Raw genomic sequence first — 111,999 nt, 5'->3', positions numbered from 1 at the left:
GGTTCTGTTCGATGCGGTCGGCGATTTTCAGCAGCACCAGCGAACGGTCCTGGGCCGAGGTCTTGCCCCAGGCGTCAGCGGCAGCGTGGGCGGCGTCCAGGGCCTTGTCGATATCTTTGGCCGTGGAGCGCGGGAATTCGGCGATGGGCTTGCCGTTGACCGGCGAGGTATTGGTGAAATAGTTGCCATCGACCGGCGCGACAAATTCACCGCCGATGTAGTTGCCGTACTTGGCCTTGAACGAAACGATAGCGCCTTCAGTACCGGGGTGTGCGTAACGCATGGTGGGTATCTCCTGGCTTTTTTGTGTTTATTGGAGGACGCACGGTTGTGCTTGTTAAAGCGTAGAGCAAAGGTCGGGCCAGTGCCTCGTAGAGCCCGTAAATCAAGGGTTTAGAGGTTGTTGCAAACCGTTGCTGTGGCAGGGTTGGCACAGCCCGGGTGACAGTTTGTGCCATAAGCGGTACAGCCTGTGACCGGTGGGTCTGCCCGGGATTGCAATGGTCGGGAGGCTGGAGGATGCTGGGCACTCGCGCGCGGTAGTTCACGCAGGGAGAATAATAAGAACATGCAAAACGATCATTTCAGTCGCCATGCCCAGCAAGTCCTGACGGTCACCCGTGGGCAGGACCCGTTGCACGGGCCCGGCAGCGATCCGTCCATCGCCCGCTCCTGGCTGCGTTGCCTGGAGGACTATCACCTCGACCCCGCGCTGACCATCGCGCCCACCGTGCTCGAACATGATCGCCTGCTGGAAAGCCGCGAACGCCTGCAACAAGTGTTGAGCATCGCCGGCAGCGAAATGAACAGCCTGCACCAACAGCTCTCCGGCGCTGGTCACGCGGTACTGCTGACCGACTCCCGTGGGGTGATCCTCAACTGCGTCACCGCCCCCAGCGAGCGCAAGATTTTCGAACGTGCCGGCCTGTGGCTGGGCGCCGACTGGAGCGAGGCCTGCGAAGGCACCAACGGCATCGGCACCTGCCTGGTGGAGCGCCAGTCCCTGACGATTCATCGCGATGAACACTTCCGTGGCCGACATACCGGCCTGACCTGCTCGGCCAGCCCGGTGTTCGACCCCCATGGCGAGCTGCTGGCGGTGCTGGATGTGTCTTCGGCCCGGGAGGCGGTGTCGCGCCAGAGCCAGTTCCACACCATGGCGCTGGTCAATCTTTCGGCGAAGATGATCGAGAGCTGTTACTTCCTGCGGCATTTTGAACACCACTGGTTGCTGCGCTTTCATTTGCAGGCGGAGTCCGTGGGCCTGTTCAGTGAGGGGTTGCTGGCGTTCGATGGCGACGGGCGCATTTGTGCGGTGAACCAGAGTGCGTTGAACCTGCTCGGGCAAATCCGTGGCGGCCTGTTGGGGCAGCCGGTGGAGGCGTTTTTCGATTGCTCCCTGGACGAGTTGCTCGGGCGTGCCAGCGCGAATGCCAGCGCCAGTTGGCCCCTGCGTACCCGCGATGGCCGAGGGTTGTTCGCGGTGTTGCGCGGCCAGCCTCGCAGCGTGCCGGCGCCGATTCCCCAGGCTTTGCCCGAGCGGCCTCGGTTGCCGGGCATTTGCCTGGGAGATGCGGCGTTGCAAAACGATTTCCGTAAGGCGTTACGTGTGTTTGAGCGCGACGTGCCGTTGCTGATCAATGGCGAAACCGGCTCCGGTAAGGAGGCATTTGCCAAGGCAGTGCACCATGCCAGTCTTCGGGCCGACAAAGCCTTTATCGCCCTGAACTGCGCGGCCATCCCGGAAAGCCTGATCGAGAGCGAGCTGTTCGGCTATCGCGGCGGCAGTTTCACCGGCGCCCGTAAGGAAGGCATGCGCGGCAAGCTGCAACAAGCCGACGGCGGCACGTTGTTTCTGGATGAAATCGGTGACATGCCCCTGGCGTTGCAAACCCGGCTGTTGAGAGTGTTGGAAGACCGGCTTGTGGTGCCCATCGGCGGCGAGCCGCAGGCGGTGAACGTCAGAATCATCAGCGCCACCCACCGTAATTTGCTGGAGCGGGTAGAGGACGGCAGTTTTCGCGAAGACCTGTACTACCGGCTGAACGGTCTGGAAATCGCCCTGCCGCCGTTGCGTGAGCGCAGCGATAAGTCGCAACTGCTCGACTTTCTATTGGCTGAGGAGACGGGCGACCAGCCGGTGTTGCTCGACAGCCCTGCGCGTCAGGCACTGTTGGCATTTGCCTGGCCGGGCAATGTGCGGCAGTTGCGCACGGTGCTGCGCACGTTGGCGGCATTGTGTGACGACGGACGGATTGGGCTCGAGGACCTGCCGGCGGTCATTCGCCAGGCGCGCGCGCAGCCGGCAGTAGTGGAGGACCGTTCGGATTCGCCCTTGGACGACGCAGAGCGCCTGGCGCTGCTCAATGCCTTGGAGCAACAGCGCTGGCACATGAGCCACACGGCGGAGCAACTGGGGGTTAGCCGTAACACCTTGTATAGAAAACTGCGCAAACACGGGATCGCCCGTTAGCTAAAGGGTGCGATTTTTCCCACCCTACGCTAACCTGCCTCGATGTTTTACGAGGTCGACTATGCACATTCATATTCTCGGTATTTGCGGCACGTTCATGGGCTCGATGGCGGTTCTCGCCAAAGAACTGGGCCATCATGTTACTGGCTCCGATGCCAATGTTTATCCACCCATGAGCACGCAACTGCAGGCCCAGGGCATTGAGCTGACCCAAGGCTACGACCCGGCGCAGTTCGACCCGGTCCCGGATCTGGTGGTGATCGGCAATGCCATGAGCCGCGGCAACCCGGCGGTCGAGTATGTACTGAATAAAGGTTTGCCTTACGTGTCTGGCCCGCAATGGCTGGCAGACCACGTGTTGCAAGGCCGTTGGGTGCTGGCGGTTGCCGGAACCCACGGCAAGACCACCACCAGCAGCATGCTGGCCTGGGTGCTGGAGCATGCGGGCATGAGCCCGGGCTTCCTGATCGGCGGCGTACCGCAGAATTTCTCGGTGTCGGCGCGCCTCGGCGACACCCCGTTCTTTGTCATCGAAGCCGATGAATATGACAGCGCGTTCTTCGACAAGCGTTCCAAGTTCGTTCACTACCGCCCGCGCACGGCGATCCTGAACAACCTGGAGTTCGATCACGCGGATATCTTCCCCGATCTGGCGGCCATCGAGCGGCAGTTCCACCACTTGGTGCGCACAATCCCAAGCGAAGGCCTGGTGATTCACCCGACCACCGAGCCAGCCCTGCAGCGGGTCATCGAGATGGGCTGCTGGACCCCGGTACAAACCACCGGCGCGGGCGGCCAATGGCAGGTCAAGCTGCTGAGTGAAGACGGTTCAAAATTTGAAGTGCTGTTCGAAGGCGTCGCCCAGGGCATCGTCGATTGGGACATGACGGGCCAGCACAACGTCGCCAACGCCTTGGTCACCCTGGCGGCCGCGCGGCATGTCGGCGTGGTGCCATCCATGGGCATCGCCGCCTTGAGCGCATTCAAGAGCGTCAAGCGCCGTATGGAAAAGGTCGCCGAAGTGAATGGGATTACCATCTACGACGACTTTGCCCACCACCCGACGGCCATCGCCACCACCCTGGATGGCTTGCGCAAGCGCGTGGGTGACGCCCAGGTAATCGCGATTATCGAGCCACGCTCCAACTCCATGAAGCTGGGCGCCCACCGTGATGGTTTGCCGGAAAGCGTGAACGATGCAGACCAGGCTGTGTGGTATGCACCGGCCAACCTCGGCTGGGACTTGCCCGCCATCGCCGCGCTGTGCACGGTGCCGTCGATTTGCTGCGACTCACTGGAAGGCATCATCGAGCACGTGAAACACCAGGCCAAGCCCGGCGCTCACGTGGTGATCATGAGCAACGGCGGCTTCGGCGGCCTGCACGGCAAACTCGCCGAGGCCCTGAAGTGAGCGGCCCGGAACGCGTCACCCTGGCGATGACCGGCGCATCGGGCGCGCCCTATGGCTTGCGCCTGCTGGATTGCCTGGTGCGCGAAGACCGCGAGGTGCACTTCCTGATTTCCAAGGCGGCGCAATTGGTGCTGGCCACCGAGACCGATGTTGCGTTGCCGCCCAAGGTGCAGATGATGCAGGCCTTCCTCACCGAGTACACCGGTGCGGCGGCGGGGCAGATCAAGGTCTATGGCAAGGAAGACTGGATGTCGCCGGTGGCCTCGGGCTCCGGCGCGCCGGCCGCGATGGTGGTGGTGCCGTGCTCCACCGGGACCTTGTCGGCGATTGCCACCGGGGCCTGCAACAACCTGATCGAGCGCGCGGCGGACGTGACCTTGAAAGAGCGTCGCCAGCTGATTCTGGTGCCGCGCGAAGCGCCGTATTCGAGCATCCACCTGGAGCACATGCTCAAACTGTCGAACATGGGCGTGACCATCTTGCCGGCGTCGCCGGGTTTCTATCACCAGCCGCAGACCATCGATGACCTGGTGGACTTTGTGGTGGCGCGGATTCTCAACCTGCTGAACATTCCCCAGGACATGCTGCCGCGCTGGGGCGAGCACCATTTGAGCAGTGATGAATAAACTACTGATGACCTTGTTGGCGCTGCAACTGACGGGGTGCGCGACGGCGCGCACGCTGGATGCGGCGCAACCTGGTGCGCCGGTGGTGTATGCCGGGACGCGCCTGGATATGTATGCCATTCAGGGTGGGTGCTGCGCGATGGACCGCTTCGGAGCCGAGGCGCCGAGCTATCCCCATGTGGACCTGCCGGCCAGCGCGCTGCTCGACACGCTGCTGTTGCCGCTGTCGGTGCTGACGGTGTTGGGGGTTGGGTTTAACGCGACGGGCGGGCTCTAGTACTTAATCTCAGGATTAACAGAAATCCAATGTGGGAGCGGGCTTGCTCGCGAATGCGCAGTGTCAGTCAATACATCAGTGACTGATCCACCGCATTCGCGAGCAAGCCCGCTCCACATTTTGATTGTGTTCGGCCTGGATTACGGGTTACTTGCCGAGCTTACGCAACTCATCCGACTCCACAACCCGCACCCCATCCTGCTCTTCCAGCGCCAGCCGCCACATCGCGCGCGCCAGTTCACACACTTCAATGCCGTGGTATTTACCCGGAATCAGCCGCGACAATGGCCCGGCCAGTTGCTCGGCCAGGCGTGGCTCCAACCGCTCACCCAGCAACAGTGAAGGTCGGACGATGGTCAACTGCGGCCAATCCTGAGCCTTCAGCGCCTGTTCCATCTCGCCCTTGACCCGGTTGTAGAAGATCGAGGATTTCGGATCGGCACCAATCGCGCTGATCACGATCAGGTGCCGCGCACCCATTTCCCGGGCGCGCTTGGCAAAGGCCACGACCATGTCCAGGTCGACGGCGCGGAAGGCTGCTTCAGACCCGGCCTGTTTGATGGTGGTGCCCAGGCAGCAGAAGGCGATGTCCACTTGGCCGCTCAACTGCGGCAGGAACACCGCCGGGTCGCCCACCGGGTTTTCCAGGTGTGGATGCTCGGCCAGCGGCTTGCGGCTGGGCGCCAGCACCCGGGTCACGGTCGGCTCGTTGAGCAGGCGGTCCAGCAGGTGCTCCCCGGTCAGGCCGGTCGCTCCTGCGAGCAAAATATGCTGAGGCGTCAGGTACATGGTGTTTCCCCCTTTATACAGATTCAGCTTAGTTGCTCTTGGCTTCCTTGCTATTCATTGAGACGCTTTCGAGCGCCTTTCGTGCCTGCTGTTTGCGTAATAATTGCCAATGGGCGATCACGCCTTTGGGGGCCCAGATCTGCGGTTCGGAGGCTTCGAAGTTGTCGGCCTGTTCGCGTTCGGCCACGTGGGTCTGCGCCAGCTTGAAGGCTTGCTGCAAATCGTCGGTCTGGTTGAAGGCCTGGGCGAAGAGGGCGTCGCCGAAATAGGTGAAATCAGCCTCTTCAGAGCAGCCGAACGATACGCGGTCGGCCCGCGACGCGGTCATGATCAGGGTGTGTTCGTCTTTCAGGGCCGGGATGAACCCGCCGGAGTAGCAGGCCGAAATCACGATGATCTTGTCGCGATTTTTCAGCGGTGCCAGCACGGCGGCCAGTTCATCGGCCGGCAGGTCGGCCAGCTCCATGCGCGGCTGGTCGAGCACCAGTTCGTGTTCGTGGGTGCCGTGGCTGGTCAGGTAGATGAACACCAGGTCTTGCGGGCCACTGCGTTCGGCCAGGGTCTGCACCGCACGGCGCAGGCTTTCACGAGTGGCCATCGGGCGGTCGGCGATATGGTCGCGATGGTTCACCAGGCGGATCTGGCCATAGGCGCCGAAGCGGGTGGCGAGCATGTTGCTGACGTAGTCGGCTTCACGCAGGAATACGCTTTGTTTGCCGTCGCCGGCCACCACCAGGCTGTACAGCTCCACGCCCGATTTGGACGCGGGCACGGCGGCGAGGGCCTCATCCAGTAAGCGACCCTGGGCAAACAGGCCGATCTCCAATGGGTCAGGCAATAATTTGCCATCGGCGTCGCGCACGCGCATGCCGTTGACCCAAGTGCCGGCCTGTACGGTACCGTCGGTAAGCACCAGGGTGCCGCGGCCTTGATAGCTGTCGCTGTCGAAGCCGCCAATATAGAAGCTGCCGTCGGTGAGGTTCAGGCGGCCTGGGCCGGTGAAGCGCCAGTCGACGAATTGGCCGACGTAGTGGCTGCCGTCGACGCCGATCAGTTCACCCTTGCCGCTGAGGGCGCCTTCCTTGAATTCGCCGATCCACACGTCGCCGTCGGCGTTTTCATAACGGCCCTTGCCATTGAGCTGGTTCTGTTTGAAGTGGCCGATGTACATGTCGCCTTCGGCGCTGTTGAAGGTGCCGTTGCCCTCCAACTGGCCATCGACGAAGTGGCCGCTGAACTGGTTGCCGCTGTCGTCGTTGCGCTGGCCTTCGCCGTTGGGCTTGCCGTGGGCGAACTGGCCCTGGTACTGGCTGCCGTCGGCCAGTTCGAGACGGCCGAGACCGGAATACTGGTCGTCCTTGAATTCGCCGCGATAGGTCATCTGCCCTTCTTTGAGGGTGCCTTCGCCGTTGCGCTTGCCTTGCTTGAACCCGCCGACGTAGCTGTTGCCCGCGGTGGTCAGGCTGCCCTGGCCGTCAAACAGGCCTTGCTGGAACTGGCCTTTATAGACCTCGCCGTTGCTGCCATGCCATTCGCCCTGGCCGTGCCACTGGCCTTTATCGAACTGGCCGGCGTACCAACTGCCGTTGGGGTAGTCCACTCGGCCCTGGCCTTGCAGCAAGCCATTGACCACATCGCCACGGTAGCGACCGCCATCGGGCAGCCGCGCATCGGGCGGCAACAGCGATTCGCCGTCGCCGCACGCGGTGAGCAACAGGACAAGAGCAAGGGGAGCGAGTGGGCGCATAGCGGGATCCGGATAATTGAGCGCCGAGTATGCCGCAGCTGCGAGATCTATACATAAATTTACATGAATTGTGGTGAGCAGGCGGGCTCACCACAGCCAGGCTCAGACGAAGCAGAGTGACAACGACTCGGCTATATACGCCGGTTTCTCCTGGCCATCGATTTCCAGGGTGCAGGTGGCCTTAAGCAGCCACTGCCCCGGTTTTTTCTCGGTAGCGTCGGTGAGGGTCACGGCCAGGCGCACTTTGGAGTCGACCTTCACCGGCTGAATGAAGCGCACGCTGTCCAGGCCATAGTTGACGGCCATTTTCAGGCCTTCGGGCATGATCAGGATGTCTTCGATCAGCTTGGGTATCAGCGACAGCGACAGGAAACCGTGGGCGATGGTGCTGCCAAACGGCGTCTTGGCGGCTTTCACCGGGTCGACGTGGATGAACTGAAAATCGCCGGTGGCCTCCGCGAACAGGTTGATGCGCTCCTGGTCGATGGTGAGCCATGCGGAACGTCCCAGTTCCTTGCCGACATAATCCTTGAGTTGCTCTACGGGTACTGAGGGCATTGCGACTCTCCTTCTTTGTTCGATTGGCTTCATCGTTTTGTATTTTTGGACAGGTCCAGAGAACCAATGTAGATCATCACGGGGACTTGGCCCGGTCAACCCACCATGCTTTTGGCGAATGCCGTTCCATAGAGGCGGCGTGCTTATAATGCCGACACGCTTTTGGGGGGGAAGAACGGATGCTGTTACGCGGTCTGACATGGCTGGTGCTGTTTCAATTGCTCGGCACGGCGATCAATCATTTGTTTGTCCCGGTGCTGCCGGGGCCGATTATCGGGCTGCTGCTGATGCTGGCCTTCCTGGTGTGGCGCGGCGAAGTCGGTGAACCCCTGAGCCTGGCGGCCAGCAGTCTTCTGCGTTATTTACCGTTGCTGCTGGTGCCGCCTGCGGTCGGCGTGATGGTGTATGCCAAGGACATCGCCGCCGACTTCTGGGCCATCGTCGGCGCGTTGGTGTTGTCGCTGGTGATCGCCATGGGCTTTGTCGGCGTGCTGATGCAGCAGATGGTCAAGCGCAAGGAGAAGGATCAATGATCTTCGACTGGCACGGCGCGTGGACGGCGGTCATCCATCACCCGCTGTTCGGCATCGGCATCACCCTTGGCGCCTATCAACTGGTGCTGGCCGGCTTCGAGAAAACCCGCTGGATTTTCCTGCAGCCGGTGCTGGTGTCGATGCTGCTGGTGATCGGCGTGTTGCTCAGTTGCGGCCTGACCTACGTCGAGTACCGCAAGAGCACCGAGATCATGAGCATCCTGCTGGGCCCGGCGACGGTGGCCCTGGCGGTGCCGCTTTACCTGAATCTGCGACGGATTCGCCAATTGTTCTGGCCGATTTTTACTACGCTGGTGGTGGGAGGCGTATTGGCGACCGGCCTGTGCGTGCTGCTGGGCTGGTGGTTTGGCGCTGAACACATGATGCTGATGACCATGGCGCCCAAGTCCGTGACGTCACCGATTGCGATGCTGGTGGCCGAGCAGATCGGCGGCGTGGCGGCATTGGCGGCGGTGTTTGTGCTGATCACCGGCGTGATCGGCGCGATGATCGGCCCGGCGTATTTATCGCGCCTGGGCGTGCACAGCCCCGAGGCGCGCGGCATGGCGCTGGGCATGACCGCCCACGCCGTGGGTACCTCGGTGGCCTTGCAGGAAAGCGAAGAGACCGGCGCCTTTGCGGCGTTGGCCATGAGTTTGATGGGCGTGGCCACGGCGGTGTTCTTGCCGTTGGCCGTGTCGCTGGTTATTTAAGTCGGGTTTAAGGAAACCTTTATGAGTCTGGCGCTTTTCCCGCTCAATACCGTGCTGTTTCCCGGGTGCACCCTCGACCTGCAATTGTTCGAGGCCCGCTATCTGGACATGATCAGCCGCTGCATGAAAAAGGGCGAAAGCTTTGGCGTGGTGTGCATCCTCGACGGCAAGGAAGTCGGGCTTGCGCCGGATGGCTATGCGTTGATTGGCTGCGAAGCGCTGATCCGCGACTTCAAGCAGCAGGACAATGGCCTGCTGGGGATTCGGGTCGAGGGCGGTCGGCGCTTCCGTGTGCGCGATGCCGGTGTGCAGAAAGACCAACTGCTGGTGGCTGAGGTGCAATGGCTGGACGAACATCCCGAGCAGCCCCTGGAAGAGGAAGACGCCGACTTGTTGGCGTTGCTCCATGCCCTGGCCGAGCACCCGATGGTGGCGTCCCTGGACATGGGCACCCACGCAGATGGCCAGCAGGCCTTGGCCAATCAGTTGGCGTATCTGCTGCCCTTTACCGAGGCTGACAAGATCGACCTGCTGCAACTCGATGACCCGCAACTGCGTCTGGATGCGATCCAGCTGTTGTTGGATGAGTTGCAGGGTGAACTGTTTACTCAGTAGGCGTACCTGAGCAGCGCGTGGGAGGTGCCGGTAAACGCAATGAGCCCGAGCACCGCGCCACACACCGGCAAGATCAGCCACCAGACTTTCGGCGGCATCGGTGGCAGCGGGCTGCGGTGCTGGCTTAGCGTCAGGCTGAAGGCGCAGACCGTCATTGCCAGCAGAGTGCCGGCCAGAATGTCTGTCGGCCAATGCGCGCCCAGGTAGACCCGGGAGATGGCGATGGTGGCGGCGGGGATGCAGCCGAGCACCAGCCAGGTCAGCCGCAGGCGGGTCGGCTGACCACGGCCGGCCAGCACTGCCAATGCCAGGAAGAATGCGAACGAGCCGGACGCATGGCCGCTGGGCATGCTGAAGCTGGTGAGCGGGTCGGTCAGCACTTCAGGGCGCATCCGCGCAAAAAACAGCTTGGTGCCGGTATTGATCAGCGCAGCGCCCAGCAGGGTGGCGCCGACAAAGATTGCCTGGCGCCATTGCCGCGCCACTACCAGCAGGCCGGTCAACACGGCGCTGGCCACAAACATCTTCTTGAACTCGCCGAGCTGGGTCACCATCACCATCGCCCGATCAATCGCCGGGCCGCGGTGTTCCTGCACCAGCGCCATCAAGCCTTGGTCAAAGTCGTTCAGGTAGGGATAGCCGATAAACAGCGCGAGCAGCAATGTGCCGCCGATGCAGCCAATCCACAGGGTGGCGCGCCGGTGGCCGCGCAGGCTGCTGTTGAGGCTCACACCGATCAGCACCGCCAGGCACGCGGCGACAATCCCGGCCTCCGACCAGAAACCTTCGGGCAGTGGCAGGCGGAAGGCCGCGCCGGTGGCCCAGCCCGGCAGCAGATACGCCACCGACCATCCCGCGCCGGCCAGCAGGCTCACGGCAGCAAAGCGTGGGAAGGGCATGTCGCACATGCCCGCAACCATCGGTAACATCGGCCGCAGCGGGCCAATGAAGCGTCCTACCAGCAGGCTCGCAATGCCGTATTTGTGGAAGTAAGTCTCGGCGCCGCTCATCCATTCAGGGTGGTGCCGCAGGCCGGGCAGGCGCCGGATGTTCTGGTGGAAATGGCGACCGAGGAAGTAGGAAGCCACATCGCCCACCACACCACCGAGGAAGCCCAGCAACAGGGTTTCTCCCAGGGACAGTGCGCCGCTGCCGGCCAATGCGGCGATGGCAAACAGCAACACCGTGCCCGGTACGATCAGGCCGGCAATGGCCAGGCACTCCACGCACGCCACGATAAACACCGCTACGGCCAGCCATTGCGGGTTCAGGGTCAGCCAGCCGGTAATGCCATCGAGCCATGGGCCCATACAATCAAACTCCCTTTGTGAATATTGCCCCCTCTGTAGGAGCGAGCTTGCTCGCGAAGGTCGTTAACGCTAACGCGGGCTATCTGGTTTTGCGCGGCGCTCTCGGGTTCTTCGCGAGCAAGCTCGCTCCTACAGGAGGCTCGTGTGTTTCAAATCAAAAAATAGTCGCGGCCTTCGACCTGGCCCCGGCGCAGCGGGTTCCGTGTGCAATACGGTGCATAACCGGCATCCACGAAGCGGTACATCAGGTGTTCATCGCGCCCGCCGGGGATGCCCAGGCGGGTGGTCTGGATGATCTGCGCCGGCGCCAGCCCCACGTCTTCCACGTAGAGCCGCTCCTGGTCAAAGCGTTTGGCATCCCACATCGGCACCTTCAAACCCAGCGCCTTGCACAGCAAGGTCTGGCCGGCACACAGCTTTTGCGAGGGGCGCGGCTTGCCGCTGGCGTCCGGGTTGTTCAGCAGCATCTGCGCCAGGCTGGCCGGGCCCGACACTTCGTCGACCCACGGATAGGCCGATTTGATCAGCACCGCATTGCCCGGGCCATGGGCGCTGAAGTTCAGTGAGTCGCCGCCACGGGCGTAGTACATATAGATGTGGCCGCCATCCAGAAACAAAGCCTTACGCTTTTCTGTGTAGCCGAGGGACGCGTGGCTGCCTTTTTCGGCGAGGTAATAGGCTTCGGTTTCGATAATTCGCGCCGACAGCCACAAATCACCGACACGGTGGCGAATGACTTTTCCCAGCAATTCGCGCGCGAGCAGTTGCGCGTCACGGTCGAAAAAGCCGTCGGGCAGGGCACTGGCGGGGATCAATGGCGAAAAACTGGACATGGCGATCAAAGGTAATGCGGCTAAATGTGACAGGATGATAACAACTCCAGCCTTAATTCCCGCTGAACGTCGGGTTTTTACAGTTCATTTCGACCATCCGCCCCTCACCGCTGTCCGTAGGACGGCGTCACAGCTATAATCTGCCGCTTTCCTCTTTGCCAAGACCCCACCAGACCATGACTGAGTCCGTTCTTGACTACATGACCCGCCTGGGTCGCGCTGCCCGTCAGGCTTCGCGGTTGATCGCCCGTGCGAGCACGGCGCAGAAGAACCGCGCCTTGCTGGCGGCTGCCGACGCTCTGGATGCTTCGCGCTCCGAGCTGACCGCCGCCAACGAGCAAGACCTGGCCAACGGCCGGGCAAATGGTCTGGAGCCTTCCTTGCTGGATCGCCTGGCGCTGACGCCGGAACGCATCGACGACATGATCGAAGGTTTGCGCCAGGTGGCGAAGCTGCCTGACCCCATCGGTGAAATCCGCGACATGCGCTACCTGCCCTCGGGTATCCAGGTGGGCAAGATGCGCGTGCCCCTGGGCGTGATCGGCATCATCTATGAGTCGCGCCCGAACGTGACCATCGACGCCGCAAGCCTGTGCCTCAAGTCCGGCAATGCCACCATCCTGCGGGGCGGTTCCGAGGCCATCAATTCCAACCGTGCCATCGCCGCGTGCATTCAGCAGGGCCTGGCCGTGGCCGAGCTGCCGGCCGAAGTGGTGCAAGTGGTCGAGACCACCGACCGCGCCGCCGTTGGCGCGCTGATCACCATGCCTGAATTCGTTGACGTGATCGTTCCGCGGGGCGGCAAGAGCCTGATCGAGCGCGTGAGCCGTGATGCCAAGGTGCCGGTTATCAAGCACCTGGATGGCGTCTGCCACGTGTTCATCGACATCGCCGCCGACCTCGACAAGGCGATCCGCATTGCCGACAACGCCAAGACTCATCGCTACGCCCCGTGCAACACCATGGAAACCCTGCTGGTGCACGCCGGCATTGCCGATCGCGTGCTGCCGCCGCTGGCTGCCATCTACCGCGACAAGGGCGTTGAACTGCGCGGCTGCGAACGTACCCGGGCGATCCTCGGCAGCGACGTGATTGAAGCCACCGAGCAAGACTGGTACACCGAATACACGGCGCCGATCCTGTCGATCCGCATTGTCGACGACCTGGATCAGGCCATCGAACACATCAACCAATACGGCTCCAAGCACACCGACGCCATTGTCACCGAGCATTTCAGCGACGCTCGGCGTTTCCTCAACGAAGTGGATTCCGCTTCGGTGATGGTCAACGCTTCGACGCGCTTCGCCGACGGCTTCGAGTATGGCCTGGGGGCGGAGATCGGTATCTCCACCGACAAGCTCCACGCACGCGGCCCGGTTGGCCTGGAAGGGCTGACCAGCGAGAAGTACGTGGTGTTCGGTGACGGTCATGTGCGCACTTGATGGGTAAACGCATCGGGCTGCTCGGCGGCACCTTCGACCCCGTGCACATCGGCCATTTGCGCAGTGCACTGGAAGTCGCGGACGCCCTCGGGCTGGATGAGTTGCGCCTGGCACCGAATGCCCGGCCGCCCCATCGCGACACGCCGCAGGTGTCTGCGCAGCAGCGCCTGGAGATGGTCCGCCTGGCGGTGGCCGGCATCGCACCACTGGTGGTGGACGACCGCGAACTCAAACGCGACAAACCGTCCTACACTGTCGACACCCTGGAACTGATGCGGGCCGAGTTGGCCGCGGATGACCAGTTATTTCTACTTTTGGGCTGGGACGCGTTTTGCGGCCTGCCCACTTGGCACCGCTGGGAAGAGTTGCTCCAGCATTGCCACATCCTGGTGCTGCAACGCCCGGATGCCGACGCAGAATCGCCGGATGCCTTGCGCAACCTGCTGGCAGCGCGGTCGGTAAGTGACCCTTTGGCCCTGACCGGGCCGAGCGGGAATATTGCATTCGTCTGGCAAACCCCGCTTGCGGTGTCTGCCACCCAGATCCGTCAACTGCTGGCCAGCGGGAAGTCGGTACGTTTCCTGGTGCCTGACGCGGTCCTGGCCTACATCGATGCGCACGGGCTTTACCGTGCGTCGAACTGAAAAGGCGCGCTTGAACGCACGAACAGTCGTGCAGCGAGCGCCCGAACATACGAGCAAAACGAGTTTTATATGACGAACAAAGACGTAAGCAAAGTTAAGCGCAAAGGCACGTTCAAGAGCGCTCCTCTGCCAGTAGAAGCCCACACCGGCCCTGAGCTGGCCGGCGAAGAGCTGGTCAAGGTTGCCGTGGCTGCCCTGGAAGACGTGAAGGCCCAGGACATTCAAGTCCTGGACGTGCGCGACAAGCAGAGCATCACCGACTTCATGATCATCGCCACTGGTACCTCCAACCGCCAGATCGGCGCGATGCTGGACAAGGTTCGCGAAGCGGTCAAAGCCCAGGGCGTCAAGCCATTGGGTGAAGAAGGCAAGGGCGACAGCGACTGGGTACTGTTGGACATGGACGACGTGATCGTTCACATGATGACCAGCAACGCCCGTCAGTTCTACGACCTTGAGCGTCTGTGGAAAGGCGCCGAGCAGAGCCGTGCTGCGGATGGCAAGCACCACAGCCCTGAAGTCGGCCACGCGCACTTCGACAAGCTCAACAAAGACCAGGAATAAGGAACGGCTGTGCGCCTGCGTCTGATCGCTGTCGGTTCACGCATGCCCAAGTGGGTGGAAGAAGGCTGGCATGAATATGCCAAGCGCCTGCCATCCGAATTGGCGCTGGAACTGGTGGAAATACCGCTCAACACCCGGGGCAAGAATGCCGACGTGGCCCGCTTTATCCGTCAGGAAGGCGAAGCCATGCTGGCCAAGGTCGGGCCCAACGAGCGGATCGTGACCCTCGAAGTGCACGGCAAGCCCTGGAGCACCGAGCAGTTGGCGGTGGAACTGGATCGCTGGCGCCTGGATTCGCGCACGGTCAACTTCATGGTCGGCGGCCCCGAGGGGCTGGCGCCGGAAGTGTGCGCGCGGGCGGATCAGCGCTGGTCGCTGTCGCCCCTGACACTGCCGCACCCGCTGGTAAGAATTCTGATCGGTGAACAGCTGTATCGCGCCTGGACAGTTCTGTCCGGGCACCCTTACCACAAATAATCTGCGCCCTGCCTGATGACCCAGCCGATCCGCATCAAGGACCACGAGAAAGACGCACGTCTTGTACGCGCGCGGGTGGTGTTTGGCGCGATTTTGGTGGTGGCGTTGCTGGGGGTGCTGATTGCGCGCCTGTATTTCCTGCAGGTGATCCAGTACGACTATCACTCCACATTGTCGGAAAACAACCGGGTGCACGTGCAGCCGATTCCGCCGACCCGTGGGCTGATTTTCGACCGCAATGGCGTGGTGGTCGCGGATAACCGGCCCAGCTTCAGCCTGAGCATGACCCGCGAACGTTCCGGCGATTGGCAGCAGATCCTCGATGTGATCGTCGAGGTGCTGCAACTGACACCGGAAGACCGGGTGATTTTCGAGAAACGCATGAAGCAGGGGCGCCGGCCGTTTGAGCCAGTGCCGATCCTGTTCGAGCTGACCGAAGAGCAGATCGCCCGGATCGCGGTGAACCAGTTCCGACTGCCGGGTGTGGAAGTGGTGGCGCAGTTGGTGCGGCACTACCCGCAAGGGGCGCACTTCGCGCATTCGGTCGGCTACATGGGCCGGATCAACGAGAAAGAGCTGAAGACCCTCGATCCGGTCAACTACAGCGGCACCCACCATATCGGCAAGACCGGCATCGAGCGTTTTTACGAGCCGGAACTGCATGGCCAGGTGGGTTACGAGGAAGTCGAGACCAACGCCCGTGGACGCGTGCTGCGGGTGCTCAAGCGTACCGATCCGGTGCCCGGCAAGGACATCGTGCTGAGCCTGGACATCAAGTTGCAGGAAGCGGCGGAGATGGCCCTGGGCGGGCGTCGGGGTGCCGTGGTGGCGCTGGACCCGAGCACAGGCGAAGTGCTGGCGATGGTCAGTCAGCCGAGTTTTGACCCGAACCTGTTTGTCACCGGGATCAGCTTCAAGGCCTACGCCGAGCTGCGCGATTCCATTGATCGTCCGTTGTTCAACCGTGTGTTGCGCGGCCTGTATCCACCGGGTTCGACCATCAAGCCGGCGGTAGCCATTGCCGGCCTGGACTCGGGTGTGGTCACGGCGTCGAGCCGCGTGTTCGACCCCGGCTACTACATGCTGCCCAATTACGATCACAAATACCGTAACTGGAACCGTACCGGCGACGGCTATGTGGACCTGGACACGGCGATCATGCGGTCCAACGACACCTACTTCTATGACCTGGCCCACAAGCTGGGGATTGATCGGCTGTCGGAGTACATGGGCAAGTTCGGCCTCGGTCAGAAAGTCTCCCTGGACATGTTCGAAGAATCCCCAGGCCTGATGCCGTCCCGCGAGTGGAAGCGAGCAACCCGTCGACAGGCGTGGTTCCCAGGTGAAACGCTGATTCTGGGGATCGGCCAGGGCTATATGCAGGCCACGCCGCTGCAACTGGCCCAGGCCACCGCGCTGGTGGCCAACAAGGGTGTATGGAACCGTCCGCACCTGGCCAAGACCATCGAGGGCGAACGCCCGGTGGATGAAAACCCGATTCCCGACATTGTGCTGCGCGACCCGTCCGACTGGACCAAGGTCAACCACGGCATGCAGCAAGTGATGCACGGCGCCCGGGGTACCGCGCGTAAAGCGGCGGCCGGCGCGCAATACCGGATTGCCGGCAAGAGCGGTACGGCCCAGGTGGTCGCGATCAAGCAGGGTGAGAAGTACGACCGCTCCAAGGTTCAGGAGCGCCACCGTGACCACGCCTTGTTCGTCGGCTTTGCCCCGGCCGACAACCCGAAGATCGCCGTGGCGGTGATGGTCGAGAACGGTGAATCCGGTTCCGGCGTGGCAGCGCCCGTGGTGCGTCAAGTCATGGATGCCTGGCTGTTGACCGAAGACGGCAAGCTCAAGCCCGAATATGGCGGCACCCCATCCAGCGTGGAGGCTACGGCCCGTGAAGAGTAATTTTGACCGCATCCTCTCCAGCGAGGATGTGATGCGCCGTCGCGCCACCTTGCTGCAGCGCATGCACATTGATGGCCCGTTGCTGATCCTGCTGCTGACCCTCGCGGCCGGCAGCCTGTTTGTTTTGTATTCGGCCAGTGGCAAAAACTGGGACCTGCTGATCAAGCAGGCGTCTTCGTTTGGCCTGGGCCTGTTGTCGATGGTGGTGATCGCTCAGCTGGAGCCGCGCTTCATGGCGCGCTGGGTGCCGCTGGGGTACGTCGCAGGGGTGTTGCTGCTGGTGGTGGTGGATGTCATGGGGCATAACGCCATGGGTGCCACCCGCTGGATCAACATCCCGGGGGTGATTCGCTTCCAGCCGTCGGAATTCATGAAGATCCTGATGCCGGCGACCATCGCCTGGTACCTGTCAAAACGCACATTGCCGCCGCAGCTCAAGCACGTGGGCATCAGCCTGATATTGATCGGGGTGCCGTTTATCCTGATCGTGCGCCAGCCCGACCTCGGCACCTCGCTGCTGATCCTCGCGGGCGGCGCGTTCGTGCTGTTTATGGGTGGCCTGCGCTGGCGCTGGATCCTCAGCGTGCTGGCCGCCGCCGTGCCGGTGGCCGTGGCCATGTGGTTCTTTTTCATGCACGACTATCAGAAGCAGCGAATCCTCACGTTCCTCGATCCGGAGAGCGATCCGCTGGGCACCGGCTGGAACATCATCCAGTCCAAGGCCGCCATCGGTTCCGGCGGCGTATTCGGCAAGGGCTGGCTGCTGGGCACCCAGTCGCACCTGGACTTTTTGCCGGAAAGCCACACCGACTTTATTATCGCGGTGATGGGCGAGGAGTTCGGCCTGGTGGGCATCTGCGCACTGTTGCTGATTTACTTGCTGCTGATCGGTCGTGGCCTGGTGATTACTGCCCAGGCGCAAACGCTGTTCGGCAAATTGCTCGCCGGCAGCCTCACCATGACGTTTTTTGTTTACGTTTTCGTCAACATCGGTATGGTCAGTGGCCTGTTGCCGGTGGTTGGGGTGCCGTTGCCGTTCATTAGCTACGGCGGAACTTCGCTGGTGACATTGATGTCAGCGTTTGGGGTTTTGATGTCGATCCATACCCATCGTAAGTGGATCGCACAGGTTTGAATAAGGTGAAGATGTCAATGCAAGTAATGCGCGGCTGGGCTGCTCGGCACGTGTCCTGGATGGGCCTGTTGGGCCTGCTGGGGGCCGCTGTGCAGGAAGCGCAGGCCGGCGACTACGACGGCTCGCCCCAGGTCGCCGAATTTGTCGGTGAGATGACCCGTGACTATGGTTTCGCCGGTGAACAGCTGATGGGCGTGTTCCGCGAGGCCCAGCGCAAGCAGGCAATTCTCGACGCCATCTCCCGGCCCGCCGAACGCGTGAAGCAGTGGAAGGAATATCGCCCGATGTTCCTGACCGACGCCCGTGTGGCGCGTGGTGTGGACTTCTGGCGCCAGCACGAAGCCGTACTGGCCCGCGCCGAGCAGGAATACGGGGTTCCGGCCCAAGTGATCGTGGCCATTATCGGCATCGAAACCTTCTACGGCCGCAACACCGGCAGCTACCGGGTGATCGACGCCTTGTCGACCCTGGGCTTTGATTACCCGCCGCGCGCCGGAATTTTTCCGCAAAGAGCTGCGCGAGTTCCTGTTGTTGGCCCGTGAAGAGCAGGTCGACCCGTTGACCCTCAAGGGTTCCTACGCCGGGGCCATGGGCTTGCCGCAGTTCATGCCGAGCAGTTTTCGCGCCTACGCCGTGGATTTCGACGGTGACGGCCATATCAATATCTGGAGCAACCCCGATGACGCCATCGGCAGCGTCGCCAGCTACTTCAAGCGTCACGGTTGGGTAGCCGGCGAGCCGGTGGTGATTCGCGCCGATGTGACCGGTGACCGCGCCGACGAAGGCCTGACCCAGGGTATCGAGCCCGTCAAGACAGTGGGGGAGTTGCGGGCGCTGGGCTGGTCGAGTCAGAATGCGCCACGCGATGATATGCCGGTGACGGCGTTCCGCCTCGAAGGCGAAAATGGCCCGGAATATTGGATGGGCCTGAAGAATTTCTACGCAATCACGCGTTATAACCGCAGTGTGATGTACGCCATGGCCGTGCATCAGCTGTCAGACATGCTGGTCCAAGCACGGGGCGTCAAGTAATGCCGGTATCACCGATGTACAAACCCCTGAAGCTGGTGGCTTACGCCGCATTGTCGTTATTGGTGGTCAGTTGCTCCACCAGTCGTGCACCGGTGCAAAAGTCCGGTGGCACGGCCATCCGCTCTCAACCGGGGCTGGATATCAACCGCGCCCACAAAGACGGCGCGCCGTGGTGGGATGTGGATGTGTCGAAAATCCCGGATGCCACGCCGACCCTGCACACCGGTCCTTACAAGGCCAACCCTTATACCGTGCTGGGCAAAAACTACTTCCCGCTGCAAGACTCCAAGACCTACGTGCAATCGGGTACGGCGTCCTGGTACGGGACCAAGTTCCATGGCCAGAACACCGCCAACGGCGAAGTGTATGACCTGTACGGCATGAGCGCGGCGCACAAGACCCTGCCACTGCCCAGCTATGTACGCGTGACCAACCTGGACAACAACCGCTCGGTGATCCTGCGGGTCAATGACCGTGGGCCGTTCTATTCGGACCGGATCATCGACTTGTCCTACGCCGCCGCGAAGAAGCTTGGTTATGCCGAGATCGGCACGGCGCGGGTGAAGGTTGAAGGTATCGACCCTGCCCAGTATTGGGCCCAGCGTGGCAAGCCGGCGCCGTTGATGCTCAACGAACCGCAAACCCCGCAACCACAAGTTACCGCCTCGGCCGGCAAGATCGAGCAGTGGACACCGCCACCGGCGCAGCATGCCCCGGACACGGTCGTCATCCCCCATGCAGCGCCGGGAGCCTCTACCGTGGGCGGCCAGTACCTGCAAGTGGGCGCTTTCGCCAACCCTGACGCGGCAGAGCTGTTAAGGTCCAAGCTCAGCGGAATGGTCAGTGCGCCGGTGTTTATCAGCTCTATTGTGCGTAACCAGCAAACCTTGCACCGTGTGCGCATGGGGCCGATCGGCTCGCCGAGCGAAGTTGCACAAGTGCAGAACAGTGTGCGCATGGCCAACCTGGGGCAACCCAGCGTGGTCACCGCCGAATAAGCAGTACAAAGGATTGATGGCTCAGGCTCGCATGCGGGTTTGAGCCTTGGTTGTTGGCTCGTTGAACAATAAAAACCCAGGGGCAAGGGGTGGGCGTACAACCGAACACGCGACAGTCTGGCGACGGGCTGTCTGAATAGTTTTGCCCGCGAGGGCAAGTTTCCATAAGCAATTTCGAGAGACGGATGAACATCACCACCTTAGCCAAACGCACGTGCCTGCTTCTTTCGCTGATCATCACCCCGGCCGCCTGGGCGGTTGAAATGGTGCCAGCTTCCCCGCAACTGGCTGCCAAGGCCTGGGTCCTGATGGACGCCGCCAGCGGCAACGTGCTGGTGGAGAACAACGGTGACCAGCGCCTGCCCCCAGCCAGCCTGACCAAGCTGATGACTGCCTACATCGCGACCCTGGAAATCCGTCGCGGCCAGATCGGTGAAAACGATCCGGTGACCGTCAGCGAAAACGCCTGGCGCACCGGCGGTTCGCGGATGTTCATCAAGGTCGGTTCGCAGGTGACTGTCAGCGACCTGCTGCACGGCATCATCATCCAGTCCGGTAACGATGCCAGCGTGGCCTTGGCCGAGCACATCGCCGGCAGCGAAGACGCGTTCGCCGACATGATGAACAAAACCGTGGCCGACCTGGGCATGACCAACAGCCACTTCATGAACCCGACCGGCCTGCCGAATCCGGAGCACTACTCTTCGGCTCACGACATGGCCATCCTGGCCCGCGCGATCATTCGTGTCGACCCGGTGCACTACGCGATCTACTCCCAGAAAGAGTTCTTCTGGAACAACATCAAGCAACCTAACCGCAACCTGTTGCTGTGGCGTGACAAGACCGTCGATGGTCTGAAAACCGGTCACACCGACGAAGCCGGCTACTGCATGGTGTCGTCCGCTGTCCGTGACGGCCAGCGCCTGATTGCCGTGGTATTCGGTACCAACAGCGAGCAGGCCCGTGCGGCCGAGACGCAGAAGCTGCTGACCTATGGCTTCCGTTTCTTCGAAACCCAGACCTTCTACCAGAAAGGCACCGAGCTGGCTCAAGCCCCTGTGTGGAAAGGCGCGACCCATCAAGTCAAGGCCGGCCTGGCTGAAGACCTGACCTTGACCATGCCTAAAGGCCAGCTCAAGAAGCTGGTGGCCAGCATGACCATGAACCCGCAGCTGGTCGCACCGATCGCCAAGGGCGATGTCATCGGTAAGGTCGAAGTGAAGCTGGACGACAAGGTGGTGCACAGCGCCGACCTGATCGCTCTGGACGCCGTCGACGAAGGTGGTATCTTCCGACGCGTGTGGGATAGCATCCGTCTATTCTTCTACAGCTTGTTCAACTGATAGTGTGCACCTGCATGACCCCGCGCTGATCCGGCGCGGGGTTATGCCCGTCGCCACGGCTTACGCTTACGAGGCCGTTACGCCATGACCGATACCGAAGTAAAGGCGCCAAAGATCGAATTCCCAAACGTGGACTATCCCGTCAAGGTGATCAGCGATACGGGTGTGGGCAACAAAGACAAGATCATCGAGATCGTCAAGAAACACGCGACGATCAACCATGACCGTGTGGATGAGCGTCAAAGCACCAACGGCAAGTACACCACCATTCAGTTGCACATCGTTGCAACTGACCAGGACCAGCTCTACAACATCAACAGCGAACTGCGGGCCACCGGCTTCGTGCACATGGTGTTGTGATGTCACAGACCCTGGGCTTTCGCGAGCTCGGCCAAATGGCATATGAACCGGTGTGGCACGCCATGCAGCGGTTTACCAACGAGCGCGGCACCGAAGCCCCGGATGAAATCTGGCTGGTGGAACACCCGCCGGTTTTCACCCAGGGCCAGGCCGGCAAGGCCGAGCATTTGTTGCTGCCGGGAGAAATCCCGGTGGTGCAGGTCGACCGCGGCGGGCAGGTGACTTACCATGGCCCAGGCCAATTGGTGGCTTATCTGTTGCTGGACGTGCGCAGGCTGGGTTTTGGCGTACGTGAGCTGGTCAGTCGCATGGAGTCATGCCTGATCGAGTTGCTGGCCAGCTACGGTGTGACCGCAGCGGCCAAGCCGGATGCTCCGGGGGTTTACGTAGAGGGCGCGAAAATCGCCTCCCTGGGCCTGCGGATTCGCCACGGCTGTTCCTTTCACGGCCTGGCCTTGAACGTGGACATGGACCTGGCGCCGTTTCGACGGATCAATCCCTGCGGTTACGCCGGTTTGGCGATGACCCAGTTGAGCGATCACGCAACACCACTAGAATTTGCCGAGGTAAGTGCCCGGCTGCGCGCGCAGCTCGTCAAACACCTCGACTATGCTGAGCAGACGACCCTAACGGGCGGAATCGACTGATTATGACTACTGATGCAGTGCAAACCATGATCCCGACGCTGGATGTTACCGAGCGTCCGGCCCCGCGTGCCAAGGTAGAAGCCGGCGTCAAGCTGCGCGGCGCCGAGAAGGTTGCACGCATCCCGGTGAAGATCATTCCGACCACCGAACTGCCGAAAAAGCCTGACTGGATTCGCGTGCGTATCCCGGTTTCGCCGGAAGTCGACCGCATCAAGGCCCTGCTGCGCAAACACAAGCTGCACAGCGTCTGCGAAGAGGCGTCTTGCCCGAACCTGGGCGAGTGCTTCTCCGGTGGCACCGCGACCTTCATGATCATGGGTGACATCTGCACCCGTCGTTGCCCGTTCTGCGACGTTGGCCACGGCCGGCCGAAGCCGCTGGACGTCAACGAGCCGGAAAGCCTGGCCATCGCCATCGCCGACCTGAAACTCAAGTACGTCGTGATCACCTCGGTAGACCGTGACGACCTGCGCGACGGCGGTGCCCAGCACTTTGCCGACTGCATCCGCGAGATCCGCAAGCTGTCGCCGAACGTGATGCTCGAAACCCTGGTGCCGGACTACCGTGGCCGTATGGACGTGGCGCTGGAAATCACCGCCGCCGAGCCGCCGGATGTGTTCAACCACAACCTGGAAACCGTACCGCGTCTGTACAAGGCTGCGCGTCCGGGTTCGGACTACCAGTGGTCGCTGACCCTGCTGCAGAAATTCAAGCAGATGATGCCGCACATTCCGACCAAATCCGGCCTGATGCTGGGCTTGGGCGAAACCGACGAAGAAGTGATCGAAGTCATGAAGCGCATGCGCGAACACGACATCGACATGCTGACCCTCGGCCAGTACCTGCAGCCGTCCCGCAGCCACTTGCCAGTACAGCGCTTCGTGCACCCGGACGTGTTCGCCTGGTTTGCCGAAGAAGGCTACAAGATGGGCTTCAAGAACGTCGCTTCCGGCCCGCTGGTACGTTCCTCGTACCACGCCGACGAGCAGGCGAAACTGGTCAAGGCCAGCCTGGTGTCCTGATACGCGGAACGCCGGACACTGCAGGACCCTTGTGGGAGCAGCGGGCTTGGATGGGAGCGGGCTTGCTCGCGAATGCGTTGGATCAGTTGACCTATTCGGTGACTGACTGACCGCTTTCGCGAGCAAGCCCGCTCCCACCCAAGCCCGCTCCCACATTTGCTACTGACTCTTCCTCTTCTGTTTGCAACCATTGCTGTTTAGAGTGCCTTGGGCAATCCACACGAGGAGAACCATGGATGACGACTCAACTGACCACTTGTGCGGTGCCTGCGCTGCGCGCCGAAGGCGTGATCGGGCTGATTGCCCCTGCCGGGCCGGCCGAGCTGGATATCGACAAGGCCACGCAATGGATGCGCGCCCGGGGCTACACACTGCGGATCTTTCCGGGCGTGAGCCAGCGTGATGGCTATCTCGCCGGCAGTGATGACGTACGCCTTAATGACCTGCACGCGGCGTTTGCCGACTCGACCATCGACGCGATTTTCTGCCTGCGCGGCGGCTACGGCACCCCACGCCTGCTGGACCGCCTGGACTTTGACCTGCTGCGGGCCAACCCCAAGCCATTCGTAGGCTACAGCGACATCACCGCCTTACACCTGGCGATCAACCGCTACGCCGGTTTCGTCACCTTCCATGGGCCGATGTACAACGCTGACCTGTTAGGCGAAAAGCAACAACCTACCGAGTCGTCGCTGTTCAGTATGCTGCGGGGGCAAGTGAAAGCCGGTAGCCAGCTGACTCACCCGGTGGCCTACCCGCTGACCACCGTCGAGCCAGGCATCGCCTGTGGGCGTCTGCTGGGCGGCAATCTATCAATGATCGCAGCGGTGATGGGCACGGCGTATGAGATGGACGCCGAGGGCATCATTCTGTTTATCGAAGATGTTAACGAGCCGTTGTACCGCATTGATCGGTTGCTCACCCATTTGCGCCTGGCCGGCAAGCTGGCTCAGGTGGCGGGTGTGGTGGTGGGGGATGTGGCTGGGGTTGATAGCCTTGCGCTTGAGCGCTTGCTGAAGCAGACCTTCGAGCCGTTGTGCATTCCTGTGCTGTCCGGCTGGCGCAGTGGGCACTGCAATCCGAACCTGACCTTGCCGATAGGCGCGAGGGTGCGGTTGGATGCGGGGGAGAGGCGGTTGGTGTTGGAGCAGGATGTGGTGTTTAAGGTTTAAGATTTCTGTTGCTTCTTAAGGCCTCATCGCAGGCAAGCCAGCTCCCACATTGACCGCGTACATCATGAACGACGCGGTCAAAGGTGGGAGCTGGCTTGCCTGCGATGGCGGTAGTCGCCATACGCCGATCTATCGGCTTTGCAGTGACTCCAGCAACTTCACCGTCGGATACCCGTCCGCCGGCCAGCCCAGGGATTGCTGTGCCGCACGAATCGCCTTGCGGGTATTGGCGCCAATGATCCCGTCCGGGTTGCCCGCATCGTAACCATGGGCACTGAGCACCGTCTGCAAATCAATCCGCTGTGAGCGGGTCAACGGCAGCTCATCTTTCGGCCAGCTCCCACGAATCAAGCCACCCCCGCCGAACCGTTCCGACAGCAAACCGACCGCCAACGCATAGGACGACGAGTTGTTGTACTTGAGGATCGCGCGGAAGTTATCCAGCACCAGGAACGCCGGGCCACGATAGCCGGCGGGCAGCAGCAGGGCCGCGGAAAGCTGGTCCACGTTGGCCGGCACACTGGCGCCAGGCGGCACCTGGATTCCCAGTTTCAACCATTCGCCTACAGTTTTACGCACGCTGCCATCGGCCAGGGCGTAATCGAAGTTCAACGGCAGTTGCTGCACCTCAAAACCCCACGGCTGGCCTTTCTGCCAACCGGAGCTTTGCAGGTAGTGCGCGGTGGAGGCGAGGGCGTCGGCCGGGCTGTTCCAGATATCCCGGCGACCGTCACCGTCGAAGTCCACGGCGTGGGTGTTGTAGGTGGTCGGAATGAACTGGGTCTGGCCCATGGCCCCGGCCCAGGAGCCTTTCATCTGGTCAGCAGAGATATCGCCGTGCTGGATGATTTGCAGTGCTGCCAGCAATTGGGCCTGGGCGAATGCCGGGCGACGGCCTTCATATGCCAGGGTCGCCAAGGAGCGAATCACCGAGTTGTTGCCCTGGAACTGGCCGAAGTTACTTTCCATGCCCCACACCGAGACCAGTGCCTGGCGGTCGACGCCATAACGGTCCTCTATGCGTTGCAGAGTGTCAGCGTATTTCACCAGCAGCGACTGGCCATTGCGCACGCGCAGCGGCGACAGGGCGCCATCGAGGTATTCCCACACCGGGCGCGAGAACTCCGGCTGGCTGCGGTCGGCACGGATCACCGCCATATCGGGGACGACATTGGCAAAGGCTGTGTCGAAAACCTGGGGCGTGATACCGGCCTTCAGGGCTTCCACGCGAAAGCCGGCCTGCCATTCGGCAAACGTCTGGGTCGGCTGGATATCAAGGTTGTCCACCGCCAGTGGCGCAACGACGGCAGGCGCAGCTACCGGTGCAGTCTGGAGCGGGGGCAGGGGTTGAGCATCGGCGGCGGTGGGTTTTTCCGCGCAGGCGACTAACAGAATGAGGCTGGAGGCAGCGATCAGTTGGCGAAGGTGCCAACGACGGGAAAGACTAGAGGGCATGCACAGGTCCAGGGAGTACGAATCAGGTACAGACCTTATCATGCCAGAGGGGCGCTTGCCTTCAGGCAGCCAGAAAGTAAGAAGCCTCCCAGCTATTAGACTGGAAGGCTTCGCGGCGGTAGCTGCCTTTGCCTTTGCCGGCTCGTTCCTGGCGACTGCGGAACAACGGCTGGGCGATGATGGATTTGGCCTTGTTGGGGCCATGCTTGGATGGCTTTTTGCTCATGATAGGTACTCTTTGGCGGGTTGGTGATGCGGTGCGAATCATCGGCCGAAGTTTGGATTCTGTCCAGCCCGGCGAGACGTAGGACTATTCAGCAGGCAGCGCCAAGCGCTGTCCTGACATCAAAAGTGACAAACGACTCAAGCTCATCCAGGGCGATCCCGCCGCCTGGCCCTTGATCTGCGCGTCAATGCGCTGGGCTTCCAGCAGCAATTGCGCCCAGCGTTGCGCCGAGTGCCGTTGCAGGGCTTTGCTGATCAGCGGTTTGCGTTTGTCCCATACCGGTGGCCGTGCTTGGCTGAAGGCCTTGTCCAGCGGGATGCCTTGGCTGTATTGCAGGGCAATATTGGCCAGCAGGCGTAATTCCCGGGCCAGGGCCCAGAGAATCACCGGTGGCTCGACGCCTTCGCCGCGCAGCCCTTCGAGCATGCGCAGGGCGTGGGCGGGTTCGCCGTTGAGGATCGCATCCACCAGACCAAACACGTCAAAGCGCGCGCTGTCAGCCACGGCGCCTTGTACGGTTTCGACAGTGATCTGGCCGCCTTCTGCCATCAGCTTGAGCTTTTCGATTTCCTGGGCGGCGGCCAGCAGGTTGCCTTCCACTCGCGCCGCGATCAGCTCTACGGCGTCCTGGCTGGCACTCAGCCCGGATTGCGACAGGCGCTGACGGATCCACTGCGGCAGCTGAGTGCTGTCCACTGGCCAGATCTGTATGAATTGGGTCTGGCCGCCTTCCACCAGCGCCTTGCCCCACTTGGTTTTCTGCGCGCTGCCATCCAGCTTGGGCAGGCTGATCAGCAGCAACGTGTCTTCGGCAGGGCGTGCGCAGTATTCCATCAATGCCGCCGCGCCTTTGTCGCCGGGCTTGCCCGAAGGCAGGCGCAGTTCCAGCAGGCGTTTCTCGGCAAACAGCGACATGCTCGCCCCGGCTTGCAGCAGCGTCCCCCAGTCGAAACTGGCATCGGCGCTGAACACCTGGCGTTCATCGAAGCCCTGTTGACGGGCGGCCGTGCGGATCGCGTCCGCAGCTTCCTGGCAGAGCAAAGGGTCATCACCGCTGACGATGTAGACGGGCGCGAGGCTGCCTTGCAGGTGCTTGGCGAGTTGGGCGGGGGCAAGTTTCATAGGCAGGGCGAACGGGGCGCCAGGGGCGCCCCGTCTGGCTTACTCAGCTGGGACTTCGACAGGCGATTGTTTCGGCTGGCTGTTTTCATACTCTTGCGCCGCTTTCAGCGCATCGGCATCTGCCTTGGCCTTGTTATCTGCCGTTTGCTGCAGTTGATCCAGTTTTTCCGGGGTGATCAGCTGCAGGCGCAGAAGCATGCGCTGTACGAGCTCACGACGCATTTCCTTGCGCACCTGGATGGTTTCGGAGTCCGAGCCCACCAGGTTGTTGCCGTCGTGGCTCACGACTTTCTGTACCTGGATTTTGTCGCCCATCAACGGCAGGTGGTCGTGGCCCTGGATTTCGAAGAAGAGCGTGGTGCTCAGCTCGATGTCCGAAGCACGCCCGGCACTGGCATAGCTGAGGTTGCGCTGCTCTTCTTTCTCATCCAGCAGGTTCAGTTTGTAAGCCGCGCCTGAATAGACTTTGACACCACTGTTTTCCAGGACCTGGCGCAGCTGTTGAACGGTCTCGCCGTAGGAGTTACGGGCGGTGACGTCCAGTTCCTTGATCGCCAGTTCGGTGTGGCCGGTGCCGCGCAGCTGGAAGCCGCAAGCGCTCAGTAGCACGGCAAGGCCCATAACCAGCAGATTGCGTTTGATCATTTTGATGCTCCCCTTGAAACCATGTGGGCCTTATCGAGGCCCTGGAGGTTTTGTTCGGCGCCAAGGTAATGCCCTGGCGCCCGATCCGATTAGCTAGCGACGATATTGACCAGTTTGCCGGGCACCACGATCACTTTGCGGATCGTCAGGCCTTCGGTGAAGCGCAGCACGTTCTCATTGGCACGGGCGGCGGCTTCGACTTCTTCACGGCTGGCGCTGGCTGGCATGTCGATCTGGCCACGCAGCTTGCCGTTGACCTGAATCACCAGTTGCAGCGTGTCCTGTACCAGGGCGCTGTCATCCTGTACCGGCCAGCCGGCATCGATGACTGCGCCGCTGTGGCCCAAACGGCTCCACAGGTCGTGGCAGATGTGTGGCGTGATCGGTGCCAGCAGCAGGGTGACCGTTTCCAGGCCTTCCTGTACCAGCGCGCGGTCCTGTTCGGTGACCTGCGGTGCTTTTTCCAGCACGTTCATCAGCGTCATCACCTGGGCGATGGCGGTGTTGAATTTGTGGTGCTGGCCCACATCCTGGCTGGCGTGCTTGATAGCCAGGTGGGTGCTACGGCGAATGGCTTTTTGCTCATCGCTCAAGGCTGCAACGTCCAGTTTGCCCGGCAAGCCCTGGCTGACATGGGCGTGCGCCAGGCGCCAGACGCGCTTGAGGAAACGGTGCGAACCCTCTACGCCGGAGTCGGACCATTCCGCGCTCATGTCGGGCGGCGAGGCGAACATCATGAACAGGCGGCAGGTATCTGCGCCGAACTGGTCGATCATCGACTGTGGGTCGACGCCGTTGTTCTTCGACTTGGCCATCTTCTCGGTGCCGCCGATTTCCACCGGCAGGCCGTCGGAGATCAACTTGGCACTGATCACTTTGGCCTTGCTGTCACGCACCAACTCGACGTCCGCCGGGTTGAACCAGGTGTAGGCACCATTGGCTTCGCGACGGTAGTAAGTCTCGGCAATCACCATACCTTGGGTCAGCAGGTTCTTGAACGGCTCGTCGGAGCTCACCAGGCCTTCGTCACGCATCAGCTTGTGGAAGAAGCGCGCGTACAGCAGGTGAAGGATGGCGTGTTCGATGCCGCCGATGTACTGGTCTACCGGCAACCAATGGTCGGCCGCGGATTTTTCCACCAGGCCGCCTTCATAGTGCGGCGAGGCGTAGCGGGCGTAGTACCACGAGGACTCCACGAAGGTGTCCATGGTGTCGGTTTCACGCTTGGCCGGGGCGCCGCAGTTCGGGCAGGTGCACTCGTAGAATTCTGGCATGCGCGCCAAGGGCGAACCGGCGCCGTCCGGCACTACATCTTCCGGTAACACGACGGGCAGTTGGTCTTCCGGCACCGGCACGTCACCGCAGGTTTCGCAGTGGATGATCGGGATCGGGCAGCCCCAGTAGCGCTGGCGGCTGATGCCCCAGTCACGCAGGCGGAACTGGGTGCGCGAGGCACCGAGGTTTTTCTTGATCAGCGCGACTTCGATAGCGTCGAAGGCGCCTTCGAAATCCAGGCCGTCGAACTCGCCGGAGTTGATCAGGGTGCCATGCTCGCCGTAGGCGTCTTGCCACGGGGCCGGGTTGGTGTCACCGGAGCTGGTGCGCACCACGGACTTGATGGGCAGGCTGTACTTGGTGGCGAATTCGAAATCGCGTTCGTCGTGGGCTGGCACGGCCATTACCGCGCCATCGCCGTAGTGCATCAACACGTAGTTGGCGACCCACACCGGCAGCTTCTCGCCGGTCAACGGGTGCTCGACGAACAGCCCGGTCGGCAAGCCTTTTTTCTCTTGAGTGGCGACGTCGGCTTCGGCCACGCTGCCGCCTTTGCATTCGGCGATGAACGCCTGTAGCTCAGGGTTGTTCTGTGCGGCCTGGGTGGCCAGCGGGTGCTCAGCGGCCACGGCGACGTAGGTCGCGCCCATCAGGGTGTCCGGACGGGTGGTGAAGACTTTCAGTACGCCTTCGGCGCCGATGGAGTCGACGTTGTACGGGAACTGCACTTCCATGCCCTTGGACTTGCCGATCCAGTTGCGTTGCATGGTCTTGACCTGCTCGGGCCAGCCCGGCAAATCGTCGAGGCTCGACAAGAGTTCATCCGCATAGGCGGTGATCTTGAAGTAGTACATCGGGATTTCGCGTTTTTCGATCAGCGCGCCCGAACGCCAGCCGCGGCCGTCGATCACTTGTTCGTTGGCCAGCACGGTCTGGTCCACCGGGTCCCAGTTCACCGTGCCGCTCTTCTTGTAGATCACGCCTTTTTCGAACAGGCGAGTGAACAGCCATTGTTCCCAGCGGTAGTAGTCGGGCTTGCAGGTGGTCACCTCGCGGGACCAGTCCACCGCCAGGCCCAGGCTGCGCAGTTGGGTCTTCATGTAGGCGATGTTTTCGTAGGTCCACTTGGCGGGCGCTACGTTGTTCTTCATCGCGGCGTTTTCCGCCGGCATGCCGAAGGCGTCCCAACCCATGGGTTGCAGGACGTTCTTGCCCAGCATGCGCTGGTAGCGGGAAATGACGTCGCCGATGGTGTAGTTGCGCACATGCCCCATGTGTAGCTTGCCGCTGGGGTAAGGGAACATCGATAGGCAATAGAAAGTCTCCTTGCCTGGCTGTTCACTGACTTCAAAGGACTTTTGCTCATCCCAGAACGACTGGGCGGCATTTTCTATTTCACGGGGCTGATATTGTTCGTGCATGGCTACTTTTGAACTGAATAGGGGTGGCCTAATCCTCTTCGGTGCAACGTTCAGGTTGATCGACACCAAAAAGCGGCGCGTCCGTGCCCAAACCCTGCGGGAAGTGGAGTTACAGGAAGCGCCGTAGCATACATGACCCCACTCTATCGAGGGAAACCCTGATTGCGCGGCCGAGGCCGTTGGTCGCGGCGTCAGGCAGGCGGGGCCAGCAGGACTACGCTGTTTATTGGGGAGTGAGTCTTATCTTCAATGAGGTGAGGGATGGTTGATTTGCAGAGAACTTTAACGAAACCGCAGGTGTACGAAGGACTGATCGACCGTTTGGGTCGAGCACTGGATGCAGCAAAAACCGCAGGCCGATTGTGTGATGAGCGGCCTCTGGAGTTGGAACTGCGTGGCTTGAGCCAGGCAGAGCTGGACGTGATCAAGGTGTATCTGGAGTTAAATGAGCATCGCGCGCCCCATGGCATGGCCTCCCCGCCAGCCCAGGAGGTTTCGCGCTCGGCCAAGGTGGTATGGCTCAAGGATCTGTCGGCCGGTCGCGGCCCGGAAAAACTCCGGTCCGTGCGTTTCAAGTGAAGTACCGCGTTAGTGATCTGTAGCCTTCTCAACGTTTGTTCTTGTAAAGATTGTCGCTAAACCTCGTTACACCTTAGGCTTCGGGCATCTTTGGAGATGCCCGATGCCTATTCGTTATTTCATTAAACAATTGTTGTTGCCGCCCGGCATTCTGTTGCTGTTGCTGGCGCTTGCCTGGTGGTTTCGTCGCAGCCGGCCGCGACTGGCGGCGGTGGGCTTTGCCCTGGGGTTCGGCGGGATGTGGTTGATGAGCCTGCCGGTGGTGGTGCAGTGGGGGGCCAAGGCCCTGGAGACCGAGCCGCCTTTGGCGCGTGACGAATGGGCAACCCTGGCGCAGCGGGCTGATGCCATTGTGGTATTGGGGTCCGGGCGTGAACGCGGGGATCCGGCGTGGGGCTCCGATCAGCCGACGGGTATCGGTCTTGAGCGCCAGCGCTATGCGGCCCGCTTGGCCAAGGCTTCGGGTTTGCCGGTGCTGACCAGCGGTGGCTTGCACTACGGCACGCCACCAAGCGAGGCGGAGGTGATGGCGGTGTCGATGCAGGATGACTTTGGCGTGAGCGTACGCTGGAAGGAAGAACGCAGCCGTACCACTTGGGAAAACGCGCAAATGAGTGCAGAGATTCTGCTGCCCCAGGGGATCAAACGTGTGGTCGTCGTAACCCAGGCCTGGCACATGCCGCGTTCGCGCTGGAGCTTCGAAAAGGCCGGGTTTACGGTGGTTCCGGCGCCGGTGGGATTCCTGGGCCTGGACAACGCCCGGCCACTGGGTGGCTGGATGCCGGAATTCAAGTCAATCTGGCAGAGCGGGCAGTTGCTGAATGAAGCAGTGGGGCAGGTGGGCTACCGGATGTTTTACAGGTAATACCGCCGGTCAAATGTGGGAGCGGGCTTCTGTGGGAGCCGGGCTTGCCCGCGATGCAGGCACCTCGGTGTGTCAGTTACACCGAGGTGATGCTATCGCAGGCAAGCCAGCTCCCACATTTATTCGAGTATTTCTATTAAACCGTTTTCGACATCCGGCCCGCCAACAGCGCCCAGCCAAACAGGCCAAGGCACAGGATGATCAACGGCCACGAGCGCCATTCCAGATACGGCGTGAGGTTGTGCATCGGCACCACTTCACCGTAGAGAATCCCGCGTTCAAACTGCGGGATCTGCACGGTAATCTGCCCGTACGGGTTGATCAGGCCGGTCACGCCATTGTTGGTGGCGCGAATCATCCAGCGACCGGCTTCCAGGGCGCGCATCTGGGCCATCTGCAAATGCTGCAGCGGGCCGATGGAGCGGCCGAACCAGGTGTCGTTGCTGATGGTCAGCAACAAATCGCTACGGGCCGACAGGCCGGCGGCGAACTCCGGGTACACCACTTCATAGCAAATGAAAGGCGCAATCTGATAGCCCTTGGCTTGCAGCAAAGCCTGGTCGGACGGCCCGCGGGCGAAGTCCGACATCGGCAGGTCAAAGAATGCGATCAAGCCGCGCAACATGTCCTGCAGCGGCACGTACTCGCCAAACGGCACCAGCTTTTGCTTCAGGTAGGTGCCGTCGCCTTCGCCCACCACCGTGATGCCATTGAAGAAGCGCTTCTGGTGGTGCACTTCCTGGCGAATCGGCACGCCGGTGATCAGTGCGGTGTGCCGGTCGGCAGCGAACTTGCCCATCATGCCCAGGTAACCCTCGACGGATTCCTTGAGCACCGGCACAGCGGTTTCCGGCCATACCAGCAGGTCGACGGGCTTGGAGCTGAAGCTCATGTCGCGGTACAGCGCGAGCTGCGCATTCAACTGCTCGGGGTCCCACTTCATGCTTTGTTCGACGTTACCCTGGACGGCCGCCACGGTCAGCGGCGCGCCAGAGGGGCTGGTCCAGGCGTGATGCTTGAGTGCCAGGCCGATGACCCACGGCGCCACCAACAGCAGCAAGCCGGCACCGATGAACAGGTTGCGCTTACCCGCCAGCAGGCGCGGCAGGTTGCAGATCAGAGCGGCGGTCAGCGCCAGGGCAAAGGAAATCAGCCACATGCCACCCAGCGGCGCAAGGCCGGTGAGGGGGCCGTCGAGCTGGCTGTAACCGGAGTAGAGCCAAGGAAAACCGGTGAGGAACCAGCCGCGAAACGCTTCCTGGCCAACCCACAGCGCCGCGAAGGCCAGGGCGTCCGCCAGTGGTGCTTCGTTGCGACGCAGCCAGCGCGCCCACAGCCAGGCGGGCAGGGCAAAGAACCAGGCAATGGCCGCCGTAAACGCCAGCATCAGCATGCCAGCCAGCAGCACCGAAGCGCCGCCGAAGTGGTGAATGCTGTAGTAGATCCAGCTGGTACCGGCGCCAAACAGGCCGAAGCCGAAACACCAGCCACGCCACAAGGCCTGGCGCGGTGTCAGTTCACGCAATCCCGCATAAAAGAACCCGGCCGCCACCAGCGCAAACGGCCAGAGATCGAACGGCGCCAGCGCCAGGGTGGTGATGGCGCCGGCCACCACGGCCAGCAGGTTACCGGGCCAGCCGGGTGCAATCATACGGCGCATGTCAGTCCTTAGCGGGCAATAGGTGTCAGGCGAATCAGATGGATCCTGCGGCTATCAGCATTCAGGATGCGGAAGCGGTAAGCACCGATCTCGGTGGTCTCGTTACGTTTTGGCAGATGCCCGAACGCACTCATCACCAGGCCGCCAACGGTATCGAACTCATCGTCGGAGAATTCGCTGTCGAAGAACTCGTTGAAGTTCTCGATCGGCGTCAGGGCCTTGACCAGGAAATCACCGCTGGGCAGCGGCTTGATGTAGCTGTCTTCTTCCACATCGTGTTCGTCTTCGATGTCGCCGACGATCTGTTCCAGCACGTCTTCGATGGTCACGAGGCCGGCCACACCGCCGTATTCGTCGATCACGATGGCCATGTGATTGTGGTTCGCACGAAATTCGCGCAGCAGCACATTCAGGCGCTTGGATTCGGGGACGAAGGTGGCAGGACGCAGCAGGTCCTTGATGTTGAAGCTGTCGCCGTTCTCCTTGAGGATCAGCGGCAGCAGGTCCTTGGCCAACAGGACACCCATGACGTCGTCATGGCTTTCGCCGATCACCGGGTAGCGCGAGTGCGCCGAATCGATAACGGCCGGGAGGAATTCCCGTGGGGTCTGGGTCGCCTTGATGCTGACCATCTGCGAGCGCGGAACCATGATGTCCCGCACTTGCAAGTCAGCGACCTGGATGGCGCCTTCGACGATGGCCAGCGCTTCGCTGTCCAGCAACTTGTTCTGATGTGCCTCGCGCAGCAGCTCCAGCAGCTCCTGGCGGTTTTTCGGCTCGTGGGCAAAGGCCTGGGTGAGTTTCCCCAGCCATGACTTTTGCCCGTTGCTCGATCGGTCTTCGCTCATAGCGATTACTCTAAATCCTTTGTTGTGTCAGTTAGGTGTAGTTTCTATTTCGTCATCTGCATATGGGTCGCGATGACCCAGTTCTGCAAGCAACGTTCGTTCCAGCGCTTCCATTTCTTCGGCTTCGTCATCGTCTATATGGTCGTAACCCAAGAGATGCAAGCAGCCGTGGATGACTAGATGGGCCCAGTGGGCCTCAAGTTCCTTGCCCTGTTCCTTCGCTTCACGCTCGACCACTTCGACGCAGATCACCAGGTCGCCCAGCAATGGGATATCCAGCAACTCGTCGGGGACGTCAGCGGGAAAGGACAGCACGTTGGTCGCGTAGTCTTTTTGTCGCCAGGTGTGATTCAGTTCACGGCCTTCGGGCTCGTCCACCAGGCGAATGGTCAGTTCCGAGTCGGCGGTGCGCTGGCGCAGGGCCAGGGCGCACCATTGGCGGAACTGTTCTTCGCTGGGGGCGGGCGCTTCGGTGGCCAGCTGCAGGTCAAGCTCAAGCATCGTGGCGAGTGTCCTTGGCCGGTTGGTCATCGCGGTGTTCGAAGCGCTCGTAGGCTTCGACAATGCGCTGCACCAGCGGGTGACGGACCACGTCTTTGGGCATGAAGTGGGTGAAGCTGATCCCCGGCACGTCCTTGAGCACGTCGATCACCTGGGCCAGGCCCGACTTGGTGCCTTTGGGCAGGTCGACCTGGGTGACGTCGCCGGTGATCACGGCCGTTGAGCCGAAGCCGATCCGGGTCAGGAACATTTTCATCTGCTCGACGGTGGTGTTCTGGCTTTCGTCGAGGATGATGAAGCTGTTGTTCAGCGTCCGACCGCGCATGTAGGCCAGCGGGGCGATCTCGATCACCTGGCGCTCGATCAGCTTGGCCACGTATTCGAAGCCGAGCATCTCGTAGAGCGCGTCGTAGAGCGGGCGCAGGTACGGGTCGATCTTCTGGGCCAGGTCGCCGGGCAAAAAGCCCAGTTTCTCGCCGGCTTCCACCGCCGGGCGCACCAGCAGGATGCGTCGCACCTGCTCACGCTCGAGGGCGTCGACCGCACAGGCCACGGCCAGGTAGGTCTTGCCGGTACCGGCCGGGCCGATGCCGAAGTTGATGTCGTTACCCAGGATCTCTTTGACGTAGCGCTGCTGATTCAAGCCGCGAGGGCGAATCATGCCTTTCTTGGTGCGCAACGCGACGCTGGCTTCGGCTACCGGGTTATTCGCCAGGTCTTCCACGGCGGATTCCTGCAGGTACAGGTGCACCGTTTCCGGCGACAGCTCGCTACCTTTGGTTTCCCGGTAGAGGCGGCGCAGAAGGTTTTCTGCCGAGGTGGTGTGTTGGGGTTCACCAATAAGCTCGAATTGATTGCCGCGGTTGCGGATCTCGATGCTCAGGCGTTGTTCGATCAGGCGCAGGTGCTCGTCGAACTGTCCGCACAGATTGGCGAAACGGCGAGCCTCAAAGGGCTCGAGGAGGAAACGATGTGGTTCTATGGGTGCGTTCAAGGTCGTTTTTAGCCGCCCTGGGGCAATTAAGATGAAATCAAGGATAACGCCAGTGGCGCGGGTACGAAAGCACTTATATAGCCCGGGCCCGCTCTCAAGAACAACGGGGATCCACTGTGGGAGCTGGCTTGCCTGCGATGGGGCCGGCACGGCCGAAATATATGCTGCCTGTTATATCGCAATCGCAGGCAAGCCAGCTCCCACATTTGATCTTCATTTGGCTTGAGAACCGGGATCTTAGTTAATCAGCGAGCCGCGCAGCGAGTGCGGTTGTGCCGCGTCAATGTGCACGTCGGCGAACTGCCCGATCAGTGTCGGATTATCGCAGCGGAAGTTGACGATCCGGTTGTTCTCGGTCCGGCCCTGCAATTCGCCAGGGTCTTTTTTCGAGTAGTCGGTCACCAGGATGCGCTGGGTCGAGCCCACCATCTGTCGGCTGATCTCGAAGCCTTGTTGGTTGAGGCGATGTTGCAGGGCGTTCAAGCGCTCTTTCTTCAACGCTTCCGGGGTCTCGTCCGCCAGATCCGCCGCAGGGGTGCCCGGGCGCTGGCTGTAGACGAAGGAGTAGGAGAAGTCGAAACCAACGTCTTCGATCAGCTTCATGGTCTGCTGGAAATCTTTCTCGGTCTCGCCCGGGAAGCCGACGATAAAGTCCGAGCTGATGCAGATCCCCGGCACCGCCGCACGCAATTTGCGCAATTTGGATTTGTATTCCAGGGCGGTGTGGTTGCGCTTCATCGCCGAGAGGATGCGGTCCGAGCCCGATTGCACCGGCAAGTGCAGGTGTTTGACCAGTTCCGGCACTTCGGCGTGGGCCTGGATCAGGCTGTCGGAGAATTCCAGCGGGTGCGAGGTGGTGTAGCGAATCCGCTCGATCCCATCGACGGCGGCGACTACGCGGATCAACTCCGCGAGGTCCGCCAGGCGCCCGTCATGGGTCTGGCCGCGATAGCCGTTGACGTTCTGCCCCAGCAGGGTCACTTCACGCACGCCGTTCTCGGCCAGGTGAATGATCTCTGCCAGTACGTCGTCGAACGGGCGGCTGACTTCTTCACCGCGGGTGTAGGGCACCACGCAGAAGGTGCAGTACTTGCTGCAGCCTTCCATCACCGACACATAAGCGCTCGGGCCGTCGATACGCGGCTCGGGCAAATGGTCGAATTTTTCGATTTCCGGGAACGAGACGTCGACTTGCGGCAGCTTGGTGATGCGCGCGGCGTCGATCATTTCCGGCAGGCGGTGCAGGGTTTGCGGGCCGAACACCACGTCGACGTACGGTGCGCGGTCGCGAATGGCGGCGCCTTCCTGGCTGGCCACGCAACCGCCGACGGCGATCACCATGTCCGGGTTGGCCAGTTTCAGTTCGCGCCAGCGGCCCAACTGCGAGTAGACCCGGTCCTGGGCTCGCTCGCGGATCGAGCAGGTATTGAGCAGGATCACGTCGGCGTCTTCAGCGCGGGCGGTGACTTCCAGGGCCTGATGTTCACCCAGCAGATCGACCATGCGCGAGCTGTCGTACTCGTTCATCTGGCAACCGTGGGTTTCGATGTAAAGCTTCTTGGCCATGGGGATCGTCAACTGGTGGTAAAGAACCGCGCATTATAGGGGGCATGCCGATAGGTTCCTAGCACTGTGCATCGGACGCCATGCTATAGTTCGCGCCCTCTTTTATATCCCCCGATGTGTTACCCGCCCACCATGACCAAACGTGAAGCTCCAATCTACAAGGTGATTTTCCTTAACCAGGGCCAGGTGTTCGAAATGTACGCCAAGCAGATCTATCAAAGTGATCTGTGGGGCTTCCTGGAAGTGGAAGAGTTCGTCTTTGGCGAGCGCACACAGTTGGTCGTCGACCCGGGCGAGGAAAAACTCAAGGCTCAGTTCGAGGGCGTGGTGCGCAGTTTTGTGCCGATGCATTCGATCGTGCGTATCGATGAAGTCGAGCGCCTGGGCACGCCGAAAATCAGCGAAGCCCGTGGCATGAGCAATGTCATGCCGTTTCCGATGCCGATGCCTGAGAAGTAAGGCTTAAGACCGCGTCGACCCCTTCGCGAGCAAGCCCGCTCCCACATTCGACCGAGTTCCACCTTTGGAATACAGTCGAATGTGGGAGCGGGCTTGCTCGCGAAGGCGGCAGTAAAGGCGCTACAAAACTCAGGGCAGTGGCGAAAATGGCGAGCTGCCATCTGCGCTCTGCAGTTCCTGCAGGTAGTTGCGGAAAATCTGTCCCAGTACCTGGGTTGCCACTTCCAGTTCGTCCCGCTGCATGTGTTCGGCCACTTCATCGGCCGTGTCCAGCGCATCTTCGGCGCCGTTGACCGCCGCCATTTTCAGCACGATATACGCCTGAACGTTATTGGCCGGTACGCCTTCGCCGTGGAAAAACATGGTGCCCAGCTGGAATTGCGCCTGGGCGTGGCCCTGCAACGAGGCTTTCTCGAAGTAGCTCAAGGCCTTGTTGAGGTCGCGTGCGGGGTTTTTACTGTCGTAGAAGTACTCGCCCAACTCGTATTGTGCCTGCGCATCCCCACCGTCGGCCTGTTTCTGGCACGCGCTCAGGGCTTCGGCCTGGCTTTCTGGCTGGGTATTGAGGGTGCAACGACCCATCGCTGGGATTAACAACGAGTTGCCGCCTGCCTGGGCAAACGCCAGCAGCGGCTGAAGGAGCAACAGGCAGCCCAGAACCAGGGTGCGGCCGGTGCGTTTCATGGGAATCGACTTACCTCTGACGGGGCGCGGGACCCACGGGGGGATCCAATAAGCGCGCATTATGAAATAAGCAGGCACCTGCTTACAAAGTCTTTACTCGTTTTTCTGCTGCGTGGGCAAGTTATCTGCCGGATTGCAGGTGAATTCTCGAAAAAAGACGGAAATGCCTGTAAGCAAAGTAGCAAATCTGACGCCGCCAGGGGCGACGTCGGATTTTTGCGCCGCTTATTTCAAGGCGGCGAAGGCGCGCTCGGCGGCATCGAGGGTCAGTTTCAGCTCGGCATCACCGTGGGCGATCGAGGTGAAGCCGGCTTCAAAAGCGCTCGGGGCGAGGTACACGCCACCTTCCAGCATCAGATGGAAGAAGCGCTTGAACAGGTCGGCATCGCTGCCCATCACGTCATCGAAGGTGACGATGTCGTCAGCGCCGCTGAAGTACAGGCCGAACATGCCGCCCGCCTGGGTGGTCACGAACGGAATGCCGGCCGCATCGGCGCGCTGTTGCAGGCCGTCCAGCAGGCGAGTGGTGTAGTCGGTCAGCTCGGCGTGGAAGCCCGGGCGGCTGATCAGGCGCAGGGTGGTCAGGCCGGCGGCCATGGCCAGCGGGTTACCCGATAGGGTGCCTGCTTGGTACACCGGGCCCAGCGGCGCGATGTGCTGCATGATTTCGCGCTTGCCGCCGAAGCAGCCCACCGGCATGCCGCCACCGATGATCTTGCCGAAGGTGCTCAGGTCCGGCGTCACGCCGTAGTAAGCCTGGGCGCCGCCGAGGGCAACGCGGAAACCGGTCATCACTTCATCAAAAATCAGCACGACGCCATGCTTGTCGCACTGTTCCCGCAGGCCTTCCAGGAAACCCGGCGCCGGCGGCACGCAGTTCATGTTGCCGGCCACCGGCTCGACGATGATGCACGCCACTTCCTGGCCGACTTCGCTGAGCATCTGCTCGACGGCAGCGATGTCGTTGAACGGCAGGGTCAGGGTGTGTTTGGCAAACGCGGCCGGTACACCGGCGGAGCTCGGTACGCCTTGGGTCAGCGCGCCGGAGCCGGCCTTGACCAGCAGGCTGTCGGAGTGGCCGTGGTAGCAGCCTTCGAACTTGATGATGCTGTCGCGACCGGTAAACCCACGGGCCAGGCGAATCGCACTCATGGTGGCTTCGGTGCCGGAGCTGACCATCCGCACCATCTCCATGGACGGCACGATGGAACAGACCAGGTCGGCCATCTCGGTTTCCATGGCGGTCGGTGCGCCATAGGACAAGCCGTGTTGCAGCTGCTGGCGCACCGCGTCCAGCACGTCGGGATGGCTGTGGCCGAGGATCATCGGGCCCCACGAACCCACGTAGTCGACGTAGCGCTTGTCATCTTCGTCGGTGACGTAGGCGCCTTCGGCGTGTTTGAAGAACAGCGGGGTGCCGCCAACGCTCTTGAACGCTCGCACGGGGGAGTTCACACCGCCGGGGATGTGTTTCTGGGCATTGGCAAACAGGGTTTCGGAACGGGACATGATCGGGCTCTCTGAAATCGATTATTGAGGCTTGAGCAATTCGTTGAAGGCGCGGGCGCGGCGTGTGACTTCCTGGGTGCTGTCGGCACCAAACAGGCCGTGGACTACCGCCAGCAGGTCGGCACCGTGGGCTACCAATGGCTCGGCGTTTTCCAGGGTGATGCCGCCGATCACGCAGATCGGCAGGTGCAACCGCGCGCGGGCCTGGGCCAGCAGTTCAACGGTGGCCGCCGGGGCGCCGGGCTTGGTGTTGGAGTTGAAGAAGCGGCCGAAGGCGACGTAACTGGCGCCCTCCTTGGCAGCCTGCTCAGCCAGTTCGATCTGGCTGTGGCAGGTGGAGCCGATGATCGCCTTGGAGCCCAGCAGCGCACGGGCCGGGGTCAGCGGGCCGTCGGTCTGGCCCAGGTGCACGCCGACGCCGAGGCGCGCGGCCAGTTCGGCGTCATCGTTGATGATCAGTTGCGTCTTGTAGCGCGAGCACAGCTCCCGCAGTTTTTCGGCTTCCCGCAGGCGGCGCGCTTCGTCGCTGCTTTTATCGCGGTATTGCAGCAGGGTCACGCCACCGTCCAACGCCGCTTCGACGTAGGCCAGGAACTTGCCGGCCAACAGTTGGCTGTCGGTAATGGCATAAAGGCCACGTAGTTTCATCGGGCAGGCCTCTTGGTGTTACGAGCAGAAATCCAACGGCAGACGACGAGGCACGAATTGCCCCTGGCCGAGTTGTTCAGCGTCACGCAGGGTGCGCCAAGTGTAGTTGAGGGCCGATTGCACCGCGCTGACCAAACCTTCGCCTTGTGCCAAACGACCGGCCAGCGCGCTGGCCAGGGTGCAGCCGGAACCGTGATAGCTGCCGGGCAGGCGCTGGCAGGTAAAGGTCTGGTGCGTGCCGTCGCGGCTGTAGAGACGGTTGTGCACTTCGTGCTCGTCGCCATGGCCGCCGGTGATCAGCAGGTGCTTGATGAAAGGCAGCAGTTTCGCGGCGCACTCGTCCGCCGAGCCTTCGGGCAGTTCGGCGAGGATGCGGGCTTCGGGCAGGTTCGGCGTGGCAATCAGCGACAGCGGCAACAGCCGCTCGCGCATGGCGTAGCCAACCTCGTCCTTGCCCAGGCTGCCGCCGCCACCGGCGCGCAGCACCGGGTCGCAGACCACCGGCAGATGCGGGTGCGCCTTGAGCAGTTCGACCACAGTGTCGACCATTTCCAGGGAACCGAGCATGCCCAGTTTCACGGCCGCCACTTCGGAATCGCCGAGCACGGCGTTGGCCTGGGCCAGCACCCACTCGCGGTCCAGCACGCGGAAATCGCTGACGTTGACGGTGTTCTGCACGGTCAACGCGGTGACGGCCGGGGCCGCATGGCAACCCTGGGCGAGCAGGGCTTCGATATCTGCCTGCAAGCCGGCGCCACCACTGGGATCATGGCCGGAGAGACAGAGGACAACGGGGCGAGAGCTGTAGATATTCATGGTGCGCGAGCTTACCACCAAACGCTTTTTGGGTGGCTGTCGGGCGATGGTTGAATTTTTAACGGATGAACAGGCTTAAATGGCTGTTTGCTATCATCGTAGAAAGCAGGTCAAATGCTCTGTAATGCCCGCTCTAGAGCCTTTCAAAAAATTATTTCAATGGTGTCTTTTGGCCTGTAATGGCTATGCTAGAGTGGATTAAAACCAATAACTGTATCGCCGGTATACGTCTACTCAAAAGGAATGGAGGCTTTTGACATAACCGGACAGGTCACGCTGGGGCTCTATGCGCTATTTGCTGATGTTACTGTTGAGCGGGCTGCCGATGCTGGCCGGCGCAGTCGAGTTCAACGAGTCCACCTCCCGCCTGCCCCTGGGCCAAGTGATGCAAGTCCTTGAAGACCCAACGGGTGCCCTGACGATTGGCGATATCAGCTCCCCGATCCTGGCCAGCCGCTTCAAACCCCATGACAAAGCCACCCTGAATGCCGGCTATTCACGCTCGGTGTTCTGGCTCAAGATCGACCTTCATTACCGTCCCAAAAACCCGGATGCCTCGCGCAACTGGCTGCTGGAACTGGCCTATCCGCCGCTGAACCAACTGGAGCTGTACCAGCCCGACAGCGTCGGCAACTATCGACTGGTGTCGCGCACCGGCAGCATCCTGCCGTTTTCCAGCCGCGAAATTCGTCAGAGCAACTACCTGTTCAAGCTCGACTTTGCGCCGGACCAACGAGAAACCCTATACCTGCGCCTGCAAAGCCAGGGCTCGATCCAGGCGCCGCTGACCCTCTGGTCGACCACCGCGTACCTCGAAGAACAGCCATTGCGCCTCTATGTGCTGGGTGTGATCTACGGCGTGTTGCTTGGCATGCTGATCTACAACCTGTTCATCTACCTGAGCGTGCGCGACACCAGCTATCTCTATTACATCCTTTATATCGCCTCGTTCGGCCTGTATCAGCTGTCGGTCAACGGCGTGGCCGTGCAGTACTTCTGGCCCAACAACCCATGGTGGGCGAATGCGGCGGTGCCGTTCCTGATCGGTTCGGCGGCGCTGTTCGGCAGCCTGTTTGCCCGCAGCTTCCTGCACACCGCGCTTTACAGCCGCTGGATCAACCGGCTGCTGGTGGCGCTGGCCGTCTGCGGCGCGGGAGTGATGGTGCTGGCGCTGTTCACCAGCTATGCGCTGGCGTTGCGCCTGGCCACCGGGTTGGCGCTGGTGTTCACCGTGACCATCTTTGTGGCAGCCATCAAGGCCTGGTATTGCGGCCAGCGGATGGCGCGCTATTTCATCATCGCCTGGACCGCGTTCCTGTTGGGCGGTGTGGTCAATACCATGATGGTCCTGGGCTACCTGCCCAATGTGTTTCTCACGATGTACGCCAGCCAGATCGGCTCGGCACTCGAAGTGGCCTTGCTGTCCCTGGCCCTGGCCGACCGGATCAATTCGATGCGCGAGCAACAGGCGCAAATCCTGTTTGATGCCAGCCAGAAGCTCGAAGTGCTCAACACGCAACTGGCTCGCAGCAACCAGCTCAAGGACGAATTCCTCGCCACCTTGACCCACGAATTGCGCACTCCGATGAACGGCGTGATCGGCTCCCTGGAGTTGATGCAGACCGAGCCGCTGCCGGGTGACCTTGCGCAGTACCATCAAACCGCCGCTGGTGCGGCGCGCGAGATGATGCGCATGGTCAACGGCATCCTCACCCTCACCGAATTGCAGGCCGGGCGCCTTAGCCCGCAACCCCAGGTGTTCAGCCTGCGCGGGTTGCTCGACACCTTGCGTCAGCAGTTTGCCGCCAGCGCCCAGAGCAAGGGCCTGGAGTTCTCCATTGATCTGGCGGAGGACCTGCCGGACCGCATCAACGGTGACGCCGGCAAGTTGGCGCAATGCCTGGATTGCCTGTTGGACAATGCCTTCAAGTTCACCCACGAGGGTTCGGTACGTGTGCGGGTGGTTGGCGTGCCCCAGGCGGACGGAACCCTGCGCCTGACCTTTATTGTCACCGACACCGGCATCGGTTTCGCCTACCTCGATGAAGCGACCCTCTATCAGCGCTTCTTCCAGCTCGATGGCTCGACCACTCGCCGATACGGCGGCATGGGTATTGGCCTGGCGATCTGCCGGCAATTGATCGAGTTGCTCGGAGGTCGCCTTACGCATAATTCCGAGCCGCGACGCGGCAGTCGCTTCCAGCTGGAGCTGGCCGTCAGCCCGGTGCATCCTGAGCCCGTACGACGAGTGCCGCAGGCGCAACGTACGCCTCAGGAGTGCACGGTGTTGCTGGTGGACGACAACAGCGTGGCGCAATTGGTGGTGCGCGGCATGTTGCTCAAGCTCGGTTACCGCGTGAAAACCGTCGACAACGGACCGGCTGCCCTGGCGCTGTTGCAGAGTGAATCCTTCGATGCGGTGCTGCTGGATGTGCCGGAGGGCGGGTTCTCGCTGTGTTGCCAGATCCGTGCATTGCCTGGCTGTGGCGAGCTGCCGGTGATCGCCTTGAGCACTTCATTGCAAGCTCCGGAGCGTGAGGGCTGTCATGGTGTGGGTGTCACTGATCGAGTGGCCAAGCCAGTACGCTTCGAGGCCTTGCAGCTAGTATTGCAACTGCGGTTGTTGCATATGGTCGAGGGTGAAAGCGCCGCCACTTAGGCGCTTATGCCACTTTTTTAACCCGGTTGACGGTGCTTAACTGAAATTCAGGCCTCAATGAACGTGGCCTTTTTTCAGGAGGCCCGTCATGAACCTGCACCAGTTCGCCGAAACCCACGACGTCACCAACCAGCCACCGTCCCTGGACGGCACCAACCTGTACCGTATCGATCTCCCCCTGCAAGAATGGTCCCGGCGCTTTGGGGCCGGCTGGGCCGAGCAGCGTATCGATACCTACGGTGCCTTGGCAGGCGGGCCGCTGATGGAGGCCGGTTTCCTGGCCAACCAGAACAAGCCGGTGTTCAACAGCCATGACCGTTTTGGTCATCGTATCGACCTGGTGGAATTTCATCCGGCCTACCACGAGCTGATGCGCACCGCCGTCGAGCATGGCCTGCCGTCGTTGCCGTGGGCCCACCCACAATCCGGCGCCCATGTGGCCCGCGCGTCCATGACTTACCTGCACAGTCAGGCCGAAGCCGGCACCGGCTGCCCGCTGACCATGACCTTCGCCTGCGTGCCGGCCCTGCGTTTGCAGCCGGACCTGGCTGAAACCTGGCTGCCGAAAATCCTCGCCACCAAATACGACCCGCGGAACGTCGGCATCGCCCACAAGGCCGGCGCCACCATTGGCATGGCCATGACCGAGAAACAAGGCGGCACCGACGTGCGCGCCAACACCACCCGCGCTTACCCGGTGGGCGCCGGCGGCCCGGGCCAGGCGTATGAGTTGGTGGGACACAAGTGGTTCTGCTCGGCGCCGATGTGCGATGGCTTCCTGACCCTGGCCCAGACCGACAAGGGCCTGACCTGTTTCCTGTTGCCCCGGCACCGCCCGGATGACACCCGCAACGAGTTCTACATCCAGCGCCTGAAAAACAAGCTCGGCAACTGCTCCAACGCTTCCAGCGAAGTGGAGTTTCGCGGGGCGCTGGCCTGGATGATCGGCGAAGAAGGGCGCGGCGTACCGACCATTATCGAAATGGTGGCCATGACCCGTTTCGATTGCATGGTCGGCTCCAGCGCCTTGATGCGCCAGGCGCTGACCCAGGCCAGCCATCATTGTGCCCACCGTCTGGTGGGCGGCCGGGTGCTCAGCGAGCAACCACTGATGCAAAACGTACTGGCCGACCTGGCCCTGGAAAGCGAAGCGTCCCTGGCCTTGAGCATGCGCATGGGCCGCGCGCTGGACCATCTGGATAACGAACAGGAAGCCAAATTCGCTCGTCTGGTAACGGCGGTGGGCAAGTATTGGATCTGCAAACGCGCCCCGGCGATGATCAACGAAGCCGCCGAGTGCATGGGCGGGGCCGGGTATGTGGAGGACAGCATCCTGCCGCGTTTGTACCGTGAGGCGCCGGTCAATTCCACGTGGGAAGGTTCCGGCAATGTGCAGTGCCTGGATGTGCTGCGGGCCTTGTCGAAAGAACCCGGCGTGCTGGAAGCGTTGTTTGTCGAGCTGGGGGATGGTCGTGGTCACAAGCACCTGGCGCGGCACATCGAGCAGTTGAAGTCGGCCTTTATGGACACCCAGGACATCCAGTACCGTGCCCGACAACTGACCGAGGACATTGCCGTGGCGTTGCAGGCCAAGTTGTTGCTGGAGGCGGGTAATGCCAGTGTGAGTGATGGTTTTATCGCCAGCCGACTGGGTGAGTCGTCTGGCCGGGTCTATGGCACCTTGCCGCGCGGTGTGAATGTGGAAGCGATTGTCGCGCGCTCGACACCTCCTTTTTCCTGAGCAAGCCCGCTCCCACATTATTGATCGCATTCCAATTCCGGTGTTCCAGTGCGCCAGGGATACAGGCAAGATGAAGGCCTGCAAGTCAGAACACAGGATGCTTACCGTGACCGAAGCTTTTGTTGTCGTTCAAACCGCCGAAGAAGCCGTGGATCGGCTGGCGGCTCTCCATGAGCGTGCCACTGGCGCGCTCAATCAAGCCCTCAAGCGCTACCTCAAAGACCGCGTCGAACCCGACGCCGAACAACGTGCGATGTTTCGCTACCCGGAACTTCGCCTGACCTACCTGGTGCAGGGCGAAGTCCCACAGACCACCCGGGCGTATGCCAAGGTCCAGTTGCCGGGGACCTACAGCGTCACCGTCACCCATCCGTCAGCCTTCCGCAAATACCTGCTGGAGCAACTGGTGCCGTTGATGCATGACTTCACCGTGACGGTGGAAGTGGGCGTCAGCCAGCAGAACATTCCCTACCCGTACGTGGTGGAGCAGGGCGATGAACTTGCCGGCTCCGGCGTGACCGCCGCCACGCTGGCGCGGGTGTTCCCGAGTACCGACCTGTCCGCCGCCACCGATGGCATTGCCGACGGTCTCTACGATTGGGAAAACACCGATCCGCTGCCATTGGCGCTGTTCGATGCCGCCCGTGTCGATTTCTCCCTGCGCCGCCTGGTGCACTACACCGGCAGCGACTGGCGCCATGTGCAGCCGTGGATTTTGCTGACCAACTACCACCGCTACGTTGACCAGTTCATCGTGCATGGCCTGGAGCAGTTGCGCAGCGACCCACGCTTTATCCGCATGGTGCTGCCGGGCAACGTGATCATCGACAAGAGCATGGACCACGGCGAAGCGTCTGCCATCGCCGCGGGCGTGGTCTGGCACCGCTACCAGATGCCGGCCTACCATTTGCAGGCCAGCGATGGCCACGGTGTCACTCTGGTGAACATCGGCGTCGGCCCGTCCAACGCCAAGAACATCACTGACCACCTGGCCGTACTGCGCCCGCATTGCTGGCTGATGATTGGTCACTGCGGCGGCTTGCGCCAATCCCAGACCATCGGCGACTACGTGCTGGCTCACGCCTACATGCGTCGCGACGGGATTCTCGACCGGGTCGTGCCGCCGAATATCCCGATCCCGGCCCTGGCCGAAGTGCAGATGGCCTTGCAGCAAGCGGCAGCCAACGTCACCGGCGAGAAAGGCGAGGAGCTGAAAAAGCGCCTGCGCACCGGCACCGTGTTGACCTACGACGACCGCAACTGGGAGCTGCGTTGGGCCCAGGAGCGTCCGCTGATCAACCTGTCCCGCGCCGTGGCCGTGGACATGGAAAGCGGCACCATCGCTGCCCAGGGCTACCGCCTGCGGGTGCCGTACGGCACGTTGTTGTGTGTGTCGGACAAACCGCTGCACAGCGAGATCAAGCTGCCAGGTTCGGCCAACGCGTTCTATGAGCGTGCGGTCAGCCAGCACTTGAAGATCGGCATCGAGGCGGTGGATCTGTTGCGCACCGAACTCAACTCGCTGCACTCGCGCAAACTACGCAGCTTCGACGAGCCGCCGTTCCGCTAAACGGTTGGGATGGTTATTTAACGGTCAGGCCACTAGCATTGTCGGTCCTGACCGTTAGATGTTCCTTTGCCATGTCCCGTCCTGCCCGTCCCGTTTCCCGCCGCCTTGGTGTGAAAAGTCCGCAAACCTCGTCAGCCCCGCGTCGTGTCGCCAAGGCACCACCGGCCGAGCCCAAGTTGATCCTGTTCAATAAACCCTTCGATGTACTGACCCAGTTCAGCGACGAAGGCGGGCGCGCGACCCTCAAGGATTTCATCGACATCCCCGGTATTTACCCGGCCGGACGCCTGGACCGTGACAGTGAAGGCCTGTTGCTGCTGACCAATGACGGGCAGTTGCAGGCGCGCATCGCGGACCCCAAGCACAAGCTGGCGAAAACCTATTGGGTGCAGGTGGAAGGCGAGCCGACCGAGGAACAGCTGCAACGCCTGCGCGACGGCGTGGAACTCAACGACGGCATGACCCTGCCCGCCGGGGCCCGACAACTGGACGAGCCGCAACTGTGGCCGCGCAACCCGCCGGTGCGGTTTCGCAAGAGCGTGCCCACCTATTGGCTGGAGTTGGTGATTCGGGAAGGGCGTAACCGCCAGGTGCGGCGCATGACGGCCGCGGTTGGTTTGCCGACGTTGCGTCTGGTGCGGGTGCGCATTGGTGACTGGTCGATCGACGGCCTGGATCAAGGCCAATGGAAGGAAGTGCCGGCGCGCTTATAAGGCGCCGGACTCGATCAGGCCGATCACCACGCTCTTGATGATGAACGCGGCGACGCCCAGGCCCAGCACGAAGAACAGGATCATCGAGCCAAAGCGCCCGGCCTTGGATTTCTTCGCCAGGTCCCAGACGATAAAGCCCATGAAAATGATCAGGATGCTGACCAGGCCGGTCATCATCCATTCTTCAAACACGGCGGGATCAATCGAGTTCATTGGGTGGTTTCCGGCTGGGGCAGGCGCCGATTATACGCCAGGGCAATCGGCGCGACATTGACCTGCGTCGGTCTGTGGGAGCTGGCTTGCCTGCGATTGCATCACCTCGGTGTCTCGGAAAGACCGAGTCGTTTGCATCGCAGGCAAGCCAGCTCCCACATTTGTTCCGCGCTGGTCTTAAGTACGCAAGTGGGTCAGCGGCAACTCGGTGCTGTTGAGCACCTGGTTCAGCACAAAGCTTGAGCGCACGCTGGTGACGCCTTCGATGCGGGTCAGGTGCCCCAGCAGCAGTTTCTGGTAGTGATCCATGTCTGGCACCACCACCTTCAGTTGGTAATCGGCGTCCATCCCGGTCACGAGGCTGCACTCCAGCACTTGCGGCAAGGTGCGGATGGCGGCTTCGAAGTTCTCGAAACGCTCGGGTGTGTGTCGGTCCATGCCGATCAGTACGTAGGCCGTGAGACTCAGGCCAAGCATCTTGCGGTCGAGCAAGGCGACCTGACGGGCAATGTAGCCGTCGTCTTCCAATTGCTTGACCCGGCGTGAGCACGGCGAAGGCGACAGGCCGATCCGCTCGGCCAACTCCTGGTTGGAGATCCTCGCGTCGCGCTGCAATTCCGCCAAAATACTCAGGTCGTATCGGTCAAGTTTGCTCATGGGGCTGGCCTTTGTCGTAACTATTGCGGCGAATTATCTATCCAGGGTTAAAAATTGCGCAAGCACTGTTTATTGACGCAATCTTCGCAATCATCTGTCCGGGCCTGGGGCGTAAAGTTATCAACAGAATCACCGCCCGGACATACAGTCCACTGCAGCCCGCTCATACCGCCGGCTGCGGCCGCCAACCCCACAGGGTTGCCCCGGCCCCCGGGCTGCACACTGTCCACAAGACGGCGTGAGGTGAGCCAACGTCAAAAGCGTTGAGCCAGGACGAAGTTCTCAAGGGGCGACCGACGGGTCGCCCCTTTTTATTGCCTGCGAAAATAGTTCTCGTGACTGATAACCTGTCGCAGAACCGGGCCCCGGTTTTCCAGTCTTACGTGTAGGCCCTAATCCGCAGTGAGGAATAGCATGAAGCGCATCTGGCGTTTGGCAGGTGTTGGTTTGCTGATGGTCACCGTTGGTGCGCAAGTGATGGCCGACGAACAGCCACGCCCTGAAGGCGGTGGCCAGCATGAAAAAGGCCCGGAAGGGCATCCAGGCAATAATCAGCCTCGGCCGCAGAACAACCAGCCTCGACCGCAAAATAATCAACCGCGTCCCGAAGCCCCTCGTCCCGAGAACAATCAGCCGCGTCCGCAGAACCCGCATTTCGAAAATAATCAGCCACGGCCGCAGAATGAGCATTTTGAGCGGCCTAATGGGGGTGGCCAGTGGCAAGGTCGCCCGCAAGGCAACCAGCAGCAACCCCCGCACCCGGCACCTCAGCCGGCGAATAACCTGCCGATTCAGGGGCGCCCGGATACCGTGCGCCAGACCCAGGAACCACGTCCCGGCAACTATCAGGACATTCCGCGTCGCAACGATGGCAATCAGCATTGGCAGGCCGGCAATGGTGGCCAGGGTGGCCCCGGCCGGCCCGGCTTCAATGGCGGTGGCAATAACCATCCCAACGATCACCGCTGGCCAGGTCGCCCCGACGGGCACGGCAATGGCTGGGGGCCCGGCCCGCAATACCGTCCGGGTTATATCGTCGACCGCTTCCCCGACCGCAATTACCGCGTGCCGTACCGTGGCCAGGACTACTTCTTCTCGGGTGGCTACTGGTATCGCCCACAAGGCCCGCGTTATGTCGTAGTGGCGCCACCTTACGGGATCCGCGTGCAATACTTGCCGGACTACGCGCGGGAAGTATGGGTAGGCAGTGCGCTGTTTTTCCTCGCCGCCGGAGCCTATTACACCTACGAAGAAAGCACTCAGCAGTACGTGGTGGTCGAGCCTCCGCCTGCCGCGCCAGCGCCGCAGCCAGTGCCCCAGGGCAATGGGTATGACGTGGTGGCTTACCCGGCCAACGGCCAGTCACCGGCGCAAGTCCAGCAAGATGGTTACGACTGCTATCGCTGGGCCGTGCAACAAAGTGGTTTTGACCCGAGAACCGTCACCTACGCACCAGACCCGGCCGTGGTGCAAACCTACCGCCAGGCCCAGGGCAACTGCCTGAGCAGTCGCGGGTATCAGGTGCAGTACTAGGGCTTCTCGCCCTTGACCACTTCCTGCGGGTCGGCGTGCACCAGCACTTCGGCTCGCGGGTAGGCTTTGTGGATGGCATCGGCGGCCTGGTCGCTGATGCCGTGCGCCACGGACAGACTCAATTCCCCCGGTAATTCCAGGTGCAACTGCACAAACCAGTGGTTGCCGGAAATCCGCGTGCGCAAGTCATGGGCACCCAGTACGCCGGGCACGCTGCACGCCAGCTCCAGCATGTGCTGGCTGACATCCGGTGGCAGTTCCTCGTCCATCAACACCGAAAAACTTTCCCGGGCGATCTGGATGGCGCTCCACAAGATGTAGGCCGCGATGCCCAGGCCGAACCAGGCGTCCACCTGGTGAAAACCGAATGCCGCCATCACCAGCGCCACCAGGATACTGCCGTTGAGCATCATGTCTGAGCGGTAGTGCAGCGAGTCGGCGCGGATGGCGTTGGAGCCGGTTTCGCGGATCACCCGGTGTTGCAGGATCAGCAGCGCCGCGGTCAGCGCCAGGGACAGAATGATCACGCCGATGCTCAGCCACGGCGCGCCCACAGGTTCCGGATGCTGCAGGCGCTGGAACGCCTGGAACGCAATCAACACCGCACTGCCGGCGATAAACAGTGCCTGCGCCATACCCGCCAGGGACTCCGCTTTGCCGTGGCCATAACGGTGATCGTCATCGGCCGGGCGCAACGCGTAATGCACGGCCAGCAAGTTGAGCAGCGAGGTGATGCCGTCGAGCAGCGAGTCGGTCAGCCCGGCGAGCATGCTCACCGAGCCGCTGAGCCACCAGGCGATGGCCTTGGTCACAATCAGCACACAGGCCACGCCGACAGAAGCGCGGGTGGCCAGGCGCAACAGCCGGGCGTGTTCGGGACTGGTGGTCATGGGGTCAGTCAGTCCTTAAGCGGCAGGTTGCAGGCCCAGGGTGGCGAGCTGTTGCACGCTGCCCTTGAACTGGATCATGCGTGGGTCGTCCAGCGGCAGGTTATGGCCGGTTTCTTTCTGAATGATGGTTTGCAGCTTGGCGTTGTCGACCTTGCCGTCGGCGCCGATGGCTTGCTGGAGTTTTTCCGGGGCCACCTGGGCGGTTTTGCCTGGTTCGAAATAAATCGCGCCGGTGGCGAAGTCGACACCGAAGGCGATCAGGCCCGGGATCACGTAGAACAGCAGGCCGACCGCATCGAGCACGGCAATTGCCGGGTCGATCTTGCCGTCGATCTGGCCACGGCGGTCGGGGTAGAAAATCGAGCCGCACGCCGTCAACTGGCTCAGCAGGGTGACGGCCAGAACACCGCCGATGACACGGGAAGCAACACGCATGGGACTCTCCTTGAACATAATGAAAGTGACTATAAGCCAGTCTACAAGGCGACGATGATCAAATGTGGGAGCTGGCTTGCCTGCGATGGCGGTGGTTCAGTGTCAGGTGTGTTGGCTGACACACCGCTATCGCAGGCAAGCCAGCTCCCACCTTTGACCGCATTCCAGTCAGGACAGGGCCGTGTCGTTGAGACCACCACCGGCACCCGGCAGTTCGCCGTTATACTCGCCGCTCTGCTTTGGAGCCAGTATGAATTCGTTGCCAATCGATGACGTTTTACCCGCCCTGCGTGACGCCTTGGCGACGCGCCATGAAGCCGTGCTCGAAGCACCGCCCGGCGCCGGTAAAACCACACGGGTGCCGTTGGCGCTATTGAATGAACCCTGGCTGGCCGGGCAAACCATCTTGATGCTCGAACCCCGCCGCCTGGCCGCCCGCGCAGCGGCAGAAAGGCTCGCCAGCGAACTGGGGGAAAAGGTCGGCGAAACCGTCGGCTACCGCATTCGCCTGGACAGTAAAGTCGGCCCCAATACGCGGATCGAAGTGGTCACCGAAGGCATCCTCACTCGCCGCTTGCAGGATGATCCGGCACTGGACGGTGTTGGCTTGCTGATCTTTGACGAATTCCACGAGCGCAGCCTGGACGCCGACCTGGCGCTGGCCCTGAGCCTCAATGGCCGAGACCTGTTTCGCGACGAGCAGCCACTGAAGATCCTGCTGATGTCCGCCACCCTGGAAGGCGAGCGCCTGGCCGGGTTGCTGGACGACGCACCGATCCTGCGCAGCGAAGGGCGCATGTACCCGGTGCAAATGCGCTGGGGCCGGCCATTCCAGCCCGGCGAATTTATCGAGCCGCGGCTTGTGCAGACCATCCTTGAGGCCCTGCACGATGAGACCGGCAGCGTGCTGGTGTTCCTGCCGGGCCAGGCGGAGATTCGTCGGGTCAATCAGCAATTGGCTGATGCACTCGGCGATAACCCCGATGTGTTGCTGTGCCCGCTGCATGGCGAACTGGACCTGGCGGCCCAACGCGCCGCCATCGACCCGGCGCCCGCCGGCAAGCGCAAAGTGGTGCTGGCCACCAACATTGCCGAGACCAGCCTGACCATAAACGGAGTGCGGGTGGTGATCGATGCCGGGCTGGCGCGGGTCCCGCGTTTTGACCTGGGCAGCGGGATGACCCGCCTGGACACCCAGCGCATCTCCCGCGCCAGCGCCACTCAGCGTGCCGGCCGGGCAGGGCGACTGGAGCCGGGGGTGTGTTATCGGTTGTGGTCCGAGGATCAGCATGAAGGACTGGCGGCCTATTCCAGCGCGGAAATTCTCTCGGCGGATCTTTCCGGTCTGGCGCTGCAATTGGGCCGCTGGGGCGTGGCGCCGACTCAGTTGGTGTGGCTCGACGTGCCGCCCACCGCCGCTTATGCACAGGCTCAGGATTTGCTTGAGCGATTGGGCGCATTGAGCGATGCCAAGCTGACCCCCCACGGCCAGAAAATGGCCGGGTTACCCGCGCACCCGCGTATCGCTCATTTGCTGTTGCGAGGTCAGGATTTGGGCCTGGCTAACATGGCCTGTGACGTGGCGGCACTGTTGGGGGAGCGCGATATCTTGCGCGGCGCCGGTGCGGATTTGCACAGTCGCCTGGCGTTGTTATCCGGCGAGGAAAAAGCCCGTGGCACCCAGGGTGGCGTGCAGCGCGCCAAGCAACTGGCCCGGCAATACCGTAGTTATTTAAGAGGCAAGGCTGAGCAACCGGTCGCTGATCCCGACCACCCGCGCTGGCTCGGCGCGTTGCTGGCGCTGGCCTACCCGGACCGTGTGGCTCAGCAACGCCGTGCGGGCGGTGCTGAATACCGCCTGGCCAACGGCCGTGCCGCGCTGTTCGCCGAAGCCGACAGCCTGATGAAACAACCCTGGCTGGTGATCGCCGATCTGGGCAGCCGCCAGGGCCAGCGCGAAGAACGGATTTACCTCGCGGCGGATTTTGATCCGGCGCTGTTCGACTCGGTGTTGGCCGAGCAGGTGCGTAATGTCGACCAGCTTGACTGGGATGAGCGCGAAGGCGTGCTGCGGGCCGAACGCCAGCGCAAGGTCGGCGAACTGGTGATCAGCCGCGAGCCGCTGACTGGCCTCGACGAGGCTGCCCGCAGTCAGGCGCTGGTCAACCTGGTGCGGCGCAAAGGCCTGGAACTGCTGCCCTGGACCCCGGAACTGCGCCAATGGCAGGCGCGGGTGATGCTGCTGCGTGATCTGGATGCCGGCAAGGCCAGTGAATGGCCAGATGTCAGTGACAGCGCCCTGCTCGCCAGCCTGGAACACTGGTTGATGCCGTACCTGGGCAAAGTGTCGCGCCTGAGCCATTTTTCCAATCTGGATATTTCCAGCTTCCTGCATAACCTGCTGCCGTGGCCGTTGCCTGCGCGGTTGGACGAGTTGGCGCCGCATCATCTGAAGGTGCCGTCCGGCTCGTCGGTGCGGCTCGACTACAGCGAGCAGCCGCCGATTCTGGCGGTGCGTTTGCAGGAGTTGTTCGGCCTGGCGGACACCCCACGGATCGCCGGCGGGCGGCAGGTGGTCAAGCTGCACCTGTTGTCACCGGCAAGGCGCCCGGTGCAGGTAACCCAGGACCTGGCCAACTTCTGGCGCAGTACTTATGCCGAGGTGAAGAAGGACTTGAAAGGGCGGTATCCGAAGCATTACTGGCCGGATGATCCGTTGATCGCTGAACCGACTGCCCGGATCAAGCCGAGAAAGTAAGCGCGATGAAGATCAACTGTGGGAGCTGGCTTGCCTGCGATGCAGGCAACTTGGTTTTTCAGTAGCACCGCGGCGATGCTATCGCAGGCAAGCCAGCTCCCACACCATTTTGCAGTGTTAGTTACTGCGCGGCCGGCAACAGGAATCGCGCAATCACCGGCAAGTGATTGGAGATAAGCACCGTATCGCTCTGTCGCACCTTGCTCTCGACCTTTTTGATACGCGAACTGTAGAACAGGTAGTCCAGCGTACGATCCGGTCCGTCCACGGTCGGGTCATTCGGGAAATACGTCAGCCATTTATCCCGATCAATGCCGCTGGATTGGCTGTTGCTCGGGACCATCGGGTACTTTTCCCACAGCAGGTGCAGCTCACTGTCCGGTGAATATTGCCCGCGTTTGCCGGCGTCCAGGCGCAGGAATTGCCCCAGCGGCAACAGGTTGAAATCCCCACCCATCAGCCATGGCGTGCCACGGCTTTCGAATTTATCCACCAGCTTGACGGTCGCCTTCACTTGTTCCAGCACCGCGTTGTGCCCGGGGGCCGTGCCGTCCAGGCGGGTATTGAGCACGGCCAACTGGCCGCCGTCGCTCAACGGCAGGTAGGTCAGCAATAACGCGGGTTTAGCCTGAAATTGACGGCTGATCAGGCTGGCGCGGGCCACGGGCAATTGCAGGCGCTCGGCGTGTTCGATCTGATAGCGGCTCATGGTCACCAGCTTGCGACCGACGCTGCCGAAGATGTGCAGGTCGGGCACGAAGTCGGCTTTCCAGTCGAAGGCCTGGGCGCTGCACGGGTAGAGGTCGGCCAGGCGTTCCTGGAGCAAGGCCAGTTGGTCCTGGTAGCTGGACGGCTTGGCGCCTTCGTCGACTTCCTGCAACAGCAGGATGTCGGGCTGTTCGTCGCGGATCACCCTGGCCACTTCGTCCAGGCTTGAAGCCATGTCCTCAACGGTAGGGCGGTCGTCCGGGCCACTGCCGTCCGGAGTGTCGTACCAGAACACGTAGTTCTTGCCCGCCAGGTACTGCACGTTCCAGGTCATGACTTTGAGCGCCTGGCCCGGCAGCAGCGTCGGCGCTCGGGGCGCGACGCAGCGGATGGGCAGGGTTTCCTTGTCCGCAGGGCGCCAGGTCAGGCTGTAGATCAAGCCGGTCAGCAGGGCCGCGAGGATCAGCAGGCCCAGCAAGGTAATGCGCAGTAGTCGGGTCATCGGCTCGGCTTATGGCGTTGCAGGACAAGGCCCGGAGCATATCACCGCGCGTCGGCGTCGCCACCAATCAACATGAACAGGCGGAACAACACTACGCTGGTGAACAGCTGCAGGAAGCTTTGCGCGCTGTCCATCAGTAGGCCCAGCAGCGGGTTTGGGTCCGGATAGACTGCCACGCTGGCGCCCTTGAGCAACCACAGTGGGGTCATGACGCACAGCAGGCACACCAGGATGCGCCAGAAATGCCCACGGGTCAGACGCATGCTTTCCTTCATGGCCGACAGCGCCGACATGCCCCGCAGTACCAGCAAGTATTCGGCGAAGGCCAGCACCACCATCAGCCACAAGCCCGGCAGGAAATACAGAGACAGGCCCAGCAGGATCAGCAGCGTGCTGACTGCCGTCAGCAAGGCGAAGCGCGGCCACAGGGTCAGGGCCATCGCCAGCACATCCAGGGTGCGCGGTGATTCGCCCCGGGTGCGGGCGTCGAGGAACAGGATCAGTGCGCCGGTGTACAGCGGATACACCAGCAGCCCGACGATCACGCTGTAGCCGGGAAATGCATCAGGGCCGAGGGTGTGGTCGAGCACCTGTTGCAGCAGGGCCTCGAGGATCACCAATGGCAGGCACAACTGCACGATGGCGCCCAGGTTGCGCTTGAAAAAGAAGAAGGAGTCGCGCAGTACGTCTAACGGATTCATCAGGGTCTTCACAGGCCGAAAAGCAAGGGCGTTACTTTAACCGATCATGAGCAGATGCAAGCAAACGTAAACCTTGCGTAAAGACCATTGAAACAATCAGTAACAGCCCCATAACTAGGCTGTACCTTGCACATCGTGCGCAAGGCGAAGATTTCTACCGGCAATCTAACGAGGTCGCCATGAACAGCGAAGAGCAAACCCTGATCGATGGACTGTTTTCACGGTTGCAGCAAGCCGAAACGGACTCAGCCCCCCGCGACGCCCAGGCTGAAGCGCGGATCAAGGAGCACGTCACTCGCCAACCGGCCGCTGCGTACTACATGACCCAGTCGATTCTGGTGCAAGAGCATGCAATCAAGAGCCTTGATGCGCAGAACAAGCAGCAGGCCCAACAAATCCAGCAATTGCAGGACGAACTGCAACAGGCCAGGTCCCAGGCGGCGCAGCCTGCACCGAGCAGTGGCGGTTTCCTGTCGAGCATCTTTGGTGGTGGCTCCCGCGACCCGCAGCCTGCCCAGAGTGCGCCTGCATCTTCCGGGGGGGGCTGGCGTGAACCGGCGCGTCCGTCGTTTGGTGGCCAACCCGCGCCACAGCAGAACTACGGTGCCCCACAGCAGAATTACCAGCAGCCACAACAGGCCCCCGCAGCGCCAATCGGCAGCGGCTTCCTCGGCGGCGCACTGAAAACTGCAGCCGGCGTGGCCGGTGGTGTGATGCTGGCAGAGGGCATCAGCAGCCTGTTCAACCACAGCTCGCAGCAGCCGCAAGTGGTGGAAGAAATCATCCGCGAAGAACCGGTGCCGGCCAGCGACAACGGCAATTGGGGTAACGACGACCAGAAATTTGCCGGCAACGACAGCTGGGGCAGCGACAACGGCTCCGACAGCTTCGCCGACAACGACTATTCCGACGACTCCTCCTCCTTTGGCGACGACGATTCCTTCGTCTGACCCACACTCAACCGGGGCGCTTCGTCGCCCCGGGCTGATTTTTCTCGGAAACTGCCTTGTGGCTGGCATACTGGCAACCTTTCCGGGCCTTTGAGCCCGGGGTCCATGCGCGTGTCATGAGGATTTGCGGTGAAAAAGATAGCCGTGTTCGCCGATGTACAAAACCTCTACTACACCGTGCGCCAGGCGTACGGCTGTCACTTCAACTACGCCGCCCTGTGGGCTGACATCAGCCAGCGCGGGCAGATTGTCGAGGCGTATGCCTATGCCATCGACCGTGGCGACAGCAAGCAGCAGCAGTTCCAGCAAATACTGCGCAACCTCGGTTTTACCGTGAAGCTCAAGCCTTACATCCAGCGCAGCGACGGCTCGGCCAAGGGTGACTGGGACGTGGGCATCACCATCGACATCATGGACGCCGCCGCCCATGTCGATGAAGTGGTGCTGGCCTCCGGTGACGGTGATTTCGACATGCTGCTGGACCGCATCATCAACAAGCACGGCGTCGAGGCTGTGGCCTACGGCGTGCCGGGGCTGACGGCCAACTCACTGATACGCGCCGCCAGCCGCTACGTGCCGATCGAAGGCGCGTTGCTGCTTAAATAGATTTTCGACGGAGTTGGAACAGGTTTGGAACGTATAGCGGTCATCGACTTTGAAACCACCGGCATCCAGCCGAGCAGCAGCTGCCGGGCCACGGAAATTGCCGTGGTCATCCTGGAGCAGGGCCAGATCGTGGACCGCTACCAGAGCCTGATGAACGCCGGCGTACGCGTGCCGGGGTTTATCGAGCAACTGACCGGCATCAGCAACGCCATGCTGCGCACCGCGCCGTCGGCGGAGCGGGTGATGAACGAGGTGAACGAGTTTGTTGGCACCACGCCGTTGCTGGCCCACAACGCCGCGTTTGACCAGAAGTTCTGGGATTTCGAGTTGGGGTTGATCCGACGTACGCGTTTGCAGAAGTTTGCCTGTTCATTGTTGCTGGCGCGGCGCTTGATGCCGGCGGCACCGAACCACAAGCTGGGCACGCTGACCTCGTTTGCCCAACTGCCCCACACCGGCAAGGCTCACCGGGCGATGGCGGATGCGGAGATGGCGGCGAACCTTACCGCGCATTTAGCCCAGGAGCTGCGCCGCACCCACGGGTTGCGGGAGCTGTCACACGAATTGCTGTGCAGCTTGCAGAAGGTTCCGGCGGCGAAGATCAATGATCATTTGAAGAAGCATCGCGGGTTCTAAGGCGCTCAAGCCGAATGCCCTCTTCAACATGGCGAAGATCCAAATGTGGGAGCGGGCTTGCTCGCGAATGCGCCGTGTCAGTCAGCACATGTGTCTACTGACACACCGCTTTCGCGAGCAAGCCCGCTCCCACATTAGTTTTGCGGTGTTATCGAGGCTGTAAGCAGTCCAGCGACCGATCCACCACCACCTTCGCCATCTCCACCAAAGCATCACCGCCCGCTGCTGCCCGTGCCAGGCAGCTTCGAACAAAGGGAAGTGGTGAAGCTACTGACATCATCGCAGGCAAGCCAGCTCCCACAGTTGAGCGCGGGTGTTTCAGGCAACTCGGTCAACTGTGGGAGTCGGGCTTGCCCGCGATGGGGATAGATCAGCCACCATTCTTCCCATTCCCCTCCAACTGCCCCAACGGCACCCGGCGCTCTATCGCGCTCGACAAGATGATCGAGGTCTTGCTGAACCCGAACTTCGCCACCCGATTGATCAAGCTCTCCAGCTCCGGCATCGACCCCACCGCCGCCTGCATAATCACGCACGGATCCCCGGTCACCCGATGGCATTCAGTCAACTCGGGGATTTCCGCCAGGGCGTCGTACACCTTCTGACTCCCATGATTGGTCAACCGCAACTCAATCACGCACTGGATCGGCAGCCCCACCTTCGAAAGGTCGACTTTGGCCTGATACCCGGTAATCACACCACTGGCTTCCAGTTTCGCCACCCGCTCGGCCACGGCGGGCGCCGAGAGGTTCACGGTGCGCGCCAATTGCGCGTAGGACGCGCGGCCGTCTTCCAGCAGGGCGCTGAGAAGCATGCGGTCGTATTTGTCCATGATAAGGCTCCGGGAATCCATAGCTTTCGAAAGCACGGTTTATAGCCTTGATAACCGTGTTTTGAAAAGTGTACTGGCGCTTTAAACAGGTTTTGTAACTTATGTTTACGGCCGGGGATTTCTAAAATAACGCTCCCTTGTCCTGCCGCAGAGCTGCCCAATGCCTGGCCCACGTCGCTTTCCCTTACCGTTGATCGCCGCCTTTTTTGCGCTGTATGTGATCTGGGGGTCTACCTACCTGGTGATTCGCATTGGTGTGGAGTACTGGCCGCCGTTGTTGCTGGCGGGGATTCGCTTTATGACAGCGGGTGCGCTGATGTATGCCTTCCTGCGCTGGCGCGGGGCGCCGGCGCCGACTTGGGTGCAGTGGAAGGCTGCCGCGAAGATCGGCATTTTGCTGCTGACCTTCGGTAACGGTGCGGTCAGTGTGGCCGAACATACGGGCGTGGCGTCCGGGGTTGCCGCGTTGGCGGTGGCGACGGTGCCGTTGTTCACCTTGCTCTGTGGTTATTTCTGGGGCGCGCGTAATACCCGACTGGAATGGGCCGGGGTGGTGCTGGGGATTATCGGCATCGCCATGCTCAACATGGGCTCCAACCTGCAATCGAGCCCCACCGGTGCGGCCTTGCTGATTTTTGCCGCGGCGGCCTGGGCCTTCGGGTCGGTGTGGAGCAAGCATTTGCCGCTGCCGCAAGGCGCCATGGCCAGTGCGGCGGAGATGCTGATTGCCGGTGTAGTGCTGCTGGTGCTGAGTGCCGTCAGCGGTGAACACCTGCAAGCCATGCCGCCGCTGGAAGGCTGGCTGGCCCTGGCGTACTTGACCGTGTTTGGTTCGATCATCGCTTTCAATGCCTATATGTACCTGCTCAAGCACGTACGCCCGGCGGCGGCCACCAGCTATGCCTACGTCAACCCGGCGGTGGCGGTGTTGCTTGGGATTGTGTTTGTCGGCGAGACCATCGGCACGGAAGAAGCCCTGGCGATGTTGGTGATCATCAGCGCGGTGTTGCTGATCAGCCTGCCACAGTGGCGAAAGCCGAAACCGGAAATAAGGTAAACTGCCGCGCATTGCGACCTTGCGCTGACTTTTTCCTACGGTATTTCCATGACTTTCGCCACACTTGGCCTGATCGAACCCTTGCTGCGCGCCCTTGAGACGCTTGGCTACCAGACCCCGACGCCGGTGCAGGCGCAAGCCATTCCGGCGGTGCTGGCCGGTCGCGACCTGATGGCTGCGGCCCAGACCGGCACTGGCAAGACCGCCGGTTTCGCCGTGCCGCTGCTGCAGCTGCTGACCATGGAAGGGCCGAAAGTCAGCGCCAACTCGGTGCGCGCGCTGATCCTGTGCCCGACCCGCGAGCTGGCCGAGCAGGTTCACGCCAGCGTCGCCGAGTACGCCCAAAACTTGCCGCTGACCACGTACGCCGTATACGGCGGCGTGAGCATCAACCCGCAGATGATGAAGCTGCGCAAGGGTGTTGATGTGCTGGTCGCCACCCCTGGCCGCCTGATCGACCTGTTCCGCCAGAACGCGCTGAAACTCAACCAGCTGCAAACCTTGGTGCTGGACGAAGCCGACCGCATGCTCGACCTGGGCTTTTCCGAGGAACTGGCGAACATCTACCGCATGTTGCCGAAAAAGCGCCAAACGTTGCTGTTCTCCGCGACCTTCTCCGACGAGATCCGCCAGTTGGCCGGGCAGATGCTGATTGACCCGCTGACCGTCGAAGTCAGCCCGCGCAACGTTGCCGCCAATACTGTTAAGCAGTGGGTGGTGCCGGTGGACAAGAAGCGCAAGGCGGAACTGTTTGTGCACCTGATGCGCAAGGGCCGCTGGAAGCAGGTGCTGGTATTCGCCAAAACCCGTAATGGTGTGGATGCGCTGGTGGAAAAACTCCAGGGCCTGGGCATCAATGCCGACGGGATTCACGGCGACAAGCCACAAGCCACTCGCCAGCGCGCGCTGGATCGCTTCAAGAGCAGTGACGTGCAGATTCTGGTGGCTACTGACGTGGCGGCCCGTGGCCTGGACATCGAAGACTTGCCACTGGTGGTCAACTTTGACCTGCCGATCGTGGCCGAGGATTACATCCACCGCATCGGCCGTACTGGTCGTGCGGGCAACACCGGTGAGGCGATTTCCCTGGTGTGTGCGGATGAAGTAAACATGCTGTCGGCCATCGAGATGCTGACCCGTCAGACATTGACCCGGAAGATGGAGCAGGACTTCGAACCGGAGCATCGCGTGCCGGATACCGATGCCACTGGCCAGGTGGTGAAGAAGCCGAAAAAGCCGAAGAAACCCAAGGCGTCCGGTGGCGGCAAGCGCAACCTGGGCAAGTGGGTGGAGAGCGGTGAAGTGTCGGTGGCGGAGCCGTCGATCAAGCCGGTGCGCAAGGTTCCTGCGTTTAATACTGGGCCGCGTAAGAAGAAGTAAGCCTTAAGGATCGTTCCCACGCTCTGCGTGGGAATGCATCCTGTGACGCTCTGCGTCAGCTTCAGAAGCGGACGCGGAGCGTCCTGAGCGGCGTTCCCACGCGGAGCGTGGGAACGATCAGTTCTTCAGCCATTCCAGCATGCCGCGCCCAGCCACTCGCCCGCTGGCAAAACACCCCGTCAGTAAGTACCCGCCCGTCGGTGCTTCCCAATCCAGCATCTCGCCTGCGCAAAACACACCCGGCAATTGCTTGATCATCAAGCGTTCATCCAGCACCTCAAACGGCACACCGCCCGCAGTACTGATGGCTTCATCCATCGGCCGGGTTTTCACCAGTGTCAGCGGCAGCGCCTTGATATCCACGGCCAATTGCGCCGGATCGTTGAAATGCTCGGCCGGGGTCAATTCCCGCAGCAGCGCCGCCTTCACCCCGTCCACTCCCAACTGACTGTGCAAATGCTTGCTCATCGAGCGTGAGCCACGTGGCTTGCTCAACGCCGCAATCACCTTGTCCAGCGGCTTGCCCGGCAACAGGTCGATATGCACCGTGGCTGATCCATCCCGGTTGATCGCCTCACGAATCGGCGCCGACAACGCGTAGATCAGGCTGCCTTCGATGCCCGTGGCGGTGATCACGCATTCACCCAGCCGAGGTTTATCGTCCGCTAACCCGATGGCGACGTTTTTCAACGGTGCCCCGGCGAATTTGCTGACCATCAACTCGCTCCAGGCTGAGACCTCGAAGCCACAGTTACTCGGTTGCAATGCTGCGTAAGGCACGCCTTTGTCTTCCAGCAATTTCAACCATGCCCCGTCCGAGCCCAGCCGCGACCAGCTGCCGCCGCCCAACGCCAGCAGCACCGCATCACCGTGCACACTTTTGTCGCCCTCGGGGCTGTGGATAAGCAGGCTGCCGTCGGGATTCCAGCCCAGCCAGCGATGACGGGTGTGGATAACTACGTCCTGGTCTCGCAGACGCTTGAGCCAGGCGCGCAGCAGCGGGGCGGCTTTCATGTCGGTAGGAAACACCCGGCCGGAGCTGCCGACAAAGGTTTCAATCCCCAGCCCATGTATCCATTCGCACAACGCTTCGGCACCGAACTGACGCAGCAATGGCGCCATGAACGGCGCGCGCTCGGCGTAGCGCGACAAAAACGCCGGGTAGGCTTCGGAATGGGTGATGTTCATGCCGCCGACGCCCGCCAGCAGAAACTTGCGGCCCACCGACGGCATACCGTCGTACACGTCGACCCGGACCCCGGCCTGGCTCAACACTTCCGCGGCCATCAGCCCGGCGGGGCCGCCGCCGATGATGATGACGTGTTGAGGTAAGGTTTGAGTCTGGGGCATGGGGATAACTGCGGTTCGGCAAAGTAGGCCGAGCATTCTACCCGAGGACGGCGAACCTGCCTGATCAAAAAATGAACAGCCTTCTGCAGGCCATACAACTTATGGCTTGCAGCGGCTTTCACTCAGGTTATCCACAGGCAGTTCCACAGCGATTGTGGGTAAGGTGCATAACTCAATGACAACCTGATGACGTCCAGACCCGCTGCGCGCTGTGGTGCAGGATTCCGTGGCGACGGGCCAGGGCAGGGCGGTCTTTGCTGTAGCCGCCGCCGATCACGCCGACCACCGGAATATCGCGGCCCAGGCAGTGGCGCATCACGCTTTCATCGCGGGCGGCGACGCCTTGGTCTGTCAGCTTGAGGTAGCCGAGGGCGTCGTCCTTGTGCACATCTACGCCGGCGTCATACAGCACCAGGTCGGGCTGATACAGCGGCAGTAGGTAATTGAGGGCATCGTCGACCACCTTGAGGTAGTCCGCGTCGCCCATGCCCATCGGCAGTGGGATGTCCCAGTCGCTTTCGGCCTTGCGGGCGGGGAAGTTCTTTTCGCAGTGCAGGGACACGGTGATCGCGTCCGGGGTGTCGTGCAAGATGCGCGCGGTGCCGTCGCCCTGGTGCACGTCGCAATCGAAGATCAGCACCCGGTTGACCCGGCCGCTGGCCAGCAGGTAATGGCTGATCACCGCCAGGTCATTGAAGATGCAGAAACCCGCCGGGTAATCGTAGTGGGCGTGGTGGGTGCCGCCGGCCAGGTGGCAGGCCAGACCATGCTCAAGGGCCTGCTCGGCCGCCAGCAACGAGCCGCCCACCGCGCGCACGGTGCGCCGGGCCAGGGCTTCGCTCCAGGGCAGGCCGAGGCGCCGCTGGTCTTCGCGGGACAACTCGCCGCTCATGTAGCGTTCGATATACCGAGGTTCATGGGCCAGGGCCAGAATCTCGGCAGGGCAGAGTTCCGGTCGCAGCAGTTGGCTGTCCCGGGTCAGGCCGCTCTCCACCAGATGGTCACGCAACAGGCGGAATTTATCCATGGGGAAGCGGTGGTCCGCCGGGAACTCGGGGCTGTAGTCGTCGTGGTAGATCAGTGGCAAAGGCATGGCGATTTCTGACGGGAACCAGCGACGGATCTTAACAGCGCGTTACACTCACGCACATGGCAAGGGAGGGGGATCAATGGAGCCAATACTGCAATTGGAAAGCGCACGCTTGGTGCTGCGCCAATGGAGCGATGCCGACTTGCCGGAGTTTGCGCGCATGTGCGCCGACCCGCAGGTGATGCGTTATTTCCCGGCCACCTTGAGCCGCCTGGAAAGCGCTGCGCTGATCGGGCGTATTCGCGGCCATTTTGCCGAATACGGTTTTGGCCTGTGGGCGTTGCAGCGTAAAGATAGCGGCGAATTCATCGGCCTCACCGGCTTGCTGAATGTCAGCTTCGAGGCGCCGTTCACCCCGGCGGTGGAAATCGGCTGGCGCCTGGCCAAGGAACACTGGGGCCTGGGCTACGCCAGCGAAGCCGCCTGGACCGCCCTGCGCTGTGGTTTCGACCGGCTGAAGCTGGACGAGATCGTTTCGTTTACCACTGAAGCCAATCTGCCATCACAAAAAGTGATGCAGGCCATCGGTATGCATTACGATCCCCTGGCAGATTTTGAACACCCCAAGGTCGCAGCGGATGACCCGGTGCGGCATCATGTGTTGTATCGCATCACCCGCGCCCAATGGTTGGACACGCTGCACGGATAAGCAGCCCGGAATGCCCAATAGATTGTTGTAGGAGATGCTCTATGAGCCAAGTGTTGGAAGATCTGGTGGACCTGCTGACCCTGGAGCCGATCGAGGAAAACCTCTTTCGCGGCCGCAGCCAGGACCTGGGCTTTCGCCAGCTGTTCGGCGGCCAAGTGCTCGGCCAGTCGCTGTCGGCGGCCAGCCAGACCGTTGAAGAGGCGCGGCATGTGCATTCGTTGCACGGTTACTTCCTGCGCCCGGGCGATGCGGCGTTGCCGGTGGTGTATTCGGTTGACCGGGTACGCGATGGCGGCAGTTTCAGCACGCGCCGGGTGACGGCGATCCAGAAGGGCAACCCGATCTTCACCTGCAGCGCTTCGTTCCAGTACGACGAAGAAGGCTTCGAGCACCAGACCACCATGCCCGTGGTGGTCGGCCCGGAGAATCTGCCGTCGGAGCTGGAGCTGACCCAGCAGCGCGCGCACCTGATTCCTGAGCACATGCGCGAAAAGCTGCTGTGCCCCAAGCCGATCGAAGTGCGGCCGGTGACCGAGAAAGATCCGTACAACCCGCAGCCGTCCGACCCGGTGAAGTACGTGTGGTTTCGTGCGGATGGCGCCTTGGCCGACTCGCCGGCGTTGCACAAATACCTGCTGGCCTACGCCTCGGATTTCGGCCTGTTGACCACATCGCTGCTGCCCCATGGCAAGACGGTTTGGCAGAAAGACATGCAAGTCGCCAGTCTCGACCACGCGCTGTGGTTCCACGCCGACCTGCGTGCCGATGACTGGTTGCTCTACGCCATGGACAGCCCGTGGGCCGGCAATTCCCGTGGGTTCTCCCGGGGCAGCGTGTACAACCGCGCCGGGCAACTGGTGGCGTCGGTCACCCAGGAAGGCTTGATTCGTCATCGCAAGGATTGGGCATGAGCCTGAGTGATGTGAAGCATTGGGTGTTCGACATGGATGGCACCCTGACGGTGGCCGTGCATGACTTTGCGGCGATTCGCGTAGCGTTGGATATTCCGGCGACTGACGACATTCTTACGCACCTGGCGGCATTGCCCGCCGACGAAGCAGCAGCCAAGCATGCGTGGCTGCTGGAGCATGAGCGCGAGTTGGCGCTGGGCTCGGTGGCGGCGACCGGTGCGGTGGAGTTGGTGCGGGAATTGGCCGGGCGCGGTTATCGGCTGGGCATCCTGACGCGCAATGCGCGGGAGCTGGCCCATGTGACGTTGCAGGCGATCGGCCTGGCGGACTGCTTTGCGGTTGAGGATGTGTTGGGGCGCGATGATGCGCCGCCCAAGCCTGATCCGGGTGGTTTGTTGAAGCTGGCGCGAGCGTGGGAAGTGACGCCGCAAGAGATGGTGATGGTCGGTGATTACCGCTTTGATCTGGATTGTGGGCGGGCGGCGGGGACCAAGACGGTGTTGGTTAACTTGCCGGATAACCCGTGGCCGGAGCTCGCGGATTGGCATGCCGAAGATTGCGCGGTATTGCGCCGGATGCTCTAACCCCAGGCAATAAAGATCAAATGTGGGAGCTGGCTTGCCTGCGATGCAGACACCGCGGTGTATCAGTAACACCCAGGTGATGCCATCGCAGGCAAGCCCGCTCCCACATTTTTGATCCGGTTTCTTCAGTGGTTATGGAAACAACACCTTCTGCCCTTCAGGCGACGTAAACATCTTGTCCCCGTCATGCCCAACCCCCGGCACTTCAACCAGTTTGTGGCCCAGCTGCGGGTGCCGCTGCTTGAGGTAGTCAAAGTAGTTGTGCCCGCGAATCAAGCGATACGCGCCCTGGGTTTCAGCTCCGCAGCTCTTGTCCAGCGCCGGGTGATTCGGGTCGGTGTCCTGCTGGCCCAGCAAGTAAGTGACATTGCGCGAAACGTAAGCCTGCTCCAACTGCTCGGCACTCTGCCCCTTGGCGTAGGCCGGTAGATTTTGCATGCCGTATTTCCAGTCATTGAAACCCGGGCAACTGGCCACATCGAACTTCACTGGCCGCTGTGGGCTGAAGTACGCGTAGGACGACGGGTTGGCCACCACATAGCGCAGGCTGATGCCCTCGGTTTGCAGCAGCGGGTGATCATGCCCGGTCAGCGCAAAACGCTGCACCACTTGACCGCCGCCGGAATGGCCGGCCACTACGATTTCCTTCAGGTTCGGGAACAGCTTGCGGTTGCCCAGGTGCTTGATGATCTGGTCCAGCGCGCCGTAGGAGCTGATCTGGCCCGGGCCGGTGGACGGCTCGCCGGCCATCCAGTCGTTGCTGTTCCAGCGCAGGGTCTGGTTGTCGACCTGGTTGCGCTTGATGTCGGTCTGGTTGAGAAACTGCGGCGCAATCACCAGGGTGTTGGCGTTTTGTCCTGCGTCTTTGGCGGCCTTTTCGCCGCTGTCCAGGTAGGTCATGGCGTTGCGCAGGCGGCCATGCACGATGATCAGCGCGCGGGTGACTTGAGGCAGCGGCTGGCGCCAGTCCTGGCTCAAGCCGACGCTCAGGTCGCCGGCATCCAGGTGAAAACGATCGGGGCTGACCACCTTGACGCCATGCTCGGCGGCCCAGGTGGAGGAGGAACAGGTGATCAACAAACCTAACAGCAGACCCAGTCGTTTATTCATTTAAAGGCTCTTGGCGGTAAAGGTGTCGCATTGAGTGATCTGGCCCTGGGCGAAGCCGGTCTTGAACCAGCGAACCCGCTGTGCCGAGGTACCGTGGGTAAACGAGTCAGGTACCACGCGGCCCTGGCCCTGTTGCTGCAAGCGGTCATCGCCGATGGCGTTGGCCGCATTCAATGCTTCTTCAATGTCGCCAGGCTCCAGCCAGTTCAGGCGCTTTTGCGCCCGGTTGGCCCACACACCGGCGAAGCAGTCGGCTTGCAGTTCCTGGCGCACCAACAGGCCGCCGTCGCCTTGCATCTGCCGGCCTTGCTGGCGGGCTGCCTGAATCTTCGCCGAGATGCCCAGCAGCGTCTGAACGTGGTGTCCGACTTCATGGGCAATCACGTAGGCCTGGGCGAAATCCCCGGCGGCCTTGAAGCGTTGGGACATTTCCCGGAAGAAATCCAGGTCCAGGTATACCTGTTGGTCTGCCGGGCAATAGAACGGCCCGCTGGCGGAGGTGGCGCCACCGCAGGCGGAGTTCACCCGACCGCGGAACAGGATCAATTTGGGGTTCTTGTAGGTCAGGCCGTTTTCCTGGAACACCTGGGCCCAGGTGTCTTCGGTGTCGCCGAGGATGGCGCGCACGAAGTCGGCCTGTTCATCATTGGCCGGTGGCGCCTGGCGGGTTTGCGGGCTGACGGAGGGCGCTTGCTCGGTGAGCTGGCCGCTGAGTTGCCCGAGGATCTGCATCGGGTCCTGGCCGGTCAGCCAGCCGATGCCGACGATCAGCACGATGGCCGTCAGGCTCAGGCCCTTGCCGCCGCCAAAACGCATGCCACCGCCACCGCCGCCACTGTCATCGCGGGCGTCCACCACGTTGTCGCTGCGTCGGCCTTTTTTCCATAGCATGTGGCAATCCTCTTGATGGTTCTGCAGCTCAGTGTTGTTGGTGTGTGGGGTTGGCGCCAGTCCGGCTGTCTGACGATGCTAAACGCTGTGTCGGCCGGCCTGTATGAAGCTTGTGTCAGTCGCGGCAATAGCCTTCGCCGGTGTCGACGATCAGGCAGTCCTTCTTGTCGGCCAGCCATTTCAGGCCAGTGGCTTCGCCGTCGCCGGCGCTCAGGATCTGCGGGCCGTCCGGGCGCTCAAAGGTGATGCCGTCTTCGGATGCCTGGCCCTTGAAGGTGCCGGAATCATCGTCATCCAGGCCGTATTTCATGGTCAGTACATAGTGGCCACGGCCGATGCTGTCGTCCTTGGCGATGGTCAGGTTCAGGCCTTCGACGCCTATCCACTTGCCGACCCATTTGTCGGTGGGCAGCACTTCCGGTACCAGCGTCGCTTGGACGGAGGGCGGTGCTGGTGCCTTGGCGGTCTCGGCTTGCTTGTCGCAGGCGCTGAGCAGCGCCAGGGTCGAAAGAATCAACAGGGTTTTTTTCATGGTACGAAGGCCTTGGTTAAAAAACGCGCAGTGGGCGGGGCGGCGTGAAGCGTTGGACTGGAAAACCGCAATTTAGTGCGCTGTTCGAACAGTGTTTGGTTATGCTCTTGAGCGAGGCGCTTTACCCGTTCTAGATTATGCCGCGGTATGCGGCGGTCATTTCAGCCTGCCACTCAAGAGAATGCAATGACCCTCAGCACCCCACTTTCCGGCGTCAACCACCCGCTCAAAGGCATTTTGCTGATTGTGGTGGCCACTTTTCTGTTTTCCAGCCACGACGCGCTGTCCAAATACCTGGCCGGGTTCTACCCGATCGTGATGGTGGTGTGGGCCCGTTACCTGGTGCACACACTCTTGATGGCCGGGATTTTCCTGCCGCAATCAGGGCTGCGGGTACTGCGCAGTAAACGACCGTTGCTGCAGGTGGCGCGGGCCTTGTGCCTGCTGGGCACCAGCCTGTTTTTCACGGCGGCGTTGCACTTTATCCCGTTGGCCGAGGCGACGGCGGTCAACTTTCTTGCGCCGATTCTGGTCACCGCCTTGTCGGTGCCGCTGCTGGGTGAGCACGTGACCCGTGGCCAATGGCTGGCGGTGATTTGCGGGTTCATCGGGGTGTTGATCATTGTGCACCCCGGCGGTGAGCTGTTCACCCCGGCGGTGTTGTTGCCTCTGACGTCCGCGCTGTTCTTCTGCTTCTACCAACTGCTCACCCGCATCCTCAGCAAGTACGACACGCCCACCACCAGCAACTTCTTCGCCGGGCTGTGCAACACCTTGGTGATGAGTGCGCTGGTGCCGTTCTTCTGGCAAGTGCCGAGCCTGTGGCATGGGGTGTTGATGCTGGCGCTGGGCAGTTGCGGGATGACCGCGCACTTGATGCTGACCCAGGCCTTCCGCTTCGCGGCGCCGGCCTTGCTGGCGCCGTTCGGCTATTGCCAGATCGTGTTTGCGGGGTTGTTGGGCTGGCTGGTGTTCAATCACACCCCGGACCTGACCACGGTGGTCGGGATCGGGGTGATTTGCCTGAGCGGGTTGGCCGCTGCCTGGCAGCAGCGGCGCAGGTAGGAAATTCAGACCTCGACGGTCGGAATCTTGCGCGGCGCCATGAAGTACATCCAGATCAGCGCGATGAAGTACATCGCCGGAATCAGGGTGAACAGCACGGTGTAGTTGTTGTTGGTCACGGTCAGGATATGGCCGACGATCTGGGTCATGAACATCCCGCCGATGGCCGCGCACATGCCGCCAAAACCAAACACCGTACTCATCATGTGCTTGGGCGTGTAGTCCATCACCAGGCTCCAGATGTTGGCCGTCCAGGCCTGGTGCGCGCCGATGGCCAGGGAGATGGCAAACACCGCGACCCACAGCTGGCTGGAACCGGCGGCCATGATCACCCCGACGATGCAGCAGGCGAACAGCAGCATCGACAACAACCGCGCCTTGATCGGATTCATCCCACGGCCGATCAGGAACGAAGACAGAATCCCGCCGCCAATGCTGCCGAAGTCCGCCGTCAGATAAATGATGATCAGCGGGATGCCCATCTGGGTCACGTTGATGCCCAGGTTGTATTGCTGATTCAGGAACGGCGGCAACCAATACAGGTAGAACCAGAACACCGGTGCGGTCATCGAGTAGGCGAGGGCGAAGGCCCAGGTGCCGCGCATCCGCAGGATGCCGCTGAACGGCACGCGGGGTTGTTCCGGTTCGACTTCCTGCTGCACGTAGTCCAGTTCCGATTGCTTCACGCTCGGATGGTCTTCCGGGTTGTAGTACTTGAGGCCCCAGAACAGCAGCCAGATCCCGCCCAGTGCCGACATGCACAGGAAGGCGGCCTGCCAACCCCACACGTGAAGGATCAGCGGCAGCAGCATCGGCGTCATCATCGCGCCGACGTTGGTGCCGGCATTGAAGATCCCGGTGGCCACGGCACGCTCGCCGGCAGGGAACCACAAGCGGGTGGTCTTGACGCAGGCCGGGTAGTTGGCGGCTTCGGTCAAACCGAGAATGAACCGGCAGACCATAAAGCCCACCGCCGAGGTGGCCAGGCCGTGGGCGCCGGTGGCCAGGCTCCACAGCAGCACCGCGCAGAAGAACACGCGCTTGACGCCGACCCGGTCGATCAGCCGACCTTGCAGCACAAAGCCGATGGCGTAACCCACCTGGAACCAGAAGTTGATGTTGGCGTAGTCCATCGCCGTCCAGCTCATTTCCTTGGCCAGGATCGGTTGCATCACGCCGAGGGCGGCGCGGTCGATGTAGTTCAGGGTGGTGGCGAAAAACACCAGGGCCAGCATGCCCCAGCGGGTTTTACCGACAGCCATGGCGCCACGGATTTTGTCGCCGATGCCGCTATGGGGATTGCTGTGGCGCACGGCCACGGCGGGATTTTGCGAAGGCATGAGGAAGTACCCGTTTTTTTGAAATTTTTATGGTGTGTTCAGGGTCTTGGTTAACCGAGGCCACTCAACCCGAGCGGGACTCAATGTGCTGTCGATGGTGCGCAGAGGCTAAAAAATCGTCAATTCGCCGATTGCCATTCTGTTCGATAATCGCCCATAAAACTAACCGGTTCGTACATTTCAATTGCTGTGATGAACCTGGCGGCCAATAATTTGCCGTAAATAAGACCTGCTTCATCTGCCGGGAGTCGCCCCATGCAACGCTCCATCGCCACCGTTTCCTTGAGCGGAACCTTGCCGGAAAAACTCGAAGCCATCGCCGCTGCCGGGTTTGATGGCGTGGAAATCTTCGAAAACGATCTGCTGTATTACGACGGCAGTCCGCGGGAAGTTAGGCAGATGTGCGCCGACCTCGGCATTGCCATCACCTTGTTCCAGCCGTTCCGGGATTTTGAAGGCTGCCGCCGCGACCGCCTGGCGCGCAACCTTGAACGAGCCGAGCGCAAGTTCGACTTGATGCAGGAGCTGGGCACCGACCTGGTGCTGGTGTGCAGTAACGCGTCAGCCGATTCCGTTGGCGATGAAAGCATTCTACTGGATGACCTGAGCCTGCTGGCCGAACACGCTAGCCGGCGTGGCCTGCGCATTGGCTATGAAGCGTTGGCCTGGGGCCGGCACGTCAACACGTGGCAACAGGTGTGGAACCTGGTGCGCAAGATCGATCATCCGAGCCTGGGCGTGTTGCTCGACAGCTTCCACACCCTGTCCCTCAAGGGCGACCCGAGCGCCATTGCCGAGATTCCCGGCGACAAGATTTTCTTTGTGCAGATGGCTGACGCGCCGATCCTGGCCATGGATGTACTGGAATGGAGCCGGCATTTCCGCTGCTTCCCCGGGCAAGGCGAGTTCGACCTGGCGGGCTTCCTTGCACCCATCATCAAGAGCGGCTACACCGGTCCGTTGTCGTTGGAAATCTTCAACGACGGCTTCCGCGCCGCGCCGACTCGGGCCAACGCCGCCGACGGCCTGCGCTCGCTGCTGTACCTGGAAGAGAAGACTCGCCAGCGGCTGGCGGAGGAAGCCAAACCTGTCCCAGAGATTCTGTTTGAAACCCCGGCCGCCAGCGAATACGACGGCATTGAATTCCTGGAATTTGCCGTGGATGAAAACCTCGGTGCCAAGCTCACTTCATGGCTGGAGCGCCTGGGCTTCGTCAAGGCCGGGCAGCATCGCTCCAAGAGCGTGAGCCTGCTGCGCCAGGGCGATATCAACCTGATCCTCAACTGTGAACCCTATTCCTTTGCCCACAACTTCTTCGAGGCCCACGGCCCGTCGTTGTGCGCCACGGCGATCCGCGTGAAGGACAGCGCCAAGGCCCTGGAGCGTGCGGTGGCCTACAAGGGCCAGCCGTATCGTGGCCTGGTCGGCCCCAACGAGCTGGAGCTGGCGGCCGTTCGTGCACCGGATGGCAGCCTGATCTACCTCGTCGACCAGAACGAAGGCGGCCTCTACGACACCGATTTCAACCTGCAAACCGCGAGCGCTGCCAGCGGCGGCCTGCTGCGCATCGACCACATGGCCATGGCCTTGCCTGCCGACAGCCTCGACAGTTGGGTGCTGTTCTACAAAAGCCTGCTGGATTTCGAAGCCGATGACGAAGTGGTGCTGCCCGACCCCTACGGCCTGGTGAAAAGCCGGGCACTGCGCAGCCGCTGCAGCTCGATTCGCCTGCCGCTGAATATTTCCGAGAACCGCAACACCGCGATTTCCCACGCGCTGTCGAGCTATCGTGGCTCGGGCGTGCACCACATTGCCTTCGACTGCGCGGACATTTTCAGTGAGGTCAGCCGGGCCAAGGATGCCGGTGTGCCGCTGCTGGATATTCCGCTGAACTACTACGATGACCTGGCAGCGCGGTTTGATTTCGACGACGAGTTCCTCAGCCAGTTGGCGTACTACAACGTGCTGTACGACCGCGATGCCCAGGGCGGTGAACTGTTTCACGTCTACACCGAGCCGTTCGAAGGACGGTTTTTCTTCGAGATCATCCAGCGCAGGAACGGCTACACCGGTTACGGCGCGGCCAACGTGGCGGTGCGCCTGGCCGCCATGGCCAAGTCCCGCAGCGGTGCGACGCGCCAAGCCAGGTTGTAAGGTGCCGGCGCTTCCTTCGGCGTGCGGCGCGGCCCATAATCACCGCCTGCACCTAAGGCCGTGAGCGCACCATGACCCTGACTTCCGAGCTTCCCGCCGCGGCCACTGCGCCGCGCAAGAGCCGCAAGAACAACCCGGAAAAGACCCGCGAGAACATTCTCCAGGAAGCCATCGTCGAGTTTGTTCAGCAGGGCCTGTCCGGCGCCCGAGTGGACGCGATCGCGGAGCGTATCCAGACCTCCAAGCGCATGATCTATTACTACTTCGGCAGCAAGGAACAGCTCTACGTCGAGGTGCTGGAGAAGCTCTACGGCGACATTCGCAACACCGAGACCCGGATGAACCTGACGGCCCTGGAGCCCCGGGAAGCGATCCGCCGGCTGGTGGAATTCACCTTTGATCACCACGATCAGAACGTGGATTTTGTGCGGATCGTGAGCATCGAGAACATTCACAACGCCGAGTACGTAAAGCAGTCGACGTCGATCAAGGCGATGAACAGCAACATCCTCGAAGCCCTCGGCACCACGTTACGCCGGGGGGCGGAGATGGGGCTGTTCCGCGAAGGGCTGGAGCCGCTGGACGTGCACCTGCTGATCAACTCGTTCAGTTTTTACCGGGTGTCCAACCGCCACACCTTCAGCGAGATCTTTCAGATCGAGTTGTCGGATGAGGCGGTCAAGCAACGGCATCGGGCGATGATCTGCGAGTCGGTGTTGCGCTATTTGCAGGCCTGAGTTCAACACTGAGCAAATGTGGGAGCGGGCTTGCCCGCGATAGGATCAACTCGGTTTGTCTGAAGTACCGAGGTGCTTGCATCGCAGGCAAGCCAGCTCCCACATTTCTGATCCGGTTTCTACAGTTGGGTGGTCATGCTCTGGAAGTGCGCGAGCATGCGGTCTGCATCGGCCACTTCGCCACTGAACAACTCAAACGCCTTCACCGCCTGAAACACCGCCATGTTGCCGCCATCCAGGGTGCGGCAGCCCAGGGCGCGGGCGTTGCGCAGCAGTTCGGTTTCCAGCGGGAAATACACAATCTCCGCCACCCACAAGTCGGCGCGCAAGGTGTCCAGCGGTACGGGCATACCCGGTAGCTTGGCCATGCCCATCGGTGTGGTGTTCACCAGGCCGTCGGCTTCGGCCATGGCGCTTTCCAGGTCATTGCCTGCCTGGGCCCGACCGGCACCGAAATGCTGGTTGAGGTTATCCGCCAGGCTGCGGGCGCGCTCGGCGTCCACGTCAAAAATACTCAAGCGTTCCACGCCTTCGCCCAGCAGCGCGTGGGCCACTGCCGCGCCGGCACCGCCCGCGCCCATTTGCACCACGAACGTGCGAGCCACATCACTCAAGCCCCGGCGAAAGCCTTCGGCAAAGCCCAGGCAGTCGGTGTTGTGGCCGATGCGTTTACCGTCGCAAAGCACCACGGTATTCACCGCGCCGATGCCCCGCGCTTCGGGCGACAGTTCGTCCAGCAGCGGCAGGATCACCTGCTTGCACGGGTAGGTGATGTTCAAGCCGGTGAAGTTCATCTGCTCGGCGGCCATCAACAGGTCGGGCAGCGCGCGGGTATCCGTCTGCAACTGGTCGAGGTCGATCAGGCGATACAGGTAACGCAAGCCCTGTGCATCGCCTTCGCGCTCGTGCAAGGCCGGAGTACGGGAAGCCTGGATGCCGGCGCCTATCAGGCCGGCGAGAATTCGACGTTTGGACACCGGGCTCATCCCTTCAAGGTCTTGCTGAAATGTTCGAGGGCCAGGTGATAACCATGGCTGCCAAATCCGGCCAGCACCGCCTTGGCAATCGGTGACACAAAGGAGTGATGACGGAAGGCTTCCCGGGCATGCACGTTGGACAAATGCACTTCGATCACCGGCACTTCACTGGCCACCAGCGCGTCGCGGATCGCCACCGAGGTGTGGGTCCAGGCCGCCGGGTTGATCACGATGCCGGCGCAACGGGCGCGGGCGCCGTGGATCCAGTCCAGCAATTCGCCTTCGTGGTTGGTCTGGCGGAATTCGACTTTCAGTCCCAGCTGTTCGGCGCTGCGGCCACACAGGGCGGCGACGTCGGCCAGGGTTTCGTGGCCATAAGTGGCGGGCTCGCGAGTGCCGAGCAGGTTGAGATTGGGGCCGTTGAGCACCAGCACGATGGGCGGCATGAAGGGTTCTCCACTGTTGTTTTTATGTATGCCGATAAAATGTACTGGATGGTTAATTTGGTCAATCACCTGGGTGGGAACCGTTCGATTATCGAACGCAGAATCAAAACCACCGTTATGCAGATCAGAGTTGATATCAATTGAAAATCATTCTCGACAACGCTTAAGATGCCCGCCTGTTTCCTTTACATTCCAGGGAGTCGGTTTGTCGGACGTGGATCTCAAAGGCCTGTTTCTCAAGCACGCCGATACCCTGCGCGGGTATCTCGCGCGCAAGGTACGGGACCCGCAGTTGGCCGCAGACCTGGTGCAGGAGAGTTTCCTGCGTCTGGCACAAAAGCCGGTCGGCGAGCGTATCGACAACTCCCAGGGCTATCTCTATCGCACGGCCAGCAATCTGCTGATCGACCATATTCGCCAGGAGGCACGGCGCAAGACCGACTCCGTGCCCCACGAGGCGCTGGCCGAGATTGAAGACGAAATGGCCGGGTTGGAGGCTCAGGCAATGGCGCAGCAACAGCGGCAGGCATTGAAGCAGGCACTGGCGGAATTGCCGGAGCGTACCCGACAGATTTTCCGCCTCAACCGCATCGAGGGCATGACCCATGCCCAGGTTGCACGACACCTGGATATTTCCGACAGCTCAGTGCAAAAGCACCTGGCCAAGGCGCTGGCGTATGTCATGCAGCGTTTGCAGGAAGGCGAGGCGGGGCCATCCGACGAATGAATTACCGACAAACCTGGGGTCAAACGTCACAGCGTTACATAACGAAAAATTCGAGATTCACACGTGAATAGCCCAGGTTCCCAACAGCACAGCATTACCGAGGCGGCTGCCGATTGGGCGGTGCGCCTGCACGCCGGCGCCCTGACCGATCAGGAACAGGCCGAGTTGCGCCAATGGATCGCCAGGGACAGCCGCCATGAAGCTGCGCTGCGTTTTGCCGAGCAGACGTGGGCGGCGCTGGGCGAGGTGCATCGCGATGAGACGGTGCATCGCCAGCGGCCAGCCGCCGCTTCTGCGCCTGTGCGCGGCTCCCGGCGCCGCAGGCCGTGGCGCGTGGCAGCGAGTGTCGCGCTATTGCTGGTGGCGGCCGGCGTCGGCTGGGTGCGCGGGCCCGAAGCGTTGCTGCACCTGCAGGCCGATTACGTCACCCACAAGGGCGAAGTGCGCACCGTGCACCTGGCCGACGGCAGCAGCGTGCAACTGGATTCCGCGAGTGCAATCAAGCTGGAGTTTGACGGCGTGCAGCGGCGCATCAGCCTGATCAAGGGCTCGGCGATCTTTGATGTGGCGCCGATGGCCGGCGAGGAAAAGCGGCCGTTCGTGGTGCAGAGCGCCAGCGGGCAAACCCGCGCCCTTGGCACGCGGTTTGTGGTCGAGCGGGAAGATGACCGGCAGGCCTGGATCGGCGTGTTGCAGCACAGTGTGGCAGTGACGCTCCAGGCGCTGCCGCAGAAAGAAACTGTGCTCAAGGAGGGCCAGGCTGCGCGCTACAGTCCCGAAAACGGCGTGGTCGCCCTTGATGACCTCGATCTGGAGCGCGCCACCAGTTGGCGCCGGGGCGTGCTGATCTTCGACCGGTTGCCACTGGCCAAGGTCATCGAGCAACTCAACCGCTACCGGCCTGGCAAGGTGGTGCTGACCGACGCCGACCTGGGCACCCGTGAAGTCAGCGGCGTGTTCCGTCTCGACATGCTCGACACCGCCCTCGGTACCCTGACCGAAGAATTGCAGGTGCAGCGCTTCGATCTGGCGGGGCTGAGCCTGATCTATTGATGGGGTCGCCGGGCCCCATTTACGCCCTTCGAAAAAACTTTCAAAAAAACCTTACTGAGTTCCGACGCCTGACACGTCCTGTTAAGTGAGAAGTATTCGCATAAACAAGAATGGTCAGCGAAGGGATAACGTAGATGTCTGCAATCACCAAGGGGCGTATCACCGGCAGCCGGTTGGCCCTTGCCATTCACTTGGGGCTGTTCGCCTCTGCCTGCCAGGTGCAGGCCGCCGAGGCGCCGGCTGGTGCGTCGCAGCCCGCTACCTTGATGTTCGACATCGCCGCGCAACCCTTGGGCAGCGCCGTGCTGAGCTTCGCCGACCAGGCAGGCTTGCAGGTGCTGTTCGACAGCCAGCGCCTGCAAGGGTTGAGCAGCACCGCGCTCAAGGGCAGCTTCAGTGTGCACGAAGGCCTGGGCCGTTTGCTCGGTGCCGCCCCGGTGGAATACCGCTTTACCGGCGCCCGCCAGGTCACCCTGACCCGGGTTGAACAGCCGGCCAACGCTGCGCTGGCATTGGCGACCACCACGATCACCGGCCAGCACAGGAATGACTGGGTGTACTCATCGCCGCGCTCGGTCAGTGTGGTGGGGCGCGAACAGTTGGATCGCAACCCGCCGCGCCATGCCGCCGAGATGCTGGAAGAGGCCCCTGGGGTCTACTCGGCGGTCAGTCAGCAGGACCCAGGCCTGTCAGTGAATATCCGCGGGATCCAGGACTATGGCCGGGTCAACATGTCGGTCGACGGCATGCGCCAGAATTATCAGCAGAGCGGTCACCAGCAACGTAACGGCACGCTGTATGTCGACCCGGAGTTGCTGTCCGAGGTGGTGATCGAAAAGGGCGCGACCTCCACCATGGGCGGTGCGGGAGTGATTGGCGGGGTTGCCAACTTTCGTACCGTGGAGGCGGCTGACCTGCTCAAGGACGGCAAGCAAATCGGCGGGCGCATTCGTGTCACCACGGGCCTCGGCGGGCTCAGCAACGGTACGCACTTCATCGGCAGTTCGGCGTTTGCCGTCGGCACCGATGTGTGGGACATGCTGGTGGCGGCCAGTGAGCGGCATCTGGGGGATTACGACCCCGGCACCCAGGGCAGCATCGGCGACCTGCGTACCGGCACGGCGTTCATACCGGCCAGCCAGGATCGCATCAAGAATACCCAGGTCGCCTATTCGGGCTCGGTGATGCGTTCGCGTCTGCTCAAGCTCGGTCTCAACTTGCCGGCTGATCAACGTTTGCAACTGAGTTACCTGTTGACCGAAGTCGATTACGACGACGTCAACATGATGACCGCCGAAAAACCTCAATTATGGGAAAAGCTCGGCATCAGCAACGTCAAGGCACAGAACCTCGCGCTGGACTACAGCTACACGCCGGACAATCCGCTGATCGACTTCAAGGCCAAGCTCTACGCCGTCGACACCCGCAATGACCAGTCCACGCTGGCCCGCGGCCGCACACCCGGCTATGACGTGACCTATCAAACCGACACCTATGGTGTTCAGGCGCAGAACACCTCGACCTTTGCCTTGAGCGAGCTGTCCGTGCTCAAGGCTAACTATGGGCTGGAGTTTTTCTACGACAAGGTCCGGCCGGACTCCAATCAACCGTTGGAGGCTGGCTCTGCGGTTGAGGCTTCCGCGCTGGAAAGCATCACCCCCAAAGGTGACCGGGCGATGGGCAGCCTGTTCGGTCGCCTGGATTACGACTACGACGACTGGCTGAACCTGAATGCCGGGCTGCGTTACGACCGCTATCGGTTGCGGGGCGAAACCGGGTTGAACACCCGCACCTTCATCATCGGCACTACCCGCCAGATCGGCGTACCCGTGGCCTATGACGTTGACCGGGAGGAGGGGCATTTCTCGCCGACCTTCGGCCTGTCGATCAAGCCGGGTGTCGACTGGCTGCAGCTGTTCGCCACGTACGGCAAGGGCTGGCGCCCTCCGGCGGTGACCGAAACCCTGGTCAGCGGCCGGCCCCATGGCGGCGGTTCGGAATCGATCCTGCCCAACCCTTACTTGAAGCCCGAGAAGTCCACGGCGTGGGAGGTCGGATTCAACGTGCTTAAGGAAGACCTGCTGTTCGCAGACGACCGTGTGGGCGTGAAAGTGTCCTACTTCAACACCCGCGTCGATGACTTCTCCTATATGGCCTTGGGGGTGCAGCCGCCCGGTTATGGCATCGCCAACATTGGCAATGCGGCATATGTGAACAACCTGGAGACCACCCGTTTTCGCGGCCTCGAATACCAACTGGATTATGACGCCGGGTTTGCCTACGGCCAGGTCAACTACACCCGCATGCTCGGCAGCAACAAGTTCTGCAGCAACACCGCCTGGCTCGGCGGCGTGACCAAGATCCAGAGCCGGCCAGGTAACCGTAGGCCGGTGGACGCCATGGTGCCGGACAACGTGGCCAATGCCGCCGTGGGTTGCAACGCCATCCTCGGTTCCTCTGAGCACATGCCGATGGACCGTGGCACCGCGACGCTGGGCGCGCGTTTCTTCGAGCGCAAGCTGGATGTGGGTGTCCGCGCCCGCTACAGCGCCGGTTACTACGTAAAAGGCGGCGTCGGCGTGACCACCTCGCAAACCGGCGTTTACCCCGCTGACTGGAAGCCCTACACCGTCTACGACCTTTACAGCAGCTACCGCGCTACTGATCAGTTGACGCTGCGCCTGGCCATGGAAAACGTCACCGACCGCGCGTACCTGGTGCCGCTGGGCGACGTGCTGGCCTTCACCCTCGGCCGTGGGCGCACCCTGCAGGGCACCGTTGAATATCAGTTCTGACCGATTTTGCCCTGTGACGGGCAAAGCCACAGCAGGCACTGGCTTGCTGCGGAGTTACCACCCCATGACTTGGAGTTTTGCATGAGCATTTCTATTTCATACAGCACGGCCTATGCCGCTAATACCGTTGCCGAGTACCTGAGCGACTGGTCGGCTTACTTTGGCGACCTGAACCACCGTGAAGGCTCGGTCAAAGAGGGTTCGAACACTGGTGGTTTCAATCCTGGGCCGTTCGACGGTACCCAATATGGCGTGTCCAGCACGGTCAGCAATGCGGCGGTGGTCGCTGACGGCGACCTGCACTACACCCTGTTCAACCCGCCGTCGCACACGTTGTGGGGTTCGCTCGACGCCCTCAACCTGGGCACTGTCCTGACGGGCGGCGCTGCCGGCGGTAGCTACAGCCTCGCCAACCAGGAAGTCAGCTTTACCAACCTGGGCCTTGAGAGCCTGCAGTCGGAAGGCCGTGCGGGCCAGGTGCACCAGATCGTCTACGGCCTGATGAGCGGCGACAGTTCGGCACTCGCCTCGGCAATCGATTCCCTGCTCAAGGACATCGACCCAAGCCTGTCGGTCAACTCCACCTTCGACCAGCTGGCTGCAGCGGGTGTGGCGCATGTGGATTCGACGTCGTTCGCGGCGGCCGATGTGGCCCTGGTAGGCGTGCAGGACGTGCCTCAGGACTTTGCCCTGGCCGCCTGACGCCTTGGCTGCATGAAACAAGCCGATGAAGGATCACGCCTTCATCGGCTTTCGGTGTTTCCCGATTTCCCCCATGAGAATTCCCCGATGCGCCATGCCGGCAACGAAACCCTGGCCGCCCTCACCGCCTATAAAAGCGGCTTCCTTAACATTGGCCTGTTCTCGGCGGTGATCAACCTGCTGATGCTGGCCCCGGCGCTCTACATGTTGCAGGTCTACGACCGAGTGCTGGCCTCCGGCAACGAGATGACCCTGTTGATGCTGACGCTGATGATCCTCGGCTTGTTCGGCTTGATGGGCGCGCTGGAGTGGGTGCGCAGCCAGGTGGTGATTCGCCTCGGTACGCAGATGGACATGCGCCTGAACCAGCGGGTGTACGACGCCGCGTTCGAGGCGCAACTGAAAGGCGGCACCCAGGCGGCGGGGCAGGCGCTCAGCGACTTGACGGCCTTGCGCCAGTTCGCCACCGGCCAGGCGCTGTTCGCGTTTTTTGATGCGCCGTGGTTCCCGGTGTACCTGCTGGTGGTCTTCCTGTTCCACCCCTGGCTCGGCCTGCTGGCCCTGGCCGGCGCAGTGATCCTGGTGGCCTTCGCCTGGGTTAACCAGCACATCTGCCAGGCGCCGTTGGCCCAGGCCACGCAACTGTCCATCAGCGCCAGTCAGCAGGCCACGGCCAACCTGCGCAACGCCGAAACCATCGAAGCCATGGGCATGCTGGCGACCTTGCGCGCACGCTGGTTTGCCCAGCACCAGGCGTTTCTGGCGGCGCAGAACCTGGCCAGTGAAAAGACTGCGGCCATCAGTGCCTGGTCCAAGGGCGTGCGCCTGGCGTTGCAGTCATTGGTCCTCGGTTTGGGCGCGTTGCTCGCGGTGAAGGGGGAGATTACGCCGGGGATGATGATCGCCGGTTCGATCCTGATGGGCCGGGTATTGAGCCCCATCGACCAGTTGATCGGCGTGTGGAAACAGTGGAGTTCGGCACGCCTGGCCTATGAGCGGTTGTCAGTGATGCTGGCGGCCAACCCGGCGCGTACGGAGCGCATGAGCTTGCCGGCGCCCAGCGGCCAGTTGATGGTCGAGCAGGTGAGCGCATGTGCGCCGGGCAGTCGTCGACCTGCGCTGGCCAACCTCGGCTTCAGTCTTCCCGCCGGTGAAGTGCTGGGCGTGATCGGGCCGTCCGGTTGTGGCAAGTCGACGCTGGCGCGCCTGCTGGTGGGGGCTTGGGCACCAATGGCCGGCAAGGTGCGCCTGGACGGCGCGGACCTGGCGCAATGGGACAAGCAGCAACTCGGCCCGCACATTGGTTATCTGCCACAGGACATCCAGCTGTTCGCCGGCAGCATCGCCGACAACATCGCGCGTTTCGGCGCGGTGGATTCGGACAAGGTCCTGGCTGCCGCGCAAATGGCCGGCGTGCATCAACTGATCCTGCAACTGCCCCAAGGCTACGACACCCAACTGGGTGAGGGCGGTGCCGGATTGTCCGGCGGGCAGAAGCAACGTGTCGCACTGGCGCGGGCGCTGTACGGCTTGCCCGCGCTGATCGTGCTGGACGAGCCCAACGCCAATCTCGACGAAGCCGGCGAGCAGGCCTTGCTGCAGGCCATCACCTCGCTCAAGGCGCAGCGCCGCACGCTGGTGTTGATCACCCACAAGACCAACGTGCTGACCCTGACCGATCAATTGTTGATTCTGCGGGACGGACAGCTGCAAGCGTTCGGGCCGACGGTTCGGGTGTTGGAGGCTACGCAGAAACCTACGGCAGCACCGCCCAAACCGGTGTCGACGATGAGCATGAGCTACCGCCTCGGCGAAGGAAAAAAGCATGAACCGACCTGTGCTTGTGGCGGACAACAGCGTGCCGCCCGTGAATAACGTACTGGCGCTGGACGATAAAAAGTACGCGCGTCTGGGCTGGTTGTTGGTGCTCGGCGGGTTTGCCGGGTTTCTCGGCTGGGCTGCGCTGGCACCGTTGGACAAAGGCGTGGCGGTGTCCGGCAAGGTCATGGTCTCGGGGCACCGCAAGACGGTGCAGCATCCGGCGGGCGGGATCGTCGAACGGATCGAAGTGCGCGATGGCGAGGTGGTGAGCGCCGGCCAGGTTTTGATCCGCTTGAAGGAAACGCCGTTGCGCGGGCAGATGCAGTCGTTGCGCAGCCAGTTCATCGCGTCACAGGCCAGCGAAGCGCGCTTGAGTGCCGAGAGTGAAGGCTTGTCGGCCATCGTCTTTGGCCCCGAGCTGCTGAGCGATCCGGAGGCTGCCGCCACCTTGAGCCTGCAACGGCAACTGTTCAGCAGTCGCGCCCAGGCCCTGGCCACGGAGCAGCAAGGCCTGCGGGAAACCATCGCCGGGGCCGAGGCGCAACTGCGCGGCACGCGGGATTCCCAGGCCAGCAAAGTGCTGCAACGCACCGCGATGAATGAACAACTGCAGGGCCTGCGGGAGCTGGCGCGGGACGGCTATATCCCGCGCAATCGGCTGCTGGAAAGTGAACGCCTTTACGCCCAGCTCGACGGCGCGATAGCGGAGGATTTCGGCCGCATCGGCCAGTTGCAACGGCAAGTCCTCGAACTGCGCTTGCGCATCCGCCAGCTCGGCGAAGACTTCCAGAAAGACCTGCGTGGCCAACTGGCGGAAACCCGTACCCGCAGCGACGACCTGCGCAACCGCCTGGCCTCGGCTGAGTTCGAACTGGCCAACAGCCTGGTGCGCGCCCCGGCGGCCGGCGTGGTGGTTGGGCTGGATGTGTACACAGAGGGCGGTGTGATCAAGCCCGGCCAGGCGTTGATGGACATCGTGCCCCAGGGCGAACCGTTGCTGGTGGAAGCGCGGGTGCCGGTGCAGATGGTCGACAAGGTGCACCCGGGCTTGCCGGTGGAACTGCTGTTCTCGGCCTTCAACCAGAGCACCACGCCGCGCATCGCCGGGGAAGTGACGCTGGTGTCGGCCGACCGCCAGGTCGACGAGCGCACCGATGAACCGTATTACACCGTACGCGCCCAGGTCAGCGCCGCCGGCATGCGCCAGCTCGATGGCTTGCAGATTCGCCCGGGGATGCCGGTGGAAGCCTTCGTCAAAACCGGTGAGCGCTCGATGCTCAACTACCTGTTCAAACCTTTGCTGGATCGGACTCACATGGCGTTGGTGGAAGAATGAAGGCGCTGGTATTCAGCCTGTGCTGTGCCTGTAGCGGTTCGGTCCAGGCGCTGGGATTACTCGATGCCTATGACCTGGCGCTGCGCAATGATCCGACGTTCCAGGCAGCGATCCAGGAACGCGAGGCTGGCGAGGAAAACCGCATCATCGGTCGCGCCGGACTGCTGCCGAACCTGTCCTGGAGCTACAACAACTCGCGCAACGAATCCGAAGTCACCCAGTCGACGGCGGTGGGCAATGTCACCAGCGACCGTGATTACCGCAGCTATGCGTCGACCCTGACCTTGCAGCAACCGCTGCTCGATTACGAAGCCTATGCGCGCTATCGCCAGGGCGCAGCGCAGGCGCTGTTTGCCGATGAACGCTTTCGCGGCAAGAGCCAGGAGCTGGCGGTACGGGTGTTGAGCGCCTACAGCCAGGCGTTGCTGGCCCAGGAGCGGATCGAACTGAGCCGCGCCCAGAAACGCGCGTATGCCGAGCGCCTGCAACTCAATGAACGGCTGCTCAAAGGCGGCGAGGGCACCCGCACCGATCTGCTGGAAACCCAGGCGCGCCTGAGCCTGGCCCAGGCCGAAGAGATCGAATCGTTGGACACCCAGGACGCTGCCTTGCGCGAACTCGAAGCGATAGTCGGTGAGCCGTTACAGATAGAAGAGCTGGCGCCTCTGACCCGACAGTTCGCCATCCCGCCGCTGGAACCCAATCGCTTCGAAACCTGGCGGGATATGGCGATGGCCAACAACCCGGAACTCAAATCCCAGCACCACGCGCTGGACGTCGCCGAGTACGAAGTGGAGCGCAAGCGCGCCGGGCACATGCCCAAGGTCAGCCTGTATGCGAGCAGCCGCCAGACCAGCTCCGACTCGGAAAGCAGCTACAACCAGAAGTACGATACCAACAGCGTTGGCATCCAGGTGAGCTTGCCGCTGTTTGCCGGTGGCTCGGTGTCGGCGTCAACCCGTCAGGCCGCCAATCAACTGTCCCAGGCGCAATATGAACTGGACGCGCAGACCGCCAGGACGCTGATCGAACTGCGCAAGCAATTCAACCTCAACACCAGCGGCGCGGCCAAAGTTCGGGCGTATGAAATGGCAGTCAGCTCGGCCACCGCCCTGGTGACGGCGACGAAGAAAAGCGTGACCGGTGGCGAGCGCGTCAACCTCGATGTGCTGGATGCCGAGCAGCAACTGTTCACGGCACGCCGCGACCTGGCGGATGCGCGGCATGCGTACCTGCTGGCGCGGATACAGCTGAAGTATTTTGCGGGGTTGCTGAACGAGCAGGACCTGCGGGCGTTGGCGGGGTATTTCCAGCCGTCAGCATGATGGCGATATTTGCCAACAGACCGATCCATTGTAGGAGCTGTCGAGCCTTGGCGAGGCTGCGATGGCGGCGGGACTGATGACATTTTTCTGTCTGACCTACCGCCATCGCGGCCTCGCTAAGGCTCGACGGCTCCCACATTTTGATCTGTGCAGTGCTGGGGATTTAACGCCGGGTCAGTAACACACCCGATTCCATGTGGTGCGTTCAGGGGAACTGGTCAAACAGCGCGCCCTTGTGCTGGATGCCGAGCAGCAACTGTTCACGGCACGCCGCGACCTGGCGGATGCGAGGCATGCGTATCTGCTGGCGCGGATACAGCTGAAGTATTTTGCGGGGTTGCTGAACGAGCAGGATCTGCGGGCGTTGGCGGGGTATTTCCAGCCGTCGGCATGATGGCGATATTTGCCAACAGACCGATCCATTGTAGGAGCTGTCGAGCCTTGGCGAGGCTGCGATGGCGGCGGGACTGATGACATTTTTTTGCCTGACCCACCGCCATCGCGGCCTCGCTAAGGCTCGACGGCTCCCACATTTTGATCTGTGCAGTGCTGGGGATTTAACGCCGGGTCAGTAACACACCCGATTCCATGTGGTGCGTTCAGGGGAACTGGTCAAACAGCGCGCCCTTGTGCTGGATGCCGAGCAGCAACTGTTCACGGCACGCCGCGACCTGGCGGATGCGAGGCATGCGTATCTGCTGGCGCGGATACAGCTGAAGTATTTTGCGGGGTTGCTGAACGAGCAGGACCTGCGGGCGTTGGCGAGGTATTTCCAGCCGTCGGCATGATGGCGATATTTGCCAACACACCGGTCGATTGTGGGAGCTGTCGAGCCTTGGCGAGGCTGCGATGGCGGCGGGACTGATGACATTTTTCTGTCTGACCTACCGCCATCGCGGCCTCGCTAAGGCTCGACGGCTCCCACATTTTGATCTGTGCAGTGCTGGGGATTTAACGCCGGGTCAGTAACACACCCGATTCCATATGGTGCGTCCACGGGAACTGGTCAAACAACGCACACTGGGTAATCCGGTGCGTGTCATGCAATTGCGCAATGTTTGCCGCCAAGGTTTCCGGGTTGCAGGAAATGTAGAGGATGTTCTCGAAGCGCCGGGTCAGTTCGCAGGTGTCCGGGTCCATCCCGGCACGCGGCGGGTCGACGAACACGCTGCCAAATTCGTAGCTCTTGAGGTCGATGCCGTGCAGGCGTCGGAACGGCCGCACTTCGTTCAGGGCTTCGGTCAGTTCTTCGGCAGACAAGCGCACCAGGGTGACGTTATCCACCGCGTTTTCATCGAGGTTGCTCAGGGCCGCATTCACCGAGGTCTTGCTGATTTCGGTGGCCAGCACCTTGCGCACGCGGGTGGCCAGGGGCAGGGTGAAGTTGCCGTTGCCGCAATACAGTTCCAGTAAGTCATCACTGCGATCGCCCAGGGCTTCGTACGCCCAGTTGAGCATCTTCTGGTTCACGGTGCCGTTGGGCTGGGTGAATGCGCCTTCGGGCTGGCGATAGCTGAATATGCGACCGCCGACGTCGAGTTTCTCGACCACGTAATCGCGGCCGATCACATCGCGCTTGCCCTTGGAGCGGCCGATGATGCTGACGTTCAGGTCCGCCGCCAGCTTGTTCGCCGCCGTATGCCAATGCTCGTCCAGCGGACGGTGATAGCACAGGGTGATCATCGCGTCGCCGGCCAAAGTGGTGAGGAACTCCACCTGGAACAGCTTGTGGCTCAGGGCGGCGCTGGCTTGCCAGGCGGCCTTGAGTTGCGGCATCAACTGGTTGATGCGCAGGCTGGCAATCGGGAACTCTTCGATGAGGATCGGCGTGCGCTTGTCGTCCTGGGAGAACATTGCGTAGTGGCGCTGACCCTCTTCGCGCCACAGGCGGAACTCCGCCCGCAGGCGGAAGTTCTGCAACGGCGAGTCGAAAACCTGAGGCTCTGGCGCGTCGAACGGCGCCAGCAGGTCACGCAAGCGCGTGACCTTTTCTTCCAGTTGAACGGTGTAGCTTGCGGCGTCAAAAGTCATGCGTTGAACCAGCCCAGCTTGATCACAAACAGAATCGACAGGATCACCAGCGCCGGGTTCAGCTCACGGTAGCGGCCCGAAAGCAGCTTGATGGCGGTCCAGGCGATGAAACCGAAGGCAATGCCGTTGGCGATGGAATAAGTGAATGGCATCGCCAGGGCGGTGATCACCACCGGCGCGGCGACGGTGATGTCGTCCCAGTCGATTTCGGCCAGGCCCGAGGTCATCAGTACGGCAACAAACAGCAGCGCCGGCGCGGTGGCGAAGGCCGGAACGCTGGCCGCCAGTGGCGAGAAGAACAGCGCCAGCAGGAACAGGATCGCGACCACAACGGCGGTCAAACCGGTACGGCCACCGGCGCTCACGCCTGCAGCCGATTCGATGTAGCTGGTGGTGGTCGAGGTGCCCAGCAGCGAGCCGGCCATGGCCGCCGTACTGTCAGCGATCAGCGCACGGCCCATTTTCGGCATGTGGCCGTCCTTGCCCATGAGACCCGCGCGCTTGGCGACGCCGATCAGGGTGCCGGAGTTGTCGAACAGGTCGACGAACAGGAACGCGAAGATCACGCTCACCAGGCCGATGTCCAGGGCGCCTTTGATGTCCAGTTGCAGGAAGGTCGGGGCCAGCGAAGGTGGCATCGACATCACGCCGCCGAACGGCGTAAAGCCCAGCACGATGGAGGCGATGGTCACCACCAGGATGCCGATCAACACCGCGCCGCGTACTTTCAGGGCTTCCAGCGCAACGATCAGCGCGAAGCCGAGGGTGGCGAGGATCGGTGCCGGTTGTTTCAGGTCGCCCAGGCCCACCATGGTGGCCGGGTTGCTGACCACGATGCCGGCGTTGTGCAGGGCGATCAACGCCAGGAACAGGCCGATACCCGCCGCAATCGCCGAGCGCAGCGGCAGCGGGATGCTGTTGATGATCCATTCACGGATACGGAAGATCGACAGCAGGAAGAACAGCACCGCCGAGATGAACACGGCACCCAGCGCCACTTGCCAGGTATGGCCCATGTGCAGGACGACGGTGTAGGTGAAGAACGCGTTGAGGCCCATGCCCGGTGCCAGGGCAATCGGGTAGTTGGCGATCAGGCCCATCACGGTGGAACCGATGGCCGCCGCCAGGCAGGTCGCGACAAAGACCGCGCCCTTGTCCATGCCGGTCTCGCCGAGGATGCTCGGGTTGACGAACAGGATGTAGGCCATGGCCAGGAAGGTGGTGACGCCCGCGAGAATCTCGGTGCGCACATTCGTGTTGTGTGCCTTGAGTTGAAACAGCTTTTCCAGCATGCCTGCTCCCTGTGACGCTATTTTGCGTCGTTATTTGTTGACCTCTAAGTCAAAGCACAAACTGCGCCAAGCGGCTGTGGTTCCAGAGAGGATCGGAAAAAGCGGCGCATCATACCAGCAGCCGAGGGCCAGTGGCGCATAGGCTTGATCATGGCCTTGAGGCATACTGCGCCGACGTTTATTACAGGGTCATCGACAGCATGAAAAAAGCCAGCGCCTGGAGTCTAGCTCTGTTCGGTTGTATCGGCCTGTGGCTCGGTGCAGCACCGGCGTGGGGCGCGCCTGCACCGGCGTTGAGCGAGGTGCGGGTGTTCAAGGTGCAGTCGGCCAATTGCACGGAAACCATCCCTGAACGGGCGGCCAGCACCCAGATGTGCACGCACCGTGGGCAGACGCTGGTGTACGTGATGGAAGTCGGCCTGGGCAACAGCTCCCAGGCGTTTTTCGACGGCGCACCGGTGTCCGGCACCAGCACTGCCATCTGCCAGGTGGGTTCCATCAGCCAGGCATGCAGCGGCGCTGGCACGTTGATGGGCTACATCTATACGTTCCAGCTGGATGTCGAAGCCGGCGGCACGTTTCAGTACAGCAACACCTCGATCAACCCGCCGCGCAACCAGTTGGTCACCACCCTCAGCATTCGTTGATCGCCACCCATCAATTGTCTTGAACGCTCATAACCTGCGGAAGTCGGACCGCTAAGACGGCGACTTTCCTGAACGCCGCGATTGCACACCAATCCGTGAGGTGTTTATGAGCGCGACCCACACCGGCGCGGCGGCCAAGCCGTTCGTCAGCCATCCGATACGCCTGACTCTCAATCGTCGAGACATCCAACTGGATGTATTGCCCTGGACCACCCTGCTGGACCTGCTGCGCGAGCAACTGGACCTGACCGGCACCAAGAAGGGGTGCGACCACGGCCAGTGCGGCGCCTGCACCGTGTTGCTCAACGGTAAACGGGTGAACGCCTGCCTGACCCTGGCGGTGATGTGCGACGGTGCCGAATTGACCACCATCGAAGGCCTGGCCTCGGGGGAAGACCTGCACCCGATGCAGCAGGCGTTTATCAAACACGACGCCTTCCAGTGCGGCTATTGCACGCCGGGGCAGATTTGCTCGGCGGTGGGCCTGGCCCGGGAAGGCCGTGCCCACGACACCGCGCAAATCCAGGAACTGATGAGCGGCAACCTGTGCCGCTGCGGCGCCTACAACAACATCCGCGATGCCATCGAAGAAGCCTTGCCGGCGTGCCGTACCCAGGGAGGTGAGCAATGAATCCCTTCCATTACAGCAAGCCGGTGGACGTGCAGGAGGCGGTGCACCTGGTCAGCCCGGCATCGCGGTTTATTGCCGGTGGTACCAACCTGTTGGACCTGATGAAAGAAAACATCAGCCGCCCCGAGCACCTGATCGATATCACCGGCCTGCCGCTTCGCGATGTCGAAGAAACCACCGAAGGCGGCCTGATGATCGGCGCCCTGGTGAGCAACGCCGACCTCGCGTGGCACCCACTGATCGAGCAACGCTACCCGTTGCTGTCCCAAGCCATTCTCGCCGGCGCCTCGCCGCAATTGCGCAACATGGCCAGCACTGGCGGCAACCTGTTGCAACGCACCCGTTGCTATTACTTTTATGACGCCGCTGTGCCCTGTAACAAGCGCGAGCCCGGCAGCGGTTGCCCGGCGCGGGTCGGCTTGAATCGCATTCACGCGATTCTCGGCGCCAGCGATCAGTGCGTGGCCACCCATCCTTCGGATATGTGCGTGGCCCTGGCCGCGCTGGATGCCCGGGTGCACGTGCAGGGCCGGGGCGGTGCGCGGGTGATCGAGTTTGCCGACTTCCATCGGTTGCCGGGAGATGCGCCCCAGCGGGATAACCAGTTGGCCGATGATGAGTTGATCACCGCCATCGAGTTACCCGCCGACCACCTGGCAGCCCACAGCCACTACCTGAAGATCCGTGATCGGGCCTCCTATGCGTTTGCGCTGGTATCCGTCGCGGCGGCGCTGGAGCTGGACGGCGATGTGATCGTCGACGCCCGTCTGGCTCTGGGCGGCGTCGCCCACAAACCCTGGCGTGATCGCGCGGTGGAAGCCGCGCTGATCGGCCAGTCCGTCAGCCGCGAAACCTTTAGCAGCGCCGCCGAAGCCTTGCTGCAGGACGCCGAGCCTTTGGAACACAACGGCTTCAAGATCAAACTGGCACGCCGCGCGATCGTTCGCGCCCTGAGCGATGCCGCTGTTGCGGGAGCCACATCATGAGCGCGATCGGCAAACCGTTGGACCGGGTCGACGGTCTGCTCAAGGTAACCGGGCAAGCGCGATATGCCGGGGAATTTCCCGAAGATGGCCTGCTGCACGGCAGTGTGGTGTCGAGCAACATCGCCAAGGGCCGGGTCATCCGCATTGACGCTTCCAAAGCCCTGGCGCTGCCGGGCGTGGTGATGGTGCTCGATCACCTCAACCGCCCGAAACTGGCCAGCTACGACGACAGCTACGCCGATGCCGATGCCGCCGACGGCTCGCCATTTCGCCCGCTGTACAACGACCGCGTGCTGTACAGCGGCCAGCCGTTGGCATTGGTGATTGCCGATAACCTGGAGCTGGCGCGTCATGCCGGCTCTTTGGTTGAGATCGAATACACAGCCGAACCTTCCGAGACCGACCTGCTGGCCTTGCAGGACCAGGCGCACCCTTCGCCACAAACACCGCCCAAGCCGCGCGGCAACTTCCAGGCCGAATGGACCGGCGCCGCCACGAGCCTGGATCTGCACTACAGCACGCCCATCGAACACCACAACCCGATGGAGCCCCACGCCAGCACCGTGCTGTACCAGCCGGACGGCACCCTGCATATCCACGACAAGACCCAGGGCCCGCAGAACTGCCAGGCCTACGTGCAGAAAGTCTTCGGCTTGGATAAAAGCCAGGTGCGAATCTTCGCTGCATTTGTCGGTGGTGCCTTTGGTTCAGGCTTGCGGCCGCAGTACCAGTTGCCGCTGGCGGTGATGGCATCGCTGGCCTTGAAGCGTTCGGTGCGCGTCACCCTCACGCGTCAGCAGATGTTCACCTTCGGCTATCGCCCGCGCACTTTGCAGCGTCTGCAACTGGGCGCGGCCGCCAATGGTCGCTTGCTCGCCCTGGGCCACACCGCGATCGGCCAGACCTCGCGCTTCGAGGACTTCAGCGAGCACGTGGTGGAATGGAGCGGCATGCTCTATCACTGCGATAACGTGCTGCTGACCTACAAACTGGTGCCACTTGATGTGTTCACGCCGTTGGACATGCGCGCGCCTGGAGCGGCGCTCGGGGTGATCGGCCTGGAGTGCGCGATGGACGAACTGGCCTGCGCCCTGGGCATCGACCCGGTGCAACTGCGGCTGATCAACTACGCCGAGCGCAATCAGAACGAAGACAAGCCCTGGTCCAGCAAAGCCTTGCGCGAGTGTTACAGCGAAGGTGCCGAGCGTTTCGGCTGGAGCCAGCGCAACCCGGAACCGCGAAGCATGCGTGATGGCCGCCAACTGATCGGCTGGGGCATGGCCGGCGGTGTGTGGGAGGCCTTGCAAATGAAGGCCAGCGCAAAGGCGCGGATCGATCACCTGGGCAAGCTCACGGTCAGCAGTGCCACCACCGATATCGGCACCGGCACTTACACGGTCATGGCCCAGATTGCGGCCCAGGCCAGTGGCGTTCCGGTGAGTGACGTGACGTTCCTGTTGGGGGACTCCTCACTGCCGACGGCGCCGCTGCAGGGTGGCTCGTTTACCGTGTCGTCGGTGGGCAGTGCGGTGCAGCAGGCGTGTGAGGCGTTGAATGCCAAGCTGCTGGAGATTGCGCGCAAGACTTATCCGGCTTTTAAAGATGCAGAGTCGGCGCGGTTCGAAAATGGCCAGCTGCATGCTGGTGACCAGCGCATCTCCCTGGCGCAACTGGTACAGGACAGCGGTGAGCAGGCGCTGGAGGTTCAGGTGGATTGTGAACCGGGCAAACAGCGCGAAGGCTACGCCTCAGCCACGCATTCGGCAGTGTTTGTCGAAGTGCGGGTGGATGAAGACCTGGGCACCATCAAGGTCAGTCGGGTGGTCAGTGCGATTGCGGCCGGGCGGGTGGTTAATCCGAAGATGGCCCGCAGCCAGATTCTCGGCGGTGTGGTCTGGGGTATTGGCATGGCGTTGCATGAAGAGACCCAGATTGATCATGCATTGGGTCGCTACATGAACCACAGCCTGGCCGAGTACCACATCCCGGTAAACGCGGATATCGGCGAGATTGACGTGCTGTTTGTCGAAGAACACGACGAGATCGTCAACGCGCTGGGTTCCAAGGGCGTCGGCGAGATCGGGATCGTCGGGGTCGCGGCGGCGGTGGCCAACGCGGTGTATCACGCCACCGGCAAGCGGGTGCGGGACTTTCCCGTCACCCTCGATAAGGTCTTCTAAACCTTGGCGGGTTCTTCCACCGGCACATGCATGCGGTCGCGGTTGGCCAGGGTCGGGAACAGTTTGATCCAGACCCCGGTCACCACCAGCGTGCCGATGCCGCCCATGACCACGGCGGGGACGGTGCCGAACCAGTGGGCGGTGATTCCGGACTCAAATTCGCCCAACTGATTCGACGCGCCGATAAACAGCCCGTTGACCGCGCTGACCCGGCCGCGCATTTCATCCGGGGTTTCCAGCTGTACGAACGAGGCGCGGATCACCATGCTGATCATGTCCGCGGCGCCCAGCACCACCAGCACGGCCAAGGAGAACCAGAACGACGTCGACAGGCCGAACGCGATGGTGGCCACGCCAAACACCCCAACCGCCGTAAACATGATCCGCCCGACGTGCCGGTCTACGGCAAACCGCGCCAGCCACAACGACATCAGCAACGCCCCGACTGCCGGCGCCGACCGCAGCAGCCCGAGCCCCCACGGCCCGGTCAGCAGGATGTCCTTGGCAAACACCGGCAGCAACGCCGTGGCGCCGCCCAGCAGTACGGCAAACAGGTCCAGGGAAATCGCCCCGAGGATGTCCGGCCGGCTGCGGATAAAACGAATCCCGGCCAGCAGCGAATCCATGGTCGCCTTGGCCTTGTTCAAGGGCGTCTGGCGTGCGGGCAGGTTCAGGGTCAGCACGCAGGCAATCAGGTACAGCACCACCGTAGGGCCGTACACCCAGACACTGCCGAAGGCGTATAACAAACCGCCCAGTGCCGGCGCCACGATGGTGGCCAATTGCTGTGCCGATTGCGACGACGCCACGGCGCGGGGAAACAGCGCAGTGGGCACGATGCTCGGCAGCAGGGCCTGGGTGGTGGGCATTTCAAACGAACGCGCCGCGCCTAGCAGGAACGCCAAGATAAAAATCATTTCGCGGGTGACGTTGCCGGTCAGCCCGCCAATCGCCAGGGACAGCGCGATCAAGGCTTGAACGGTCTGGCAGATGGCCGCAACCTTGCGCCGTTCATAGCGGTCGGCCACATGGCCGGTGTGCAGCATGAACAGCACCCGTGGCACGAATTCCACCAGGCCGACCAAGCCCAGGTCCAGCACGTTGCCGGTCAGTTGGTAGAGGTTCCAGCCGATGGCCACGGTGAGCATCTGGAAGCCGCTGGCGGTGAAGATCCGCGCCAGCCAGAACGCGATGAAAGGGCGGTGGTGACGTAGTAGCAGCGCGGGTTCACTGGGCATCGGGGAGACGGGTCTGGGTGGGGGAAGGGTGAGGTTATCACCAACTTGTAACCAATAGTTGCGTAGGTGGGTTGGGGGGATGAGATATGGGCGCCCCTGACTGAGTACATATCCGTTTCTTCGGTAACGGCGGCTTATGGTCCGCTCTTACAGCGGCTCACTTTGGAAAAGCCCCAAAGTAAGCAAAGGGCTCTGCCCCGCCTGTCGGCACCTCGCCGAGGCTCGGTGTTCCCTCACTCCGGCATTGCTCCGCGGGCCGCCGCGACGGGCCATCCATGGCCCGGCGCGGGTAAACCGGCGTCCTGCCGGTTTACCCGCTCCGCAATACCTGCGTTCGGCCTCGGGCTTATTGGGGCAGTCAGATCAAAATCAAAAGCAGATCAAGAGCACAGCGGCCTACCGGCCGGCTTGAGTGTTAAAAGCCAGATCAAAAGCCAGAGCGAAAGCCAAATCTGAAGCTGATGCAGCTCTGCTTTTCTGTGGGAGCTGGCTTGCCTGCGATGCAGACACCTCGGTGCATCAGGTACACCCAGTTGATGCCATCGCAGGCAAGCCAGCTCCCACAGTTGACCGTGCTCGCTTTAGATTTTGATTTGGTTTTTGCTCTAAAACACTCAAGCCGGCCGGTAGGCCGCTGTGCTTTTGATCTGCTTTTGATCTTGATCTTAGGCGCCCCGTTAAACCACGCTGGCCGAACGCAGGCTTTGGAGCGTGGGTAACCCGGCAGGACGCCGGGTTAGCCGCGCTGGGCCAAGGATGGCCCATCGCGGCGGCCCACGGTCCAAAGCCGGAGTGAGGGCACACCGAGCCTGGGCGAGGTGCCGAGTGGTGGGGCAAGAGCGTTTTGCTTACTTTTGCGCTCTTCAAAAGTGAGCCGCTGTAAGAGCGGAACCATAGGCGGCCGTTACCCAGATAACGGATATACACCCAAAGCACGCCCAATCTCACCAGAGGCAACGCCCAGTGACCACTGAGGCAACCTGTCACGCGGCAAAAGACCACGCCTTGCTCTCGCGAAAATGGGACTACTCTTTCAGCAATGCTTGATCCAGATCAAAACCTTCGCCGGGATTGCTCTGGCGGCCGCAAGGCCAGAATCCCTGCGTGGTTGGTTATAAAAAGAAACGAATTTGAATTCGCCACACTCCATATCCGTGGGGGCAGTGGGTGCAGGCCTCCAGCCAGCATTCGGTATTACCTGACAGAGGAAGACTTATGTTCGGTTTGGAGGCGCTAGATCTCGCCCGAATTCAATTCGCGTTCACCATCTCATTCCATATCCTGTTCCCGGCCATCACCATTGGCCTGGCCAGTTACCTTGCGGTGCTGGAAGGCCTGTGGCTCAAGACCCACAACGACACCTACCGTGACCTCTACCATTTCTGGTCGAAGATCTTTGCCGTCAACTTCGGCATGGGCGTGGTCTCCGGTCTGGTGATGGCCTATCAGTTCGGCACCAACTGGAGCCGCTTCTCGGACTTCGCCGGTGCCGTCACCGGGCCGTTGCTGACCTATGAAGTGCTCACGGCGTTCTTCCTCGAAGCCGGCTTCCTTGGGGTCATGCTGTTCGGCTGGAACAAGGTCGGGCGCAAGCTGCACTTCTTTGCCACGGTGATGGTGGCCGTCGGCACGCTGATCTCGACCTTCTGGATTCTCGCCTCCAACAGCTGGATGCAGACACCACAGGGTTTTGAAATCATTGATGGCCGGGTGATTCCTACCGACTGGCTGGCCGTGATTTTCAACCCGTCGTTCCCTTACCGCCTGATGCACATGGCCACGGCAGCCTTCGTCGCGACCGCGTTCTTCGTCGGTTCTTCGGCAGCCTGGCACTTGCTGCGCGGCAAGGACAATCCCGCGATCCGCACCATGCTGTCGATGGCGATGTGGATGGCGCTGATTGTCGCGCCGATCCAGGCGGTCATCGGTGACTTCCACGGCCTGAATACCCTCAAGCATCAGCCGGCGAAGATCGCCGCGATTGAAGGCCACTGGGAAAATATCGGCAACGAGCCCACGCCGCTGATCCTGTTCGGCTGGCCGGACATGAAGGCTGAAAAAACCAAGTTCGCGGTGGAAATCCCGTACCTGGGCAGCCTGATCCTGACCCACTCCCTGGACAAGCAGGTGCCGGCCCTCAAGGAGTTCCCGCCTGAGGATCGTCCCAACTCGACCATCGTGTTCTGGTCCTTCCGGGTCATGGTGGGCCTGGGCTTCCTGATGATTTTCACCGGCCTGTTCAGCCTCTGGCTGCGCCGTGGCGACAAGATGTACACGTCCAAGCCGTTCCTGTACCTGGCGCTGTGGATGGGCCCGTCCGGCCTGATCGCGATTCTCGCCGGTTGGTTCACCACCGAAATCGGCCGACAGCCGTGGGTGGTCTACGGGCTGATGCGCACCGCGGACGCTTCGTCCAACCACAGCTTTGCGCAGATGAGCATTACGTTGGTGTTGTTTGTGGTGGTGTATTTCGCGCTGTTCGGCGCGGGCCTGGGCTACATGATGCGCCTGGTGCGCAAAGGGCCTGTGACCCACGAAAGCACCGAGCCTACTCACGGTGGCCCTGGGCAGAAACGCACACCGGCCCGTCCGTTGTCGGCGGCTGATGACAGTGCCGATGCCGATCACGGCGACACCTTGAACAAGGGGAACTGAGCCATGGGTATTGATCTTCCGCTGATCTGGGCCGTGATCATCATCTTCGGCATCATGATGTACGTGGTCATGGACGGCTTTGACCTGGGGATCGGCATTCTCTTCCCGTTCATCCCGGGCAAGACCGACCGTGACGTGATGATGAACACCGTCGCCCCCGTGTGGGACGGCAACGAAACCTGGCTGGTACTCGGCGGCGCGGCGTTGTTTGGCGCGTTCCCGCTGGCCTATTCGGTGGTGCTCTCGGCGCTGTACCTGCCACTGATGCTGATGCTGATCGGGCTGATCTTTCGAGGCGTGGCGTTTGAATTCCGCTTCAAGGCCAAGGACGACAAGCGTCACTTGTGGGACAAGGCCTTCATCGGCGGCTCGCTGGCGGCGACGTTCTTCCAGGGCGTAGCGCTGGGGGCGTTCATCGATGGCATCCCGGTGGTCGACCGCCAGTTTGCCGGTGGCTCACTGGATTGGCTGACGCCGTTCACGATGTTCTGCGGCGTGGCCCTGATCGTGGCGTATGCGCTGCTGGGTTGCACCTGGCTGATCATGAAGACCGAAGGCAGTTTGCAGGAGAAGATGCATAACCTGGCGCGGCCCCTGGCCTTCGTGGTGCTGGCGGTGATCGGTATCGTCAGCCTCTGGACGCCGCTGGCCCACCCGGAAATCGCGTCGCGTTGGTTCACCCTGCCTAACCTGTTCTGGTTCCTGCCGGTGCCGATCCTGGTACTGGTGACCATGTACGGACTGATTCGCGCCGTGGCCCGCAATGCGCACTACACGCCGTTCCTGCTGACGCTGGTGCTGATCTTCCTCGGCTACAGCGGTCTGGGGATCAGCCTGTGGCCGAATATCATCCCGCCATCGGTATCGATCTGGGACGCCGCCGCGCCGCCGCAAAGCCAGGGCTTCATGCTGGTGGGCACCCTGTTCATCATCCCGTTCATCCTGGGCTACACCTTCTGGAGCTACTACGTGTTCCGCGGCAAGGTCACCCACGAAGACGGTTATCACTAGGAGGATTGACTCATGTCCGGCAAACCTTCGTTGCACGACATTGAACAGGCTGAGAAAAAGCCGCTCTGGCAGCGCTTGGGCTGGCTGGCGATGATCTGGACCGGCAGCGTCCTGGCCCTGTTCGTGGTGGCCAGCCTGATGCGCATGTTCATGAATGCCGCGGGTCTGACCACCCACTGACATCCCGTTGTAACTATTGCCCTCCTTTATGGAGGGCTTTTTTATTTGCGCGCCTTGAGAATCACGAACTTCGGTGTGGTCGCCACTTGCTCGACGCCGCGGAACAACCGCGCCAACTTGGTGTGATAACCCAAGTGACGGTTGCCGACGATATACAGGGCGCCGCCCACTACCAACGCTTCCCGCGCCTGCTGGAACATGCGCCAGGCGAGGAAATCACCCACCACTTGCTGCTGGTGGAACGGCGGGTTGCACAGCACCACCTCCAGTGATTGCGGTTCTTGATCGGCCAGGCCGTCGCCGGGGCGAACCAGCACCTCGCGCTCACCCAATGCCGCGCGCCAGTTCTCGGCGGCCGATTGCACAGCCATATAGGACTCATCCACCAGCGTGTACTGCGCCTGCGGATTCTGCAGTGCGCTGACAATCGCCAACACGCCGTTGCCGCAGCCAAGGTCCGCCACGCGGGCGTCCCCCAGGTTTGCCGGAAGGTGCGGCAGGAAGGCCCGGGTGCCGATGTCCAGGCCTTCGCGGCAGAACACGTTGGCGTGGTTGAGCAGTTCGATGGCCGGAGTTTCCAGGCTGTAGCGCGTAGGGTAGGGCGATACGGCGTGTGGCCGATCGGCCTGGGTGGCGATCAGCAAGCGGGCCTTTTTTACCGCCAGTGAGGCGTGCATCGGGCCGACATAGCGCTCCAGCAATTCGCCGGCGGCCCGTGGCAAGTGCTTGACCATCGCCCCGGCAATCACCTCGGCGCCGGGTGCCAGTTGGCCTTGCAGGCGAATCAGTTGTTCTTCGAGCAGGGCCAGGGTTTTCGGCACGCGGATCAGTACGCGGTCGAACGGCCCGGTCGGTGTCTGGCTGGCGGGCAGGAGCGTTACCGCGTCGAAAGCCTTGCCGTTGCGCGCGAGGTTTTTCTCCAGGCCCAGGGCGCCGAGGAACGAGTCACCGCTGGAGGTGACCTGCACATGTCCTTCGAGGCTGGCCGCCAGCGCGCCGAAACTGTCGTTGAGCACCAATACGCGGGTCGCAGGCGTCGGCTGTTGTTCCGCCAGGTAGCTGAGCAAATACTCATCGGCTGCATCAAACGCTTGCAGCGGGTCGTTGTGCTGTTCTGGCTGACGGATCAGGTCGAGTTGGGCGAAGGGGCTGTCGAGCAGGGGCATGGCGGGGGAGACTCTGGGTAAGCGAACCATCGGGGTGAGCGGCGACGCGAGGCGCATCAGGGGCTCGCGTCATCACCCGGAACTGACCGCAAATGTTACTTTTTTTTCCCCTGGATTACATGCGGTGTTTAAAACAACCCGCATTTTACTGCCGTGATCACCGCGGCAATCTTGTTACTGACTCCTAGCTTCTTCATCGCACTGCTGATATGGAAGCCGACCGTGCGTTCGGACAGGCACAGGATGGTGGCGATGTCCGAGGCGGTCTTGCCCATGGCCGACCATTGCAGGATTTCGGTTTCACGCGGGGTCAATTTGCTGGGCGCTTGCGGACTGGGCTTGTCTGCATATTTTTTGGCCACCACCGCGTGCATGGCGTGGCAAATCCAGAGGACTTGTCCGGCTTTTTCATAGAGTTCTTCAGGGCCCACTGGGCCGATGGTGCGCCCCAGGCTCAACATGCTGAAAACACCCTGGAAGTCATGAACCGATTGGGTCCATCCGAAATTCAATCCGTTGGACTGGGCATGAGCCCATAAGTCCGGTACCGAGGAAAAGGTTTTCTCGTCCCATACGATCGGTAGAACCGAGCGTTTGCAATGCGCAACCACAGGGTCGAAATCAAAGTAGTGCTCTTGTCTGTACAGCGTATTCCACTCATTTGAATAGTTGTTTAGGTTGACGGTTTTCGTTTGGTTGTTGGGTAGATGAGAACTAAGGGTGAATGCGCAGTATTGGAAGCCAAGCTCGTAGGTAAGGTTGAGGGCAGCTTCGTACATGCTGGTTATTTCGCTTTCCCCTTCGAGTTTGGGCAGGCGAGTGTTGTGCCAGTTGACCATCGGTAACTCTCCATGTGCATGTTTTTTACATGGGGTACTTCCAAGGCCCCCGTTTACGGCATGAAAAAATAGTGTAGGACAACGGCTATAGCTCGAAATGAAAATTTGGTTATGTTCGGCTGAGTGGTGGATGAGGAGTATTTGTACAAACTAACTACGGTGTACAAGGTGCAGGTGTTCGATAAGATTTTTCTATTTTTTTTAACGACTTGCTGTGAATGCCGCTTGTTAATATTTAATTGCGTTCCATCATCTAATGGCTTGTTGAAAGGAGGCTAATAGCCAAATATTTAGTACTGCCCAGCGGTTGCCCATGGGCGCAGCGGCAATGCCAGCACAAACCATCGGTGTTTCCAGGAGGCGCTTTGAGGGACACTAGGGGCCTCTGCAAATGGAGTTTCCCATGACGGCCAGTGCTGAAAAATACACCCGCCAGACCTTGCTCGACGTGCAATCGCTGACCCCCAGCCTGTTTACCCTGCGCACTACCCGAGACCCGGGCTTTCGCTTTCGCGCCGGGCAATTCGTGCGCCTGGGGGTGACCAAGGCCGATGGCAGCATTGTGTGGCGTGCTTATTCAGTGGTGTCCTCGCCCTTTGACGAGCACCTGGATTTCTTCTCTATCGTCGTGCCGGGTGGCGAGTTCACCAGTGAACTCAGCCGCCTGCGCGAGGGCGATACCCTGCTGGTGGAACGCCAGGCCACGGGCTTTTTGACTCTGGACCGGTTTGTGGATGGTCGCGATCTGTTGCTGCTGGGCACCGGGACCGGAATTGCGCCGTTTCTGTCGATCCTGCAGGACTTCGAGGTGTGGGAAAAATTCGAGCGGATCATCCTCGTCTATAGCGCCCGCGAAGCAAGGGAGTTGGCTTACCAGTCGTTGATCCATGAGCTGGGCGAACGAGAGTACCTGGCGGAGCACGCCCACAAGCTCACCTACATTCCTATCGTGACCCGTGAGCAACATCCGGGCGCGCTGAATGGGCGGATTACCACCCTGATCGAGAACGGCGAATTGGAACGCGCCGCAGGCATCGAGCTGACCCCTGAGCATTCCAGAGTGATGATTTGCGGCAACCCGCAGATGATCGACGACACGCGCCAGTTGCTGAAACAGCGTGACATGCAACTGAGCCTGACCCGTCGCCCGGGCCAGGTCGCGGTAGAAAACTACTGGTAAAACAAAGGCGCCCTGCAGGCGCCTTTGTTTTGTTTGCCGAGCTTACTCGGGCTTGCTGTTCTGTGCCTTGAGCAGATCGCGGATCTCCCCCAGCAGCTCTTCTTCCTTGGTCGGAACCGGCGGCAAGGTGGGCGCCACGGCCTCTTCGCGCTTCAGGCGGTTGATGGCCTTCACACCCATGAAGATCGCAAACGCAACGATCACAAAGTCGATCACGCTCTGGATGAACTTGCCGTACGCCAGCACCACGGCAGGGGCATCGCCCTGGGCGGCCTTGAGCGTCACGGCCAAGTCGCCAAAATCGACTCCCCCGATCAACAGGCCGATGGGGGGCATCACCACGTCGCCTACAAAGGAGGAAACGATTTTGCCGAAGGCGGCGCCGATGATAATACCGACGGCCATGTCGACCACATTACCTTTGACCGCGAAGGCCTTGAACTCACTTAACACGCCCATAGGTTATTCCTTGTTACAGATGAGGAGGTAGAAGCCAGTGTAAGACAGTGTGGCGCGGCTTGCGCGACACAACTGCTTACAGTGTCCGTTTTTATCGACACATTAAATCGCAAATAGTTTGCAAAGTGCCATCAATCGCGCGCGGAATACCCGCTATTTCAGGGGGTTACCACACTATTTTCTTAATCGGGCTGGTACGGCTTTTCTATTTATCTTCTGACTCCCGGGTCACTAGCCTCTGGCAAGCACAACTCAATGTGCACTAAAAAAACCAGAGGATACCTCGATGAAAAACCCTATTAGCCGCGGGCCTATTTCTGCGCGACAGGTGCTGTTTGTAGTGAGCGCCAGTCTTCTTTCGCTGTCCGTACACGCCGCCAACCTCACCCGCGATAATGGCGCAGCGGTTGGCGACAATCAGAATTCGCAAACCGCCGGGGCCAATGGCCCGGTCCTGTTGCAAGACGTGCAACTGATCCAGAAATTGCAGCGCTTTGATCGTGAGCGTATTCCGGAGCGTGTTGTACATGCCCGAGGCACCGGCGCCCACGGTACGTTCACCGTCACCGACAACCTCAGCGACCTGACCAAGGCCAAGGTATTTGCCGCCGGTGAAGCCACGCCGGTATTTGTGCGGTTTTCTGCGGTCGTTCACGGTAACCATTCGCCGGAAACCTTGCGTGATCCACGCGGCTTCGCCACCAAGTTCTACACCGCCGAAGGTAACTGGGACTTGGTCGGTAATAACTTCCCGACGTTCTTTATTCGCGATGCGATCAAGTTCCCGGACATGGTTCACGCCTTTAAACCAGACCCGCGCACTAACCTGGATGACGATTCCCGTCGCTTTGACTTCTTCTCCCATGTTCCGGAGTCCACTCGTACGTTGACCGAGTTGTACTCGGACTCCGGTACTCCAGCCAGTTACCGGGAAATGGACGGTAACGGTGTACACGCCTACAAGTTGATTAACGCCAAGGGCGAAGTGCACTACGTCAAGTTCCACTGGAAGAGCCTGCAAGGCATCAAGAACCTTGATCCAAAACAGGTCACTGAAGTTCAAGGGCGTGATTACAGCCATATGACCAATGACTTGGTCACACACATTAACAAGGGCGACTTCCCCAAGTGGGACTTGTATGTGCAAGTACTTAAACCTGAAGACTTGGCCAAGTTTGATTTTGACCCGCTGGACGCCACCAAGATCTGGCCCAACGTGCCAGAGCGCAAAGTCGGGCAAATGGTGCTGAACCGGAACCCGGCCAACGTCTTCCAGGAAACCGAGCAAGTGGCCATGGCGCCGGCCAACCTGGTGCCGGGCATCGAGCCGTCGGAAGACCGCCTGCTGCAAGGCCGGGTGTTCTCCTATGCCGATACGCAAATGTACCGCCTGGGGCCAAACGCCCTGCAACTGCCGATCAACGCACCCCGGGTGACCGTCAACAACGGTAACCAGGACGGCGCGATGAACTTCGGCAAGACCACCACTGGCGTGAACTACCAGCCAAGCCGCCTGCTGCCACGGGAAGAGCCGCAAACCGCGCGCTACAGCCAGTCGGCCCTGTCGGGCAGTACCCAGCAAGCGAAGATTCAGCGTGAGCAGAACTTCAAGCAGGCCGGCGACCTGTACCGCTCGTTCAACAAGAAAGAGCGTCAGGACTTGATCGACAACTTCGGCGGCTCCCTGGCCACCACCGATGACGAAAGCAAGCACATCATCCTGTCGTTCCTCTACAAGGCGGATCCGGAGTACGGCACCGGTGTGACCAAAGTCGCCAAGGGTGACCTGGCCCGCGTCAAGGCGCTGGCTGAAAAGCTGACTGACTGATTGGCCCCGTCGGCGCCCGAGCGGGCGCCGACACCCTGGCAGGAGAAACCCCATGCGTATCTACATCGCGTTATTCACCGCTTTGCTGGCCCTCACCGCCCATGCCGAGTCGCCTGACCCCCAGGCGGTCCAGGCACAGCTACAGGATTATTACTTCGATGCCGCCCGCCGTGGCGATGTGGACATGCTCAACACGTTCATCGACTCCGGCTATTCGCTGAACACCCAGGATGAAAAAGGCTACACGGCGCTGATTCTCGCCGCCTATCACGGCGAAAGTGCCTACGTGGACCGATTGCTCGCCGCCGGTGCCGACGCCTGTGTACAAGACAAGCGCGGCAACACCGCCTTGATGGGTGCGATCTTCAAGGGGGAGCTGAAAATCGCCCAGCGCCTGCTGGCCACCGACTGCAACCCCGACCAGCGCAACGGCGCCGGACAAACGGCGGCCATGTATGCCGGACTGTTCAAACGTGTGGAATTGCTGGATGAGCTGAAAGCCAAGGGCGCGGATCTCAACGCCGAAGACCCGATTGGTAACAGCGCTTCACGTTTGGCCAGCGGTGAAATCCGTACCCCGGCGCCGCGCTGAGCTATCATCGCGGTTTTTCGGTTGGAGGTTCTCAAATGGCAAAGGCCAAGCGCATGTATGGCTGCACGGAGTGCGGCGCGACCTTTCCCAAGTGGGCCGGCCAGTGCACTGAATGTGGTGCCTGGAACACCTTGACCGAAACCATGATCGAAAGTGGTGGTGCCGTGGTCCCCAGCGGCCGTTCCGGCTGGACTGGGCAGCAAACCCAGATCAAGACCCTGGCGGAAGTCAGTGTTGAAGAAATTCCGCGTTTCTCCACGGCCTCCGGTGAGCTGGACCGGGTGCTGGGCGGCGGCCTGGTGGACGGCTCGGTGGTGCTGATCGGCGGTGACCCGGGCATCGGTAAATCCACGATCCTGCTGCAAACCCTGTGCAGCATCGCCAGCCGCATGCCGGCGCTGTATGTCACCGGTGAAGAATCCCAGCAGCAAGTGGCCATGCGTGCGCGCCGCCTGGGCCTGCCTCAGGACCAACTGCGGGTGATGACCGAAACCTGCATCGAAAGCATCATCGCCACCGCGCGCCTGGAAAAGCCCAAGGTGATGGTGATCGACTCGATCCAGACGATTTTCACCGAACAACTGCAATCGGCACCGGGTGGCGTGTCCCAGGTGCGGGAAAGTGCCGCGCTGCTGGTGCGCTATGCAAAACAGAGCGGTACGGCGATTTTCCTGGTGGGCCACGTGACCAAGGAAGGCGCGCTGGCCGGCCCGCGGGTGTTGGAACACATGGTCGACACCGTGCTGTATTTCGAAGGCGAGTCCGATGGGCGGTTGCGTTTGTTGCGGGCGGTGAAGAACCGTTTTGGCGCGGTCAACGAGCTCGGAGTGTTCGCCATGACTGACCGGGGCTTGAAAGAAGTCTCCAACCCGTCGGCGATTTTTCTTACCCGTGCCCAGGAAGAAGTCCCGGGCAGTGTGGTGATGGCAACGTGGGAAGGCACCCGCCCGATGCTGGTGGAAGTGCAGGCGCTGGTGGATGACAGCCACCTGGCCAACCCGCGCCGCGTCACCCTGGGCCTGGATCAGAACCGCCTGGCGATGTTGCTGGCGGTGCTGCACCGCCACGGCGGCATTCCCACCCATGACCAGGACGTTTTCCTCAACGTGGTGGGCGGGGTCAAGGTATTGGAAACCGCGTCTGACTTGGCATTAATGGCGGCAGTGATGTCCAGCCTGCGCAACCGGCCGTTGCCCCACGACTTGCTGGTGTTCGGCGAAGTGGGCCTGTCGGGTGAAGTGCGCCCGGTGCCCAGCGGCCAGGAGCGCCTGAAGGAAGCGGCCAAGCACGGCTTCAAGCGCGCCATCGTGCCCAAGGGCAATGCGCCGAAAGAAATGCCACCGGGGCTGCAAGTGATCGGGGTGACGCGCCTGGAGCAGGCGCTGGATGCCCTGTTCGAATAGTCGCCAGCCACACATCACCCCCTGTGGGAGCCGGGCTTGCCCGCGATGGCGGTGTATCAGCTGATTGACATGCAAACTGACACACCGCCATCGCAGGCAAGCCAGCTCCCCCATTTTCAGATCTCCAGCAAGGCCGCGAATTCCCGCTCCAGCTCCTCCTGATCGCCGAGGTTCAGCTCGATTATCCGCCGCAGGTGGCTGATGGAGTCGAGGTCGATGTGCTCGCATACAAAGCCGAGCTGCCCATGATCATCATGGGTCAGCCGCACCTGCATCTTTACGTCGGTCTCCGCGTCCAGATGAATGTCCACATCGAATGATTCGTAGCGATGGCCGTGCCAGTCTCGCGGCCGTTGCACCAGCAAGCCCTTGAGCGACAAATCTACCAATTGCACCGACCAGACATGGCCGTCTTGCGTGAGCTCGGTCCTGGCATCGAAGGCGATGCGTCGGAAACGGCGTCGGTCGGAAGGCTGTTCGCTCATGGTGAAACCCTCTGTGGATAAAAGAATTGTAGCCGTGCGCCATCATTGGGCAGTTTTTTCTGCTTTTTTCGCCCCGGCAAGGCTCTAGACCAACGTAGGGGGGTGGCCTTTAAGGCCAGTAGCGCTAAACTCGGGATGGCTGTCTTTCTGTCCACCCTGGCTGGAATATAAAAATGAAAAATAATAATAGCCTGCTACGCCATCTACCCTGGCTGCTGCTGGCAATCGTAGGAGCGTGCGCCCTGGGCGTAGTGGCCTTGCGCCGCGGCGAGGCGATCAACGCCTTGTGGATTGTGGTCGCAGCAGTGGCCATTTATCTGGTTGCTTACCGTTACTACAGTCTGTTCATCGCTAATCATGTGATGCAGCTTGATCCACTGCGGGCGACCCCCGCTGTGCTCAACAACGACGGTCTGGACTATGTGCCGACCAACAAACACATCCTTTTCGGTCACCACTTTGCGGCAATCGCTGGCGCAGGGCCGTTGGTCGGCCCGGTACTGGCCGCGCAGATGGGTTACCTGCCCGGCACCTTGTGGCTGATCGCCGGCGTGGTGCTGGCGGGGGCGGTGCAGGACTTCATGGTCCTGTTCCTGTCCACCCGGCGCAACGGCCGTTCCCTGGGGGACATGGTCCGCGAAGAAATGGGCCGTGTGCCCGGGACCATCGCGCTGTTTGGCTGCTTCCTGATCATGATCATCATCCTCGCGGTGCTGGCGCTGATCGTGGTCAAGGCCCTGGCCGAAAGCCCGTGGGGCATCTTCACGGTGATGGCAACCATCCCGATCGCGATGTTCATGGGCATCTACATGCGCTACATCCGCCCGGGCCGCATCGGTGAAATCTCGATTGTCGGCGTGCTGTTGCTGCTGGGTTCGATCTGGCTGGGCGGGCAGATTGCCGCGGACCCGGTATGGGCCAAGGCCTTCAGCTTCACCGGCATCCAGATCACCTGGATGCTGGTGGGTTATGGCTTTGTGGCTGCCGTGTTGCCAGTGTGGCTGATCCTCGCACCACGGGACTACCTGTCTACTTTCCTGAAAATCGGCACCATCATCGCCCTGGCGATTGGCATCCTGGTGACCATGCCCGACCTGAAAATGCCGGCGCTGACCCAGTTCATCGATGGCACTGGCCCGGTGTGGAAGGGCGGCCTGTTCCCGTTCCTGTTCATCACCATCGCCTGTGGCGCGGTCTCGGGTTTCCACGCACTGATCTCCTCGGGCACCACGCCCAAGTTGCTGGCCAGTGAAGGGCACGCCCGTTACATCGGCTACGGCGGCATGTTGATGGAGTCGTTCGTGGCCATCATGGCGATGGTTGCTGCTTCGGTGATCGAGCCAGGGGTGTACTTTGCCATGAACAGTCCGGCCGCCATTGTCGGTGCTGACGTGGTGACCGTTGCGCAAACTGTCAGCAGCTGGGGTTTTGCAATTACGCCGGAAGCGTTGCAGGCGGTGGCGCATGACATTGGTGAGTCCACCATCCTGGCCCGTGCCGGTGGTGCGCCGACCCTGGCGGTCGGTATCGCGCAGATCCTGCACAGTGTCCTGCCGGGTGAAAACACCATGGCGTTCTGGTACCACTTTGCGATCCTGTTTGAAGCGCTCTTCATCCTGACCGCAGTCGACGCCGGTACCCGTGCCGGTCGCTTCATGCTTCAGGATCTGCTTGGCTCCTTCGTACCGGCCCTCAAGCGTACCGAGTCTTGGACCGCCAACCTGATCGCTACCGCAGGTTGTGTGGCGATGTGGGGTTACCTGCTGTACCAAGGCGTGATCGACCCACTGGGCGGCATCAACACCTTGTGGCCGCTGTTCGGTATCTCCAACCAGATGCTGGCCGGTATCGCGCTGATGCTCGCCACCGTTGTGCTGATCAAAATGAAACGCCAGCGCTACATCTGGGTGACCATGCTGCCGGCTGTCTGGCTGCTGATCTGCACCGTGACCGCAGGCTTCATCAAGTTGTTCGACGCCAACCCGGCGATCGGCTTCCTGTCCCTGGCCAAGAAGTACAGCGATGCCCTGGCCGCCGGCCAGATCCTCGCACCGGCCAAGAGCATCGACCAGATGCAACACGTGATCTGGAACGCCTACACCAACGCAACGCTGACGGCGCTGTTCCTGTTTGTGGTCTTCAGCATCCTGTTCTATGCGCTCAAGGTCGGCATCGCCGCCTGGGGCAAAAAGGAACGTACGGATAAAGAAGCGCCATTCCAGGCCATCCCGGACGCTTGATAGAGGATTGCAATCATGTTCAATGACATCAGTCGCCTCGGTAAATACCTCGGTCAGGCCGCACGCCTGATGGTCGGCATGCCCGACTACGACACTTACGTCGAGCATATGCAAACCAAACACCCGGACAAGCCGATGATGGACTACAAGGCGTTCTTCAGGGAACGCCAGGAAGCCCGTTACGGCGGCAAGGGTGGGCCCAAGTGCTGCTAGCCCGGTAAGTACGGGTTGCGGTGATCCCTTGTGGGAGCGGGCTTGCTCGCGAAGGCGGTCTTTCAGTGAGGTATGTGCTGACTGACACGCCGCCTTCGCGAGCAAGCCCGCTCCCACATTTGTTTTGTGTTCCTTCAGTTATTAAGGAGAACTGTCTTTGTCCTCTCCCATTCCCGTCACCGTCCTCAGCGGCTTTCTCGGCGCTGGCAAGACCACCTTGTTGCGCCACCTGCTCAAGGCCGAGCACGGCTTGAAAATCGCCGTGATCGAAAACGAATTCAGCGACGCCGGTATCGACACCCAACTGCTGGGCACCGAGCCGGTGCAAGTCATGACCCTGTCCAATGGCTGCGTGTGCTGCACCATCCATACCGATCTGACCAAGGCCCTGTACCTGCTGCTGGAGCGCCTGGACAGTGGCGAAATCGCCTTCGATCGCCTGGTGATTGAATGCACCGGCCTGGCCGACCCGGCCCCGGTGGCCCAGACCTTTTTCATCGATGAAGAGCTGCGCGAGCGCTACATCCTCGACGGCATCATTACCCTGGTGGACGCGGCCCACGCCGAGCACCACCTGACCCAGACCATCGCCCAGGCGCAGATCGGTTTTGCCGACCGCCTACTGGTGAGCAAGCGTGATCTGGTGGACGACGCCACTTTTGACGCCCTCAGCGAGCGCCTGACCCGCATTAACCGTCGGGCACCGATTCGCGTGGTGGAACACGGCAAGATCGACCTCGCCGAACTGCTGGATGTGCGCGGCTTCAACCTCAACGCCGGCATGAGTCTGCGCCCGGTGAGCCAGGCGCCGTCCATCGATCGCATTTCCAGCCTGGTGCTGCGCACTGACCAGCCGCTGGATATCGACAAACTCAGCGAGTTCATGAACGAGCTGCTGGAAGACCACGGCAAGCAATTGCTGCGCTACAAGGGCGTGCTGAACATTGCCGGGGAAGACCGGCGCATGGTGTTCCAGGGCGTGCTGAAGCTCTACGGGTTTGATTGGGATACCGAATGGGCCGAAGGCGAGACGCGGGAAAGTGTGATTGTGTTTATTGCTGACGAGTTGCCGGAAGAGAAGATTCGCGAAGGCTTTGCCCGGGTCCACCAAACCCTGACTTGAAATGCACTCAATATGTGGGAGCTGGCTTGCCTGCGATAGCGGTGTGTCAGTTACAGGTATCTCAACTGGCACACCGCTATCGCAGGCAAGCCAGCTCCCACATTTGACCTTATTTCAATTTGAAATCGGCCAAAAAAAAGCCCGGCTCAAAGGCCTAATGCTGTTCACTTAAGCGGAGCAGCCTTACGGTCTACTGGAAATCGGGTTTTTGAGATCTTCACCGTCCTTGGCCTCGAAGGCCTTGGACGGTGATCCAGAAACAATCCTCCGATACCTGCCCTTAACTCTGCCAATCGTCTCCCTGTCGCTGAAATCGGGTTGGCCGCAGCCATCACAATCAATTGCACCGCGATGTACTGACAAGCCGGTTTGAAACGGATGTCCGAGGGCGCTCGGCCAAACGCCACCGCTGCCTGACTGGCTTCCCGACGAATTACGTTGTAAGCCAGCAAAAGTCCCCACACCTCCTGATAAATCAGCTCGACTTTTTTGCTGCGCAAGGTCATAGCGTTCTGTTGCATCGAACTCTTGATGTCCCTGAAGCCCAGCTCGATCTCCCAGCGTTCCTGATAAAGCTTGGCAACGGCCTTGGTGTTGTAGGTCTCGGCCGGCAAGGACGTCATGACGGTCTTCACTTTGCCTTGCATTTCATAGCTGACTTCACGTACCTCCCAGTGCGATGGAAGGACCGGATTTCGCTTTCTGGCCTGCGGTGAGACTTTCATGCGCACCAAACGGTCATGCATGCTGTAACGGGCCACTTCCTCACAGACCAGTCCTTTTTTGCCGGGATCAACCAATGACGGTGGGTGCCCGAACGGCTCAAACTCGACAGTAGCTCGGCGCCCCAGAACCCTTTGTCGAACAGCGTCACTGAGTGGTCGGGAATCTGCTGCAAAAACTCGTCGGCCAAGCGCATTTCACTGCGTCGGTAAGGGCTCAATTGAGCATCCAGGATCACATGCGAACGCACATTCATCAGCGCCACCAGGCGCAGCATGGGAAACGGTGTCTGGCGCTCACTCGGGGTGTTTCCCGATCCAAAGTGATCTCGCAGCTCGGGCGTATCCGGAGTGCGTAAAAGTGCACCGTCCACCGCGAATACCTGCAGGTCGTGCCAGGCATCATCGTCGTAGCGCTCCGCCCCCCATTGAGTACCGGTCTTGCGAAACAGCCACTCAACAGGATCGGCACCGAGCCGCTTTCGCGCCTCGGTCACACCGCTGCGGGCCAACAAGTGGTCAGAAGCCAGGCCTTGGGCGCAGATGTTCAAACGTCTGGCCACTTCGTGAACCGGCTCATCTCGAAATAGCGCCATCCCCAGTACCAACCAAAGCACTTGATCAGCGGGCAGGCGACGCCGGCGAATGGTGGCCTGACTGGAAAGATCCAGCGCAGACGCTACCCACTCAATGGGAATATTTTGGGTAAAGGTGCTCAGGTCGCAGAAGTTGAAAAGGTCGCCGAGGTCAAGCAGGTCCTGTTGAACAGACATAAAAAATCCGATGCCAGAGGTCTGGTATCGGATTTTCTAGGAAGCCCGGCGTGGGCTCAAATGCTTAAGTGAACAGCATTA

Annotated in this window: 103 protein-coding genes and 4 pseudogenes (1 of these 107 only partly in view); 63 read left to right on the top strand and 44 right to left on the bottom strand. The window is 61.5% G+C overall.

All coding sequences use genetic code 11. The features are described from left to right. A protein-coding gene (gene exaC, locus JFU58_RS13340; RefSeq protein WP_003219398.1) for an acetaldehyde dehydrogenase ExaC crosses the window boundary here: on the bottom strand, positions 1–283 show its start. It extends 1,238 nt beyond the left edge of the window; 283 of the gene's 1,521 nt are visible here — the first part of the coding sequence; its start codon is at positions 281–283; the stop codon falls past the left edge of the window. A 285-nt stretch (positions 284–568) separates the two neighbouring features. Here exaC and JFU58_RS13335 point away from each other — a divergent pair, with 285 nt between their 5' ends. The 4 genes from JFU58_RS13335 to JFU58_RS13320 all read left to right on the top strand — a co-directional run bounded on the left by JFU58_RS13335 (position 569) and on the right by JFU58_RS13320 (position 4,787). Next, positions 569–2,473, top strand: a complete 1,905-nt coding sequence (locus tag JFU58_RS13335; protein WP_201140882.1) for a sigma-54-dependent Fis family transcriptional regulator — start codon at positions 569–571, stop codon at positions 2,471–2,473. A gap of 61 nt (positions 2,474–2,534) precedes the next feature. Then, a complete protein-coding gene (gene mpl, locus JFU58_RS13330) occupies positions 2,535–3,884 on the top strand; it encodes a UDP-N-acetylmuramate:L-alanyl-gamma-D-glutamyl-meso-diaminopimelate ligase (RefSeq protein ID WP_177026234.1) in 1,350 nt (449 codons plus the stop codon). After that, a complete protein-coding gene (gene ubiX / locus JFU58_RS13325) occupies positions 3,881–4,510 on the top strand; it encodes a flavin prenyltransferase UbiX (RefSeq protein ID WP_003219402.1) in 630 nt (209 codons plus the stop codon). The genes mpl and ubiX overlap by 4 nt, the downstream gene beginning before the upstream one ends. Further along, on the top strand, positions 4,503–4,787 hold the full coding sequence (locus JFU58_RS13320; RefSeq protein ID WP_063026896.1) for a YceK/YidQ family lipoprotein: 285 nt from the start codon (positions 4,503–4,505) through the stop codon (positions 4,785–4,787). The genes ubiX and JFU58_RS13320 overlap by 8 nt, the downstream gene beginning before the upstream one ends. Before the next feature lie 147 nt (positions 4,788–4,934). Here the strand turns inward: JFU58_RS13320 and JFU58_RS13315 are convergent, their stop codons facing one another. From JFU58_RS13315 to JFU58_RS13305, 3 genes are all read right to left on the bottom strand, one after another. Next, entirely contained in the window at positions 4,935–5,576 is a 642-nt protein-coding gene (locus JFU58_RS13315) for an oxidoreductase (RefSeq protein ID WP_063026898.1), read from the bottom strand. 28 nt (positions 5,577–5,604) lie between these two features. Next, positions 5,605–7,323 carry a C13 family peptidase gene (locus tag JFU58_RS13310; protein WP_063026900.1) on the bottom strand — a complete coding sequence of 573 codons (1,719 nt, stop codon included), beginning with the start codon at positions 7,321–7,323 and terminating at the stop codon, positions 5,605–5,607. Between the two features lie 102 nt (positions 7,324–7,425). Continuing rightward, positions 7,426–7,881, bottom strand: a complete 456-nt coding sequence (locus JFU58_RS13305; protein WP_017476262.1) for a MaoC family dehydratase — start codon at positions 7,879–7,881, stop codon at positions 7,426–7,428. 179 nt (positions 7,882–8,060) lie between these two features. On the opposite strand from JFU58_RS13305, the gene JFU58_RS13300 reads away from it, so the two are divergent. Genes JFU58_RS13300 through JFU58_RS13290 form a run of 3 tightly spaced genes read left to right on the top strand, consistent with a single transcriptional unit; the run spans position 8,061 to position 9,742 of the window. Next, positions 8,061–8,414: a CidA/LrgA family protein gene (locus tag JFU58_RS13300; RefSeq protein WP_017476261.1), complete on the top strand. Its 354-nt coding sequence runs from the start codon at positions 8,061–8,063 to the stop codon at positions 8,412–8,414. After that, positions 8,411–9,127 (top strand): LrgB family protein, encoded by a 717-nt coding sequence (locus JFU58_RS13295; RefSeq protein ID WP_017476260.1) that lies wholly within the window; start codon positions 8,411–8,413, stop codon positions 9,125–9,127. The genes JFU58_RS13300 and JFU58_RS13295 overlap by 4 nt, the downstream gene beginning before the upstream one ends. Before the next feature lie 21 nt (positions 9,128–9,148). Further along, positions 9,149–9,742, top strand: coding sequence for an LON peptidase substrate-binding domain-containing protein (locus JFU58_RS13290; RefSeq protein WP_201140880.1), 594 nt, complete (start codon positions 9,149–9,151; stop codon positions 9,740–9,742). Here the strand turns inward: JFU58_RS13290 and JFU58_RS13285 are convergent. Both JFU58_RS13285 and JFU58_RS13280 read right to left on the bottom strand, forming a co-directional pair. Continuing rightward, complete coding sequence (locus tag JFU58_RS13285) at positions 9,736–11,052, bottom strand: bifunctional DedA family/phosphatase PAP2 family protein (protein WP_201140878.1); 1,317 nt, start codon at positions 11,050–11,052, stop codon at positions 9,736–9,738. The genes JFU58_RS13290 and JFU58_RS13285 overlap by 7 nt on opposite strands. 149 nt (positions 11,053–11,201) lie before the next feature. Next, complete coding sequence (locus JFU58_RS13280) at positions 11,202–11,885, bottom strand: DNA-3-methyladenine glycosylase (RefSeq protein ID WP_177071852.1); 684 nt, start codon at positions 11,883–11,885, stop codon at positions 11,202–11,204. A 176-nt stretch (positions 11,886–12,061) separates the two neighbouring features. Here JFU58_RS13280 and JFU58_RS13275 point away from each other — a divergent pair, with 176 nt between their 5' ends. From JFU58_RS13275 to JFU58_RS13215, 13 genes and pseudogenes are all read left to right on the top strand, one after another. Next, positions 12,062–13,327 (top strand): glutamate-5-semialdehyde dehydrogenase, encoded by a 1,266-nt coding sequence (locus JFU58_RS13275; RefSeq protein WP_177071851.1) that lies wholly within the window; start codon positions 12,062–12,064, stop codon positions 13,325–13,327. Beyond that, positions 13,327–13,971: a nicotinate-nucleotide adenylyltransferase gene (gene nadD, locus JFU58_RS13270; protein ID WP_003215431.1), complete on the top strand. Its 645-nt coding sequence runs from the start codon at positions 13,327–13,329 to the stop codon at positions 13,969–13,971. The genes JFU58_RS13275 and nadD overlap by 1 nt, the downstream gene beginning before the upstream one ends. A 69-nt stretch (positions 13,972–14,040) precedes the next feature. Next, positions 14,041–14,535 (top strand): ribosome silencing factor, encoded by a 495-nt coding sequence (gene rsfS / locus JFU58_RS13265; RefSeq protein ID WP_003215432.1) that lies wholly within the window; start codon positions 14,041–14,043, stop codon positions 14,533–14,535. Positions 14,536–14,544: 9 nt separating this feature from the next. After that, positions 14,545–15,012 (top strand): 23S rRNA (pseudouridine(1915)-N(3))-methyltransferase RlmH, encoded by a 468-nt coding sequence (gene rlmH, locus JFU58_RS13260; protein ID WP_003185785.1) that lies wholly within the window; start codon positions 14,545–14,547, stop codon positions 15,010–15,012. A 15-nt stretch (positions 15,013–15,027) separates the two neighbouring features. Beyond that, on the top strand, positions 15,028–16,926 hold the full coding sequence (gene mrdA, locus JFU58_RS13255) for a penicillin-binding protein 2 (protein ID WP_063026904.1): 1,899 nt from the start codon (positions 15,028–15,030) through the stop codon (positions 16,924–16,926). A 31-nt stretch (positions 16,927–16,957) separates the two neighbouring features. Continuing rightward, a complete protein-coding gene (gene rodA / locus JFU58_RS13250) occupies positions 16,958–18,061 on the top strand; it encodes a rod shape-determining protein RodA (RefSeq protein ID WP_050543221.1) in 1,104 nt (367 codons plus the stop codon). Between the two features lie 17 nt (positions 18,062–18,078). Further along, positions 18,079–19,093 (top strand): annotated as a pseudogene (gene mltB / locus JFU58_RS13245) (lytic murein transglycosylase B). Beyond that, positions 19,093–20,091: a septal ring lytic transglycosylase RlpA family protein gene (locus tag JFU58_RS13240; RefSeq protein WP_063026906.1), complete on the top strand. Its 999-nt coding sequence runs from the start codon at positions 19,093–19,095 to the stop codon at positions 20,089–20,091. The pseudogene mltB and the gene JFU58_RS13240 overlap by 1 nt, the downstream one beginning before the upstream one ends. 185 nt (positions 20,092–20,276) lie before the next feature. Beyond that, positions 20,277–21,434 (top strand): D-alanyl-D-alanine carboxypeptidase family protein, encoded by a 1,158-nt coding sequence (locus JFU58_RS13235; protein WP_017476252.1) that lies wholly within the window; start codon positions 20,277–20,279, stop codon positions 21,432–21,434. 84 nt (positions 21,435–21,518) lie between these two features. Beyond that, a complete protein-coding gene (locus tag JFU58_RS13230; RefSeq protein WP_003215438.1) occupies positions 21,519–21,794 on the top strand; it encodes a DUF493 domain-containing protein in 276 nt (91 codons plus the stop codon). Next, positions 21,794–22,441, top strand: a complete 648-nt coding sequence (lipB, locus tag JFU58_RS13225; protein WP_017476251.1) for a lipoyl(octanoyl) transferase LipB — start codon at positions 21,794–21,796, stop codon at positions 22,439–22,441. The genes JFU58_RS13230 and lipB overlap by 1 nt, the downstream gene beginning before the upstream one ends. 2 nt (positions 22,442–22,443) lie before the next feature. Then, positions 22,444–23,463 (top strand): lipoyl synthase, encoded by a 1,020-nt coding sequence (gene lipA, locus JFU58_RS13220; protein WP_003215441.1) that lies wholly within the window; start codon positions 22,444–22,446, stop codon positions 23,461–23,463. 236 nt (positions 23,464–23,699) lie between these two features. Next, positions 23,700–24,635: a S66 peptidase family protein gene (locus tag JFU58_RS13215; RefSeq protein WP_201140876.1), complete on the top strand. Its 936-nt coding sequence runs from the start codon at positions 23,700–23,702 to the stop codon at positions 24,633–24,635. A gap of 129 nt (positions 24,636–24,764) precedes the next feature. On the opposite strand, the gene JFU58_RS13210 is transcribed toward JFU58_RS13215, so the two are convergent. The 5 genes from JFU58_RS13210 to leuS all read right to left on the bottom strand — a co-directional run bounded on the left by JFU58_RS13210 (position 24,765) and on the right by leuS (position 30,779). Further along, positions 24,765–26,090, bottom strand: a complete 1,326-nt coding sequence (locus tag JFU58_RS13210; protein WP_093204755.1) for a lytic murein transglycosylase — start codon at positions 26,088–26,090, stop codon at positions 24,765–24,767. Between the two features lie 61 nt (positions 26,091–26,151). Continuing rightward, complete coding sequence (gene arfA / locus JFU58_RS13205; RefSeq protein ID WP_003176285.1) at positions 26,152–26,316, bottom strand: alternative ribosome rescue factor ArfA; 165 nt, start codon at positions 26,314–26,316, stop codon at positions 26,152–26,154. 84 nt (positions 26,317–26,400) lie between these two features. After that, on the bottom strand, positions 26,401–27,438 hold the full coding sequence (gene holA, locus JFU58_RS13200; RefSeq protein ID WP_201140875.1) for a DNA polymerase III subunit delta: 1,038 nt from the start codon (positions 27,436–27,438) through the stop codon (positions 26,401–26,403). A 39-nt stretch (positions 27,439–27,477) separates the two neighbouring features. Beyond that, positions 27,478–28,083 carry an LPS-assembly lipoprotein LptE gene (locus JFU58_RS13195; protein WP_017476246.1) on the bottom strand — a complete coding sequence of 202 codons (606 nt, stop codon included), beginning with the start codon at positions 28,081–28,083 and terminating at the stop codon, positions 27,478–27,480. 89 nt (positions 28,084–28,172) lie between these two features. Further along, positions 28,173–30,779 carry a leucine--tRNA ligase gene (leuS, locus tag JFU58_RS13190; RefSeq protein ID WP_063026913.1) on the bottom strand — a complete coding sequence of 869 codons (2,607 nt, stop codon included), beginning with the start codon at positions 30,777–30,779 and terminating at the stop codon, positions 28,173–28,175. A gap of 261 nt (positions 30,780–31,040) precedes the next feature. On the opposite strand from leuS, the gene JFU58_RS13185 reads away from it, so the two are divergent. Further along, on the top strand, positions 31,041–31,358 hold the full coding sequence (locus JFU58_RS13185; protein ID WP_063026915.1) for a hypothetical protein: 318 nt from the start codon (positions 31,041–31,043) through the stop codon (positions 31,356–31,358). Positions 31,359–31,461: 103 nt separating this feature from the next. Further along, the gene (locus tag JFU58_RS13180; protein WP_201140874.1) at positions 31,462–32,223 is read left to right on the top strand and encodes a YdcF family protein; all 762 of its coding nucleotides are present in this window, start codon (positions 31,462–31,464) and stop codon (positions 32,221–32,223) included. A gap of 136 nt (positions 32,224–32,359) precedes the next feature. Here the strand turns inward: JFU58_RS13180 and lnt are convergent, their stop codons facing one another. From lnt to miaB, 5 genes are all read right to left on the bottom strand, one after another. Then, positions 32,360–33,883 carry an apolipoprotein N-acyltransferase gene (lnt, locus tag JFU58_RS13175; RefSeq protein WP_201140873.1) on the bottom strand — a complete coding sequence of 508 codons (1,524 nt, stop codon included), beginning with the start codon at positions 33,881–33,883 and terminating at the stop codon, positions 32,360–32,362. 8 nt (positions 33,884–33,891) lie between these two features. After that, complete coding sequence (locus JFU58_RS13170) at positions 33,892–34,731, bottom strand: HlyC/CorC family transporter (RefSeq protein ID WP_003215451.1); 840 nt, start codon at positions 34,729–34,731, stop codon at positions 33,892–33,894. Positions 34,732–34,758: 27 nt separating this feature from the next. Further along, entirely contained in the window at positions 34,759–35,232 is a 474-nt protein-coding gene (gene ybeY, locus JFU58_RS13165) for an rRNA maturation RNase YbeY (protein WP_017476241.1), read from the bottom strand. Next, the gene (locus JFU58_RS13160; protein ID WP_201140872.1) at positions 35,225–36,226 is read right to left on the bottom strand and encodes a PhoH family protein; all 1,002 of its coding nucleotides are present in this window, start codon (positions 36,224–36,226) and stop codon (positions 35,225–35,227) included. Before JFU58_RS13160 ends, ybeY begins: the two co-directional genes overlap by 8 nt. Before the next feature lie 237 nt (positions 36,227–36,463). After that, entirely contained in the window at positions 36,464–37,792 is a 1,329-nt protein-coding gene (miaB, locus tag JFU58_RS13155; RefSeq protein ID WP_029292236.1) for a tRNA (N6-isopentenyl adenosine(37)-C2)-methylthiotransferase MiaB, read from the bottom strand. Between the two features lie 132 nt (positions 37,793–37,924). On the opposite strand from miaB, the gene JFU58_RS13150 reads away from it, so the two are divergent. Continuing rightward, the gene (locus JFU58_RS13150) at positions 37,925–38,251 is read left to right on the top strand and encodes a DUF1820 family protein (protein WP_003215457.1); all 327 of its coding nucleotides are present in this window, start codon (positions 37,925–37,927) and stop codon (positions 38,249–38,251) included. 129 nt (positions 38,252–38,380) lie between these two features. On the opposite strand, the gene JFU58_RS13145 is transcribed toward JFU58_RS13150, so the two are convergent. The 4 genes from JFU58_RS13145 to JFU58_RS13130 all read right to left on the bottom strand — a co-directional run bounded on the left by JFU58_RS13145 (position 38,381) and on the right by JFU58_RS13130 (position 41,908). Further along, positions 38,381–38,935: a tetratricopeptide repeat protein gene (locus JFU58_RS13145; RefSeq protein ID WP_017476238.1), complete on the bottom strand. Its 555-nt coding sequence runs from the start codon at positions 38,933–38,935 to the stop codon at positions 38,381–38,383. A 225-nt stretch (positions 38,936–39,160) separates the two neighbouring features. Continuing rightward, positions 39,161–40,444: a glutamate-1-semialdehyde 2,1-aminomutase gene (gene hemL / locus JFU58_RS13140; protein ID WP_063026923.1), complete on the bottom strand. Its 1,284-nt coding sequence runs from the start codon at positions 40,442–40,444 to the stop codon at positions 39,161–39,163. A gap of 21 nt (positions 40,445–40,465) precedes the next feature. Beyond that, the gene (thiE, locus tag JFU58_RS13135; RefSeq protein WP_017476236.1) at positions 40,466–41,092 is read right to left on the bottom strand and encodes a thiamine phosphate synthase; all 627 of its coding nucleotides are present in this window, start codon (positions 41,090–41,092) and stop codon (positions 40,466–40,468) included. A gap of 18 nt (positions 41,093–41,110) precedes the next feature. Further along, on the bottom strand, positions 41,111–41,908 hold the full coding sequence (locus JFU58_RS13130; RefSeq protein WP_026077821.1) for a hydroxymethylpyrimidine/phosphomethylpyrimidine kinase: 798 nt from the start codon (positions 41,906–41,908) through the stop codon (positions 41,111–41,113). A 286-nt stretch (positions 41,909–42,194) separates the two neighbouring features. Here JFU58_RS13130 and JFU58_RS13125 point away from each other — a divergent pair, with 286 nt between their 5' ends. The 4 genes from JFU58_RS13125 to JFU58_RS13110 all read left to right on the top strand — a co-directional run bounded on the left by JFU58_RS13125 (position 42,195) and on the right by JFU58_RS13110 (position 48,591). Next, positions 42,195–44,567 (top strand): hybrid sensor histidine kinase/response regulator, encoded by a 2,373-nt coding sequence (locus JFU58_RS13125; protein ID WP_093204772.1) that lies wholly within the window; start codon positions 42,195–42,197, stop codon positions 44,565–44,567. 88 nt (positions 44,568–44,655) lie between these two features. Continuing rightward, entirely contained in the window at positions 44,656–46,308 is a 1,653-nt protein-coding gene (locus JFU58_RS13120; protein ID WP_201140871.1) for an acyl-CoA dehydrogenase family protein, read from the top strand. Between the two features lie 70 nt (positions 46,309–46,378). Continuing rightward, positions 46,379–47,878, top strand: a complete 1,500-nt coding sequence (amn, locus tag JFU58_RS13115) for an AMP nucleosidase (RefSeq protein ID WP_172834544.1) — start codon at positions 46,379–46,381, stop codon at positions 47,876–47,878. Positions 47,879–47,949: 71 nt separating this feature from the next. Continuing rightward, complete coding sequence (locus JFU58_RS13110; protein ID WP_242488266.1) at positions 47,950–48,591, top strand: pseudouridine synthase; 642 nt, start codon at positions 47,950–47,952, stop codon at positions 48,589–48,591. On the opposite strand, the gene JFU58_RS13105 is transcribed toward JFU58_RS13110, so the two are convergent. Together JFU58_RS13105 and JFU58_RS13100 are read right to left on the bottom strand one after the other, a co-directional pair. After that, positions 48,586–48,795 (bottom strand): DUF2788 domain-containing protein, encoded by a 210-nt coding sequence (locus tag JFU58_RS13105; RefSeq protein ID WP_026077819.1) that lies wholly within the window; start codon positions 48,793–48,795, stop codon positions 48,586–48,588. The genes JFU58_RS13110 and JFU58_RS13105 overlap by 6 nt on opposite strands. A gap of 186 nt (positions 48,796–48,981) precedes the next feature. Then, positions 48,982–49,461 carry an Lrp/AsnC family transcriptional regulator gene (locus tag JFU58_RS13100; RefSeq protein ID WP_003194418.1) on the bottom strand — a complete coding sequence of 160 codons (480 nt, stop codon included), beginning with the start codon at positions 49,459–49,461 and terminating at the stop codon, positions 48,982–48,984. Between the two features lie 414 nt (positions 49,462–49,875). On the opposite strand from JFU58_RS13100, the gene JFU58_RS13095 reads away from it, so the two are divergent. Beyond that, positions 49,876–50,994 carry a DUF6515 family protein gene (locus JFU58_RS13095; RefSeq protein ID WP_093204786.1) on the top strand — a complete coding sequence of 373 codons (1,119 nt, stop codon included), beginning with the start codon at positions 49,876–49,878 and terminating at the stop codon, positions 50,992–50,994. Here JFU58_RS13095 and JFU58_RS13090 read toward each other — a convergent pair. Both JFU58_RS13090 and JFU58_RS13085 read right to left on the bottom strand, forming a co-directional pair. Continuing rightward, positions 50,991–51,884, bottom strand: a complete 894-nt coding sequence (locus JFU58_RS13090) for a cation diffusion facilitator family transporter (RefSeq protein ID WP_063026935.1) — start codon at positions 51,882–51,884, stop codon at positions 50,991–50,993. The two genes, JFU58_RS13095 and JFU58_RS13090, sit on opposite strands and share 4 nt — an antisense overlap. Positions 51,885–51,899: 15 nt before the next feature. Beyond that, a complete protein-coding gene (locus JFU58_RS13085; protein ID WP_017476229.1) occupies positions 51,900–52,319 on the bottom strand; it encodes a hypothetical protein in 420 nt (139 codons plus the stop codon). 250 nt (positions 52,320–52,569) lie between these two features. Between JFU58_RS13085 and hrpB the strand changes: the two genes are divergently transcribed. Continuing rightward, on the top strand, positions 52,570–55,077 hold the full coding sequence (gene hrpB, locus JFU58_RS13080) for an ATP-dependent helicase HrpB (protein ID WP_201140870.1): 2,508 nt from the start codon (positions 52,570–52,572) through the stop codon (positions 55,075–55,077). Positions 55,078–55,198: 121 nt separating this feature from the next. Here the strand turns inward: hrpB and JFU58_RS13075 are convergent, their stop codons facing one another. Both JFU58_RS13075 and JFU58_RS13070 read right to left on the bottom strand, forming a co-directional pair. Continuing rightward, complete coding sequence (locus JFU58_RS13075; RefSeq protein WP_201140867.1) at positions 55,199–56,287, bottom strand: endonuclease/exonuclease/phosphatase family protein; 1,089 nt, start codon at positions 56,285–56,287, stop codon at positions 55,199–55,201. 41 nt (positions 56,288–56,328) lie between these two features. Further along, positions 56,329–56,988, bottom strand: coding sequence for a YciC family protein (locus tag JFU58_RS13070; RefSeq protein WP_063033890.1), 660 nt, complete (start codon positions 56,986–56,988; stop codon positions 56,329–56,331). 179 nt (positions 56,989–57,167) lie between these two features. On the opposite strand from JFU58_RS13070, the gene JFU58_RS13065 reads away from it, so the two are divergent. The 3 genes from JFU58_RS13065 to JFU58_RS13055 all read left to right on the top strand — a co-directional run bounded on the left by JFU58_RS13065 (position 57,168) and on the right by JFU58_RS13055 (position 59,180). Then, on the top strand, positions 57,168–57,938 hold the full coding sequence (locus JFU58_RS13065; protein WP_201140866.1) for a DUF2076 domain-containing protein: 771 nt from the start codon (positions 57,168–57,170) through the stop codon (positions 57,936–57,938). A gap of 129 nt (positions 57,939–58,067) precedes the next feature. Continuing rightward, positions 58,068–58,544 carry an NYN domain-containing protein gene (locus JFU58_RS13060; protein ID WP_017476223.1) on the top strand — a complete coding sequence of 159 codons (477 nt, stop codon included), beginning with the start codon at positions 58,068–58,070 and terminating at the stop codon, positions 58,542–58,544. Between the two features lie 24 nt (positions 58,545–58,568). After that, entirely contained in the window at positions 58,569–59,180 is a 612-nt protein-coding gene (locus JFU58_RS13055) for a 3'-5' exonuclease (protein WP_017476222.1), read from the top strand. 370 nt (positions 59,181–59,550) lie between these two features. Here JFU58_RS13055 and JFU58_RS13050 read toward each other — a convergent pair whose 3' ends face one another. Next, positions 59,551–60,012 carry an Lrp/AsnC family transcriptional regulator gene (locus JFU58_RS13050; RefSeq protein WP_010174823.1) on the bottom strand — a complete coding sequence of 154 codons (462 nt, stop codon included), beginning with the start codon at positions 60,010–60,012 and terminating at the stop codon, positions 59,551–59,553. A 160-nt stretch (positions 60,013–60,172) separates the two neighbouring features. On the opposite strand from JFU58_RS13050, the gene yedA reads away from it, so the two are divergent. Together yedA and JFU58_RS13040 are read left to right on the top strand one after the other, a co-directional pair. Then, positions 60,173–61,069 carry a drug/metabolite exporter YedA gene (yedA, locus tag JFU58_RS13045; protein WP_177026241.1) on the top strand — a complete coding sequence of 299 codons (897 nt, stop codon included), beginning with the start codon at positions 60,173–60,175 and terminating at the stop codon, positions 61,067–61,069. A gap of 48 nt (positions 61,070–61,117) precedes the next feature. Beyond that, positions 61,118–62,449: a DEAD/DEAH box helicase gene (locus JFU58_RS13040; protein WP_201140865.1), complete on the top strand. Its 1,332-nt coding sequence runs from the start codon at positions 61,118–61,120 to the stop codon at positions 62,447–62,449. A gap of 117 nt (positions 62,450–62,566) precedes the next feature. Here JFU58_RS13040 and JFU58_RS13035 read toward each other — a convergent pair whose 3' ends face one another. Both JFU58_RS13035 and JFU58_RS13030 read right to left on the bottom strand, forming a co-directional pair. Next, a complete protein-coding gene (locus tag JFU58_RS13035) occupies positions 62,567–63,799 on the bottom strand; it encodes a TIGR03862 family flavoprotein (protein ID WP_201140864.1) in 1,233 nt (410 codons plus the stop codon). Positions 63,800–63,971: 172 nt separating this feature from the next. Beyond that, entirely contained in the window at positions 63,972–64,892 is a 921-nt protein-coding gene (locus tag JFU58_RS13030) for a histone deacetylase family protein (RefSeq protein WP_063026951.1), read from the bottom strand. Positions 64,893–64,968: 76 nt separating this feature from the next. Here JFU58_RS13030 and JFU58_RS13025 point away from each other — a divergent pair, with 76 nt between their 5' ends. The 3 genes from JFU58_RS13025 to JFU58_RS13015 are packed head-to-tail and all read left to right on the top strand — an operon-like array spanning position 64,969 to position 67,033. Further along, entirely contained in the window at positions 64,969–65,538 is a 570-nt protein-coding gene (locus JFU58_RS13025; RefSeq protein ID WP_017477870.1) for a GNAT family N-acetyltransferase, read from the top strand. 41 nt (positions 65,539–65,579) lie between these two features. Next, positions 65,580–66,449 carry an acyl-CoA thioesterase II gene (gene tesB / locus JFU58_RS13020; RefSeq protein WP_003215520.1) on the top strand — a complete coding sequence of 290 codons (870 nt, stop codon included), beginning with the start codon at positions 65,580–65,582 and terminating at the stop codon, positions 66,447–66,449. Then, the gene (locus tag JFU58_RS13015) at positions 66,446–67,033 is read left to right on the top strand and encodes an HAD family hydrolase (protein ID WP_177026244.1); all 588 of its coding nucleotides are present in this window, start codon (positions 66,446–66,448) and stop codon (positions 67,031–67,033) included. The genes tesB and JFU58_RS13015 overlap by 4 nt, the downstream gene beginning before the upstream one ends. A gap of 132 nt (positions 67,034–67,165) precedes the next feature. Here JFU58_RS13015 and JFU58_RS13010 read toward each other — a convergent pair whose 3' ends face one another. From JFU58_RS13010 to JFU58_RS13000, 3 genes are all read right to left on the bottom strand, one after another. Next, positions 67,166–68,143 (bottom strand): alpha/beta hydrolase, encoded by a 978-nt coding sequence (locus tag JFU58_RS13010; protein WP_177026245.1) that lies wholly within the window; start codon positions 68,141–68,143, stop codon positions 67,166–67,168. Beyond that, the gene (ypfJ, locus tag JFU58_RS13005; RefSeq protein WP_063026957.1) at positions 68,144–69,034 is read right to left on the bottom strand and encodes a KPN_02809 family neutral zinc metallopeptidase; all 891 of its coding nucleotides are present in this window, start codon (positions 69,032–69,034) and stop codon (positions 68,144–68,146) included. Positions 69,035–69,149: 115 nt separating this feature from the next. Further along, positions 69,150–69,566: a hypothetical protein gene (locus JFU58_RS13000; protein WP_017477865.1), complete on the bottom strand. Its 417-nt coding sequence runs from the start codon at positions 69,564–69,566 to the stop codon at positions 69,150–69,152. A gap of 186 nt (positions 69,567–69,752) precedes the next feature. On the opposite strand from JFU58_RS13000, the gene JFU58_RS12995 reads away from it, so the two are divergent. Next, positions 69,753–70,631: a DMT family transporter gene (locus JFU58_RS12995; protein ID WP_017477864.1), complete on the top strand. Its 879-nt coding sequence runs from the start codon at positions 69,753–69,755 to the stop codon at positions 70,629–70,631. 5 nt (positions 70,632–70,636) lie between these two features. Here the strand turns inward: JFU58_RS12995 and JFU58_RS12990 are convergent, their stop codons facing one another. Both JFU58_RS12990 and JFU58_RS12985 read right to left on the bottom strand, forming a co-directional pair. Next, a complete protein-coding gene (locus JFU58_RS12990; RefSeq protein ID WP_201140863.1) occupies positions 70,637–71,971 on the bottom strand; it encodes an MFS transporter in 1,335 nt (444 codons plus the stop codon). A 119-nt stretch (positions 71,972–72,090) separates the two neighbouring features. Continuing rightward, the gene (locus JFU58_RS12985) at positions 72,091–72,228 is read right to left on the bottom strand and encodes a hypothetical protein (protein WP_157721300.1); all 138 of its coding nucleotides are present in this window, start codon (positions 72,226–72,228) and stop codon (positions 72,091–72,093) included. Here JFU58_RS12985 and quiC point away from each other — a divergent pair. Both quiC and JFU58_RS12975 read left to right on the top strand, forming a co-directional pair. Next, entirely contained in the window at positions 72,227–74,125 is a 1,899-nt protein-coding gene (quiC, locus tag JFU58_RS12980) for a 3-dehydroshikimate dehydratase QuiC (RefSeq protein ID WP_201140862.1), read from the top strand. The genes JFU58_RS12985 and quiC overlap by 2 nt on opposite strands. 71 nt (positions 74,126–74,196) lie before the next feature. After that, positions 74,197–74,862, top strand: coding sequence for a TetR/AcrR family transcriptional regulator (locus tag JFU58_RS12975; RefSeq protein WP_076014048.1), 666 nt, complete (start codon positions 74,197–74,199; stop codon positions 74,860–74,862). A 119-nt stretch (positions 74,863–74,981) separates the two neighbouring features. Here the strand turns inward: JFU58_RS12975 and JFU58_RS12970 are convergent, their stop codons facing one another. Beyond that, on the bottom strand, positions 74,982–75,848 hold the full coding sequence (locus JFU58_RS12970; protein WP_201140861.1) for a shikimate dehydrogenase: 867 nt from the start codon (positions 75,846–75,848) through the stop codon (positions 74,982–74,984). Beyond that, the gene (aroQ, locus tag JFU58_RS12965; RefSeq protein WP_017477859.1) at positions 75,845–76,285 is read right to left on the bottom strand and encodes a type II 3-dehydroquinate dehydratase; all 441 of its coding nucleotides are present in this window, start codon (positions 76,283–76,285) and stop codon (positions 75,845–75,847) included. The genes JFU58_RS12970 and aroQ overlap by 4 nt, the downstream gene beginning before the upstream one ends. Before the next feature lie 205 nt (positions 76,286–76,490). Here aroQ and JFU58_RS12960 point away from each other — a divergent pair, with 205 nt between their 5' ends. The 9 genes and pseudogenes from JFU58_RS12960 to JFU58_RS12920 all read left to right on the top strand — a co-directional run. Then, positions 76,491–77,012 (top strand): RNA polymerase sigma factor, encoded by a 522-nt coding sequence (locus tag JFU58_RS12960; protein WP_093204841.1) that lies wholly within the window; start codon positions 76,491–76,493, stop codon positions 77,010–77,012. Between the two features lie 63 nt (positions 77,013–77,075). Then, entirely contained in the window at positions 77,076–78,065 is a 990-nt protein-coding gene (locus JFU58_RS12955) for a FecR domain-containing protein (RefSeq protein ID WP_201140860.1), read from the top strand. A gap of 134 nt (positions 78,066–78,199) precedes the next feature. Continuing rightward, positions 78,200–80,860 (top strand): TonB-dependent receptor, encoded by a 2,661-nt coding sequence (locus JFU58_RS12950; RefSeq protein ID WP_201140858.1) that lies wholly within the window; start codon positions 78,200–78,202, stop codon positions 80,858–80,860. An 81-nt stretch (positions 80,861–80,941) separates the two neighbouring features. Continuing rightward, positions 80,942–81,562, top strand: coding sequence for a heme acquisition protein HasA (locus JFU58_RS12945; RefSeq protein WP_201140857.1), 621 nt, complete (start codon positions 80,942–80,944; stop codon positions 81,560–81,562). A gap of 87 nt (positions 81,563–81,649) precedes the next feature. After that, entirely contained in the window at positions 81,650–83,437 is a 1,788-nt protein-coding gene (locus JFU58_RS12940) for a type I secretion system permease/ATPase (protein ID WP_201140856.1), read from the top strand. Continuing rightward, positions 83,388–84,719: an HlyD family type I secretion periplasmic adaptor subunit gene (locus tag JFU58_RS12935; RefSeq protein ID WP_201140855.1), complete on the top strand. Its 1,332-nt coding sequence runs from the start codon at positions 83,388–83,390 to the stop codon at positions 84,717–84,719. Before JFU58_RS12940 ends, JFU58_RS12935 begins: the two co-directional genes overlap by 50 nt. After that, positions 84,716–86,044: a TolC family outer membrane protein gene (locus JFU58_RS12930; RefSeq protein ID WP_063026977.1), complete on the top strand. Its 1,329-nt coding sequence runs from the start codon at positions 84,716–84,718 to the stop codon at positions 86,042–86,044. The genes JFU58_RS12935 and JFU58_RS12930 overlap by 4 nt, the downstream gene beginning before the upstream one ends. Positions 86,045–86,279: 235 nt before the next feature. Beyond that, positions 86,280–86,438 (top strand): annotated as a pseudogene (locus JFU58_RS12925) (TolC family protein); the annotation flags it as partial. Between the two features lie 235 nt (positions 86,439–86,673). After that, positions 86,674–86,832, top strand: a pseudogene (locus JFU58_RS12920) (TolC family protein); the annotation flags it as partial. A gap of 163 nt (positions 86,833–86,995) precedes the next feature. Here the strand turns inward: JFU58_RS12920 and trmA are convergent. Continuing rightward, positions 86,996–88,075 (bottom strand): tRNA (uridine(54)-C5)-methyltransferase TrmA, encoded by a 1,080-nt coding sequence (trmA, locus tag JFU58_RS12915; protein WP_093204865.1) that lies wholly within the window; start codon positions 88,073–88,075, stop codon positions 86,996–86,998. After that, the gene (locus tag JFU58_RS12910) at positions 88,072–89,367 is read right to left on the bottom strand and encodes an NCS2 family permease (RefSeq protein ID WP_003215557.1); all 1,296 of its coding nucleotides are present in this window, start codon (positions 89,365–89,367) and stop codon (positions 88,072–88,074) included. The genes trmA and JFU58_RS12910 overlap by 4 nt, the downstream gene beginning before the upstream one ends. 200 nt (positions 89,368–89,567) lie before the next feature. Between JFU58_RS12910 and JFU58_RS12905 the strand changes: the two genes are divergently transcribed. From JFU58_RS12905 to JFU58_RS12890, 4 genes are all read left to right on the top strand, one after another. Then, positions 89,568–90,014, top strand: a complete 447-nt coding sequence (locus tag JFU58_RS12905) for a DUF4879 domain-containing protein (RefSeq protein ID WP_017477850.1) — start codon at positions 89,568–89,570, stop codon at positions 90,012–90,014. Positions 90,015–90,120: 106 nt separating this feature from the next. Further along, the gene (locus JFU58_RS12900) at positions 90,121–90,645 is read left to right on the top strand and encodes a (2Fe-2S)-binding protein (protein WP_201140854.1); all 525 of its coding nucleotides are present in this window, start codon (positions 90,121–90,123) and stop codon (positions 90,643–90,645) included. Continuing rightward, positions 90,642–91,631 (top strand): FAD binding domain-containing protein, encoded by a 990-nt coding sequence (locus JFU58_RS12895; RefSeq protein WP_063026983.1) that lies wholly within the window; start codon positions 90,642–90,644, stop codon positions 91,629–91,631. The genes JFU58_RS12900 and JFU58_RS12895 overlap by 4 nt, the downstream gene beginning before the upstream one ends. After that, positions 91,628–93,811, top strand: a complete 2,184-nt coding sequence (locus tag JFU58_RS12890; protein ID WP_063026984.1) for a xanthine dehydrogenase family protein molybdopterin-binding subunit — start codon at positions 91,628–91,630, stop codon at positions 93,809–93,811. The genes JFU58_RS12895 and JFU58_RS12890 overlap by 4 nt, the downstream gene beginning before the upstream one ends. Here the strand turns inward: JFU58_RS12890 and JFU58_RS12885 are convergent. Continuing rightward, entirely contained in the window at positions 93,808–95,049 is a 1,242-nt protein-coding gene (locus tag JFU58_RS12885; RefSeq protein WP_063026986.1) for an MFS transporter, read from the bottom strand. The genes JFU58_RS12890 and JFU58_RS12885 overlap by 4 nt on opposite strands. A 1,215-nt stretch (positions 95,050–96,264) precedes the next feature. Here JFU58_RS12885 and JFU58_RS12880 point away from each other — a divergent pair. The 3 genes from JFU58_RS12880 to JFU58_RS12870 are packed head-to-tail and all read left to right on the top strand — an operon-like array spanning position 96,265 to position 98,895. Continuing rightward, on the top strand, positions 96,265–97,704 hold the full coding sequence (locus JFU58_RS12880) for a cytochrome ubiquinol oxidase subunit I (RefSeq protein WP_008432808.1): 1,440 nt from the start codon (positions 96,265–96,267) through the stop codon (positions 97,702–97,704). 3 nt (positions 97,705–97,707) lie between these two features. Then, positions 97,708–98,715, top strand: coding sequence for a cytochrome d ubiquinol oxidase subunit II (gene cydB, locus JFU58_RS12875; RefSeq protein WP_008432810.1), 1,008 nt, complete (start codon positions 97,708–97,710; stop codon positions 98,713–98,715). Positions 98,716–98,727: 12 nt separating this feature from the next. Further along, positions 98,728–98,895 (top strand): DUF2474 domain-containing protein, encoded by a 168-nt coding sequence (locus JFU58_RS12870; protein WP_003215809.1) that lies wholly within the window; start codon positions 98,728–98,730, stop codon positions 98,893–98,895. 41 nt (positions 98,896–98,936) lie between these two features. On the opposite strand, the gene JFU58_RS12865 is transcribed toward JFU58_RS12870, so the two are convergent. Continuing rightward, complete coding sequence (locus JFU58_RS12865) at positions 98,937–100,061, bottom strand: methyltransferase (RefSeq protein WP_201140853.1); 1,125 nt, start codon at positions 100,059–100,061, stop codon at positions 98,937–98,939. 128 nt (positions 100,062–100,189) lie between these two features. Continuing rightward, positions 100,190–100,900: a helix-turn-helix transcriptional regulator gene (locus JFU58_RS12860; protein WP_063026996.1), complete on the bottom strand. Its 711-nt coding sequence runs from the start codon at positions 100,898–100,900 to the stop codon at positions 100,190–100,192. 403 nt (positions 100,901–101,303) lie between these two features. On the opposite strand from JFU58_RS12860, the gene JFU58_RS12855 reads away from it, so the two are divergent. Then, positions 101,304–102,080, top strand: a complete 777-nt coding sequence (locus tag JFU58_RS12855) for a ferredoxin--NADP reductase (RefSeq protein ID WP_201140852.1) — start codon at positions 101,304–101,306, stop codon at positions 102,078–102,080. Positions 102,081–102,122: 42 nt separating this feature from the next. On the opposite strand, the gene mscL is transcribed toward JFU58_RS12855, so the two are convergent. After that, complete coding sequence (mscL, locus tag JFU58_RS12850; RefSeq protein ID WP_010174913.1) at positions 102,123–102,539, bottom strand: large-conductance mechanosensitive channel protein MscL; 417 nt, start codon at positions 102,537–102,539, stop codon at positions 102,123–102,125. A 286-nt stretch (positions 102,540–102,825) separates the two neighbouring features. Between mscL and katB the strand changes: the two genes are divergently transcribed. Genes katB through radA form a run of 3 tightly spaced genes read left to right on the top strand, consistent with a single transcriptional unit; the run spans position 102,826 to position 106,362 of the window. Further along, positions 102,826–104,367: a catalase KatB gene (gene katB, locus JFU58_RS12845; protein WP_017477839.1), complete on the top strand. Its 1,542-nt coding sequence runs from the start codon at positions 102,826–102,828 to the stop codon at positions 104,365–104,367. Between the two features lie 52 nt (positions 104,368–104,419). Continuing rightward, positions 104,420–104,959: an ankyrin repeat domain-containing protein gene (locus JFU58_RS12840; protein WP_177070193.1), complete on the top strand. Its 540-nt coding sequence runs from the start codon at positions 104,420–104,422 to the stop codon at positions 104,957–104,959. A gap of 35 nt (positions 104,960–104,994) precedes the next feature. Continuing rightward, positions 104,995–106,362: a DNA repair protein RadA gene (gene radA / locus JFU58_RS12835; RefSeq protein ID WP_201140851.1), complete on the top strand. Its 1,368-nt coding sequence runs from the start codon at positions 104,995–104,997 to the stop codon at positions 106,360–106,362. 116 nt (positions 106,363–106,478) lie between these two features. Here radA and JFU58_RS12830 read toward each other — a convergent pair whose 3' ends face one another. After that, entirely contained in the window at positions 106,479–106,847 is a 369-nt protein-coding gene (locus JFU58_RS12830; RefSeq protein WP_201140848.1) for a PilZ domain-containing protein, read from the bottom strand. A 173-nt stretch (positions 106,848–107,020) separates the two neighbouring features. Here JFU58_RS12830 and JFU58_RS12825 point away from each other — a divergent pair, with 173 nt between their 5' ends. The 3 genes from JFU58_RS12825 to yjiA all read left to right on the top strand — a co-directional run bounded on the left by JFU58_RS12825 (position 107,021) and on the right by yjiA (position 110,423). Further along, positions 107,021–109,087: a carbon starvation CstA family protein gene (locus tag JFU58_RS12825; protein WP_063027003.1), complete on the top strand. Its 2,067-nt coding sequence runs from the start codon at positions 107,021–107,023 to the stop codon at positions 109,085–109,087. A 15-nt stretch (positions 109,088–109,102) separates the two neighbouring features. After that, entirely contained in the window at positions 109,103–109,300 is a 198-nt protein-coding gene (locus JFU58_RS12820) for a YbdD/YjiX family protein (protein WP_003176208.1), read from the top strand. Positions 109,301–109,457: 157 nt separating this feature from the next. Beyond that, a complete protein-coding gene (gene yjiA, locus JFU58_RS12815; RefSeq protein WP_201140846.1) occupies positions 109,458–110,423 on the top strand; it encodes a GTPase in 966 nt (321 codons plus the stop codon). Positions 110,424–110,587: 164 nt separating this feature from the next. Here yjiA and JFU58_RS12810 read toward each other — a convergent pair. Next, positions 110,588–111,918 (bottom strand): annotated as a pseudogene (locus JFU58_RS12810) (IS4 family transposase). Positions 111,919–111,999: the final 81 nt, after the last annotated feature.

Origin of the sequence: Pseudomonas sp. TH34 (assembly GCF_016650865.1) — a bacterium.
GTDB lineage: Bacteria > Pseudomonadota > Gammaproteobacteria > Pseudomonadales > Pseudomonadaceae > Aquipseudomonas > Aquipseudomonas yamanorum.
Note: the sequence above shows the minus strand (reverse complement) of the source record. Positions and strands in the feature narration are given on the sequence as shown.

What these genes read in the sequence shown, in the direction of transcription:
- JFU58_RS13335 (WP_201140882.1), top strand. Translation starts at nt 569, where the DNA reads ATGCAAAACGATCATTTCAGTCGCCATGCCCAGCAAGTCCTGACGGTC.
- mpl (WP_177026234.1), top strand. Translation starts at nt 2,535, where the DNA reads ATGCACATTCATATTCTCGGTATTTGCGGCACGTTCATGGGCTCGATG.
- JFU58_RS13320 (WP_063026896.1), top strand. Translation starts at nt 4,503, where the DNA reads ATGAATAAACTACTGATGACCTTGTTGGCGCTGCAACTGACGGGGTGC.
- JFU58_RS13315 (WP_063026898.1), bottom strand. Translation starts at nt 5,576, where the DNA reads ATGTACCTGACGCCTCAGCATATTTTGCTCGCAGGAGCGACCGGCCTG.
- JFU58_RS13310 (WP_063026900.1), bottom strand. Translation starts at nt 7,323, where the DNA reads ATGCGCCCACTCGCTCCCCTTGCTCTTGTCCTGTTGCTCACCGCGTGC.
- JFU58_RS13305 (WP_017476262.1), bottom strand. Translation starts at nt 7,881, where the DNA reads ATGCCCTCAGTACCCGTAGAGCAACTCAAGGATTATGTCGGCAAGGAA.
- JFU58_RS13300 (WP_017476261.1), top strand. Translation starts at nt 8,061, where the DNA reads ATGCTGTTACGCGGTCTGACATGGCTGGTGCTGTTTCAATTGCTCGGC.
- JFU58_RS13295 (WP_017476260.1), top strand. Translation starts at nt 8,411, where the DNA reads ATGATCTTCGACTGGCACGGCGCGTGGACGGCGGTCATCCATCACCCG.
- JFU58_RS13290 (WP_201140880.1), top strand. Translation starts at nt 9,149, where the DNA reads ATGAGTCTGGCGCTTTTCCCGCTCAATACCGTGCTGTTTCCCGGGTGC.
- JFU58_RS13285 (WP_201140878.1), bottom strand. Translation starts at nt 11,052, where the DNA reads ATGGGCCCATGGCTCGATGGCATTACCGGCTGGCTGACCCTGAACCCG.
- JFU58_RS13280 (WP_177071852.1), bottom strand. Translation starts at nt 11,885, where the DNA reads ATGTCCAGTTTTTCGCCATTGATCCCCGCCAGTGCCCTGCCCGACGGC.
- JFU58_RS13275 (WP_177071851.1), top strand. Translation starts at nt 12,062, where the DNA reads ATGACTGAGTCCGTTCTTGACTACATGACCCGCCTGGGTCGCGCTGCC.
- nadD (WP_003215431.1), top strand. Translation starts at nt 13,327, where the DNA reads ATGGGTAAACGCATCGGGCTGCTCGGCGGCACCTTCGACCCCGTGCAC.
- rsfS (WP_003215432.1), top strand. Translation starts at nt 14,041, where the DNA reads ATGACGAACAAAGACGTAAGCAAAGTTAAGCGCAAAGGCACGTTCAAG.
- mrdA (WP_063026904.1), top strand. Translation starts at nt 15,028, where the DNA reads ATGACCCAGCCGATCCGCATCAAGGACCACGAGAAAGACGCACGTCTT.
- rodA (WP_050543221.1), top strand. Translation starts at nt 16,958, where the DNA reads ATGCGCCGTCGCGCCACCTTGCTGCAGCGCATGCACATTGATGGCCCG.
- JFU58_RS13240 (WP_063026906.1), top strand. Translation starts at nt 19,093, where the DNA reads ATGCCGGTATCACCGATGTACAAACCCCTGAAGCTGGTGGCTTACGCC.
- JFU58_RS13235 (WP_017476252.1), top strand. Translation starts at nt 20,277, where the DNA reads ATGAACATCACCACCTTAGCCAAACGCACGTGCCTGCTTCTTTCGCTG.
- JFU58_RS13230 (WP_003215438.1), top strand. Translation starts at nt 21,519, where the DNA reads ATGACCGATACCGAAGTAAAGGCGCCAAAGATCGAATTCCCAAACGTG.
- lipB (WP_017476251.1), top strand. Translation starts at nt 21,794, where the DNA reads ATGTCACAGACCCTGGGCTTTCGCGAGCTCGGCCAAATGGCATATGAA.
- lipA (WP_003215441.1), top strand. Translation starts at nt 22,444, where the DNA reads ATGACTACTGATGCAGTGCAAACCATGATCCCGACGCTGGATGTTACC.
- JFU58_RS13215 (WP_201140876.1), top strand. Translation starts at nt 23,700, where the DNA reads ATGACGACTCAACTGACCACTTGTGCGGTGCCTGCGCTGCGCGCCGAA.
- JFU58_RS13210 (WP_093204755.1), bottom strand. Translation starts at nt 26,090, where the DNA reads ATGCCCTCTAGTCTTTCCCGTCGTTGGCACCTTCGCCAACTGATCGCT.
- arfA (WP_003176285.1), bottom strand. Translation starts at nt 26,316, where the DNA reads ATGAGCAAAAAGCCATCCAAGCATGGCCCCAACAAGGCCAAATCCATC.
- holA (WP_201140875.1), bottom strand. Translation starts at nt 27,438, where the DNA reads ATGAAACTTGCCCCCGCCCAACTCGCCAAGCACCTGCAAGGCAGCCTC.
- JFU58_RS13195 (WP_017476246.1), bottom strand. Translation starts at nt 28,083, where the DNA reads ATGATCAAACGCAATCTGCTGGTTATGGGCCTTGCCGTGCTACTGAGC.
- leuS (WP_063026913.1), bottom strand. Translation starts at nt 30,779, where the DNA reads ATGCACGAACAATATCAGCCCCGTGAAATAGAAAATGCCGCCCAGTCG.
- JFU58_RS13185 (WP_063026915.1), top strand. Translation starts at nt 31,041, where the DNA reads ATGGTTGATTTGCAGAGAACTTTAACGAAACCGCAGGTGTACGAAGGA.
- JFU58_RS13180 (WP_201140874.1), top strand. Translation starts at nt 31,462, where the DNA reads ATGCCTATTCGTTATTTCATTAAACAATTGTTGTTGCCGCCCGGCATT.
- lnt (WP_201140873.1), bottom strand. Translation starts at nt 33,883, where the DNA reads ATGCGCCGTATGATTGCACCCGGCTGGCCCGGTAACCTGCTGGCCGTG.
- JFU58_RS13170 (WP_003215451.1), bottom strand. Translation starts at nt 34,731, where the DNA reads ATGAGCGAAGACCGATCGAGCAACGGGCAAAAGTCATGGCTGGGGAAA.
- ybeY (WP_017476241.1), bottom strand. Translation starts at nt 35,232, where the DNA reads ATGCTTGAGCTTGACCTGCAGCTGGCCACCGAAGCGCCCGCCCCCAGC.
- miaB (WP_029292236.1), bottom strand. Translation starts at nt 37,792, where the DNA reads ATGGCCAAGAAGCTTTACATCGAAACCCACGGTTGCCAGATGAACGAG.
- JFU58_RS13150 (WP_003215457.1), top strand. Translation starts at nt 37,925, where the DNA reads ATGACCAAACGTGAAGCTCCAATCTACAAGGTGATTTTCCTTAACCAG.
- JFU58_RS13145 (WP_017476238.1), bottom strand. Translation starts at nt 38,935, where the DNA reads ATGAAACGCACCGGCCGCACCCTGGTTCTGGGCTGCCTGTTGCTCCTT.
- hemL (WP_063026923.1), bottom strand. Translation starts at nt 40,444, where the DNA reads ATGTCCCGTTCCGAAACCCTGTTTGCCAATGCCCAGAAACACATCCCC.
- thiE (WP_017476236.1), bottom strand. Translation starts at nt 41,092, where the DNA reads ATGAAACTACGTGGCCTTTATGCCATTACCGACAGCCAACTGTTGGCC.
- JFU58_RS13130 (WP_026077821.1), bottom strand. Translation starts at nt 41,908, where the DNA reads ATGAATATCTACAGCTCTCGCCCCGTTGTCCTCTGTCTCTCCGGCCAT.
- JFU58_RS13125 (WP_093204772.1), top strand. Translation starts at nt 42,195, where the DNA reads ATGCGCTATTTGCTGATGTTACTGTTGAGCGGGCTGCCGATGCTGGCC.
- JFU58_RS13120 (WP_201140871.1), top strand. Translation starts at nt 44,656, where the DNA reads ATGAACCTGCACCAGTTCGCCGAAACCCACGACGTCACCAACCAGCCA.
- amn (WP_172834544.1), top strand. Translation starts at nt 46,379, where the DNA reads ATGAAGGCCTGCAAGTCAGAACACAGGATGCTTACCGTGACCGAAGCT.
- JFU58_RS13110 (WP_242488266.1), top strand. Translation starts at nt 47,950, where the DNA reads ATGTCCCGTCCTGCCCGTCCCGTTTCCCGCCGCCTTGGTGTGAAAAGT.
- JFU58_RS13100 (WP_003194418.1), bottom strand. Translation starts at nt 49,461, where the DNA reads ATGAGCAAACTTGACCGATACGACCTGAGTATTTTGGCGGAATTGCAG.
- JFU58_RS13095 (WP_093204786.1), top strand. Translation starts at nt 49,876, where the DNA reads ATGAAGCGCATCTGGCGTTTGGCAGGTGTTGGTTTGCTGATGGTCACC.
- JFU58_RS13090 (WP_063026935.1), bottom strand. Translation starts at nt 51,884, where the DNA reads ATGACCACCAGTCCCGAACACGCCCGGCTGTTGCGCCTGGCCACCCGC.
- JFU58_RS13085 (WP_017476229.1), bottom strand. Translation starts at nt 52,319, where the DNA reads ATGCGTGTTGCTTCCCGTGTCATCGGCGGTGTTCTGGCCGTCACCCTG.
- hrpB (WP_201140870.1), top strand. Translation starts at nt 52,570, where the DNA reads ATGAATTCGTTGCCAATCGATGACGTTTTACCCGCCCTGCGTGACGCC.
- JFU58_RS13075 (WP_201140867.1), bottom strand. Translation starts at nt 56,287, where the DNA reads ATGACCCGACTACTGCGCATTACCTTGCTGGGCCTGCTGATCCTCGCG.
- JFU58_RS13070 (WP_063033890.1), bottom strand. Translation starts at nt 56,988, where the DNA reads ATGAATCCGTTAGACGTACTGCGCGACTCCTTCTTCTTTTTCAAGCGC.
- JFU58_RS13065 (WP_201140866.1), top strand. Translation starts at nt 57,168, where the DNA reads ATGAACAGCGAAGAGCAAACCCTGATCGATGGACTGTTTTCACGGTTG.
- JFU58_RS13050 (WP_010174823.1), bottom strand. Translation starts at nt 60,012, where the DNA reads ATGGACAAATACGACCGCATGCTTCTCAGCGCCCTGCTGGAAGACGGC.
- yedA (WP_177026241.1), top strand. Translation starts at nt 60,173, where the DNA reads ATGCCTGGCCCACGTCGCTTTCCCTTACCGTTGATCGCCGCCTTTTTT.
- JFU58_RS13040 (WP_201140865.1), top strand. Translation starts at nt 61,118, where the DNA reads ATGACTTTCGCCACACTTGGCCTGATCGAACCCTTGCTGCGCGCCCTT.
- JFU58_RS13035 (WP_201140864.1), bottom strand. Translation starts at nt 63,799, where the DNA reads ATGCCCCAGACTCAAACCTTACCTCAACACGTCATCATCATCGGCGGC.
- JFU58_RS13030 (WP_063026951.1), bottom strand. Translation starts at nt 64,892, where the DNA reads ATGCCTTTGCCACTGATCTACCACGACGACTACAGCCCCGAGTTCCCG.
- JFU58_RS13025 (WP_017477870.1), top strand. Translation starts at nt 64,969, where the DNA reads ATGGAGCCAATACTGCAATTGGAAAGCGCACGCTTGGTGCTGCGCCAA.
- tesB (WP_003215520.1), top strand. Translation starts at nt 65,580, where the DNA reads ATGAGCCAAGTGTTGGAAGATCTGGTGGACCTGCTGACCCTGGAGCCG.
- JFU58_RS13015 (WP_177026244.1), top strand. Translation starts at nt 66,446, where the DNA reads ATGAGCCTGAGTGATGTGAAGCATTGGGTGTTCGACATGGATGGCACC.
- JFU58_RS13010 (WP_177026245.1), bottom strand. Translation starts at nt 68,143, where the DNA reads ATGAATAAACGACTGGGTCTGCTGTTAGGTTTGTTGATCACCTGTTCC.
- ypfJ (WP_063026957.1), bottom strand. Translation starts at nt 69,034, where the DNA reads ATGCTATGGAAAAAAGGCCGACGCAGCGACAACGTGGTGGACGCCCGC.
- JFU58_RS13000 (WP_017477865.1), bottom strand. Translation starts at nt 69,566, where the DNA reads ATGAAAAAAACCCTGTTGATTCTTTCGACCCTGGCGCTGCTCAGCGCC.
- JFU58_RS12995 (WP_017477864.1), top strand. Translation starts at nt 69,753, where the DNA reads ATGACCCTCAGCACCCCACTTTCCGGCGTCAACCACCCGCTCAAAGGC.
- JFU58_RS12990 (WP_201140863.1), bottom strand. Translation starts at nt 71,971, where the DNA reads ATGCCTTCGCAAAATCCCGCCGTGGCCGTGCGCCACAGCAATCCCCAT.
- quiC (WP_201140862.1), top strand. Translation starts at nt 72,227, where the DNA reads ATGCAACGCTCCATCGCCACCGTTTCCTTGAGCGGAACCTTGCCGGAA.
- JFU58_RS12985 (WP_157721300.1), bottom strand. Translation starts at nt 72,228, where the DNA reads ATGGGGCGACTCCCGGCAGATGAAGCAGGTCTTATTTACGGCAAATTA.
- JFU58_RS12975 (WP_076014048.1), top strand. Translation starts at nt 74,197, where the DNA reads ATGACCCTGACTTCCGAGCTTCCCGCCGCGGCCACTGCGCCGCGCAAG.
- JFU58_RS12970 (WP_201140861.1), bottom strand. Translation starts at nt 75,848, where the DNA reads ATGAGCCCGGTGTCCAAACGTCGAATTCTCGCCGGCCTGATAGGCGCC.
- aroQ (WP_017477859.1), bottom strand. Translation starts at nt 76,285, where the DNA reads ATGCCGCCCATCGTGCTGGTGCTCAACGGCCCCAATCTCAACCTGCTC.
- JFU58_RS12950 (WP_201140858.1), top strand. Translation starts at nt 78,200, where the DNA reads ATGTCTGCAATCACCAAGGGGCGTATCACCGGCAGCCGGTTGGCCCTT.
- JFU58_RS12945 (WP_201140857.1), top strand. Translation starts at nt 80,942, where the DNA reads ATGAGCATTTCTATTTCATACAGCACGGCCTATGCCGCTAATACCGTT.
- JFU58_RS12940 (WP_201140856.1), top strand. Translation starts at nt 81,650, where the DNA reads ATGCGCCATGCCGGCAACGAAACCCTGGCCGCCCTCACCGCCTATAAA.
- JFU58_RS12935 (WP_201140855.1), top strand. Translation starts at nt 83,388, where the DNA reads ATGAACCGACCTGTGCTTGTGGCGGACAACAGCGTGCCGCCCGTGAAT.
- JFU58_RS12930 (WP_063026977.1), top strand. Translation starts at nt 84,716, where the DNA reads ATGAAGGCGCTGGTATTCAGCCTGTGCTGTGCCTGTAGCGGTTCGGTC.
- trmA (WP_093204865.1), bottom strand. Translation starts at nt 88,075, where the DNA reads ATGACTTTTGACGCCGCAAGCTACACCGTTCAACTGGAAGAAAAGGTC.
- JFU58_RS12910 (WP_003215557.1), bottom strand. Translation starts at nt 89,367, where the DNA reads ATGCTGGAAAAGCTGTTTCAACTCAAGGCACACAACACGAATGTGCGC.
- JFU58_RS12905 (WP_017477850.1), top strand. Translation starts at nt 89,568, where the DNA reads ATGAAAAAAGCCAGCGCCTGGAGTCTAGCTCTGTTCGGTTGTATCGGC.
- JFU58_RS12900 (WP_201140854.1), top strand. Translation starts at nt 90,121, where the DNA reads ATGAGCGCGACCCACACCGGCGCGGCGGCCAAGCCGTTCGTCAGCCAT.
- JFU58_RS12895 (WP_063026983.1), top strand. Translation starts at nt 90,642, where the DNA reads ATGAATCCCTTCCATTACAGCAAGCCGGTGGACGTGCAGGAGGCGGTG.
- JFU58_RS12890 (WP_063026984.1), top strand. Translation starts at nt 91,628, where the DNA reads ATGAGCGCGATCGGCAAACCGTTGGACCGGGTCGACGGTCTGCTCAAG.
- JFU58_RS12885 (WP_063026986.1), bottom strand. Translation starts at nt 95,049, where the DNA reads ATGCCCAGTGAACCCGCGCTGCTACTACGTCACCACCGCCCTTTCATC.
- JFU58_RS12880 (WP_008432808.1), top strand. Translation starts at nt 96,265, where the DNA reads ATGTTCGGTTTGGAGGCGCTAGATCTCGCCCGAATTCAATTCGCGTTC.
- cydB (WP_008432810.1), top strand. Translation starts at nt 97,708, where the DNA reads ATGGGTATTGATCTTCCGCTGATCTGGGCCGTGATCATCATCTTCGGC.
- JFU58_RS12870 (WP_003215809.1), top strand. Translation starts at nt 98,728, where the DNA reads ATGTCCGGCAAACCTTCGTTGCACGACATTGAACAGGCTGAGAAAAAG.
- JFU58_RS12865 (WP_201140853.1), bottom strand. Translation starts at nt 100,061, where the DNA reads ATGCCCCTGCTCGACAGCCCCTTCGCCCAACTCGACCTGATCCGTCAG.
- JFU58_RS12860 (WP_063026996.1), bottom strand. Translation starts at nt 100,900, where the DNA reads ATGGTCAACTGGCACAACACTCGCCTGCCCAAACTCGAAGGGGAAAGC.
- JFU58_RS12855 (WP_201140852.1), top strand. Translation starts at nt 101,304, where the DNA reads ATGACGGCCAGTGCTGAAAAATACACCCGCCAGACCTTGCTCGACGTG.
- mscL (WP_010174913.1), bottom strand. Translation starts at nt 102,539, where the DNA reads ATGGGCGTGTTAAGTGAGTTCAAGGCCTTCGCGGTCAAAGGTAATGTG.
- katB (WP_017477839.1), top strand. Translation starts at nt 102,826, where the DNA reads ATGAAAAACCCTATTAGCCGCGGGCCTATTTCTGCGCGACAGGTGCTG.
- JFU58_RS12840 (WP_177070193.1), top strand. Translation starts at nt 104,420, where the DNA reads ATGCGTATCTACATCGCGTTATTCACCGCTTTGCTGGCCCTCACCGCC.
- radA (WP_201140851.1), top strand. Translation starts at nt 104,995, where the DNA reads ATGGCAAAGGCCAAGCGCATGTATGGCTGCACGGAGTGCGGCGCGACC.
- JFU58_RS12830 (WP_201140848.1), bottom strand. Translation starts at nt 106,847, where the DNA reads ATGAGCGAACAGCCTTCCGACCGACGCCGTTTCCGACGCATCGCCTTC.
- JFU58_RS12825 (WP_063027003.1), top strand. Translation starts at nt 107,021, where the DNA reads ATGAAAAATAATAATAGCCTGCTACGCCATCTACCCTGGCTGCTGCTG.
- JFU58_RS12820 (WP_003176208.1), top strand. Translation starts at nt 109,103, where the DNA reads ATGTTCAATGACATCAGTCGCCTCGGTAAATACCTCGGTCAGGCCGCA.